Here is a 115,343-nt window from a genome sequence, read left to right on the forward strand (position 1 = left end):
CGAAAATTTTTGAGCTTTTGAGTTAGCTCAAATTTTCAGAATAACTTTTTAACTTACACACTTTATGAGATGGTACCGATTTTGCGATTCTCTTTTATATTTCAGAATATAAAAACGGCTAAACTAACTCAGTCTGGTTTTCTTTATACAATAGCTGATTTATCATTTTAAACAATAATGCTGGTTCAAAAGGTTTGATGATGATGTCGTTAATACCTGCTGAAAGTGCTTCTTCAACAATCTCATCTTTGTCAAAGGCAGTTAATGCAATTACAGGTGTCATAACACCTTTTTGACGCAGTCTTTTAGTGGTTTCAAAACCATTCATCAATGGCATATTTATATCCATCAATATAACATCAAATTTTGCGGTATCGACTATTTCAAGAGCAGCCATTCCTGAATCAACTACACTACATTTATAATTGTTTTTTTCAATAATTTTTCTTGTGATTAACTGATTAATTTTGTTATCATCCACCACTAACACATTAAATATTTCGTTTGATGTCAAATCAACTTGTATCTTATTTATAAGCTCAGTAGTTTTAATAGGGTCATAATCAAATGCTATAGTAAAAGTGAAGGTAGTCCCATGTCCTATTTTACTTTTTAGAGAGATCGTACTGTCAAACAATTCTAATAATCGTTTTACAATAGACAAGCCTAAACCAGTACCTTGATAATCTATTTCTTTTCTTCCTATTTGTACAAATTTCTCAAATATTTTTTCTTGATCCTCTTCGGCAATTCCTACTCCATTATCTTGTATATTAAACTCGATAAAGTGAGCTTTATTTTCGATTTTAACTAAATCCGCCTTAATATTAACTTCCCCATTGTTCGTGAATTTCAGTGCATTACTGACCATATTAATTATAATTTGAGAAAATCTTAATTTGTCTCCAATCAAATATTCTGGAATTGAGGGGTCGATACTAATATTAATATGGTTTTCATGGCTTTTAGCAATGAATGACAAGGAATTCTTAATCATATTAATTTCATCTACCATGTTAAAAGTCAAGCTTTCAAGTACAATTCTATTTTCTTCTATTTTATTTATTTGAAGAACATCATTAACAAGAGACAATAAGTAGCGTGCAGAGAATTTAAGAGAGCTTAAATACGGACTGTCCGCTAATTCTTTATGCTCATCTAGCAACATATTTGTTATACCGACAACGCCATATAAAGGAGTACGTAGCTCATGACTTATTGTCGATACAAATTGTGATTTTAAATAAGACGCTTCTTCTGCTTTCTCTTTTGCAATAACTAATTTTTCATTTGCGATAATAAGCTCTGCATTTTTTTTCTTCTTGAAATTGTTGTTTTTATAAACATTATAAAGTAAAAGCAGCACCACAGTCAAGGCTATAATAAATAATACAACAATAATCCTTGACTTTTGCAAGCTTATATCTTGTAAGCTTATTTCATTTTCTATTGTATCAACCTTTCTCTTATATTCATCTAATTCCAGATTAACACCTACTATATTTGCTCTCTTAACTTTATTTGAATCTTCAATTGATTTTCTTATTGAGTTATAAAGTAAAAGATTTTCATAGGCATTTTTATAATCCCCTTTTTTCATCAATAACTTAGCATACTCTTGATGTGCATAAGACAAATCAGATTTCTCACTGACTCCCTGCCCAAGTTTGATGGCATTTTTAAAAAACAACTCGGCTTTATCAAATTCCAATTGATTGGTAAAAAACATTCCGTTCAGCATCTTTAGGGTAACAACCGTACTTTTGCCTCCAAAGTTACTATGATGCTTATTTATAAAATCTAAATAAGGTTTCCCTTTTTCAAAATTACCTTTATAAAAATAAGCCCATGCAATATTCATTTTTGTAATATAGATTGAGCTGCTATCATTAATTTTAGTGCTGTACTCTAATGCTTTTTTATAATAATCTACTCCTTCATCAAGGTTGTTTAATTCAAAACAATATATATTCCCAATATTGTTATTTAATGAACTCTTGATCGAATCATTAGTAGTTCTATCTGCATAAGCTAGTCCTTTTTTATAATAAAAAGCAGCTTTGTCTACTTCAGACATTGCTTCAAAATTTGCAGCAATCATATTGTATGATTTCGCAACAAGATAATCATCTTTTCTATCGATAGCATAACGCAATACTAGTCTTGCGATCGTTAATGATTCCTCAAATTTAAACTCAGATAGGCTATTAGTAGCTTTTGAAGTTAATTTTAAAATTGCTTTTCTAGATAGAGTATCGGTTTTAGCAATAGGAACATTGCTGAACATATTTAACGAAAAAAAGAAGAATAAAAGTATTCGTATCCGGAGCATAAATTACTTTTTGGTTTTCAAATATACATTTATATAATTGAGCATCAATATTTAAATTATATAAATAGCAACACACAATCAAAAGTAATAAAAAGAAATATCTTACAAGCAATTTTAACGCCCAAATATAAAACTATAACTTAAAACTTATAAATAAGTTTTAATAGAACGTAAAAAAGCCGTTCGACATAAATTTACTAAGATGGATTTCCTTAAATAAATATACTGAACGGCTTTCTCTCCACTAAAAATAGTAGTATTTCTATAATATAATCAATCTAAAAATCTTTGGGATGATGTAACTTCCCTACTGATTTTGCCACTATTGTTGCAACAGTGGAGTCACTAGTCACGTTTACAACAGTCCTACACATATCTAAAGGTCGGTCTATAGCAAAAATAAGTGCTAATCCCGCCTCAGGAATTCCAGCTTGTCCTAAAACAATTACAAGCATAACCATACCTGCACTAGGAACTGCCGCAGATCCTATAGAGGCCAAGGTTGCCGTAACAACAATCATTAACTGTGTGTTTAGGTCTAAAGGATTAGGAAGCATTGCCTGAGCAATAAAAATAGCTGCCACCGCCTGATAAAGACTTGTACCATCCATATTTACAGTAGCACCTAGTGGTAACACAAAACTGGAAACTTCTTCATCAACTCCTACGTGTTCTGTTACACACTCCATGGTTACTGGCAACGTAGCAGCACTTGAACTGGTCGAAAAAGCCAACAGTTGAGCAGGTGCAATTGCCTTGAAAAATTTTATAGGATTTACTTTTGCAAAAATCAATAATAAAGTAGGATAAAAAATAAAAGCCATAATAAACAACCCTAATACAACGGTCAATCCATAGATCCCTAATGCTCTTAAAGTACTGAAGTCAGGGATTTCTACCATCAAAGAAGCCATCAAAGCAAAAACACCATAGGGCGAAAAAAGCATTATGATGTCGATGATTTTCATAATAACTTCATTTAGTCCTTTAAAAAAATCAACAACTGGTTTTGCTTTTGCTTCATCGATTAAGATAAGTCCAATACCAAGAAGAATAACGAAAAGTATAACCTGTAGCATACTACCATTGTCACTCATCGCTTTGAAAAAATTATCAGGAACAATATCAACTAATGGTTGAAGCGGACCACTTTTTTTTGCCGTTTCTGCCATCTGTATTTTTTGAGAAGCATCCACAGAAAAATTTTGGATTAGACTTTCTCTAGATTCTTTATTAATATACCTTCCTGGTTTTATAAGATTAGCCAATCCTAACCCAATCGTAACAGCGATTACAGTGGAACATAAATAAAACAATACTGTTCTCCCGCCTAATTTTGAAAGTTTTGAAATATCCTTTAAATCAGCTAAGCCTACTATTAATGAAACTACAATTAATGGAACGGCAATCATTTTTAGAAGATTTATAAAAATGGTTCCAAACGGTTTAATCCAGTCTACAACAATCCCTTTTTGTTCTAAATTCTTCATTAATAATCCAAAAAGCAATCCTAATATCATTCCTATTAAGATTTTCCAATGCATTGCAAGTTTTTTCATAATTCAATTTTAATTGTATCGTTCCGGCCAAATATACAAAAATAAAAAACTCCTCAAATTTGAGGAGTTTTTAGTATCTTTTAGTCTAATGGAACTATATCTATTTCATTACTTTCTTCCCATTTTCCAACCACCGCAGTAGCTAATGCATTTCCTAAAACATTAGTAGCACTTCTAAACATATCGCAAAAATGATCTATCGGTAATATTAAAGCGATTCCCTCAATTGGAATATCAAACATACCGCAGGTAGCTGCCACAACAACTAAACTTGCTCTTGGCACACCTGCAATTCCTTTACTCGTAAGCATCAAAACAAGTAGCATCGTCATTTGCGTTCCTAAATCCAAATGTATACCATAAGCTTGCGCTATAAAAATACTGGCAAAAGTCATATACATCATACTTCCGTCTAGATTAAAAGAGTATCCTAAAGGTAACATGAAAGAAACAATTTTGTTTTTTACTCCAAAGCGCTCTAATTCTTCCGTTAATTTTGGGAATACTGCTTCACTACTTGTAGTTCCAAAAGCAATAATTAATGGACTAACAATTCTTTTTAGCAGTACTGTCATTCTACTTTTCAGGAAAATATAACCAACAATGATCAATACTACCCAAAGCGATGAAATACCTATTAAAAACGAACCGAAAAATTTAAAATAAGTGAGTGCTAATTCTTGAAAATCTCTAACAGCAAAAACACCTGCAATAGCCCCAAAAACTCCGATTGGGGCGAAATTCATCACATAATTTACCATTTTTAAAATGATATGCGACATTTTATCCAGTGCAGTAACTACGGGTTTAACATAGTCGCCAATTGACGCAGCTGCTAAACCGAAGAAAATAGAAAACACAACAATTTGCAAAATTTCGTTAGTAGCTAATGCTTCAAAAATACTTTTAGGAACAATATGCTCAATAAAATTTTCAAACGAAATACTTTGAGTTTTAGCCGCTACTTCAGACGCTGAAGATAAATCAACATTAGATAAATTAAGTCCAACTCCAGGTTCGAGAACATTTACAAAAAACATTCCTAATAATAGAGACATTAAAGAAGCTGTGAAAAACCAGCCTAAGGCTTTTCCTCCAATTCTACCAACTGCACTAACATTTCCTAATTTTGCAATACCCACAACTAAAGTAGTAAATACTAAGGGCGCAATAATCATTTGCACCAATCTAATAAAAACGGTAGCTAAAATTTTTATTTTATTACTAAAAGATAAGGCTGATTCTGCCGAAATAGAATTGTGTATTACAACTCCTAAAATGGCTCCTAGAACCATTGCAATTAGTATTTGAGTAGTCAAGTTCGATGCTATTGACTTCTTTTGTGTTTCTGTAGAACTCATTTTGGTTTTGTGGGTTGGTTTTATGGGTTATGGGTTATGGGTTGTTTATAATTAAAAGTACTTACTTAAGTAGGATTTACCGTTCAATTAGTTTTTAATATATTTTGTTAATTAAATAAAAATCAGCCAATACAATTGCTGCCATCGCTTCCACAATAGGGACTGCGCGTGGCACAACACAAGGGTCATGGCGTCCTTTTCCAGTCATTTCTGTAATATTTCCTTGGTTATCTAACGACTCTTGCTTTTGCATAATAGTAGCTACTGGTTTAAAAGCTACTCGGAAATAAATATCCATTCCGTTGCTAATTCCACCTTGAATTCCACCAGAAAGATTTGTTTTTGTAGTTCCGTCTGAATTGTATAAATCATTGTGTTCGCTACCTTTCATTTTAGCACCACAAAATCCACTTCCATATTCAAATCCTTTAACCGCATTGATAGAAAGCATAGCTTTACCTAATTCTGCATGCAACTTGTCAAAAACAGGTTCTCCTAGACCAACCGGTACATTCTGAATCACACAGGTAACAGTTCCACCCACAGTATCTCCCTGCTTACGAATTTCACGTATGTACTCTTCCATTATTACTGCCGATTCTTCATCAGGACAACGAACAGGGTTATTTTCCGTTTTTGAAAAATCTAAATCTTGATAAGGTTTTTCTAGAAAAATTGGCCCTACAGAAGATACATAGGCATTAATTTTAATGTCGGGCAACATTTGCTTAGCAATAGCACCTCCCACTACTCTGCTGGCTGTCTCACGTGCAGAACTTCTTCCGCCACCACGGTAGTCTCTAACCCCATATTTTTTTTCATAAACATAGTCTGCATGACTTGGTCTATAATTATCTTTTATATGAGAGTAATCGTCTGATTTTTGATTTGTATTTGGTATAATAAAACCTATTGGCGTCCCAGTCGTTTTTCCTTCAAAAATACCTGATAAAAACTGGACGTCATCCGGTTCTTTCCGTTGTGTAACTATAGCAGATTGACCTGGTTTTCTTCTGGACATTTCAAGTTGAATTGCCTCTAAATCTAGCGTTATTCCTGATGGGCATCCATCAATTATTCCACCTAATGCTTCTCCGTGGGATTCTCCAAAAGTTGTTAATCTAAATAGGGTTCCGTAGCTATTTCCTGCCATTATAATAAGTTTGGAACAAATATATGTTTTATGACTTAAAGTAAAAAATTTAAAATTAGGATTAGATAACAAAATTACCAACTTAAAAAGATTACGTTTAGTTAATAGTTAACACTAATTCATAACAATATAATAAAATGCAATGCATAACCCAATGCCTAAATTTGTGAAACTTCAAATTAGAGTCAATTGAAAAAAAGAAAAGTAGAGATCGTTGTAATTTCTGATGTGCATCTTGGTACTTTTGGCAGCCATGCCATAGAGCTCAATAAATACTTGTCATCAATAAAACCAAAAATTTTAGTTCTAAATGGTGACATCATCGATATATGGCAATTCAGAAAATCATATTTCCCTCATAACCATTTAAAAATCATTCAAAAAATAATGGGGCTTGCTTCCAAAGGGACTAAAATCTATTACATTACAGGAAATCACGATGAAATGCTTCGCAAATTTAGTGATCTGAATATGGGCAACATTGCATTAGTGGATAAATTAGTATTGGAAATGGATGATAAAAAAGCATGGATTTTTCATGGTGATGTTTTCGATGCTTCCGTAAATCATGCTAAATGGATTGCCAAATTAGGTGGTCTAGGATACGATTATCTCATTCTTTCTAATCGATTCGTCAATTGGTGTTTAAAAAAAATTGGAAAAGAGCCTTATTCCTTTTCGAAAAAAATAAAAGCTGGCGTAAAAAAGGCAGTCAAACACATTTCAGATTTTGAAGAAACAGCCACAGAATTAGCAATTGAAAACAAGTACGACTATGTGATTTGTGGGCATATCCACGAACCAAAAATCATTAAAAAAGAAAATAAAAATGGGTCTGTCTTATATTTGAATTCTGGAGATTGGGTCGAAAATTTAACAGCCCTTGAGTACAATAAGAAAAGATGGAAACTATACCGATATCAGGAATCCAACTTTTTAGAAGAAGAAAACCTCTTTGAAATGGAAGACAACTTGAGTCGCCAAATAATTTAATCAGCACTGTTTTTTAAAACAAATCATTAATTTAACAGTTTTTTAATAATCCATAAATGAACAATAAACCAATGGTAATCAATGTTTAAGACATAAATCAACAAAATTAAAAGTGTGAATTTTGAAACAATTAACAATTAAAATGTAAATTTTTCGCTCTTATTTTGTTGTAACTTTGCACCAACAAATATTTAACTATGAAAAAAATTATTTTATCTGCTTTTATGTTAATTGGATTAGCATTTAGCACACAGGCTCAAGACATCTCTAAAAATGCATTAGGTCTACGTTTGGGAGACAGTGGTGGTTTTGGAACTGAAATCACTTACCAAAGAGCTTTAGGAGATAACAACAGACTTGAACTTGATTTAGGTTGGAGAAGTAGAAAAGATTACAATAATAATGGTTACGATGACAACGCTATCAAACTTGCTGCTTTGTATCAATGGGTATGGAACATCGATGGTGGTTTCAACTGGTATGCTGGTGTAGGTGGTGGTTTAGGTAGTTATGGTTATGATGATAAAAACAACAATCATTACAACGATACATTTGCTTTTGCAGCAGGGGACATAGGAATTGAATATAACTTTGATATTCCTTTATTGATCTCTTTAGATTTTAGACCTGAATTTGGTGGAAGCGGTTACTACAAAAATAATTATGGTTCTGATATTGCTTTGGGTGTTAAATACCAATTCTAGTATTAAGCTGTTTATATAAAAAATGCCACTAGAGATAGTGGCATTTTTTTTTATTTAATAATAATTTCTTTTTTAGAATTAATCTTGACAACGCAAAACGGATAAGTGATAGCCTGAGTTACCATGGCTCCAGGATCTGGACTACTCTCTTTTACATTGATGATTATATTTTTTTCTGTTTCGGCAACACTTTCAATCGTTATTGAATAACCACCAGTATTTTTTTCCCCCATATTCAAAATGACAAAATTTGAGTTTTGAGCATCTACAGCAGTAATTTTATTCTTCAACTGCTTATCATTCTGCAACATTTTTATTTCATTTGGTTCCGTCAAAATCTCATAAAAATGAATATTTCCCCCTCCATCAGATTGTTGCGTCAGTATTTCAAACAAAGGTCTTTTTCCTGTTTCTTTTACAGCCTTCGCTCCGCAGGAAACTAACAAAAACACCATAAACAAAAAGCTTATTTTTTTCATTGGAATATTTTAAGTTGATTCAAAGAATTATTCCTTTTTTGATTGATTCAAAAATTTATTTTTTTTCGAATACTTCTTAATTGCCTTTTGATATAAGTCTACATACAATGGTAAAATATTTTTGATATCAAACTTCTTAGCGACAGACAATGCATTTTCTTTAAATTTTGACAGAACATCATTATCTCTTAAAATTTTCAACGCATTCTCAGCCATTTCATCCGTATTACCCACATCACTCAAGTAGCCTGAAATTCCTTGAAAATTTACTTCAGAAAGTCCTCCAGAATTACTCGATATCACTGGAACTCCCCATGCCATCGCTTCTAGTGCTGCCAGACCAAAACTTTCTGTTTCAGAAGGCAACAAAAATAAATCAGTGTAACTTAAAATCTTATCGATTTCATTACTGTTTCCAAAAAAGATTACTTTATCCGTAATGCCCAATTCCTGACATAGGTATTCTGCTTTTTCTTTTTCAGGACCATCACCTAACATCATTAATTTAGCAGGAATTTCCTGTTGAATTTTATGAAATATTTTGATTACATCAGGAATTCGTTTTACTTTTCTAAAATTACTGATATGTGTAATTATCCTTTCATCTTGATTTGCCATCACTGAACGGTGACATGGTATATTAGGATCTTGAATATTCTTATCTAACTCGATGAAATTAGGAATGACATGAATATCTTTTTTTATATTGAACAACTTATAAGTATCATCTTTCAAACTTTGAGAAACTGATGTCACCACGTCTGATTTGTTGATACTAAAACTTACTGCCGGTTTATAGAAAGGATGATTCCCAACTAAAGTAATATCTGTTCCATGAAGTGTAGTCACCATAGGGATTTCAATTCCTTCATCTTTCAGCATTTGCTTAGCCATATAACCCGCATATGCGTGAGGAATGGCGTAGTGCACATGCAGTACTTCTATTTTGTAAAGCTTAACCATATCGACCAGTTTACTCGACAGTGCTAATTCATAAGGTTGGTAGTGAAACAATGGATATTCAGGAACATTAACCTCGTGATAATGCACATTAGGATTTAACAATGCTAAACGAACGGGTTGACTGTAAGTAATGAAATGAACTTCATGGCCAAGGCGGGCTAATTCAAGCCCTAACTCTGTAGCGACAACTCCACTTCCTCCAAAGGTAGGGTAACAAACTATTGCAATTTTCATGTATATATTTTAATGTAACGAAATTAAGAAAAATAGGGACGCTATTTTTTAAAATGGTAAAAGAAATCTTTAATTAAACGTGTGCTTTGTATTAATGCATTATCGCTCAATTGCATCATATATTATTTCTTGAATGTCTTCTCGAATATTTTCTCTTGATAATTTATTCACTGAATCTCCGGGAAATGTTCTATTCGACAAGAAAATATAAACGATTTCTGTTTCTGGATCTGCCCAAGCCATTGTACCTGTAAATCCAGTATGTCCAAAACTAGTCATAGAAGCGCATCCGCAAGTGGGACCTTTGTCTCCTAACTGAGGTTTATCAAAGCCTACTCCCCTTCTATTACCTTCAGCACAAAAATAACAGGTATTGAAGTCATCAAATGTTTTCTCTGAGAAATATTGTCTGTTCCCGTAATTTCCCTTTTGTAAATACAGCTGCATTATTTTAGCAACATCCATACTATTTGAAAAAATTCCGGCATGTCCACCAATTCCACCTTCCATGGCAGCACCCATATCATGAACATATCCTTGTATGACCTGATGACGGAAATAAGTGTCAATTTCTGTTGGAGCAATTCTACTTTTAGCAACTCTTTGTAACGGATTGTACATCGTATTATTGGCGCCAAGCGGTTTATAAAAATTCTCTGTACTTAAAACATCTAATTTTCTCCCTGTAAGTTTTTCTAAATATTCTTTTAAAATAATAAACGTGAAGTCACTGTACCTGTATTTTTTTTGAGGAAGCAATTTAGTATCTGCAATCAACTTCATAATAGTGTCATGATAGTCATTTCTTAAAAAAAGACTATCAGCCACTTTTGTTGAAAAATGAGCTTCTGATACCTTCTTGTAATATTTATTCAACGGATCACCCTTTTTGTCTATAGTCGCTTTATAAAAAGGAAGCCAAGGTTGCAATCTCGCATAATGAGACAATAATTCCTTAAAGTGTATGTCTTGTTTATTTGAATTTTTAAATATAGGAAGCATAGAGTCTAATCTTGTTTCCATGTTTATTTTCTGTTGATCATATTGCAGCATTACATTGGGCAACGTTGATAATATTTTAGTTAAAGAAGCAACATCATATAAATCAGTATTGATAACTTTTGCATTCTTTTCATAAGTCTGATACCCAAACGACTTCTGATAAATCACTTTTCCTTTTCTTGCCACTAAAATCTGCATTCCTGGAGCCATCTTTCCATTGATTGCTTTTTGTGCTACTACTTCAATTTTATTTAAAATTAAAGGATTCATTCCCACGTTTTCTGGTGCTGTAAATCCCAAAACATTTAATTTCTCTGTCGAAAATCCGAAATTAGCAACGAAATCACTCGTGACAGTCACTGGTAATTTACCTTTGGCCTCAATAGCTCCAAAGATTAATTCAGAAGAAACTTCTTGCGCAATCGGACTGTTTTGATACGAAAGCACTACGCCTTTGATATCATTAAAACTTTCTAAGGGTATCAGAGCGTAAGGAGACGCAAAAACATCTAGTATTACCTTATTATTTTTAGATAGAAATGCCAGCTTTTTTAATTCTGCCGGGGTAAAATCATAATTTTTCCAAGGGGAATCAGAAGTATGATAGCCTACAATGACCTTAGTAAATTTATTTAGTTTCAACTGTAAACTGTCTAAATTAGAATCTGAAATTTCAGTAACCTCTGTGTACTTTTTTAAGGTAGCGACAAACCGACTATTCGTAGCATCACCAATTTTTACATATGCTATTTTTTCATTTTCCAAATCCTTTATTGGTAATATAGCCTCTTCATTCTTTAATACTGTCAATGCATTTTCATACAGTTCATATTGTAACGCGTCGTTTTTAGAGGAGTTAAGATCTGCAACTAAATGATCAGTAACAATGGGTTTAAAGTTATTAAGCCCTGAAATGTATTTGTATTTTAAAATTTTCTTTACAGAATATTCTAATCTTTTTTCATTAAATAAAGAATCTTGATAAGCCTTTGTCAAGGTCTCTATGGCCAAAGGAACATTCTCTGGAAACAATAAAATATCATTTCCCGCTAAAAATGCCTCTAAGTCAATTTCTCCTGGTTTCTTGTAATTGCTAGCTGCTTTCATATTCAAAGCATCCGTAAAAATCAACCCTTTAAAACCTAACTCTTTTTTTAAAATAGTAGTCACTACATTATAAGAAATCGAAGAAGGGTAATTAGGTCTAGACTCCAAACTAGGAACATTCAAATGAGCGACCATTACCGAAGAAAGCCCCTCTTTAAACATTTGCTTGTAAGGGTAAAACTCCATTATTTCTAATCTTTCTTTAGAAAAACTGACAGTAGGTAGTGCTTTGTGCGAATCAGTTTCAGTATCTCCATGCCCTGGGAAATGTTTTCCTGTAGCAAAAATTCCTTTATGCTGAAGTCCTTTCATCAAGGCTATAGCTCTTGTAGTCACATTATACTTGTCTTCACCAAAAGAACGAAAACCAATTATAGGGTTTTTGGGGTTCGTATTTATGTCTAATACGGGACCAAAATTAAATTGTATCCCTAAAAGTTTACTTTGTTCTCCAATTTGGGTTCCCATCTTTTCAATCAGCTTCATATCCTGAACTGCTCCAAGAGTCATATTCCAAGGATAGGTATAGGTCGAATCTAAACGCACACTCAGCCCCCATTCAGCATCATTTCCTATAAATAATGGGATTTTTGATTGTGCTTGAAATCTATTTATTAGTTTCGCTTGTCTAACGGGACCTCCTTGAAAGAAAATTAATCCACCAACTTTTGAATCTAATATTAATCTTTCGACAGCATTTACATGAGCATTGTCTTTATTAGAATAAGCAGCAACCATAAACAATTGCCCTAAACGTTCCTCAAAAGTCATACTTGTATAGACACTATCCACCCATTTCTTACGCTCCGTAAATAGAGCAATAGGTTCCTGGATCGTATCTGTATCCAAAGAATTGTCTACTATATACTCCTCATCCACCGTAGGAATATGTGCAAATTTAACTTTTGACTCATTCTTTTTTGTAGTACTACAACTGGCTACAAAAAAAAATAAGACATACAGAAATAAGTTTCTAATGTCTTTATTTTTCATTAAAGTATAATTTAATAATTTAGAAAAAACGGCTATGCCAGCTATCGATAGCCGGGACTTCCCATGACTCATTATATTCCTGAATATTGTTGATTAGGTTATTAAAAACAATAGTATTTTCAGTAACGGCTTTGTCTTTTACCATTTTTTTAAAGTCTATCAATGGCTTATGAGCGATATGTTCTCCTAGTTTAAAAGTCACATTCATTTTGTCCAATAGATCAACATTGTATTTCTTTTCCAGAGATTGGATAAATTCAACAGACGAATCTATTGAACAACCAGTTGCTGCCTGCACATCTTGATCTACAGCTAGAATAATAAATCTATTGTATTTTAATTGATATGAAGAAACTAAACTTGTCCCATGTGCAGCCCAATTTTCTAAAAACCCCTGCAAAGCAGTTTCAATTTCAGAAAACTCCGCATCCGAAAACTTTCTATTCGCTTGATAAATCCAGATTTTGGATTCTTCCGGTAAATCTTCAAATGGTACGTACATTTTTTTTTTATTTTTAAATTTCGAATTTTAGATATTAACTCTAAAGTTCTATAAATCTTGAGCATTTGCTATTAATTCAGCAATGTCCATCACTTTTACATCACCTTCTTTTTCTTTATTTTTAATACCATCCGTCAACATAGTATTACAAAATGGGCAACCCGCTGCAATTATTTCTGGTTGGGTCTCTAATGCATCTTCTGTTCTTTCAACATTAATCTCCTTGTTTCCTGGCTCTGCATCTTTAAACATTTGAGCACCTCCAGCCCCACAACATAAGCCATTTGAACGAGAACGTTTCATCTCTACTAATTCGGCATCCAGTTTTTGAATCAACTCTCTAGGCGCTTCATAAACATTATTAGCTCTTCCTAAATAGCATGGATCGTGAAAAGTAATTTTCTTTCCTTTAAATTGTCCCCCTTCGATTGTCAGTCTTCCGTCATCTAGTAATGATTTCAAGAATTCAGTATGATGTACTACCTCGTATTTACCACCCAATTCAGGATATTCATTTTTCAAAGTATTAAAACAATGCGGACAAGCCGTTACAATTTTCTTGGCTTCATACGCATTCAGAACTTCAATGTTCATCATCGCTTGCATTTGAAACAAGAACTCATTTCCTGCTCTTTTTGCTGGATCACCAGTACAACTTTCTTCGGTACCAAGTACTGCAAAAGGAACGTTTGCACGATTTAAAATTCGTACAAATGCCTTTGTTATTTTTTTTGCTCTATCATCAAAACTACCTGCACAACCTACCCAAAACAATACTTCAGGTTGTTTTCCTTGAGCTAGCATTTCCGCCATTGTTGGCACTATTAAATTCTCTGACATTTGTTGTTTTTTTATTCAGTTAGTTCACTAACCGGTTATTTGACAAGTGGTTAAATAAATAACCAACTAAAATTTACAAAATTAATTTTCGTTTTTCCAATTCAATCTATCTTGCTGATTGTACTGCCATGGTGCTCCATTATTTTCAATATTTGTCATCATCGCATTTAAAGGCATTGGTGCTGCACTTTGCTCCATAACTAGGTAACGACGCATATCCATAATGATAGATAACGGACTAATATTTACCGGACACTCTTCTACACATGCATTACAAGAAGTACAAGCCCAAAGTTCCTCTGGAGTAATATAATCATTGAGTAATGTTTTGTTATCTGGAATAAAAACACCTTTATTGGCATCAATATTTTTTCCTACCTCTTCCATTCTATCTCGAGTATCCATCATGATTTTACGAGGCGATAGTTTCTTACCTGTTATATTTGCAGGACAAGAAGAAGTACATCGACCACACTCAGTACAAGTGTATGCATTTAACAACTGTACCCAATTCAAATCCTGAATATCGCTGGCTCCAAACTTAGCTGGAACTTCACCCTCTGCAGGAGGCGGCGCAGCAGCAAACGGATCAGCATTAGGATCCATCATCATTTTAACTTCTTTAGTTACTGCTTCTAAATTATCAAACTGTCCTTGTGGATTTAAATCTGCAAAATACGTGTTTGGAAACGCCAATAAGATGTGCAGGTGTTTTGAAAAATACAAATAGTTCATGAAAATTAAAATCCCGATAATATGCAACCACCAAGAAGCTTCAAAAATTAGCATCACTAACTCATTTGACATTCCGTTAAATAACGGTTCGATAAATTGGCTAATAGGAAAAGAACCTGCTACTATAAAATGAGAAAAGCCTCCGGGTACATTTTGCAAATGTAAATCAGTTGCGTTCATTAATAAGAACAAGGTCATCAAGACTACTTCAAAATAAAGAATATAATTAGCATCGTTTTTCGGGAAGCCTGTTAAATCTTTATTGATGAATCGTTTTAATTTTATGACATTTCTTCTAATCCAGAAAACACTAACTGCAATCAATACTAAAACTGCCAATATTTCAAATGATGCAATTAACACATCATATGTAGCACCTAAAAAAGCAAAAACTCGGTGGGTACCGAATAAACCGTCAATAATAATTTCCAATAATTCAATATTGATAATTATAAAACCTAAATACACCACAATATGAAGTGCTCCAGCTACGGGTCTTTTTACCATTTTTGACTGCCCTAATGCAATCATAGCCATGTTTTTCCAGCGGGCGCTAGGATTATCTTTTCTATCTACGTCTATACCAAGATTGATGTTTCTTCGTATTTTTTTTATGCTAGCAAAAAAATAACCAAACCCGATAATTAATAATAGGGCAAATAAAATATTGTCTAAATAGCTCATAATTGCTAGTTTTTTTCTTTTGAAATAGTGTCGGTTTCAGGTGCTTTATACGGTTTGTTTTTCTTACCAAAAAGAGAAACATTTACATATCGTGTTGGATAAAGTCTCACATCTTGCAGCAAGAGCTCTAATTCTTTTGAAGTTTTGGATAAGTTGTTATACAATGCATCATCATTCAACAATTTACCCATTGTACCATTTCCAGATTCTAATCCTTTCATAATACCATCCACTTTTGCCAATGTATTATTTAGATTTCTCACTGTTTTACCTAAGTCAGCTTTACTTAACGAATCTGAAATTTTAGAAAAATTACCAGATATCTTATTGAAATTAGTTACAACTCCTTTTACTTGAGTTTTATTTTCATCCAATATAGTATTCATAGTCAGTGAAGCTTTATGAAACTGTTCCATAGTCTGGCTTAATTCAGATAAACTTTTTCTCAAGTCTTCTTGCGATTTTTTATCTAAAACGTTATTAACACCAGTGATTAGCAAATCGGCATTAGCCATAATCTTATCTAATTTCTCCTGAAGAGGAACTAATTTCTCCCCTACTTTATCAGTTAGTCCCAATCGAATTTCTCCTTTCAGTTTTTCACCACTTAAAGCTACTGACTTGTCATCAAAATTAGGTTCTATAGCAATTTGCTTTCCAGCAATAAAACCAGGCTCATAAATCGTAGCTATACTTGTCCTTGAAATAGGAAAATCAGACTTGATTTGTAGTTCTACTAACAAATTACCTGTGTTTTCATCAATTGTAATTTGTGCTACTCTCCCTATTTCCAAACCATTGAGCGTAACGGGTGCTGAGGAAGTCAATCCTTCCACTGTTTTGTATTCAACATACAGTGTTTTGTAGCTACTTAAGAGATCTCTCCCTTTCAAGAAACTGTATCCCCAAATAAATAATAATATCGATGCAATTACTAAAACTGCCGTTTTGATTTCTCGTGTTAATTTCAAAATGTAAGTATTTTGTACAAATTTAATATAAAATAACTGAACTTCTTATTATTTAATAGCTTCTTGAATGCTTATCTTTTTTCCATTCTTAAAAGCGATCAAAAAGGCAGAGTTATACCCTTTTGCCTTAGCTTCCTCCAAAAGACTCTTAGATTCATCATAATCAAGAGTTTCACCGTACATATACTTATAGATATTGTTCTCATAGTCCATAGATATATTCTTTAATCCTTTAAAATTTCTAGGTTGTAAATCCATCTTTCTACCACTTGCAGAAATTTGCACTTTGAAAACAACCTTAGCACTATCTTGTTTTGCAGCTACTGTACTTGATTTTGTTTTAACTGGCGTTCCATTATCAACAACAGTACTTTCAACATTTTTTTGTGAAGGCCTAACTTCAGAAGTTTCTGCACCACCGGTTCCGTAATATTCGTTTTTATAACCAATTATTGCATTCGCAATAGCACCTGCAATTTCATTTTGCCCTTCTTCTGAATCTAATCTATTTCCCTCAGCATAGTTAGAGATAAAACCCATCTCAATCAAAACTCTAGGCATATATGCTTTATGTAATACCATAAAAGGAGCTTGTTTAACCCCTCCCCCACGAACTCTCTTTCCTAAGCCTTCAAATTCATTTTCAATTTTACTAGCCAACGAAATGCTATTATCCAAATATTCTTCCTGCATCAACGTCATTCCGATCATTGTTTCAGGAGAGTTAGGATCAAAACCTTCATATTTTCTTTTGTAATCCTTCTCTAATGTAATTACAGAGTTCTCCTTCTTAGCCGCCTCAAGATTTGAAGCAATTTTGTTCATACCCATTACGTAGGTTTCTGTACCATCGGCAGCAGTATTTCTATTGGCATTACAGTGAATAGAAACAAAAACATTAGCATTTGCTCTATTTGCAATATTAGCCCTTTCTACTAGGTCAACAAAAATATCCGTCTTTTTTGTATAGATAACATCTACTTTAGAATTTGCTTCCAACAACCTACCCACTTTAAGAACAACCGCCAAAGCAATATTTTTTTCGACATGTCCATTATAAACAGCGCCAAAATCATGACCGCCATGACCTGCGTCTAGAGTAACTTTAAAGTTACTATTTTGACCATATGAAAGGCTACTAATCAAAAAGGAAAGAAATAATAACACTTTTAAAGCATTATCATTATTACTATTTATCAATTTCAAAATTTATTTATTTTTTACAAATTTAATTATTCTTCTTAACAACATCAAAACTATTAAGCTAAGACTTTGATCTTAATTAGACGGAACTACAAATGCGTCACTATATCCCACCATTTGAGCCTCTAATTGCATTTTATTTGCTTCTTCCAGATTAGAAGTTTCTCCATAAGTGTATCTATATATTCCATTTTCATATGTACTTGATATATTGTTTAATCCTTTAAAGTTACTGGATATTAACGGTAAATTTTTAGAACTTGCTATAAGTTGTACTTTATATATAGTTGTATTACTTGAAGCTAATCCATTACTTTGAACAGCGCTATCAGTAATTGCTGCCGTTCCAAAATATTTTTTTTTGTATTCCACTATTGCAGTTGCGATTTGCAGAGCCATTTGGTCTTGCCCTTCATCTGAATTTAAAAACTCACCTTCCTCTCTATTCGATAAAAAACCAAGTTCAATTAAAACACTAGGCATATAAACAGCATCTAAAACCCATAAAGGTTGCTGCTTTATACCCCTTGAATTTCTTTTTAAATTATTTGTGAAATTATTCTGAATCTCAGTCGCTAAAATAATACTGTTATTTAGATTCTCTTCTTGTAAAATCGTCAACCCAATTAAAGATTCTGGTTTATTTGGGTCAAATCCCTGATATGTATCTTTAAAATTATCCTCTAATAAAATCACAGAATTTTCTCTTTTAGCTACTTCTAAATTTAAATCACTTCGAGACAAACCCATTACAAAAGTTTCGGTTCCATAAGGCTGAAAACTTTTTACTGAATTACAATGAATGGAAACAAATAAATTAGCATTCGCTTTATTAGCGATCTTAGGTCTATTAGCTAATTCAATAAAAACGTCAGTGGTTCTAGTATAAATAACTTTAAAACCAGCAACTTTTTCTAAAAACCCACCCACCTTAAGAGTAGTTTTGAGCGAAATGTCTTTTTCACTATACCCATGATAAGAATTACCTGGGTCTTTACCACCATGACCCGCATCAAGTATTACGGTGAAATTTTGATCGTTTTGAGAAAATACAGACGTATTGCTAAGCAGTATTAAAGTCGTAATCAAAAAACTATAATAATTGAATTTCATATGTTAAAGTTAATTTTATTGGAACAGTAGCACTTAATTTTTTTATTTGATTATTTTTGCCAACAAATAATCTGTAAGTTTGACACTTCAAAAAACAGGCCATAATTTTACAAAAATAGCATTTAAACCTTTGCAGACAAACTTATTTAATATCGTTTTAGCATCATTTTTCCTAACAATGGGATGTGCCAATTTATATTCTCAAGATATATCTAAAAAAACGACCGTCATAACTCCTAAAAAGCAGGCAGATAGTTCTTCCCTAGTCATTAATAAGAACAACGCGTCTATTTTAGCCCTAAAAAAGGAAACAGATACGCTGCAAAAAAAAGATACTATTAAACCTAAAAAAGCCTTTCTTGATGGCAAGGTTAGATATAAGGCAGACAAATACGCCAGGATAGATCAAAAGAAAAAACTGATCACTTTATACGACAAAGCAGAGCTTTATTACCAAGATGTTGAATTAACGGCTGGAATAATCGTTATGGATTACGAGAAAAACGAGGTTTATGCTGGAAGAATAAAAGATTCTACAGGAAAATACACCCAATATCCCCACTTTAAGCAAGGAACAAACGAAGTAGAACCTGATTCTATTCGCTTTAATTTTAAAACACAAAAAGCTTTAATTTGGAATTCAAGATCAGAACAGGGAGAATTTAGGATAAAAGCTGCTATTACTAAAAAAGAAAATGATTCCGTTTACTTTTTAAAAGGCGCACGATTCACAACATCAACGAACGTTGATAATCCTGAATATTATTTTCAAACTAACAAAGTAAAATTCATTCCTGGAAAAAAGGTAATTACAGGCTTAACAAATTTAGTTATTGCCGATGTTCCCACGCCTATAGCATTACCCTTTGCTTACTTCCCTCTTAGCAAAGAGACTAGTATCTCTGGAATAATATTACCTAGCTATAGTGACTCTAACACAAGAGGTTTCTCCTTACAAAATGGAGGATACTATTTTGCTTTAAGTGATAATTACGACTTAACTGTATTAGGAGATTATTACACCAATGGTAGTTACGGTATGCGTTTTGAGTCCTCTTATGCAAAACGATACGCTTACAGAGGTAATATCAATTTTAGATATGAAAACTTAATCACGAGCGAGAGAGGCTACCCTGATTATGCTAAACAAAAAATTTATAACATTCAATGGTCTCATTCTAGAGATACTAAAGCTAGTCCAAATTCAAATTTCTCGGCATCTGTAAATCTTGGAAGTAGCAAGTATTTTCAGCAATCGATAAATCAGGCTAATATTGGGTCTAATCTTAACAACACCCTAAGTTCCTCGATTTCCTATTCGAAAACATTCGAAACAGTTCCGCAAGTAAGAATGTCTTTATCTGCGACCCACTCACAGAACACGCAAACTGAAGTTATTAATATGACCTTACCCACTCTTCAACTTAGTGTGGATCGAATTTATCCTTTTGTTGGAAAAGACGGTATCAAAAAAGGTTTTTTCAAAAACATCAATTTACAATATAATTTAAACGGTCGAAATACAATTACAACCACTGATTCACTTTTTTTTAAATCAGAAATGTTTAGAGATGCACAGTTAGGAGTACAACATAGTATTCCTATAAGTACTAACTTTAAATTGTTTAAATATTTTAGTGCTTCTACCTCTGTAAATTATGAAGAAGTATGGTATGCAAAAACAATTGAGAGAAGCTATGATAATGACCAAAGTGCAGTAGTAGATAAAACCATAAACGGTTTTGATGCTTATAGAACGTATTCCTTTTCATCAAGTGTAGGTACCACAATTTATGGTACTTTTAATTTTGGCGATGACAAAAAAATAAAATCAATCAGACATGTCATGAGACCTTCTGTTTCTTATGGCTATACGCCAAGTTTCGAAAAATACTACGACACTTACGCTGCTGACGCTACTGGAACAATTACAAAGCAATATTCTCGTTTTGAAGGTGGAATCTTTGGAGCGCCAGGACTAACCAACTCTAACACGCTTGGATTTGATTTAAGCAATACATTTGAAGCAAAAGTGACTGATAAAGACAGCACTAAAGTAGAACCAAAAAAAATAATGTTGCTAAACAATTTAAATCTATCAACTAGTTACAATTTAGATGCAGACGGAATAACAACACTTGCCTGGTCACCAGTTCGTGTTAGTGGTGGAACACAATTGTTTGCCAATAAAATGAACGTCAACTTTGGCGCTACCTTAGACCCGTATGCCATTGATAATTCAGGAACTAGAATTGCTACATATAATATTAATAACGGTGGTAGTTTATTTAGAATGACAAGTGCTAATATGACTTTGAACTACTCAATATCCAGTAAAGAAAAGGACAAAAACAAAAATAAAAAAAACGAACAAAGTGAGAGAAACGGAGGGCGTGAAGATGATCTCTTTGGTTCGACCACAGCTTTAAACGACAATCGTAAAAGTCAGTTTGATGGTGCAGAAGAAGCAGGAGACGATAAAATTTCAGAATTCTTTAGCTCAAAATTACCCTGGGATATGACATTTGCCTATTCTCTAACGTACGGAAACACTAACCGTGAGAAACAAATTATTGGAAATTCAATAATGATTTCAGCCAATGCTGACTTGACTCCAAAATGGAAAGCGGGAATATCTACCGGGTATGATTTTGTACAAAACGGAGTTACCTTTACACAACTGCGTTTTGAGCGCGATTTATTGAGTTGGAGAATGGATTTCAATTGGACACCTTTTGGAACTAATGCCAACTGGGGATTCTTTATCGGAATAAAATCAGGTGTATTAAGCGATATCAAGTGGGATAAACGAAGTACAAATACATCACGTTAATTCGTAAGTACCCTCTAATAGTTTCATTGATAATAATTTATTAAAAACCTAAAAACCATTTTTATGAAAAAGATAATTTTCACAGACAAAGCTCCCGCACCGATAGGCCCTTACAATCAAGCAGTTCTTAAAGGAGACACACTTTATGCTTCTGGGCAAATTGCTATCAATCCCGCGACAGGAGAGCTAGTATTAGACACGATTGAAGCAGAAACAAAACAAGTGATGCTAAATATGAAAGCAGTACTTGATGAGGCTGGAATGACTTTTGAAAATATAGTTAAGACCACCATATTCATCATGGACATGAATGATTTTGCTAAAATAAACAGCGTTTACGCTACTTATTTCAATGAAAAAACCGCTCCAGCTCGTGAAACGGTTCAAGTGGCTTGTTTGCCAAAAAATGTAAATGTAGAAATTTCTATGATTGCAATTCTATAGCTTTTAATAGTAATTGAGCAGTTGCTTCGTTTGTAGCTATTGGCACATTGTGTACATCACACACTCGAAGCAACATATTTATATCTACTTCATGAGCATGACTCGCCAATGGATCTTTGAAAAACAAAACCATTTTTGTTTTTCCCTCGGCTACTCTCGCTGCAATTTGCGCATCACCACCCATAGGTCCTGAAAGCATCTTTTTTACCTTAAATCCCGCTTTTTCAGCCTTACTTCCAGTAGTTCCAGTTGCAATTAGTTTTATTTTAATGTGTTGTAATAGCGCTGTGTTTTTATTCAAAAACTGAACCATATCCGCTTTTTTTCCATCATGGGCAATTATAGCAATTTCCATAGTTCTATTTATTTAAAATATGATAGGCAATTAGGCCGTCAATAGGTCGTCTAAGAACATTACCAAGTTTCAAATCGTATTTATCAAAAGTTTCTTGTAATTCATCTTTCAAATAGAAAGCAATAGAACCTACAAAGTTCACTTGTACTTCTTTGCAATTATCATATTGTTTGATATAATTTTTCACAAAAGACTTCATTCCTTTAAAGATGATTTTTCTACAGAATTCAGTATCCTTATGCTGAATTAAAAACTTTGCAAAAGTGGCTAAATAAGCATTTGGATTGTCTTCTTTATATAATTTACTTTTAATAAAGTCAGGATCTACATTGTATTCCTTTTCAAATTCTACAGCCAATTCTTTGGGCATTTTATTGAAATAATATTTACGTATTAATTCTTTCCCAAAAACATTCCCACTACAATCATCCATGATTATATATCCTAATGACTGTACTTTTTGATGCAGTTCTTTTCCGTCAAAATAGCTACAATTAGAACCAGTTCCTAAAATAGAAACAATTGCTTTTTGCCCCTTAGGCGTAGTTGCATAAACTGCTGCATAAGTATCTTCTTCAACTGAAACAATTGCATTAGTAAAATAACTTTGAAAAGCTTGTGATAGATTTAATTTCATTCTATCTGTTCCACAACCTGCACCATAAAAAAACAAATGAGTAGCCGTTTTTTTACTTTGAACAATATCAAAACGGTCATTTAGACGTTCAATAATCTGTTCATTTTCAAGAATTTCAGGGTTTAACCCCAAGGTTTGTGTGGTAAACAATACTTTTCCATTATCATCTATTGCAATCCAATCCGCTTTTGTCGAACCACTGTCAACTATTAATCTCATTTCTGTTGGTTTTTTGGTTATCTTTTATCTCCTAAACCTAGTAAAGTTTTGGTTTAGTACAATTAATCTCTAAAAATAAAAAAAAATCCCGTTTAAAAATTAAAAACGGGATTTTATTATAGTAAGATTATTTTAATCCTGTAATATGTACAGATAAGTCAATTAATTTACTAGAGTAACCATATTCATTATCATACCAAGAGATGATTTTGAAGAAAGTAGAATTCAAACCAATTCCTGCATTAACATCAATAATAGAAGTTCTAGAATCACCAACAAAATCTTGAGAAACAACTAAATCTTCAGTATATCCTAAGATACCTTTCATTGTAGTTTCAGAAGCTGTTTTCAGTGCAGCCATAATTTCTTCGTAAGAAGTTTCTTTTGCTACTTTTACAGTTAAATCTACTGCAGATACATCTGTTGTAGGAACACGGAAAGCCATACCAGTTAATTTTCCATTCAATTCTGGAATTACTTTTCCAACTGCTTTTGCAGCACCTGTAGAAGATGGGATGATATTAACAGAAGCAGCACGACCACCTCTCCAGTCTTTTCTAGAAGGACCATCAGTAGTCATTTGTGTAGAAGTTGTAGCGTGAACTGTAGTCATTAAAGCTTCAACAATTCCGAAGTTATCATTAATAACTTTAGCTAGTGGAGCTAAACAGTTTGTAGTACAAGATGCATTAGAAACTACTAAGTCAGAAGCTTTAGCTTCAGTATGGTTTACTCCCATTACAAACATTGGAGCATCAGCAGAAGGAGCAGAAATTACTACCTTCTTAGCACCACCTTTAATGTGCTCATTTGCAGTTTCAACAGTTGTGAAAAAACCAGTACATTCAGCAACAACATCAACATCTACTTCATTCCATTTCAAATCTGCTGGATTTCTTTCTGCAGTAACACGGATATTTTTTCCGTTTACAAAAAGTTGTCCTTCTTTCACTTCAACAGTTCCATTAAAACCACCGTGAACTGAATCATATTTTAACAAGTAAGCTAAGTGATCAACATCTAATAAATCGTTGATTGCTACTACCTCTACATTATCTCTATTAAAAGACTCTCTAAAAACAATTCTTCCAATTCTTCCAAAACCGTTTATTCCTAATTTTACTTTTGACATCTTAATTAATTTTTTTGTTTATTTTATTGTAATTTTCATTTAAAGTCTAATTTCCTCACAATAAACTTCATTCTTATTTATGTTGACATAATATCAGAGACTCTAAGCAACTCTCTGTCTATTTCAGTCTTTCCTTTTATAGCTTGTTCTAAAGGTGTTAATACAACAGTATCGTTTTGTAATCCAACCATGTAATTTGATTTCCCTTCTAATAGTGACTCAACTGCCTTCACGCCTAACCTACTAGCTAAAACTCGATCAAAACAAGATGGAGAACCACCACGTTGCATGTGACCTAAAACAGAAACTCTAACATCATACTCAGGTAAATTTGCATCAACGTAATCTTTTAATTCAAATACATTTTTACCAATTTTATCCCCTTCTGCAATAACAACAATACTAGATGATTTTCCTGAAGCCTTACTTTTTTGTAACGATTCTAACAATCGATCCAATCCTAAATTTTCTTCTGGAATAAGTATTTCCTCTGCTCCTGCTCCAATACCAGCATTCAAAGCAATGTGTCCCGCATCTCTTCCCATAACTTCGACAAAAAATAGTCTATTATGTGAACTTGCAGTATCTCTAATTTTATCAATTACTTCAACTACTGTGTTTAAAGCGGTATCGTATCCTAAAGTATGACTTGTCCCAAATATGTCATTATCAATAGTTCCTGGAATACCCATTACTGGGAAATTAAATTCAGCATTAAATATCATGCCTCCTGTAAATGTTCCGTCTCCTCCAATTACTACCAAAGCATCTATTCCAGCTTTTACAAGATGGTCATGTGCTTTTTTTCTTCCTTCTGGAGTTCTAAATTCAAGAGAACGAGCTGATTTTAAAACTGTCCCTCCTTTATTTACAATGTTATTCACACTACGAGGTCCCATTTCTTTGAAGTCTCCTTCAATCATTCCTTGATACCCTCTATAAATCCCTATACATTCTATGTTATGATAAGCACAAGTTCGAACGACTGATCGAATAGCAGCATTCATTCCAGGTGAATCACCACCCGAAGTAAGTACCCCTACTTTTTTTATTGTTTTTGGCATTATTTAAGTATTAAAGCGTAAAATTAGCAAACATAATGCACTTTTAGCGTTATGTTTTTACTAAATTAGTTAACTAAACTAAATTCAAACGTTTTCGTTAATAAGTTTTCGAAAAATCATAAAAAACGCCCTTTTTTTTAATAAAAGTTAATTTTTTTAAATATTATATGATAATTAACTATTATTTAGCACAAATAGTAGGTTTAGCACATGAATTACAAAATAACTCCAATGCAATTCTAAACCAATCCTTTTTAAATAAAAGTACTATTGAAAAATGAAGAAATACAATGTTATGCATCCCCCTAAAAAAAAAAGTAATGCAATAACAGTATTGATGAGAAACATGACCTAAACGAAATTCAGCAGTGAAATTTTTACCTATATTATTAGAAGTAATACTTAACTATACGCTCTAATACCTATGAAATTAAAGCCGTTTAAAGATAAATATTCAGTACAACAAAGCCCTAATCTTCCTCAGGGATTATTGCTTCATTGTTTTTCTTAGGAGTTTCCGTTTTAGGACTCTTAGGCTTAGTAAAATTAATATATTCTGGCGCCAGGTTTGAGTCCTGATATTGCTGGGTAGAAGTACTTTCTATACCTAATTTCTGATTTTTAAATATCTTATTGACTAATTCTTTAAAAGTATCAAAATCTACTTCGTAAGTTACCCCTACTCCTTGTGTGTAGCCAATTCCTTGTCCGATATAATTAATATCATTTTCACGGTTAAACAGACGCAAATTAAGAGTTCCATCTTCATTAACCCTATATTGAACTTCTAAATCGCCTACAATTGCCGATTCATTAATGCCGCCTAAAGGCACACCCACTTTTCCGTTAATTGTAATTCGTTCATTTACTTTTGATGAAATAGTTGCCACAAATCTTCCATCAGCTTCTTGTCCTATTCTTCGATCTGCAGAAATATAATTAAGACCAACTTTGAATTTTTCATTATCTGATTTTATGATACCTCCCAATAAACTTGAGGCTGTTTCAAATAAACTTCCTGAAAAATCAGACTGAGAGACACCTTCAGAACTTAAAAATCCACCTGTTGACAATAAATAAAGTGCTTGTGTTTGTCTAATGTCTTTGTCATTTAATTTGTATTGAATCTCTGATTTTAATACACTGCTGACTGTTGGGAACTCAATATTGAAATCAGGTTCTGGACTAGCTAAATCTCCACGAATTCCAATCACTACCTCTACAGGCACTTTCCTACTGAACGATGAGTTTTCTAATAGCACTGCAGGATTAGCAGTCGTTTTATAAACAGCTTCCAGATTCAATTGCGCTTTCATTGGATTTCCTTCCCATGAAATAGAACCACCTTTCTTAACATCAAATTTCTTATCAATCAATCCACCATACTTAAAGTTATAAGAACCTTCATATGCCTGGAAATCACCCCACATATTAAATTTTCCTAAAGTATTAATCTTAAATAATAAGGACCCAAAACCTTTTCCCTTAATTCCATGTCCTGAATCACGATCTAAAATTACTTCCACTTCTGCATCATCGGTAATATCAAGATCAAACTCTAATTCCAATCCTTTATAGTTCCTTGTATCTTCAACTATTCCTCTCTGGATATTATACTTCTCCTTAGCAGTCAAAAAATGTACAAAAGAATTATCACTGACACTTTCAGCATAATTTATCGGGATTTTGACTTCAGTTCCCTTCTCAGATTTTGCCGCTACTTTAATGAATAAACCATTTGTTGGGCCTTTTATAGTTGCATCCCCATCTATAAATGCAGTACCATAATAAGCCGCATCCTCTTTATCCACGGTATTTAGCACCAATAGTCTTTTAGTATTGATAGCCAAATCAAGTTTCCAATCTCCAAAATTATTATGTTCAATAACTCCGTTTAAAGCTCCCTTTGTTCCAAATTTTGAATCTGTCAACGTATTGTTCCTAAACAAGAACTTTTGACCAACCAGATCGATTACTGATCTGTCATTTAATTCATAATCTACATTTAAATAAGGAATTGTCAGACCCGTCTTTTCAACATACAAACGCCCATTAATTGCAGGCTTTTTCAAATTACCTTGAATCGTCGCATTTCCGCTAACCAGCCCTCTTATATTAGAAATAACATCTCCTCCTAATGAACTTAAAACCCCCAAATCGAATTTAGCAAATTTCAATTTCATATCAAGAAAAGTTTCTTTGTCTATAATTTGGAAATTTCCAAAAGCATTAAACAATTCAAAATTTTCATTTTCTAAATAAGAATTTATTGTGAATTTTTCCAGATTCTGGTCTCCTTCAATATCAAATTTCAAATCACCCAGATCTGTTTTATTTATGTTTAAATGGTCGATTACAAGTGAAGCCGTAGGTTTGTAAACTGCCTTGTTCTGCTTAAAACTAATGTCTCCGTTTATATTTCCTTGAAACACAAATTTATCGTCTTCGGGTGTAATCTTATAGAGGTCGACATCCTTAAAGCTTAGATTTAGATCCTTGTTTGTATTGTCTTTTATAGTTCCTTTTAACGATATAGCCTGGTCTTCATGAGATAAAATAATATCATCTATCTTGAAATTTTTAAATGACTTGTCAAAAATAATTTGGTTGTTAGGCGTTTCCTCTTCATTTAAAAACCACAAATAGTCCTTAAATTTCATTTCAGACTTGCTTAATCCTACTACATTATCGTTATCTTTATTAATGGTGTGGTATAAATTCAGATTAAAATAATCTTGTCCTTTTGGTCCGCCTTTAAATTCTGACCTAAAGAACAAAGTATCCTTCATCGTTACATTAATAAGACTAAAATCACGAATTTTATAATGCTTAGTTTTAATACTATCCAATTCAATATAAGCATTGTAAAGCGGATTTTTATTATCAATCGATACTCTGATATTATCGAATATATTCTTAGCAGCTACAATTTGTGGAGAATTAAATTTCAGCTTAAACTCTTGGGTATCTGATTTTATATTACCCCTTACAACGGTATTTGATCCTATGGCAATTTCAGGATACAGCAATTCAATAATTTTACTATAAATCGTAAAATTAAACTTCAAGAACTGCCCTTTACTAACTTTGTTTGGTTTAAAATTGGTGTACAAACTCCCCAAAGAATTCTTAACTAAATTCCCAAGTTCGCCAAACTTAAATTTACCAACAACCTCACCTTCAATAATATCAGGAGAATTAACGGTAATTGTACGTACTTTGTCTGCATCAAAACTGGAGTTGACATTAAAATCATCAAAATTATAAGTGTCTTTTCCATTTTGATAGGAAGTCTCTGTTATATATACATTTCCTTGCAAATTTTCAATTGAATTCCCCGTTACCTGAACAACTACATCTCCCTTAAATACAGAAGTAGAGTCTTTAACGAATTTCAACTTGTTTAAATCAGCATTTTCAACATTAATATGAAAATCATATTTATTTTCTTTATTGGTTAAATCTAATAAACCATCAAAGTTCATACTTAGATTAGGGTCATTGATCGAAATCTGACCTTTGTAATTAGGTGCTTTAAAATTACCATTAACCACTACATTAGTGTAGCTATAGTCATTATAATCTATTTTAGACACATCTCCTTTTAGTGCAGTATTCAGATATTTCTCAGTAAACCCTTTACCATCTACATCAATATTCATGGTTATTTTCCCCAGATCTTTACGGTCTAATAAAGCCCCCAAATCAAAATCTTCCAAAATAACATTACCCATATAAGAAGCTTTGTCAATAAAATCGATGCTTTTCATACTAAAAAACGATTTTACGCTCCCTAAATCGGATACCATTGTAAAATCTGCATCGATAGCAGTAACACTTAACTGAGAATTACCTACTAAAGTAAAATTCCCTACTCTTTGTAGCTCTGCTGGTAATTTCTTCCCTAAAACATTTGGAAGTATATTTACTAAATTAGTGTAACTACTTGAAATCCTGGTAAACTCACCATCCATATAAAACTTCTGAGTAGCATCACCAAAAAGATTTTTGAACGCTATTGCACCATTAATCCGAGTATTATTTGAATCAACTAAATTAAGATTGCTGATATTTAACTTATTTAACGGCCCTTTTATAGTAGCATTTATTTTGAAAAATTGGTTTTTACCTAATTCATTATAAAAATGTCTTATATCGTTAGTAGCAATTTGCGAGGGTTTTATCTTAACATCAAAGTTTACCTTATCCGTGAAATCTGAAAAATCACCAGCTTTATAATTTAAAATTACATTAGCCTTGAATTGTGATTCCTTAGTAGTTAAATCAAGCTTATCAAATTGAATCTTCTTTTTACTATATGTAAAATTAGAACTCATATTTACAACATATAAACCGCGATGATCTAGAAAAGACATTTTAACTATGTTTGTCTTTAAATCTGGTCCATAGAGTAAAAATTTACTAAGAGTTGTATTTAATTTTGTAAAATCAACGTCAACTGGATTTGCTTTATTTTCATCAGTAACACTAAAATGAGCATCGGTAACATAGGCGTTATCAACTTTTAATAAAAACTTTTTTGTAGAGGGTTTATCACTATCAAAGGCGTTTATAAACTGATCTAAATTGGTTTGCTTTTCATTCTTATATAATTTAATTTTAAATAACAAACCATCAAGTCTGACATCTCCAAAGATCAAATCCCCATCTAGAATTTTTTTTCCTTCTAGTATATTCGTATTTACAATTTTAGAGAAAATCAAAGTATCTTTATGATGATCTAAAATTAAAACATTTTTGAACTTCACACCTCCAAATACGGATAGACGTACTGCGTCTATGGAAATATTTGTTCCAAAGTCTTTATTAATACTATTTGTAAAATGCTGCGCTATTTTTGTCTGAACATAAGGTATCGAAAGAGCGATACCGAGTAAGAGTAAAAGCACAATTAGTCCCAAAATGAAACGGAAAAATATTTTAATGAATTTTTTGATACCTATTGTTGTTTTATTTTTATCCTAAAATATTATTTTGCCCAAGGAAAGAGCGGCACCTTTAATAAAAATTCTTTAATTTTGGCTGCGCCGTAAAATTATAAAAAATAAAATCGGTTTGTAAATATAATTCAAAAATTTGTGCCTTTTTATGCAAAATTCCGAGGTTTTTATTCTTGCTATCGAAAGTTCCTGTGATGACACGGCAGCAGCCGTTCTACATAACGACAAAGTACTGTCTAATGTTGTGGCAAATCAACTAATTCACGCCCAATATGGTGGTGTCGTGCCTGAATTAGCTTCGCGTGCACATCAGCAAAATATAGTTCCGGTTATCGATGCCGCACTTCGTAAAGCAAATATTAGTAAAGAACAATTGTCAGCAATCGCATTTACACAAGGTCCCGGATTAATGGGATCGCTACTTGTGGGTAGTTCTTTTGCTAAATCGATGGCTTTGGCTTTAGAAATTCCGCTCGTTTCAGTAAATCATATGCACGCTCATATTTTAGCTCATTTTATAGATGAAGAAGGATTTGAAAAACCTAGTTTTCCATTTCTCGCGCTAACTATCAGTGGCGGTCATACTCAGATTGTAAAAGTAAATGACTTTTTTGACATGACTATTATTGGAGAAACTACAGATGATGCTGTAGGTGAAGCATTCGATAAAAGCGCAAAAATACTAGGTCTTCCTTATCCTGGTGGTCCTTTAGTTGACAAGCATGCCCAATTAGGAAATCCGAAAGCATTTGCATTCACCAAACCCAAAGTTCCTGGTTTGAACTTTAGTTTTTCAGGTTTGAAAACAGCTATATTATATTTTGTACAAAAGAAAAAGTTAGAGAACCCTGATTTTATTGCTGAAAATATAAATGATATTTGTGCTTCTATACAGTATACAATTGTCGAAATCTTAATGGATAAATTAAAATTAGCGGTAAAAGAAACTGGGATTAATCAAATCGCCATTGGCGGTGGCGTATCTGCTAATTCTGGAATTAGAAAAGCCATAAAAGATAGCGAACAGAAATACGGTTGGAAAACATTTGTTCCAAAATTTGAATACACTACCGATAATGCTGCAATGATTGGAATTGTAGGTTATCAAAAATTTTTATCACAACAATTTGAAACTGCTGCGGTAGTTTCTAAAGCACGAATACAATTCTAAATTATGCAATTATTTTTCAATCCCAATATAGACGAAACGACAGAAACCTTTTCTTTTGACAAAGAAGAAAGCAAACATATTATTAAGGTATTGCGTAAAAAAGATACCGATATACTATTTGTAACTAATGGTAATGGTTATTTATTCGAAACTGAAATTACCCTGGCTTCTGACAGTAAGTGCACCGTAAAAATTATTTCTTTCGAAAAAAAGCCAAAATCAAAATACCATTTGCACCTCGCCGTTGCTCCCACAAAAATGAATGACCGCTACGAATGGTTTCTTGAAAAAGCTACCGAAATAGGAGTTCAGGAAATAACACCTATTATATGTGATCGCTCTGAACGAAAAGTGATTAATAACGAACGTTTTGACAAAATTATTTTGGCCGCGATGAAACAATCTAACGAATTGTATCTTCCTAAATTGAACGAGGCTGTATCTTTGAAAGATTTTTTAAAGCAAACAAATGAAGGGGTACAGTTAATCGCACATTGTGAGGAAACGGATAAAAAAACATTAAAATCAGTTTTGAAACCAAATGAGAACATCACTTTGCTTATAGGTCCTGAAGGAGACTTCTCTGAAAAAGAAATCGCGATGGCAATTGATAATCAATATGTTCCTGTATCATTAGGAAATACTAGGTTAAGAACAGAGACAGCGGCAATTGTTGCCTGTCATAGTATTGCATTTTTCAATGAAGAATAGCACTTTTTGAGAAGAAATATGGAATTTTTACAATTCTATTTATTCAAACAGGATAATGTGAATTCGAATTCCATCTGATCTATAAAAACAATACGCATTAGCAAATGAAAAGAATATATTTTATTTTACTGTTGCTTTCTATCTCCTCTTTTTCTCAAGAAATTGCTTTAGTAAAATATAGTGGTGGTGGTGATTGGTATGCCAATCCCACTTCATTACCCAATCTCATTAAATACTGCAATGCGAATATAAACACTACCTTAAACGCAAAACCCGCAACGGTTGTTCCCGGTAGTCCAGATCTATTTTCTTATCCTTTCATTCATATGACTGGACATGGAAATGTTGCTTTTAGTGATGCTGAAGTTAGTAATCTAAACAAATATATGATTGCTGGAGGTTTTCTGCATATAGATGATAATTATGGTATGGATCAATATATTAGAAAGGAAATAAAAAAAATATTTCCAAACAACCCACTTATTGAAATACCTTCTAATCACATTATATTCCAAAAACCTTATCTGTTTTCCAGTGGATTACCCAAAATCCATGAACACGAAGGAAAGCGTCCTCAAGCCTATGGTATTTTTGTAGAAAATAGGTTGGTCCTACTTTATACTTTCGAAAGTGATTTAGGTGATGGCTGGGAAGACCCAGAAGTCCATAACGATCCTGTAGCTGTCCGTGAAAAAGCTTTGAAAATGGGAGCAAACATCATAAATTACATTTTCAATAACTAAAATAATTGTGTGATTTCTAAAGATCCATTTTCAAAAAATAGCAGCAGCGCATTCAACAATTTAAAACTAACGAATTATAAGATTTATCTTTCATTTAAAAGCATTCTACTCGTAGTTTTATTTTAAAAAAGCGCGCAAAATCATCAATCTTAATTTTTTGTTAATTTATTTTCCAAATTTATTTTTTTTATAATTGTTTTTGTTATAAAATTGCCAAATGATTTCCCCAAATCATATTTTATTAACATAACCTACTAACATTATGAAAAAAATTATTTTTTCTGCGATAGCACTTACGTTGCTATTCTCTTGTCAAAACGATCAGACAGAATTAACTACCCTAACAACAAATGCGATTGCCCACCGTGGTTGTGCCTCGCAAGAAGTTCTTGCTGCACAATTAGCAGCTGACCCAACATTAGCTATTAGAATGAACCAAATTGAAGCCTTTACTCAAAACGCCAAATTAACAGGTCGTTTAGTAAACGGGAAAGTCGAAATCCCTGTTGTTGTAAACGTTTTGTACAAAACTTCAGCTGAAAATATTTCTGATGAACAAATTCAATCTCAAATTGACGTTTTAAACGAAGATTTTAATGGAGCTAACGCTGACTACAATGATGTCCCAGCATTATTCTCTGGAGTAAAAGCAAATGTGGGAATAACATTTGTACTACAAAACATAGTAAGAAAATCTACAAGAACAACTTCCTTTTCTACTAATGATGCTATGAAAACTTCAAATAAAGGAATAGCACCTACATCACCTACAACAGTGCTAAACATGTGGTCTTGTAATTTAGGAGGTGGTATTCTTGGTTATGCACAATTTCCTGGAGGCTCATCTGCAACTGACGGAGTTGTAATAGACAATAATGCATTTGGCCGAACGGGTACCGTTTCTGGAGTTTACAACCTAGGAAGAACTGCTACACATGAGGTAGGACATTGGATGAACTTACGTCATATTTGGGGAGATGCTGCTTGCGGAAGCGATTATGTATCTGATACCCCAACTCATAATGACGCTAATTATGGTGTACCTGCGTATCCTCATTATTCAACTTGCACCGGAACACCTATCGAAATGACAATGAATTATATGGATTATACAGATGATAGAGGTATGTACATGTTCTCTAACGGACAAAAAAGCAGAATCGCTTCAATATTTGTTTCTGGAGGAGCGAGAGCTGCTTTCGGAATCTAATTCTTGCCAAATATAAAAACACTAAAACTCGCTACTTATTAGCGAGTTTTTTTATCTTTATATCCTAAAAAAAACACATGGTTACGTCAAGAACTATAGCGAACGGAATTTTAAAAGCAATAACCGTTATCGTCTTAACAGCGGTACTTCTTTATTTTCTCTACCGAATCCAATCTGTATTAATATACCTCATTGTTGCTTTAATCCTAACATTAATTGGAAATCCCATTTTAGATTTCTTTAGAAAAAGATTAAAATTTAATCACGTATTTGCAACCATCGGTACCTTATTTATTTTCATGGTAATTATCGCGGGCTTTATAATGATGTTTATTCCCTTAATTTTGTCTCAAGGTCAAAATTTGTCGCTATTAAACACTGTCGCTATTGAACAACAAACCATTCAATTAGTTAATCAAATCAGCGTCTTTTTAGAGAACCACCACCTTGATTCGTCGAAAGTACTCAGCGCATCAGAAATTAGCTCTAAAATAAATTTCAATATTATTCCCAATTTTTTAAATGCAATCCTAGGGACGATCAGTAGTTTTGGAATGGGATTAGCATCTGTATTATTTATAACGTTTTTCTTTCTTAAAGAACGAAAATCATTTTTTACAGGATTAAAAAGATTAATTCCAGATAGTCATGAAGATCAAGTTTTGAATTCTTTAGAAAAAATAAACTCCTTGTTGTCACGTTATTTTATTGGCTTATTACTGCAATTATTTATTGTTTTTGTTTTATATCTTACCGTCTTACTAATTTTTGGTGTTCCCAATGCTTTTATCATTGGTTTCTTATGCGCTGTTTTAAATATTATCCCTTACATAGGACCACTAATTGCCTCCGTTTTAGCAGCAATTTTAACAATGCTTAGTAATTTAGGAAGTGATTTTCAATCAGAAATTTTACCTACCACAATATATGTGTTACTTGGTTTTTGGATCGTTCAAATTATTGACAATAATCTATCCCAACCCATTATTTTTTCTCAAAGTGTCAGTTCGCATCCATTAGAAATATTTCTTGTGATACTAATCGCAGGCTTCCTCTTCGGTATTTTAGGAATGATTGCAGCGGTTCCTCTATATACCATACTAAAAGTAATAGGTAAAGAGTTTTTTCCAGAGAATAAGATTATCCTACTTTTAACTAAAAACATTTAATTTTGGATTTAAACATATTAAATTCTGAAATTCAAGGATTTATAGATTCTAATACTGGTGTTAGCATAGCAAAATTAGCCTTGCAAAAAAATCCATTTCCAGAAGTAGAATGGGTTTCTATTTTGAATCAGATTGAAGCGAAAACGAAAGCAAAAGACAAACTAGCCAATTGGTTTAACACCAAAAAAATAATTTACCCCAGTAAAATCTCTATAGAACAAACTTCCTCAGAAAAAACAGCACTTTATAAATCAACTATTGTTTCTGGCAACTCTCTTATTGATTTAACCGGAGGCTTTGGTGTAGACGATTACTATTTTTCAAAAAGGATAAACACCGTTGCCCACTGCGAAATCAATGTACAATTATCTAAAATCGTAGCACACAATTATATACAATTAGACGTAGATAATGTCGTTTGCCATGCAGGAGACAGTTTAAATACTTTAAAATCATTAAATCAAAAGTGGGATTGGATCTATATTGATCCTTCTAGACGTAATGATGCTAAAGGTAAAGTCTTTATGCTAAAAGACTGCTTGCCTAACGTTCCTGAAAATCTCGATACTTATTTTGAAAATTCGGAAGCTATTCTAATAAAAACGGCTCCTTTACTGGATATTTCAGCAGGCATATTAGAGTTACAAAATGTAAAAGTCATACATATTGTAGCTTTGGAAAATGATGTAAAAGAGTTGCTATGGGAACTACATAAAGACTACCGCGGAAAAATAGAGGTTAAAACAGTCAACATACTCAAAGAAAAAACAGAAACTTTTAATTTTGTCTGGGATGATCAATCACAGCTTGCAAACTACAGCACACCTCAAAGCTATCTATACGAACCTAATAGTGCAATAATGAAATCAGGAGGGTTTGATGAAATAAGCACGTTTTATGGATTAAACAAGCTACACAAGCATTCTCATTTATATACTTCTCCAAATTTAATTTCATTCCCAGGAAGAGTTTTCAATATCGAGCACTGTATTCCCTACAATAAGCTTGAAATGAAAACCTTCTTACAGAACAAGAAAGGAAACATTACCACTAGGAATTTTCCAGACACCGTTGAAAACATTCGAAAAAAATGGAAAATAAAAGACGGAGGAAACGTGTATTGTTTTTTTACTACTGATGAAAATAACAATAAAATTGTTTTAATTTGCAACAAAACACAATAAAAATGAAACAACTAATTATAATAGTTTTCTTTTTCCTAACAGGAAATCTTTTTGCGCAAACACCATGCGACTATAGTACAAACGTAAATGATTCTATTGGAACTTATAAGTCGACTAAGGAATACATGATCTCTGAGAAAGTCTTTGCAGGAACTTCCAGCTATATATTTTATTCATTAGCACTAACGGATGGACTACCTACCTTAAATATTCAACTTATTCAAAAAAGTAAAGATTTTTTAAAAGCAAACTGTTTCGATAAAAATTCAAAACTGTTTTTACAATTGCAAAATGGTAAAATAGTTACCTTATTACATATTGACGACGAAAATTGCGGTACCATGGTGCGAGACGACAATGGTTTTGACAATAGAGTCACGGTAGGATCATTTATGTTTATGAAAGGTAGTTTTGAAGATTTAAAAAGTTCTCCTGTTTCAATGATGAGAATCAAGTATTTAACCGAAACTGAAGATTACGTAATTAAAAAAGAATTCAAGTCGGAATTAAATAATGAAATCTATCAACCTGAAAACTATTTTATTACTAATTTACGATGTGTTGAATAACTTACTAAAAATCCAGTTTCATTTAAGAAGCAGGATCTTTAATTATTTATTTTTAAATTACAATAGACTCATAAAAATTCATTTAAGTCACTTGTAAATGACTACCACTATAAAACACGACGATAAAGAAGTAGTTTTTTAATATTTAAAAATCTTTTCGTCATTGACCTCTAAATTAATACTATGAAATATAATAGATGTGGAAAAAGTGGCTTGTTACTACCACAAATATCGCTGGGATTATGGCACAATTTCGGATCTGTAGATTCTTTTGAAAATGCACAGAGTATTGCCAAAGAAGCTTTTGATAAAGGGATCACCCATTTTGATTTAGCCAATAATTACGGACCAGTACCGGGTTCTGCAGAAACTAATTTTGGTAAAATACTTAAAAATAATTTTCAAGGAAACTTGCGCGACCAAATGGTTATTTCAACCAAGGCAGGATTTACAATGTGGGAAGGGCCTTATGGAGATTGGGGTTCTAGAAAATATTTATTATCTAGTTTAGACCAAAGTTTGAAACGTATGAATATTGATTATGTTGATATTTTTTATTCACATCGTTTTGATCCAGAAACACCTTTAGAAGAAACAATGATGGCTTTAGACCATGCAGTACGCAGCGGGAAAGCATTATATGCGGGAATTTCTAATTATAACACTGAGCAAACTCGTGAAGCAACTGCTATCTTAAAACAATTAGGAACACCTTGCCTGATACATCAAGAAAAACACTCCATGTTTGTGCGCAAAGCAGAAGGAGGACTGTTGGATCTGTTGGAAGAAAAAGGGGTCGGTTGTATCGCATTCTCCCCATTGGCGCAAGGACTATTAACTGACAAATATCTAAATGGTATTCCAAAGAACTCTAGAGCTTCTAATCCCAACGGACATTTAAAAACCGATGAAGTTACTGAAGAGAGAATACAAAAAATCATCGCACTAAATGCAATTGCGCAAGATAGAAATCAGTCTTTAGCTCAAATGGCGCTAGCTTGGTTACTAAAAGACAATAGAGTTAATTCGGTTTTAATTGGAGCCAGTTCCGTAGGACAGTTGAACAATAATATTGATAGTCTGAAAAACTTAGTTTTTTCTGAGAATGAACTATTAACAATAGAAAATATTTTAAAATAGAAATTCTCAGTTCTATAAAAAAGAAAGGTGAAATTTACATTCTAAATTTTACCTTTCTTACTAGTTTAGTCGCAATCCCATTTCACATTTGAAACGTTATCTTTTAAACCCGATTTTAAATTATAATGCCACCACTCTGAATCAAAGGAATTGAAATTATTTGCAGTCATTATGCTTTTTAATAGAATGCGGTTGTTTTTCACTTCTTCTGATAGCTTAGTATAACCATGACTAGCCTCTTCTCCAAAAAAATCAAAGGGCGTCCCCATATCCAGTTCCTTGCTGTAAGCGTCAACTAAAGTGATGTCTACCGCCCCTCCTCTATTATGAATAGAACCTTTAGCCGGGTCAGCTACATATTGTGGGTTAGAAACAATTTTCCACATTCTTTTTTGAATATCTAATGGGCGATAACAATCAAAAAGTTTAATTCTATATCCCTTTTTAATAAATTCTTTATTAGCCTCGATTAAAGCAACGACTGTTTTCAGACGCAAGTAACATTCTGCGCAATCATAGACTTTTGCTTTCAAGAAATTATCTGTTGTGGCATATTTCATGTCGTAAACAAAATCAGAGCTATAATCTTTTAAGTTCACAAATGTGGTATCATTTTCGACCACTTCATTGTTTGTTCCATTTGAAGGATAAGGAACTTGTGCTTTGCATGAAATAAACAATAAAAGAAAACTTACAAACAAACAAAATCTTAAAGAAGAATCCATAAAAAAATTTTTATAAAAATATGAAATTTGAGACTATTTCTCTAGCTAAAGCAAAAAAAAGACATCAAAAATGATATCTTTTTTAGTTTTACTTATTAGAAACTTTAATATTATTGTTTTAAAACTTTTTTAGTAACCACTCCCATATTAGTCTTAATTTTAACAATATAAGCCCCTTTTTGGACATTGAAAGGAATTTCTATCGTATCAAGATCGGATATCTTTTCAACTGAAATCAACTGTTGCCCAAGAATATTGTAAACCCAAATAGCTGTAATAGTAACATCTTGATTCTTAGTTACAAATATTTTCTTTTTCAAATCATTGTTATAAATAAAAAGCACTGATTCCAATTCTTCATTCTCTTCCTCTATGATTGAATCAGTTACTTTAAACGTTAATTCAAAGCGGCTATTATAGGTACCTGCTGCAAGATTAACTTTAACGGTATTTTTAGATATATCATATAAAGTAGCGGTTTCTTTATCGTGTATCAATATACTTATATTGTCTGGTAAAAATTCTATTGCATCAAGCTTAAATTTAACCGTTCCTATTGAATCAACTTTTACCCCTAACGGAATTGATTTATTGATATCAAAAGCACCAACAGCTTGGATAGAATATTTATTAGCATTAATTACGAAATAAAAATCATTAGCTTGTGTATCTATTTGATATCCATCATACCCAACGTCAATACCGTCAGTTGCATTTTCGCTCATAAACCCCAATAACAATTGTCTGTGTAAATTACTACCTGAATCAAAACCAAGTCTTATTTTTGTATTGTAATCATTTAATACTATGTCATTGCTATTGTCAGTGAAATGGTCTACCGTTTTAGCTTTACCATTCCTGCTACTGTTTTTAAATAAGGTATTCGAAATTGGTTGTAAGACATCGTCAAATGCATCTTCTTTTATAAAGGCACGTTGATTATTATTAAAAATAACAGACTCCTGGATTACAATATTTGCGTCACCTCTCACAAAAAAACCTTGACCAACTGGTATATATTGATAAGGTATTTTAGAACTTGTCCCCACTCCACTAATTCCCACCGGAGCAACTGGAGCAACTCCTCCCACTAAAGTTAAAGTAGCATATCCACCTGCATATTCAGACAAAAAGTGAGTTGCATTACTAGGTGAGTGTTCCCATAAATATAAGGTCCCGTCGATTATATCTTTTGTATTATACCCTCCATTTGCAATGGAAATATTATCTTTTATGAATTCAAAAGCATCTAAAGCTGAAGGATACGGATTTCCAACTAAGAATAAGTTTTCAGGTAAAACCGAATTACTGTTGATAAGCCCATTATAAGGTTTCCCAACAAATGTATAATTTTGAGTTATCAAATTATCGGGATCTACTGCTCCAGCTCCTTTTAAAGTAAATCCTTGCGAGGGTTTAATAGCATCCGTTTCAGTAAGACTTACCCAGTTAGCATACTGCGTTCCATTCTGGAATTTATACAACCAATACCTTGCAAGACTTAATGGCGAAGTCTGACTCCCGTCATAACCTGAAACCCAGTCTATAGACAGTGGTGGTGACGATGTACCGTCTTTAAAAACAGCAGCAACTGAATAATCATTATTATTGACAGTAGTATTTATAGGCCCCACAGGTGATGACCAGTAATTATAATTATATTTATTTACCGTTCCTTGTTGATCTCTTTTTATAAATCCTTTACTGGAGCTATCTAGCTCACTATTGAGTGTTTGAATTAATTGGGAGCGCCCATGCAAATCTATTAAACCATCTAATTTTAAATAATGTGATATTTCTATTTTAGTATTATTTTTTGCTGATAGTGTTTTAGATGTAGTCGCATCAGTACCCTCAACAAATAACCCTAAAACAGTTTTATTCCCTACTGAACCAACATTATGTTTAATTTTAACAATATTACCATTTACCGTTAACCCACTATTTACTATAGAAACTGCATTTGGAATTGTTTGAATATCTCCATTTTTCCACATTAATGAATTAGTACCGTTCCATTCACCATCAGCAACTGTTTCATAAGGCAATGGAGCCGTTTGAACAGCAGTGCTATTTTTATCTTTATCTAAATATTTAATTCGCAAGAAATTCCGATCGTTAGTTAAGCCCTCTACGGTAGTTCCATAAAAAGTATTAAAATCATAATAGGCTTTTAATGTAGACCATGGTATTGTTTTAACCTCATTATTAGAGATATTTCGTGACAACACTCTACCATTTGTTGTATTATCTAAACCATATTTCTCAATTTCTTGATTCATCAAATAATTGATTTGCCCAGAGGTTAATGCCATATCCCAGATATGAATTTCGTCAATTTCACCATAAAAAGGTGTTCTCACATCACCTTTATTCACATAAAGGGCCCCCAAAGAATATCGTGAATAGTTAGGCGATGGATTTTGAATATTAAAAGTGGAAGAGTCCAATACACCATCAATATATATATCAGCACTACCTAAATAATAAACAGCTACTATGTTATGCCATTTTCCATCTGCTACAGCAGTATTAGATACAAATCGCAAAATACCGTCCCACAACCCTTCAATTTTATTTGCTGAATTTAGTCGCATTTCTAAATTAACCCCTTTACTCATTATTGTTTTATTAGCATTAACTGTTCCATCATTTCTTAACCAACAACCTATAGTAAAGGAACCACTATTAAGATTTAAAGCATATTCCCCAACAAAATAATCTCCACCTCCTAGATTTGCTAATTCTTTCGATGTTACTTTAGGTATTTTTCCAAAAGTAAAATACTTAGTACCATCAAAATCGTACCAGGTTTGTAAATTCCCCTTTCCGTCAGATCTAAGTGGAATTACATCAATTATATCACTATCACTAAAGTTACTATCGTCACTAACAATAAGCCCGTACTCTTCAGTAGCTAATTTTGAAAACGAGCCGAAAGCAGCTTCAGGAATACCAATAAATATATTTTCGATATCCCCAGCGGTTTCTACTACTTTCCATTTTTTTCTAATTTTAGTAACTGTAGTTGTTAAACCTGTTCGTAATAATGTTGTATTAATACTTCCAGCATTATAGGAACCATTATCAGAACCCCAAACTAAAAAATCATAATCTGATCTAAACTCATTAATATTAGCGCTATTAGTCATTGCAATTTCTCCTAACCCTATGGTAACTTCATAAGAGTTGTTAGAACTTTTAGATTGTTTTTGATATAAATCTGATGCTACATCTCTACCTATACCCGCTATATTATAATTGAAACCTGCATTTAGAGCAATATCCCAAATTACATTACCTGCAGAGTTAATATAATTTTTGCTAGCTCCATTTATTCCTAAAGTAATACCATATTTTATGGCGAGATAGGTTTCAATCTTAGGACGGTTAGTATCAGGTACACGGGAAGCATAAGAAATGACCTCGGCTACTCTACCGTTAAGGTTGCCATAATCAGTACCGCTATTTATATTTTTCCCAATATTATATGGAGTCCCTTTATAAATTGAACCATCAAGATAGCCCAAATTACTGTAGCCGGAACTTAAACTTGTCAGAGGAGCCAGAATCTCATTTGTATTAAATAATAATTCTATACCATCAATTGCAGCAGCTGTTCTGTTTCTAGCATTGATAATACCGCCTATTGAATAATTTCCAAACTCATCTCCTACACTATAATAAGGTGCTGTAATAGTCTCTTGCCATTGATTAATCCACAGTTTTTCGTTTGTTAAACGAGTCGAGAAATCCCCAAAACCAATACCTGTATGCTCACCTGAAACAATTGGATAGGACGGGTTTGCTGCTGAAGTACCTGAAATAATTGTCATACCAGCTGTAGCACTATTAATAGTTACATCCGGTTCCATAACTATAAACGTTTCTTGAGTATAATAACCATTATCAGTATTAATCAAAAACTGACTAACTGTTGAACCATTATTTTCAAATTTCACAACAGAGTTATAATTAATATTACCATTGCTATCATCTATATATGTAGGTTGATGTGCAGCCGAAACTTGAGTTGCATCTTTACCAAGAGACCCTAAATCTTTCCATATAGGTACTTTCATACCAGTTGTCAAATTAATCCCCCTATTTGCTTTAAGCCAAAGTCTAAAATTTGGATTTCCACCACCAGGACCGTTGATTGTAGAATCATATCCTTCTCCCTTAATTGTAAAAGTATAAGATAGTTTTAAAGGATCATTACTTGGAATAGTTATTTGAGCCCACTTAGTCCCTGGAGTTTGTGGAGTGAAGCGAATAATAAAATTTGTTGTAGCACCTCTATTTAGAATATTCGTAATTGGTTGAGTTATTATTAAAAAATCTGAAGACGGTCCTGAGGTAGTAGTAAATGAAGATGCGGTAATTAAACTTGTTACTATCCCTCTTGATAGTGGACAAGTTCCTGTATTAGCTATATAAAACGTTCTGTCTGTAGTAGCAAAAACATCTATCGTACCAAATAAAGTTCCAGTAGCCGAAGTTGGTACTGTCTGGCCATTAGTAATAGATTGTGTAAGAGCCCCTCCTAATACTGAAATAGACGGTTTATTATCGAAAGTAACTGTAAAAGTAAAATCTATCGTAGAATTTGTTTTTACTGTAATTACGGAGGAACCTGTACCACAATTATATGAATTCCGTTTTATTTTAAACTCCCCTGAGTCACCTCTTTTAAACTTATCATCAGAAATGAAATAAGGTTTTTTAGGATAAGTATACAAAACAATTAAGTTGGAGTTATTTGAAGAAATACTTTGAACATTTAAATTACCATTATTACCAACAGTAGTATTTTCTATTGAAAATTCAATCTCACCTGACGAACCAAAATTAACAGTTCCGCCATTTACGACAATTATTGCAGGTAATCCATAACTTACGTTAAACGTTTGCGTAAAACTGACAATAGAACAGAAAAACATAATGGCAAGTAATAACTTTTTTGAAGTATTTTTTTCCAATGTGATATAGTTTTTAATATTTACATCAAATGACTTCTACTAAAACTACGAAAAAAGAAATAGCTATATATCTAAAAATCAATATTTAACGAATAAACACCTGTGTTTCAGACAATGTCCGTGAAATTTCTTATAAATAATAAAATGGATAGCTGCACTCATAAAAGCTAAAAAATGTCCCGATTTTTATAAGTATCATTTGCTACTTTTCTGGGCAAATATTGGATCATTTAGTAGTAGTAGTAGTAGTAGTATAGAGGCCCAAACTAATAAAAAAGTAATTATGGGGATAAAACAAAAAAACCGATACTAATTAAAGTATCGGTTTTTGTGAAGGCAGAAGGATTCGAACCTTCGACCGCCTGCTTAGAAGGCAGGTGCTTTATTTTTTACTTTTTCTTCTTTTCTCTTACTTTACTGATTTTTAACACATTATATTCAATAAATTATTCCTATTATTGATTATTTTATACTTTTGTAGCACCGATGTTCGTCAAATGTTCGTCAAATGTTCGTCAAAAATATAAAAAATATGGCTTCAATAAAATTCACAATAAAGAAAACTCCAAATAGAGATGGAAAATATTCAATCGTTTTGGTTTTAATCAAAAATAGACGCAATACCTCAATGGCTACAAACTACGCCTGCGAATATGATGCTTGGAGTTTTGAGAGTAGTATGCTAAAGACAAATAAGAAAGGATTAGAATTAAAGCGAATTACTGAAATAAATAATTTCATCAGCAAAACCAATCTCAAGATCGAAGAATTTATAAGGGAGAAACGCCGACTGAATGTTGATTTCACAATTAAGGATATTGCTAATGAAATAAAAGCAGATGATGTGACCAAGGCTCCTGCATTAGATTATTATAAATTTCATCAAGAAATTACAGATGAATTCCTAAATTCCAATAAAATTGGTACAGCAAAAATCTATAAAGAAACCTTGAGCTCCCTCAAAAAATTCTATATAAAACCGGAACTTAAATTTCAAGATTTAAATTTTGAGTTCTTAGAAAAGTATGATTCTTTTCTAAGAAGTAATAAAGGAACTGATAGCGGAATAAGCATCAAAATGAGAACGATTAGAGCAGTATTTAATAATGCTATAAAAAGAGAGACAATCTCCTCCAACACCTATCCCTTCAAACACTACAAAATATCTGCACTAAAGAAAGAAGCAAAACGAGAATATTTGACTGATGAAGAGTTGCAAAAACTGATTGCTAAAGATTTCAGCTCAAATAAGAATCATCAATTTGCAAAGGACATGTATTTGTTTAGTTTCTACTGTAGAGGAATGAATTTTATTGACTTACTAAAATTGGACAATTCAAATCTATATGATGCTAGACTATCCTATCTAAGAACTAAGACTGGAGTACACTTAGATTTTAAACTAAGAAATCATTCCCTTAAAATACTAGAAGTTTACAATCAAAAATCAATGAACTCCTATCTATTTCCTCTATTACTAATGGAAGATATGACAACGAAACAGATTAAATATCGCAGTCATAAATTACTGGGACAAATAAATCCTGCTCTAAAAGAAATGATGGAAGTTTTAAAAATTAGCAAGCACATTACTTTTTACACTGCTCGCCATACATTTGCGACATTTTTAAAATTTGAAAACACGCCTATTGATGCTATTAGCGAAATGTTAGGTCATACCGATATTAGAACCACTCAGGCTTATTTAAATAAGCTACCAAACAAGAAGCTTGATAAAATTATCGATGATGTATTTGAGAATTCAAAATATTTCTAAAATAAACGTATTCGTCAATCGATTTAAAAATGTCAAGTTTTTTTTGCGCAAAAAACTTGACATTTATATAAAATCATATTTTTTTCTTTCAAAAGCAGTAGTTAAATAACTTTAAATACTAATGGAGGTAATTTACTTAAGAGCAAAGATTTACGCTATATCAATTAATTTATAACTAGTACCTCTTCCTGAACCTTCTTGTACTAAAATACCTTTAGATATTAAATCTTGTAAATCCCTTAATGCAGTATCAGTAGAAACGCTGGTTATCTTTGCATATTTAGAAACAGTTAGTTTTCCAAAAAAAGCATCAAGTAACATTTGAGCAACCTTCTGTTGGCGATTATTAAAATCAACAGAATGATTAATTTCCCAAAATTGAGCACGTTTTAAAGTCATGGCAATAGTTTGGTCTGTTTGCTTCATAGAACGCAATAAACAGTCTAAAAACCACTGTAACCACTCTGTTATATCCAGATCACCCTTTTGCGTTTTTTCTAAAATGCTATAATATGTTTTACGCTCAATTTGAATTTGTGCTGACATGGAGTAAAATCGTTTTTTACTTTGATCGGCTCGTGCTAACTGCATATCAGTAATAGCTCGAGTAATGCGCCCGTTTCCGTCGTCAAAAGGATGTATGGTAACAAACCATAAATGAGCAAAAGCCGCTTTCAATACAGGATCAAGTGATTGTTCATCATTAAACCAATTAAAAAAGACATCCATTTCATGGGGTACTTTATCTGCTACCGGTGCTTCAAAATGAACTATTTCTCTCCCCATTGCACCTGAGGTTACTTGCATAACACCATCTCGCCAGTCCGCAGTTTTAATTTTATACATTCCGCTTCTACCTGTTGGAAAAAGCGCTGCATGCCACCCAAATAAACGCTCCTCGTCTAGCGGTTCTTCATAACGTTGTGTAGCATCTAGTAACATTTCGACAACACCATCTACATCGCGATCAGCTGGCACAGCAGCAGCAATCTCAATACCTAGTCGTTTTGCTATCGAAGATCGTACTTGATCATGATTTAGTTGTTCCCCTTCAATCTCGCTTGATTTAATTACATCAAGAGTCAGTGTTTGAAGTACTGTTTCTTCTTGTAGACGAAACCCAAGCCCTTGCATAACACCCAGTATAATACCCTGCTGATGCCTTACTTTACCAAGTAATGGCGTAATTATGGCTGCATCCCAGGTAAAATCTGGCCACTCTTTCTTTTGATAAATATACATAGTACCGCATTTTTGCGGTAAATATAGTGTTTAATTATCGTATGAAAGGAATTTTGCGGTGTAAATAATTTTAATACGTCGCAAAAATGCGGTGATTAAGTTAATTAATCACCGCATTTTTTAAATTCACGAAAACACCTTTATTTCAAAAATTATTATTTTGTTATTTTAGAAGACCCTCCGATTAATCTTTGACTTTTCATTGTAATATCCAATAATTCCCCAGCTTTTTGCTGTTCTACTTCTTTCATTGGCATCATTCTCATAAAATTCACACCAAGTCTTCTTAATATAAAATATGAAAGTTTGTTACTTTTAAATTTATCGATTAATAAATTAGTCTCTTTAAAAGGAAAACTCTTTGAGTATTCAAAAATAACAGCGATGTCGATCAGCTGAATAGCATTATTTGAAGGATAAGATCTTTTAACATCTTGGAAAGTTATTTCTAAATCTTTAGAACTTATGGATGTTGATAGTTTTTTAAATATAGAATATGAAATCATATATAGTAAATTAAACATATATTGTTTTGCCAAACCCTCCCGTTCTTCAGCTGTTAAATTTGATGTAGTATCTTTTTTGATAAGCTCAATTATTTCACTTTTGATAAACTCCTCACCTTCTAATAAAGTTTTAAAAAGAAACGATAGCGTTCTTAGTCCTAATTTATATAATTCATCTATTAACTCCTCTTTTTCTTTTCCTTTAAGTGATGCATATCTATTTTTGATAATATATCCTAGAATCTCAATAGTCTTAAACGCTTTATTAACTTTGGAAATACTATCTATACTATCTTTACCATTTTCAAATCTATCAGATTCTTCAGGCACCTCAGATTCTTCAGTAATAAAATCAGAAGCGTCTTTTGAATTATCAAAACCTAAATTTTCAGTTACTCCTTCTATTAAATCATTAATCTGCTTTATATCTTCATTAAAACCTAATAATGGCTGCTCATCAAATAAAATCTTTGCTTTTTCAAGTATCTGACTTATAACGAACTTTGATTTACTATGATGTGATAAAAATATATATATGTTAGCTGTATCAGTTTGATATAGTTTATCTGAAAGCTCTTTTACTGTATTTTGTATATTTTCCTCTTCAATATTGTCTGACAAAAATTTACCTACAAAATAGAAATATATATATTTATACTTAAACTTATAAAATCCATTTGTTTTGGAAATTATATTGCAATCCTCCAAAATGCGAACTGTTTCGACAAACCCTGTTGAGATCTTATATTCTTTTTTAAAATAATTGTGAAATTCAATAAATTTGCTTTCGTCAAATTCAATATTTCCTTCATCATAAACCCAAAAGGATAATTCAGATAAATAAGAGTAATATTTTTCTATTTCTTTATTATCTTTTATTTTCTGTCCTAATGCAGATTTGATTAAAACATCATAATAATGTCCAAATGTGCTTTGTTCAAAATTTTGATTATTGTTTATCTCACTTGCCTGTAAGATTGTCAAAATATAGATGGGCTGAGAAGGGACTAAGTTTTTTCCAATAACGGAATTAATTGTTTTTTCTAATTCTTTTATTTGACTCGCTTTTTCTACCTCATTTTCAAAGTCTTCTGAAAATAGACTTACCCATTTATTGATAAGTTCATATCTCTTTCGAGCTCCAAATTTTAAAATTTCATAAATATCTATATTGATAGCCTGTGACTCTAGCAATTCACTTAGTGTAAAAAACTCATCCCAAATAATTACTGTCTGGTGTTCTGACAAAAATAAATTATTTAAAAAAAATCTTTTTGACTTGGGAGTAATTATGCAGCTATTAAAATCATCAACAATTAGTACTTTTCTATAACTTGAGTGATCAGTTAAAGATTTGTATTGTTTACGTATCTCCTTATTAATTAAATTTTCAATATCCGCAGGAAATGCTTTTTTTATATTTCGGCCTTTAATATATACTGGTAAAACATCCTTATTATTAATTAATCTAGTAAACAGAGTCTTGCACAAAGACGTTTTTCCTGAATTTTCTTCTCCTAAAAAAACAGTGTTTTTAATCTCATTATTTATAATTTTTTCAAGAATATTATCAGATTTTATTGATGTAGTTTTATCTTCTTGATCTGATAAACTAAATTTTTCTAAAAAAGGATAAACATAAATATCATTGAGAAGCAAGGTTTCTTTACTTCTATGAGTAAAGTTAGCTCCACTATCATTAAGGAATTCTAGGAAGTCAATATCTATTTCTACTCGTTGACTATTTTTCCCATATATACCATTAGAAATATCAGCTAATTTAATTATATGCTTCCCTTTGTCTGCAACATTGGTATTATCCACAAATATTTTCAAAATGTGATTATAGTTTAAGTAATGAAACTCAACTTTTTCACTATCATAATCTATTAAAGTAAAACCATTTAAGTTTTCAATATTATTTTCTCTTATTTGATTTAAACCTGATGGTGATATAGAATAAATACAACTTCCAGAAACACTTTGTAAGTGTTCCGTATTAGAACTATGTACATGGCCAGAGAGCAACAAATCAAAATTATTAGCCATATGACTCTTAATAGTTTTTTGTTCAATTGAACTTAACCAGTCAGTTTGATGATGTGCTAGTCCGATCTTAATATCACAATCTTCAATAAACTTATAATTATCATTTAACTGTTTCTCACCGATAAAGATATTTCCAAAATCACTATCATTGTAACATCTCCACGAGGAGTTAAGTGAAGTTATACCTATAGTTTTGCCATTTATATCCGCTCTTACCGAAAACTTAAATAATGAATGTATCTTATTACCGTGCATATTTTTATATAAGTCTTGTTCAAAATTCTTATATTCTTTTATTCTTTCAATCCTTTTGAATGAATTACTGTCATCACTTCTCTTTATAAAGTCGGTAATTTTTTCAGTTGTAGTTAAAGTAGCTTTTTGACCAATCTCATCTGCTTCATCATCTGCAAATCTATTTATATCATGATTACCTGGACAGATAATAAATTGTGATATATCTAAGTTTAACTTTTTTAATATTGGTTCGATAATGCTTTCTTTAAATATTGCAAAACCCTTCGTCGCAGGGGATAATACATCCCCTTTTTCTATAAATGAAATACCACCTTTATCTATTAAATCACCTGTAAAAACTACTAATTCAATGGGCTTTTCTTGTACAAGCTCATCCAATTTTAAGAAGAATGCATCTTTATAAAAATCGTCCCAATCAGTTAAAGTTTTAGTGTTTAAGTGAAAATCGGTTAAATGTAATATCCTAATCATTTTAAAGTTTTCTTTAATATTTTATTTATTTCAGCTTGGTGATCTTATCAGTTACCTAAATGGTTTGTTATTTTAATTTTTCTCCCTGCAAAGCAACTCTCCAGAACATTTAAAACATTTTTTACAAGTCTATTTGATTTTTTTTAAGGTTCAATATTAGCTTCTAGTTACCTCAAAATTTCCTGCACTTTTATATGATTGTGCTTGTTTGTTAAATCCTAATCGTACTATTTCCTTTTCTACATCATTAGCGTTAGGACTTGGAATCGTTGGTGAAGCAACCTGAAATTCATAACCTTTTGGCATATCGCCATAATTATTTTTTGCTTTTAATTTATAAACTGCCATGCTATATTTTGTTTAAAGTTAATTAAGCTATTTCTAAAAAATCTTTACAAATTTTCCCTAATCTATTTATTAATTCATTACTTACCATACTCAATTGATTAGTGTGGATTAATAATTTAGTCGGTTTTTCTAAATCATCATAATGAACATTGATGTATTCTTTATTTAGTCCATGTGAAATCTTTTTCGAATCTTCTTCGTGAAATTTCATTCGGAAAAGTTCCTGTAAATCAAAATCTCGAACATAATGACCTACAGCAACAATAGTTATTGGAAATTCTTTGAAAAATGTTTTTTGGAATAACTCTTTTCTTTTATCGATACTTTCTTTTCTAATTTTATGGGGAATATCTTTGCTATAACTCCCTGTAACTTGATTAAGCTCAGTGATAAAAGCATTTTCGTGATAATTTATATAATTACTTTTGGAACCACTAGTAATAATAGTATCAATTATTTTTTGATAATTATACCATGTTTTACTCGTCCCCTCTTTCCCTCTTACAATATCACCTTTTTTATTTCGACTTTCTATAGTGTTTATTTGTCCTTGGTATGGATATAAAGGATTATATATTGGAACACAATCTCTATTGAACCAATTATCAACATCGGAAAACTGTACTTTGTAATTACAATTATTTTCCCAATCATTTGCGTTATTGATAATCTCTCTTGTATGTTGATCTGAAGAAATTAATAAGTTTATAGCTGCCTCTTTTCCAACAAATAGGATTTTAGCGTTAGGATTTCCACTTCCCAAAAAAAAGTCTTTAGATTTAGCAAATTGGATAACATCTTTAAATTTTGAAGTATAGATTACTGGATTCATTTTATTTCTTGATATTAGTTTTTTTTTTGTAATAATACTTACGCCATCATCCCCCTAACAAAAACCTCCACAAACTCCTTCATTTTAGCAATGATTCTATCTCCAATAACTCTTGCTTGAAGGATACTGGGTCTATTGTCTAAACATTGAAAAACCTCATCTTTTATAGGCTCACGACCACTGTAGATATAGGCATCGATTAAGGCTTTGAATTGTGCTTTGTCAAGGTGTTCCTCTTCACATAGTTTGCCTAAAGCGAGTACCTTTTGGTCTTGCCAGAATTTTTCAAACTCATCGTCAATGTTATCACCGTCTTTAATATATGGCATATTTTCATCGATAAATTTCTGAATCAATTCCCTTTTGCTTCTTAGATGGATATCACCTCCCAAGAGATCTATAATGGCTTTTCTTTGTGCAGCTGCTGCAGCTCCTTTTTCTCCTTTCAGTTGTGCTAACAATTTCAGGATATAGGCAACATTGATTTGGTCTCTATGAATTAATTCTAACTCAAAATCAATATCATCCAAAATCGATGTTTTTTGCTTTTCGGTATCTCGTTTAACTTTCTCGTACAAATCAAGATACTTGCTTTTGTATTTTTCAAATTCCTGTTCCTCAATAGGTAAATCGTCCCAATCAAAATCAGTGTAGGATTGCAAGACATTCATGGCTCGCATTAATTTCCTAAAAGCTTGAACAAACTGGGCTTCGTCTTCTTCGCTTTCTAAATCATTTACACTTTGATAGGTAGGAGCAATTTCTCGTAAGAGTTCCAGAGCTTGATCAAACTTCTTCGCTATGGCTTCATAATCGGGCATAGTAACGACTTCAATTGCCTCTTTATTTGAAAACAAAGTAATGGCGTCGTCTGTGGCTTTTTTGAGATTTCTAAAAGACAAAATATTTCCTTGTGATTTCTGTTCACCGAGTATTCGATTTGTTCTTGAAAACGCCTGAATTAAGCCGTGCTGCTTCAAGTTCTTATCTACATACAAGGTGTTTACTTTTTTAGCATCAAAACCCGTAAGCATCATGTTCACAACGATGACAATATCCAATCGGTCTTTTTCATTGTTGAAACTTTCCTTCTCTCTATCTTTTAATCGTTTGCTTATGTTTTGGAAATATTTTTGAAACGATTCACTATCCTTGGTCGTGTAACTCGTACCATACATAGTGTTATAATCGCCAATATAGCTTTCTAATTTATCTCGGCTGTGACTTGATTTATAAGTGGCTCTTGGTTCTGCCGCCCAATCGTATTCTACTTCATCATCTGGAAGGCTATCATTTGCTTCATCTGAATCTTCATTAGTACCATAAGTGAAAATAGTAGCAATACGCAAATCGTGTTCTCCTGCTTCTTTCTTCTTGTGGAATAGGTCGTAATACTGCATCACATTATCGATACTGCTTACTGCTAGCAGGGCTGAATAATCTTTATTAAAGGTCTTTTGATCGTGATAGGCAATGATGTAATCAACGATTTTATTGAGTCTTTTTTCAGAGTTCAATACTTCTTGTTTGTCAATTTCTTCGACTTCGATGTCTATAAAAGTATTGCTCTTGTTTTTATATTTCCCCACGTATTCTATTCCAAAACGCAATACATTTTGATCTCGAATAGCATCCGTAATTACATATTTATGCAGGCAGTTGCCAAACAAATCTTTGGTAGTGCGTTTTCCTAAATCATTCTTGGAAGCGTTCTCGGCAAATATGGGCGTTCCTGTAAAACCTATCAGTTGACTTTTCTCGAAGAACTTGGTAATGCGTTCGTGTGTTTCTCCAAACTGAGAGCGGTGGCATTCATCAAAAATAAAGACAATCTTCTTATGTCGTAACGGCTCGATACTGCCTTTGAAACGATCAGATACTGCATTGTTTAATTTTTGAATAGTAGTAAGCACCAACTTGGTATTATCAGTCAATTGGCGTACTAAGGATTGTGTATTATCCGTGACATCAACACTGTCTTTTTTGAACGCATTAAACTCGGTCATGGTTTGGTAATCCAAATCTTTTCTATCGACTACAAAAACGACTTTGTACACCTCTGGCAATTCCATCACGATTTGGCTTGCCTTGAATGAAGTTAAGGTTTTACCCGAACCTGTGGTGTGCCATATGTAAGCGTTCTCGCTAGAGTTTTTGACTTGGTTGATAATGGCTTCCGTAGCAAAATATTGATACGGTCGCAAGATCATCATCACTTTATGGGTTTCATTAATCACGATATAATGCGCTATCATTTTACCCAAATGTGCAGGGTTTAAAAATGCAGCGGCAAACTCAGTTAACTCGGTGGTGTTTTTATTATTGGCATCAGCCCAAAAGAAAGTTTGCTTAACCGATTGCAGTTTATTGTTGGCCAAATACTTTGTATTTACGCCATTGCTTATCACAAACAATTGCACGTATTGAAACAGACCGTGATTGCTCCAAAAAGAATGGTTCTGGTAGCGATTGACTTGGTTGAAAGCCTCTTTGATTTCGATGCCCGAACGTTTGAGTTCTATTTGTACCAACGGCAAACCATTGACCAAAAGCGTCACATCATAACGATTCTTATAACTTCCTTCAATACTGATTTGATTGGTAACCTGAAATAGATTTTTACTATTATCCTCGGTATTGAAAAAGCGAACATAAAACGAAGTGCCATCTTCCTTAGTCAATTGAAAACGGTCTCGTAGCGTCTTGGCTTTTTCGAATACATTGCCTTTGGCTAAATGATTGAGTATGGCATCAAACTCTTTGACAGTAAAAGTAGTATCGTTAAAAAGGGCTAATTGACTTTGTAGGTTAGCAACCAAAGCGGCGCCATCCTGTATTTTAACGGACGCATAGCTTTGATCCTGTAATTGCTTGATTAAGTTGTTTTCTAGTACTGCTTCAGATTGGTGGCTCATAATTTTATACAAATAACTGTTACTACACCATTTCTATGTATTTATAATAAATTCAGCATCTTTATCAACTAACTGATTCACATTGATGGTAGGAAGAATAAATTTATTAAATTCCGTACCCTCAGTTTTTGCGTGTAATACCCCTCTTGAAGTTCCGATAGTTAACATTGTCAGATGGGCCATGAAATTTTTAGGAAAAACAATCACGTCTTCTTTACGGAAGGATTCCCAAGCATTTGGATCTATTGCAAAATGACAACTTACTTGAATTTTAATAAATGTTTTCTTTGCCTGTTCAAATGTAAAAGTTGCAAAAACGCCAATTAATTTTTGCTCCTCATTAATTTTGAATTCTAAGGAAGTTGTAATATTCAATTCTTTTTTAGAAGAATATTTCTCTTCAAATAAAGCAAATTGTTCTGTTTTAATTGCTGCTAAAGCAAAACCTATAGATTCATTTTCCATTACGCAGTTTGTTCGAAATAGTTATACTTTTCAGAAATAGGGTTATACTCCATTTTAAATTCTTTCTTAGCCAGTAAAGTTTTATCGGCTAGCTTGACTCTAGTTTTTGGAGCAAAGTATCTTTCAGTTTTAGTGATTGCCACTTCCGAAACACTTTTTTCTTCAATATTTTCATAGTATGAAGCTAAAATTGGAATCTTTAAAATGCTTTGAAGTTTAATTTGAGTTTCCAATGTAAGGTTTTCTTGGCCCTTTACAATTTTGGTGATTTGTTGTGGAGTTACCCCCATTTCACTTGCCAATTTTCTTTGAGACCATCTAATTTCTTCTAACTTATCCAGCACTTTTAGCGCAATATTTTGAGATTCTCTCAACATTGCTCTGTTTTTTATCCTATCTCTGTTTTTAGCAACTGTATTGGTTGTTTCAGGTGAAACCAAGGCTATAAATTTTTCCTTATTCCTCATTTTAGTTCGTTTATAAGTTCGTAAAAAGAATCTTTATCAACAATTGTATTTTCTTGTAAATATGCTTTTGCCGCTTTAATTTTTGTTAATTCTTTATTAGAATCGGGATGATCTTGCATCGTTTGACTCATTTTAATTGCTCCTCCAGTAATCACGAAACAATTTTCATCAATTTTAACGGCGTACAATCGAATTCCATTTCTCTCTATTTTTCCTTTTTGTAATGAAAGTGCTTTTATTCCTGATTCGCTATCAAAAAGGGTTCTGAAATAATATTCTAAAGGTTCTTTGTTTGTTGTAATTTCTTCTAGTAAATCTTGTATTTGTTCAGCGTCTTTTAATCTGTCTTTTACAAATTGATTTACATTGTCTATTGAATTGTTTTTTGCATAGTTTCTAAGGTAACTTACATCTGTCCAATTATCCATTAGTCGATCGTACTCATTATCTGCTTCTCCATCGTAGTGGAAAGCAAATAATGTGGGTGCAAATATATCAACTATTTTCATTTAATCAACTTATAGGTTTACTTTTTTATTGTTCTTAACAAATGTTTCACACAAACAGTTGCTGCAACAAGCCCTTTTTAAAGCTCTGCGTTTGATTAATTTGTTGGTTGGTAATTTCTATTTTAGCATCGATACTCGATAAGAAATTGGCGATTTTTTGCTGTTCTTCGAGGCAAGGAAATAAAATCAAATATGATGAGTATTGAGGTGCTGTTAATTGAGGTACTCCAGTACTTTCAGGATATATATTAATAAGATTTAAAGCATATTGTGAAAACAAAACATCAATGTTTTTTTTAGGCTTTAATATTAATAACCTAACAATTGGATAAAATTTTTCAAACCTTGCATTCGCTATACCTAATGCTCCTCTCCCAGAAACTGTAATACAATTATAATCAATTTTATACAAATCAGAATACCCATATAGTCCTTTTGCTTTTTCAGAATTTGCATATATAGGATATTTAAATTTTTCAGTTTTTATTTTGCTTGAATTCTCTAAATTCACATCACCGCCAGCTTTTATTTGAAAATAATCACTAATTCTCTTCTCCTCCCAATCCGCATAATCATTTCCATTCTCATCTTTAAACCGTAATTTACCAGAGAACAATTGTTGCATTAGGCCTTTTTTGTATTGTTCTAACAATTCCTTTTTGCGGGAAAGTTGCTGTATTTTTTCATCGACAACACTTAAAAAAGAAGCTATTTTTTGTTGTTCTGGGAGAGTTGGAATATTAAATCGAAAATCACCCATTTGCTCTAAATTCAAATTAGGTTGAGCTCCTACACTTATACTTTGAGAAATATATTTCTTCATTACTTCAGACTGCAAAATCTGTGAAATATATCTTAAACATTTAAAATCTTTTAAGCGTATTATTGCTAATGCTTGATTTGTATTTGCTGGCAATATCTCTTTAGTCACGATTGCCGTTTTTCCTATAGTTGCACCAGCTATAGCAAATAACAAATCGTTTTCCCTAAGAATAGACCTTTTTAATTCTTTGTTATGAATTGATTCATCAATAAACGCGCATCTTTCTTTATTTATTAATATCCCATTTAACCCTTCAATTTTAATGAAATTTACTCCTTCTTTTGAGAATGAACTTGGGGTCGTTCCTTTGGTTATGAGATTTGTTAAATCTTTTAATTTTTTCAATTCCCATTCACCCTCAAACTCCTGAAACCTCAATTGAGGAACAAGTGTTTTTTTAGCTTTGCTCCGTTCGCCTGTGGCTTGGGTCTTTTCGATATGTAAGGTTGCTGTACTCATTAAAATGGGGTTTCGATTCCTAGTTCCGTACAAAATTCAGCAATGGTTTCATCTGTCGTATTTCCAAGCGCTGCTAATTCCCTTAATTCAGTAGTTATGGCTGCTAAATCAACGGCATCTTCCTCTTCAAACGTATCTACATAACGAGGGATATTCAGGTTGTAATCGTTGGTTTCTACTTCACTTAAAGGAGCAATATGGCTGTATTTATCTTCAGCTGTTCTGCTTTCGTAAGTGCTTATAATTTTATCAATGTCCTCTTTGCGCAACATATTTTGGGTTTTCACCTTTTCGTAATGTTGGCTGGCATCAATAAACAATATGTTATTTGTGTTTTCTCTCTTTTTCTTCAAGACCAAAATGCAAGTCGGGATACTCGTGCCGTAAAAAATATTGGCTGGCAAGCCTATCACGGCATCGATATAATTTTTTTCTTGCATTAAATACTGGCGTATGTGACCTTCGGCACCACCACGAAACAAAACGCCGTGGGGCAAAACAATTGCCATTGTCCCATTATCGTCCAGCTGGTGTACCATGTGTTGCACAAAGGCAAAATCAGCTTTACTAGATGGAGCGAGTTTCCCGTAAGCCGAGAAACGGTCGTCGTTCATAAATAAAGGACTGGCAGACCAATTAGCAGAAAAAGGGGGATTAGCCACAATGGCTTCAAAACGCATGTCTAAATGTAGCGGTCGCTCTAAGGTGTCTTCGTTCTTGATATCGAAACGCTTGTAATGCACATCGTGCATAATCATATTCATGCGACACAAGTTGTAAGTCGTAGGATTCATCTCCTGACCATAAAAAGCACTTACGTTTTTTACTTCTTTGGCCACACGCAACAGCAACGAACCCGAACCACAAGTGGGATCGTACACGCTCTTAAGTTGGTCTTTGCCTGCCGTTACAATTTGTGCCAAGACACTACTTACTTGTTGTGGGGTATAAAATTCACCTGCTTTTTTACCTGCGCCACTGGCAAACTGTCCTATTAAATATTCGTAGGCATCACCCAGAACGTCACTATCCGTGTTTTCAAGATCAAAATCAATTTCATCGAGATGCACAAGGACTTTTACGATGAGTTCGTTTTTGTCGGCTTCTGATTTTCCTAGTTTGTGAGAGGTTAAATCCAAGTCAGCAAATAGGTTCCCGAAATCTTCTTCGCTTTCGGACCCCATAGTACTTTGCTCAATGTGCGTAAGTACTTTGGCCAAGTCCCCTAGAATGAAATTGTTTTTTCCTCCTGCGTTTCCTCTTTGCGCCAATTCTGAAAATAAATCAGCTGGCTCTAAGAAAAAGCCCAGTTTGTCAATAGCGAGTTGTTTTATTTCTTGCATCAATAATGCCTCATCAGCATGTCCTGTGACTTCTTGAAAGGTCAAACCGTCTGGTTTTAGTATGGTGTTAGCATACAAATCCATTTTAGTACTGAGGTACTTGTAGAAGATAAAACCTAATATGTAATCTCTAAAATCATCGGCATCCATCTTCCCACGAAGGGTGTTAGCAATGTTCCAGAGTTGTTGTTCTAATTTTTGTTTTTGTTCTGCTGCCATTAAGCAATTTTTGTATTAAAATATTTATGAAGCTAAAGTATTCATTATATCCTAATTTGTAATGAGGAAAACCGTAATTACTGTAAATAAATTGGTGTTTTTACTTTCTTATTATTTCTTTTAGAGTGTTTTTGTTGTCTTTGAGGATATTAGTGAAGTTAATTAATGCCTCTTTCTCCGCAGTAAAACAACCCTAGCCATTGTAAATAAAGGCGTCATGATTTTTTATTTATAATATATCCCCACATTATCCCCACAATTTTCTCTTTTTATTTTTTATTAAGTTTAAAAAAAATACGATTTGATTTAAAAGATTGATGTTAGATTAATATTTTCATCAAACGAGTTCGTTTATAGTACAAATTGGTTTTTTAATACTGACTTTTTTTAACCTAATTATTTTCAAAAGAAAAAGAAAAAAAAGAAAGTTGTCCTTACTGAGAAGGTTTCAAATTAAGTCAAGTTTTTTTTGAAAAAATACTACCCAACTGTTCTTGCTTATTTTAACCGTGTTTGTAAAGTCGGATTATGAATTAAAAAAGTAAGGGTGGAGATTTTTTAAAAAACCCGTAGGGCTTGAACTTTACTATTTGAAACCGTAGCCGACTTTCACTTTCTTTTTATTTATTTTTTTGTAGCAGGATGTTTCTTGTGGAATCGGCAATCAACCACCCCCAAGCACCGCAGAAAATGATAATTGTAGCGATAGCGGAAATTATTGTTTTTCGAGGAGCGAAGAGGCGGTGTTGCGGCAATCGAACTGCCACCATAGATGCGAAAGGTGAGCGTAGGTACGCAGCGAAACGAAGCAGATATGAGCGGGAAACGGCGGGGAAAAATATAAGATAGCCTTTGGCGTTCCTTGATTTATGGCAAAGTGATAACGGAGCCAACCCCGATGGTTGTGCGAAGGAGCTACCGCTGAAAAAACTAAGGGCGACAGACATAATACGGCTGGAATGTAGTGAAACGTAGCTTGCGGAGTGTAACGAAATGAAGCGGTATTGTGGATGTAATAGCCCGACCGAACGCAGGAAGTGACCGTGTGAAGATGAGGAACGAAACAGCGCAAAAAATATAGCTGCTGTATTTCAAGCTGCTGTATTTTTTTTGTGCTGTGAAGTGTCTGTGGAATGGAGGGAAACCTACGCTATTGAATAGAACTACTTAATTGCTTATTTACCGATAATGTTATTATGGAAATGTAAGGTTGACCGACTGAAACAGCCGAACGGAACAAAGGGAACGACCGAAGAGAGACCGATTGATTGCCTTTTTCCTAGTGTACATCTTACTTTCTTTTTAATTCACTTTAAAATTAATTCTGAGTCAAATCCGGTTATTGCAGTGTCTGCTCTCCATTGTATTAAGTTTTTATACTGCTACATTGATACATTGTTATATTGATGCACTTCTCCATAATTAATTCTTAAACTTGTTCTCGAGATTTAATCAATTTCAACGTCTTCTAGTAATTGATTGTGAATGCCTAACATTCAAATTTTGAGCGTTTAATTGATTGATAGATTTATTACTTTCAGTATTTTCAATTCTTCGAGCTAGCTCTTGCTTTTCTAGTGGAGTTCCATTTTTTAAAATATTCTGGTTTTCAAATTTTTCACGTTTTTGTCTTTTGTAATTAAAATTACGGTCGAAAGATCTTTCATTGAGATTGATCCAGTTTACGCGGTCAAAACCTACTTGATATGTATTAGTCCCTATTTTTCTAGACGTGTTTTTCTCGTTACAAGTAGGACTTAATTTAAGTCGTTGGCTTTTATCTTTTCTTGAAACAATGATATGTATATGCGACTGTAATCCTTTTTTATATGCTCCTGAAACTTCGGTTCCATTGATGACTTCTTGATCAGTTCCTTTAAATTTTCTAAAGTGTTCAATTTTTCCGAAATACAATAAATCACTTCCTGAACTAATTCCCTTATCTTGACGGTTAAAATTGAGAGCGTAATTATCCATCACTTTACGTCCATATTCCCTAATGAGTGTATTATATTTTTCAAGTTCAATTAAATTTAAATCCCAAACACTTTGCAGGTCTCTTTTACCAGTAGCTTCAAATGCTATTTGATTTAATTCGTTAGCACTAAAGCTTATCGTGGGAGCAAAGTATTTTGCATCATTTGCAGCTAATTTTTTCTTATTATTATCGATAGAACTAATGACCTCTATAGTGCTTACGTTTGTTTCTGTAGAAGTAAAAAACCCTTGTTTCCTTCTTTCGATTTCGAGGGATTCACTACTAGACTTAGATTTTGATATAATTTTGTCCAATTCTTCATTTTCTTTTTCTAAATAGACAGCCAGATTAGAACAACTTCCTTTGTTGTCGGCTGCAAGAGAGCTGTGTGGTTTAGATATTGGCATTATGTGAAAAGAGTTTTAAGTTTATTAATCGTTCCAGATTTGTTTTTGTCATCAATCAATTCACAAATATGTAAGATCGCTTTTCTGTTTTTCTGCAGTTCAGCAATCACCATAGCATTTCTGTCAATATCAGCTTTATTCATCTTGTTCATGATCTCGAGATATGATTTTTTTATTTCAGCTTTCTGTTCAGAATGTTGCCTTAAGACTTCGTTTATTTCTTTTATTAATTTTACTGTTTCTTCTTTTTGGGCTTTTTGATAATTAAATACATCTTGTCGCAAGGGTTTCAAAATATCTCTTTCTTGTACTTTTAAGAAGGAAACGATTCTTTTGTCCAAAGCAGCAACCATTACAGATGGATTACTATTGACTGCATTTTTTGGATCAATCCCCGTTTTCTTGAAATAGTAAATCATTTCCTGAACTAGAGTACCGTAATTCATTCGTAAACTTTCAGATAATTTTGTTAGTTCCGAATGCGCTTTTGGATCGATAATAATACTTTTTTTAGTCATAATTATATTTTTTAATACTGTTAATCAATTGGTTACGCATTTATCATATTTAAATTATAAAATCTTATAAACTTCATTCTTAAAGAAAGCCTTATTTTCAAGGCTTTGGCCTCGCAGAGCAAGTAGGATAGGGGTTTTTCCGCCCCTGTCCTACTTGCTATCCTTTCGGAGACAACAAGATAATTTATAAACAACATTTTTTAAATGGGCTTATATTTACATAAGTATTCATTTAAGTCTTTACATTCTGAATATTTGAACCGTTCATCCTTTGCTGCTGGTAATCGTTCCGTAATCAATTTGGTATATTTATCTCCCGTACTATCATTATCCAAATACAATTCAATTACTTTGTATTTCTCTAAAATGGATATATTCTTCACTACTAATGCAGCCGAATTTAATATCAAATAATCTGATTCATTTATATTTTTTTCATCACTAATTTGAAGGAAACTTAAATAGTCAAAGAAACCCTCAAAAATTTTTACAACTGTACATCCATTATCAATTAGTGTGATATCCTTTTTTTTAATGCAGGATTTTGAATATTTTGACCGGAGCTCCCAGCCATCACTTTTATTCTTGAAACCTATTGCGAAGTATTTTTTTTGGTTGATTTCATAATGAACCTCTTCTATTTGCATTAAAGCATACGAATTTGTTATTCCCCTACTTACTAAATACTGTTTTAAGGCGCTATGTTCAATTCTTTTTACGATTAACACATTATTACAATCTCCTTCCTTTTTTCTTTCGTAAGCAATTGCTACTTGCTTTTGAAAAGAAAAAGTATCACAGCTTTGTAAATACTTTAAAGCTTCGCTTACCGTACATTTTTTTAGTTTAACTATAAGATCTACCACATTGCCACCTATTTGCTCGCCATGGTCATACCATCGATTTAATTTCAAATTAAGCTTAAATGAAGCTGAATTTTCAGATCGAAAAGGAGACAAGTACCAACTTTCTTTTCCATTAGTACTTATGTGTTCATATCCTAGATTTTGTAATATTTCTACTATTGAAATATCTCGTGCTTGTGCTATATTCATTGTGTTTTTTTTTAGGGTAGAAAAAAATGTTGAAAAGTGATGAATTGATGACAAAACTACTTTAAGCCAATACTGCAAAGGAATTAGACCGTCATCAATTTGTCATCACGTCATCATTTTCGGGTTCTTTTTTTTTCTTGTCATCATTTTTTGTCATCACTTTTTATTTTGATGACAAAATGATGACAAGCTTAAGCCTTATAAATAGCGGGCTGAAAGCCTATTCTCATCAATTCATCACTTTATCGGCTAAAAATTTTCTAGAAACCGAATAATACCTCCCTTTGGATTGATTTTGATAAAAATCCAAATCCATTGTTATTGTAATTTTTTGGTATTGATTTGAGTTTTTTGCAGGCTCCAGTTCCCATATTTCACGAACGATTTTTTTTATTTCAACAGCATCATATTTCAATCTGAATTTGTTTAGAATATTTAGTAAATCTGAAAAACAAAATTCCAGAGCTTCAATATCTAAACTCTCCATTGTATTCATTAGCACGTTAGCTAGTTCAGCTTCCACTTTACTACTATTGAATCTAACCAATCTTTGTAAAGCTTTGGTTTTTATCTGTTGCGGAGTAAACCACATTCGAGATTGATTTTCAGTAGAGAGTTCTCTATTGGTCAGGAAATTTAAAAATGCAGGAATTTCAGATATCAATTTTTCTAAAAAATGAACGTCTTCCTTCTCAAACTTTTCAATTTTCAACACCCAAAACCGAATTTCATCTGCATCAATTTTTATAAATGAGGTTTCATTATTGGAGCATAAAATAAATTTTCCAAAAAATTGTGACTCTTTTTTATCTTTACCTTTCGATTCGGTTTTATGAGAATTAGTAGTCGATAAGTATTTGATTCTCTCGGTTAATTCATCTGTCTTAAATAAAACTTCATCCACGGCAATAATTAGTTTTGAAGTCCAATCTGCATTAAATTGAGAGGTAAAGTCACTATTAGTTAGAAAAGTCATATTGAACTCAAAAATGACTTTCAGCCACTTTAAGAATGTTGACTTACCCGTAGCTCTTTCTTTACTCACCAAACAAAGAATTGGGAGTATTTGAGTAGGTTTTAAATACAGGATTTGCAGATAATCAATTCCCATTTCTTTTTGATCTCCAAAAATGTGGTTTAAAAAAATCATCGTATTAGAAATATCTCCTTTTTCAGGAGATTTACTAATTTGATGATAGGTGTTGTAATAGTCCTGAACTCTTTTTTTAAAGTGTTCAGGGCGGTTTTCTGGAATGCATATAAAACCATCAAAGCGTTCTATCTCTGAAAGTGTATTTTTTCCATGATCTTGGCGTATTAGTTCGGAACTCCAAACCACTAGTATTTCGATAAAATCACCATTTAATGACGGGTATAATGATTTCTTGAAGTAGGTAGTTCCTACTCTTAAATATAAGTTTTTCATATACAATTAGAATTAATTGTATCTTTGAGAGATACAAAGGAGTTACAAATAAAATAGAGCACAATATTCATAGTCGTTAGCTATGATTATTGTGTTTATTTTTTCCAATGGTTTTCATTTGATTCTTGCTCGCTCACTGAAGGACTTTCATTGCGAAGTAAGAAAGCTTCGAGATCAACTCGTTTAAAATAGATAAGTTTGCCAAGTGGCTTAAAGAAAGTAATTCTTTTATCTGATGTCAATTTGTATAAATATGACGGTTTCATATTTAAGAACACTGCAGCTTCTTCAACAGATAAAATAGGCTTAACTGCCAGACTTAATTTTTGAATGCTATTTTCTATACTAAATAGCTTTTCTTCGATTTGTAAATTGCTCATAGTTTCTTTTTTGAGATTTAAGATTCTCTTCGTGAGAACCATGAAGCAAAGGAATAGAAAGGATAAAAATAAAAAAAGACAGTTAATCTGTTTTAACTGTCCTTACTTTCAAAAGAAACGCTCTCATTTTTTTTTCATCCAGTCCCCAATTAACTTAGAATAAACCTCTTTCTCCTTTTTAGGATGTCCGATCTCGTTAAATTCAAAATATTTGTTTATCATGGTTACACTTTCGTTTCTATCTTTAGTCAATACCTGATTATGAAATAAATCATTAATATAATCAAAAAGCATCTGTCTGTTTTTATGACCACTATCCGCAACTGGTTTCCAAATTATTTTATCAATAGGTTCTTCTAGCAATATGAAAGTTTTAAAAACTGATAATTCACAATCAAACAATTTGTTTTCCAAAGCTTCCAAATACTTTTGTTTAATTTCTTCATTAGTAAAAGCAAAAGAGCTATTTATTTTCTTTACATCCTTTAACAAAATATTATTTTGCTCATTGATGACATTTGAGACTAATTGAATATCGTTAATTTCATTAGAACAATTATTAAGATATTTTTTTGAAGGAGTTCTTATTTTATTTTCAATAAAAAAACATATCCCGGCCAACCCAACAGTACCTACAATGAAAGTACTCCAAATGTCGAACAAAGATTTAGGTTTAATAAGTGGTTGGTAACTGAACCAAATTAAAAAAGAAGCAAGCAAAAATAAAATTAAATATATTTTTAACTTTTCAGGATTTATTTTTTCATTCCATTCTATTTTTTCTTCAAAATAATAAATAGACAAAATAGGAGTGATAATAAAAAATAATCTCCCTGCTATAAAAAGGTAAAATAGAAAAAGTATCACCCAGTAGCCAGTAATAATTTCAACAGTTTCCATAATTTTAATTTTAGCTTTATCAAAAATAGGAAAAAATAAGCAGAGAATGATTTACTTCATTTGACTGTAATGTTCGTCAAATGTTCGTCACAAGGCATAAAAAAAGCCCTTACATTTCTGTAAAGGCTTGATTTTCAAAGTGAAGGCAGAAGGATTCGAACCTTCGACCGCCTGCTTAGAAGGCAGGTGCTCTATCCAGCTGAGCTATGCCTCCATTTTTCTTTTAAAACTTAAATGGAAAAAGTTTTTATTGTCGGGGTGGCAGGATTCGAACCTGCGGCCTCCTGCTCCCAAAGCAGGCGCGATAACCGAGCTACGCTACACCCCGAAAATTCAATATTCATTTTAAAATCTTTATGATTTTCTCATTTTCATGAGAACTCAAAATACTAATTTTGAATCATAAAAAAATTAAGCGGAGGGACAGGGACTCGAACCCTGGCACCGATTGCTCGGTGACAGTTTAGCAAACTGCTCCATTACCACTCTGGCACCCCTCCAAGCTCAAAGAAAACATGTTCTTTTTGCGGTTGCAAATTTAAGACTTCTTTGCGTTACTCACAACTATTTTCAAGGTTTTTTTCAATGTTTTTTGACATTTTTATAAAACAAGTTCACTATCAAACATATAGCTAAAAACTAAAACAATATTTTTTTTCAAAAAAATATAATAATCAAATCAAAATCAAATTTTGTTTTAAAATGATTAAATTTGCTAGATAAACCAACATTATAAAAATCATGAGCAAAAGAGTTGTTATCGTTTCTGCCGTTAGGACACCTATCGGAAGTTTTATGGGTGGATTATCTACAGTACCCGCTCCAAGATTAGGTGCAATAGCCATTAAAGGAGCATTAGATAAAATAAAATTAGATCCAAATCTAGTTGATGAAGTTTATATGGGTAATGTTGTTCAGGCTGGCGTAGGACAAGCTCCTGCGCGTCAAGCAGCAATCTTTGCAGGTTTACCTGATACCGTTGCTTGTACAACAATAAATAAAGTATGTGCCTCTGGCATGAAATCAGTTATGCTTGCAGCACAAGCTATCCAATGTGGTGATGCTGAAATCGTGGTTGCAGGTGGGATGGAAAACATGAGTTTAATTCCTCATTACATGAATTTAAGAAGCGGAACTAAATTTGGTCCTTCTACCATGGTGGACGGAATGCAAAAAGACGGTCTCGTTGACGCCTACGACCACAACGCTATGGGCGTATGTGCGGACTTATGTGCTTCTGAATATAAGTTTAGTAGAGAAGATCAAGATAAGTACGCAATTCAATCGTATGAGCGTTCTGCAAAAGCGTGGGAAGATGGTAAATTTGATAATGAAATTGTTCCTGTTGCCGTTCCTCAAAGAAAAGGAGATCCAATTATAGTATCCAAAGACGAAGAATTCACAAATGTCAAAATGGATAGAATTCCAACTCTAAATGCTGTTTTTTCAAAAGACGGAACCGTAACCGCAGCAAATGCATCAACTATAAATGATGGAGCAGCAGCTATAATTCTTATGAGCGAAGAAAAAGCAATCTCTTTAGGCTTAAAACCATTAGCATTCATTAAAAGCTATGCTGATGCTGCGCAAGAGCCAAAATGGTTCACAACAAGCCCATCAAAAGCAATTCCTAAAGCTTTAGACAAAGCAGGCATAAGTATTAGCGATGTCGATTATTTTGAGTTTAACGAAGCATTCGCAGTTGTAGGACTCGCAAACTCTAAAATTTTAGGTCTAGACAACGATAAAGTAAACGTAAACGGTGGAGCAGTTTCATTAGGACACCCATTAGGCTGTTCAGGAGCCCGAATTATTGTTACATTATTGAATGTTTTAGAACAAAATAACGCTAAAATAGGAGCCGCTGCCATATGTAATGGTGGAGGTGGTGCTTCAGCAGTTGTTATAGAACGAATTTAAATAATTATGAGTTATGAGTTTTAACACTTATAACTCATAAATCTTAACTCATAATTTTACATAAATGTTCGGAATTTGTAATCTGGCTATAATCCCGCTTCGGTTTGAACCTAGTGACAGAAGCGAAATCGTTTCTCAAGTTTTATTTGGTGAGCATTTTGAAGTTTTAGAACAGCAGAAACAGTGGTCTCGTATCAAAATGCATTTTGATGCATACGAAGGCTGGATCGATTCTAAGCAATACCAATTTATTTCTGAATCCAACTTCAATCAGCTTTCAGATGATCCAATAATTTTAAATTCTGATCTAGTTGAATACATTACTGCCCCTTCTAATTTGCTAATACCAATCCCGCTAGGGGCTTCTATTTCTTTTATCAATAGTGAAAGTATAAATACTAGTCAATTTGCTTTTGAAGGCACTACAGTAAAGGGCATCAAAGACAAAAAAAACCTTATAAATACTGCGTTTCTATATTTAAACGCTCCTTACCTGTGGGGTGGAAAAACACCGTTTGGTATCGATTGTTCTGGTTTTACCCAAATGGTATACAAACTTAATGGATACAAATTATTAAGGGACGCTTCACAACAAGCCAGACAAGGAGAAGCTCTAAGTTTTATTGAAGAGAGCGAACCAGGTGATTTGGCTTTTTTCGATAATGATGAGGGCAACATAATTCACGTAGGTATTATCATGGAAAATAATTATATTATTCACGCCAGTGGAAAAATAAGAATTGACAGGCTAGATCATTTAGGTATTTACAATCCCGAAACAAACAAGCACACTCACAAACTCCGAGTTATAAAAAAGATTATATAAAAAAAGCCTATCTGAATCAGATAGGCTTTTTTTGTGTTTAAGAAATATACTACTTCATTTTTGCTTCTAAAGCTTTTTTCTCTGCAGTCATTTCTAATGCACTATACACGTTTAAAAGTGTTTTAGCAACATCATCATTTTTTGAATCTACTTCTAATGCTTTCTCAAGATAAGGAATAGCGCTTTTAAATATATTTTGTCTTTGAGTTTTTAAAACTGCATAACGCTTCATGTCTTTATCTGAAGTTCCTAACTTATTCATCTCAGTAATAATAGCTGTTTCAGCATCTAGTTTTAATGCCGCCATATTTATATAAGCATTAACGTATTTTGGATCAATTTCAACTGTTCTTGAATAATACTTTTCAGCATTAGCAATATCTTTTGCGTTCGCACTAAGCACTCCTAAATTAAAAACCAAATCAGCATCGTTTGGATTTTTTTCTAAAACCTGAGCAATTAACTTTTTATAAGTCTCATAATCCTTAGTCTCTAGATATAAATTTGCCTGCGTCAATATCAATGAAGTATCATCAGGGTTTGCAGCTCTAGCTTCTTCAATTGCTTTTTTAGCCTCTTCTGTTTTTCCTGCATCAACTAAGATCAAAGCCATGTTTTTATACACTTCTCCTCTTTTTGAAGGAATAACTTCTGTTTTTGGCTTTTCATGAGTACCCATTTTTACCATTCTATCTCTTTCTTGCATAGAACCAAAAAGATCGTCCTCTCCTGTTATTTTGTTTACAGCTAAATAATTAGTTGCTTTTCCAGAATAGTTCATCTTTTTTAAATCTTCATACAACTTTAATGCTTTATCATATTCTTTTCCATTTACATAAGTTGAAGCTGCATAATATAGATTTAAAGTATCTTTTTTATCTAATAAATAAGCGTCATAAAGTTTCTTTGCACTATCAGCATTTTTATCAACCTTAGAGTCAGCAATAGCACTATTGATCAATTTATATTTTATATCAATAATCGATTTAGTAGCCTGAGAAGAATATTTTGATTTTCCAGATGCTTTCTCAGCATCTACCAAACTTAAATACGCATTTGCAGCCAAGGATAAATTTTTATCCGTATCGACATTTTTATTTGCTAAATCAAGGTAAGTATTTCCTTTTAAAAAGAAAAACTGTGCTTTCTCATCATCGCTTGCGCTAGAAATTAAAGATTCAGCACCTTGTAAAATAGTTGCCGCCTCTTGTGAGTTTCCTTTTTTAAACGCTTTTTCAGCAGCTTTAAGTTCGTCTTTCTGAGCAAAAGATGCTACCGATATCAACAAAGCTGACGCTAGTACTACATATTTACTTTTCATAAAATTCCATTTTATATTTAATTATTTTTTTTTGTTTCGTCTATTATACTTTATTACGCTTCGTCATCGTCTTCGTCTGACTCTTCTTCAGTTTCTTCTTCATCAGATGAATCATCCTCTTCGTCTTCATCTTCTTCTACAGCTCCGTCGTCTTCTAAAACTTCTAAGACTGGCTTAACTCTTTCGATTGCTTCCACTTCAACAATATTACCATCGTCATCAACAATAACTTCTTCAGGATCATCTTTCATTACTTTAGTAACAGCAGCGATAGAATCTTTACCTTTTAAGTTAATCAATTTAACACCTTGAGTAGCACGACCCATAACTCTTAAGTCTTCTACAGCCATTCTAATTGTCAATCCTGATTTATTAATAATCATTAAATCATCGGCATCAGTAACGGCGTTTATCGATATAAGATTACCAGTTTTCTCAGTAATATTCAAAGTTTTAACTCCTTTACCACCGCGGTTTGTGATTCGGTAGACATCTACTCCATCATCATCAACCAATTTGGTACGTTTTCCGTATCCCTTTTCGGTTACTACTAAAACTTGTGAATCGTTTACAGCATCTTTATCTACAGTAACCATGCCAATCACTTCATCAGAATCATCCTTAAGCGAAATTCCACGAACTCCAGAAGCCGTTCTTCCCATAGGACGAGTCTTAGATTCTTCAAAACGAACTAACTTCCCTGACTTAACAGCAAGGATAATTTGACTTTCACCATTCGTTAATTTTGCTTCTAACAATTCATCTCCTTCTTTAATTGTAATTGCAGCAACACCATTCACTCTAGGTTTAGAATATTTCTCTAAAGATGTTTTCTTAACCTGACCTTTTTTAGTTACCATAATCAAATTATGACTCTTAATATAGTCTTGGTCTTTTAAGTCCTGAGTACAAATAAATGCTTTTACTTTATCATCACTCTCAATATTCACAAGATTTTGAATCGCTCTACCCTTAGCAGTTTTACTTCCTTCTGGTATTTCATAAACACGCATCCAGAAACACTTTCCTTTTTGAGTAAAGAACATCATATATTGATGATTTGTTGCCACAAACATGTGCTCTAAGAAATCTTGATCTCTAGTACCAGCACTTTTTTGACCAACTCCACCTCTATTTTGTGTTTTATATTCTGTTAGGTTTGTACGTTTAATATATCCTGCATGAGAGATTGTTATAACCACATTCTCATCAGCGATCAAATCTTCGATACTTACATCACCACCTGAGTATTCAATTAACGAACGACGTTCATCTCCGTATTTCTCACGAATCTCAACAAGCTCTTCTTTAATCAAAGCAATTCTTAAATTCACATCTGCTAATAAGCCTTTTAAATAATCAATTAACTTCATGATTTCCTCATACTCAGCTCTTAACTTATCTTGCTCAAGACCTGTTAATTGACGCAAACGCATTTCAACAATTGCTCTTGCTTGAATATCAGATAATTTGAATCTTTCAATCAATTTCCCTCTTGCTTCTTCCGTATTTTTCGAAGCCTTGATTAACGCGATAACCTCATCAATATTATCTGATGCAATAATTAAACCTTCTAATATATGTGCTCTTTCCTCTGCTTTACGCAATTCAAATTGCGTTCTACGAGTCACCACATCATGACGATGCTCCACAAAATAGTGAATCATGTCTTTTAGATTCAACATCTGCGGACGACCTTTTACCAATGCAATATTATTTACACTGAAAGAAGACTGTAATTGAGTATATTTATAAAGCATGTTTAAAACCACGTTGGGAGTAGCATCACGTTTTAAAATATAAACAATACGCATACCGTTTCTATCTGATTCATCACGAATATTTGCAATTCCTTCAATTTTCTTATCATTTACCAGATCAGCAGTACGCTTAATCATGTCAGCCTTATTGACCTGGTAAGGAATTTCGGTAACGATAATAGATTCTCTACCTTCAACCTCTTCAAAACCAACTTTAGCACGCATCACCACTCTACCCCTTCCGGTTTTGAATGCTTCACGAACACCTTCATAACCATAAATAATACCTCCAGTTGGAAAATCCGGCGCTTTAATATAGTTAATCAACTCATCGATCTCGATATCGTTATTATCCATGTACGCTAACGTACCATTGATAACTTCCGTAAGATTATGAGGAGGCATATTAGTTGCCATACCTACCGCAATACCAGTTGCTCCGTTAATCAACAAAGTCGGTACACGGGTTGGCATTACTTTTGGCTCATACAGCGTATCATCAAAGTTCAATTGAAAATCAACTGTCTCTTTTTCGATATCTGCCATAATTTCTTCCGAAATTTTTCGCATTCTAGCCTCAGTATAACGCATTGCTGCAGGGCTATCGCCATCAACAGACCCAAAGTTACCTTGACCATCAACTAGCAAATAACGCATGCTCCATTCCTGAGCCATACGAACCATGGCATCATAAACAGAGGTATCTCCGTGAGGGTGATACTTACCTAAAACTTCTCCGACAATTCTGGCGGATTTTTTATGGGCTTTATTTGAAAAAACTCCTAAATCATACATTCCGTAAAGAACTCTTCGATGTACTGGTTTCAAACCATCTCTAACATCTGGAAGTGCTCTTGATACGATTACTGACATCGAATAATCGATGTAAGCTGATTTCATTTCATCTTCTATGTTAATAGGAATTATGTTTTCTCCTTCAGACATAAGTTGTTATATTAAAATATTATATTAGTTTCAAAACGTGCCAATATACAGCTTTTTGAAATTTTTTAAAGCTTTTTAACATTCTTATTTCAAAGATTTATTAACAAATTAGCATCTTCTTTTGTTTAATAAAATAAGTGTCATTCTACCCTGTTTTTCCGTTTTTTTTTGTCAATTAGCTGACACGACATCTTAAGGTATGATTCTTGTTTTTAAGATACTAATTCACTAAATTTACATATACAAAATATACATTATGGATGATAATTTTTCACCAAGAGTAAAAGATGTTATTACCTACAGCAAGGAAGAAGCCTTGCGACTAGGTCATGACTTCATCGGAACTGAACACTTGATGCTAGGTATCCTTCGAGACGGTAATGGAAAAGCAATTCAAATATTAAATAACCTTTCCGTTGACTTAGATCATCTGCGTAGGAAAGTAGAAATACTAAGCCCCGCGACTCCTGGCGTAGAGACTAATTTAGAAAAGAAAAATCTTCATTTAACTCGCCAAGCGGAACGCGCTTTAAAAACTACTTTTTTAGAAGCAAAAGTATTCCAAAGTTCCTCTGTTAGTACAGCGCATTTATTGCTTTGTATCCTAAGAAACGAAAACGACCCAACAACCAAACTACTGAATAAACTTAAAATCGATTACGATGTAGCTAAAGAACAATATATCAATATGACACCAAACGAAGAAGAATTCTTGGAGAATTTACCAAAAGCAACAGACTCTTATAACGACGATGCAGGACAAGATGACAGTCTTAAAGAAGGTAATTTTAATAATCCAGCCAATAAATCCAATAAAAAATCTAAAACACCTGTATTAGATAATTTCGGAAGGGATTTAACAGAAATGGCAGAAGAAGGAAAATTAGATCCTGTTGTAGGGCGTGAGAAAGAAATCGAACGTGTTTGCCAGATTCTGAGCCGACGCAAAAAGAACAACCCGCTCCTTATCGGTGAGCCCGGTGTTGGGAAATCCGCTATTGCCGAAGGCTTAGCCTTACGTATTATACAAAAGAAAGTTTCAAGAATCCTGTTCGGCAAACGTGTCGTAACTTTAGATTTAGCCAGCCTTGTCGCAGGTACTAAATACAGAGGACAATTTGAAGAGCGCATGAAAGCCGTGATGAATGAGTTAGAAAAAAATGATGATATCATTCTTTTTATTGATGAAATTCACACAATCGTTGGTGCTGGTGGAGCTACTGGTTCTTTGGATGCATCCAATATGTTTAAACCCGCTTTAGCAAGAGGAGAAATCCAATGTATCGGAGCAACAACACTGGATGAATACAGACAGTATATTGAAAAAGATGGCGCATTAGAAAGACGTTTCCAAAAGATAATTGTCGAACCAACTACTGTTGAAGAAACTATTACCATTTTAAACAACATAAAAAACAAGTACGAAGACCATCATAATGTTATTTATTCACAAGAAGCAATTGAAGCTTGTGTTAAATTAACAGATAGATACATGTCAGAACGTTTTTTACCAGACAAGGCTATTGATGCTTTGGACGAAGCTGGTTCTCGTGTTCACATCACTAACATTGAAGTTCCTAAGAAAATCCTTGATTTAGAACGTCAACTGGAAGAGATTCGCGAACTAAAAACTGCTGTTGTCAAAAAACAAAAATATGAAGAGGCTGCAAAACTTAGAGATGATGAGAAACGTATCGAAAAAGAATTAGCAATCGCTCAAGAGCAATGGGAAGAGGATGCGAAAAATAATCGAATTGAAGTTACAGAGGACAATGTTGCCGATGTAGTTTCAATGATGACTGGAATTCCTGTGAACCGTATTGCACAAACAGAAAGTAATAAACTGGCTATATTACCGCAACTTATCGAAAGCAAAGTTATTGGACAAAAAGAAGCCGTTTTAAAAATTGCGAGATCTATTCAAAGAAATCGTGCCGGATTGAAAGATCCAAACAGACCAATTGGTTCCTTTATTTTTCTGGGACAAACAGGCGTTGGAAAAACACAATTAGCCAAGGTTCTTGCTAAAGAATTATTTGATTCTGAAGATGCATTAGTACGTATTGACATGAGTGAGTACATGGAGAAATTCGCAATCTCTCGTTTAGTAGGAGCACCTCCGGGATACGTAGGTTACGAAGAGGGTGGACAATTAACTGAGAAAGTACGTAGAAAACCATATTGTGTTGTATTATTAGATGAGATTGAAAAAGCGCATCCAGATGTTTTCAATATGTTGCTACAAGTCTTAGACGATGGCTACTTGACTGATAGCTTAGGTAGAAAAATTGATTTTAAAAACACTATAATTATCATGACTTCAAATGTTGGAGCAAGACAATTAAAAGATTTTGGTCAAGGTGTTGGATTTGGAACATCTGCAAGAACAGCAAATGCAGATGACAATTCGAAAAGCATTATAGAAAATGCATTGAAAAAAACCTTTGCTCCTGAATTCTTAAACAGAATTGATGACGTAATTGTATTCAATACATTAGAAAAACATGATATCGATTTAATTATCGAAATCGAATTGAAAAAACTTTATGCACGCCTTACAGAGCTAGGATACAAATTGACTCTCTCTGACAAAGCAAAAGCTTTTATTGCAGACAAAGGTTTCGATAAACAATTTGGCGCGAGACCATTAAAAAGAGCCATTCAAAAATATGTTGAAGACACACTTGCCGAAGAGATTATTACTTCCAAGATTGCTTTAGGAGATGAGATATTCATGGATATTGAAGAGGGTGCTCAGGAATTAACCGTAAAAGTTAATAAGGCAGAAGAGAACACCAAAGAATAGTAAAACATATTTTAGACAACAAAATAAACCCGTTACGTTTTTATAACGTAGCGGGTTTATTCTTTATGTAAATTTATCTTGTTATTAAAAACAAATATTTACATTTGACTTTTATAATTAGACCTTAAAAAAATAAAAAATATGCCTCAAGAAAAAGTTATTCTAGGTAGTGAAGAATGGTGCTCCTTTCCTGAACTGGGAATTCCCACGATAAAAGCCCGTGTCGATTCTGGTGCAAAAACATCTGCTTTGCACGCTATAAACATAGCTCCTTTTATTAAAAATGAAACAAATTGGGTGCGATTTGACATCAACCCTATTCAGAATAATTTAAAAACAGTTATTCATTGTGAGGCTCCTCTAATTGACAAACGTATCGTAAAAAGCTCCAGCGGTTTTAGAGAGCAACGTTATGTGATTCAAACCAATTTAAAAATTGGAGATGCCATATGGCCTATCGAAATGACCTTGACTAATAGGGATTCCATGGGATTCAGAATGCTTTTAGGAAGAGAAGCAATGAGCGGAAGAGTTCTTGTTGATCCAGAGCAACAGTACCTATTGGGTCAACCCACTACTGACAATCTAAAGGAATTATATAAAAATTCAGAGAAAGCAACTACAGGTTTGCGAATTGGAGTTTTAGCCTCTAATCCAGAATTATATAGCAACAAGCGTATTATGGAAGCGGGTGAAATGCGTGGACATGAAATGCATTTCTTAAACATCAAGGAATGTTATATGCGCTTAGATGCGCAAACACCAGAAATCCACTATAGAGGCGGAATCATTTTAAATCAATTTGATGCTATTATTCCAAGAATAAGACCTAGTATCACTTTTTACGGCTGTGCATTAACTCGCCAGTTTGAGGCATTAAAAGTATATTGCCTAAACTCAGCTGCAGCAATCACACAGTCCCGTGACAAATTATATTCGTTACAATTACTTTTAAACAGTGGAATTGGGATTCCTACAACAGGATTCGCAAACTCTCCACTAGATACTAATGACTTAATTAAAATGGTAGGTGGCTCTCCTTTAATTGTAAAATTATTAGAAGGAACGCAAGGAAAAGGAGTTGTACTAGCAGAAACTAAAAAAGCGGCAGAAAGTGTTATAAATGCGTTTAAAAGTGTAAATGCTAATATTTTAGTTCAGGAATTCATAAAAGAAGCTAACGGTAAAGATTTACGATTATTTGTAATTGACGGAAAAGTAGTTGCAACCATTCAGCGTGAAGCTATGCCAGGCGAATTTAGAGCTAATATTCATCTTGGCGGAACAGCATCTGTCATTAAAGCAACTATGGAAGAAAAGCGAATTGCGATTAAAGCAGCAAAAGCCATGGATTTAAAAGTGGCTGGGGTTGATATTATTCGTTCAGCGAAAGGTCCTTTATTACTTGAAGTAAATTCCTCTCCAGGATTAGAAGGAATAGAAGGTGCTACCAATAAAGATATCGCAGGCGAAATGATCAAAGCCATTGAAAAGAACTTTAAAATAAAGTAATTGACTGCATACTTTTAAAACTTGGCTATTTACTTATCTAAGTTTCTGAAGAAAAAATTCCCACAAAAAAACCATCCTAATTTTATAATTAGGATGGTTTTTTATTTATTCGAAATTATAATATACTTACAAAAACAAATTGAGACCATAGTAAACTATTGCCGCGAGTAATGCTGAAATAGGAATTGTTAATACCCAAGCCCATAAAAGACTTACTGTAACTCCCCATCGTACCGCAGACACACGCTTAGTCATACCTACACCAATGATAGATCCCGTAATGGTATGCGTAGTACTTACAGGAATTTTTAAATGTTCAGTAAAATATAAAGTCAAAGCTCCAGCAGTTTCAGCAGCAACACCTTCAAAAGAAGTTACTTTTGTGATTTTAGAACCCATTGTTTTTACAATTTTCCATCCTCCACTTAATGTTCCAGCAGCAATAGCGCTATAACAAGCTAAAGGAATCCAAGCTGGCATTTTAAATGCACCACTTTCAGATGGTAAAACCACATCTAACCATGAATCCATTTGTATTCCAGGGTTAGCATTGATGTAAACTGCAACTGCAGCCGCAATAATACCCATAACTTTTTGTGAATCATTTCCTCCGTGTCCTAAACTAAAAGCCGCTGAAGAAACTAACTGCATTTTTTTTAATGCCGCATCCGCTTGATATAAATTCAAACTACTGAATATTAAACAAAAACAACTCACCGTTAAAATAATAAAAGCAACTAAAAACCACTTGATGTTATGAGATTCAAAAGCAACACTCCAAAAAACAGAGGTAGCAAATCGAGGCATTTTACCATCTTTAATTATTTCTTCGTAGGGAATCATTTGCGAGTACACAAACCAGATTGTAGCAACCATTAAGGCAATCGTAAAAATCTTAGGATAGATACTTTTGCGTGAAGCATTTAGTAACCAAATCGAGATTAAATAAGAAGCCATAGCTCCTAATAGTGGTGCCAAAACGATAAAAGCTATAATAATTAGCACTCCCGATGGCATACCGCCATCTTTTCCAGCTTTGTACCAGCTTACTATTTCATACCAATAATGAGTTGCTCCGTCAGCTCCAATATATCCAGAGAAACCGTGCATTGCAATTGAATGCGCAATTGCAGCTCCTGCAAAACCACCAATCAAAGTATGAGAAGAACTAGATGGAATTCCGAGCCACCACGTCAATAAATTCCAGCAAATTGCTGCAATTACCCCGGCAAGAATTACGACAAGAGTAATCTCCATCGTATTAGCCGTTTTAGCCACGGTATCTGCGACACCAAAACCAAAAACCCAATAGGCTAGAAAATTAAAAAAAGCTGCCCAAAGAACAGCTTGAAAAGGCGTTAATACTTTTGTAGCAACAACGGTGGCGATTGCATTTGCAGCGTCATGAAAACCGTTGATGTAATCAAAAATTAAGGCTAGTACTATAATAACTAAAAGTAACGTCATAAACTTAGAACTTCAGATTGAAATAAAATTGAATTTAAGAATGCTTTACAGAAATTGATTCTAAAACTCCGGCTACACTTTTACACTTGTCTGTTGCGGTTTCTAATACAGATAACACTTCTTTGTATTTTATTATGGTAATTGCATCCGTTTCATTTTCAAATATTTCAAAAATCGCTTTATTATAAACGTTATCTGACTTATTCTCTAATTTATTAATTCGAGCGCAAGCCTCAGTAATATTCTTGATGTTATTAAAGTTTTTCAATTCTTTAACAGCCACGTCAATATTTTGACATGCTTCAAGATTGATTTCAGTCAGTTTTCTAATTGACTTTGTAATCTTATCAACATGGTATAATCTCATTCTACTTGCCGCACCCTGAAGGTTATCAGCAACATTGTCAATCGATTTAATCAACGAATATATATCTTCTCTGTCAAATGGAGTAATAAAATTTCTGCTCAACTCAAGATTGGTTTGACGCGTAATTTGTTCTCCTTTTTGTTCTAATTTATCAATTTTTTGAAAAAGAACTTCCCTTTCTTTTAAGGGAAGATTAACAGCTTCATGTAAGTTTGAAGCTAGTTCAATTAAGTTACTTGATGCTTCTTCGAATAAAGGAAAAAACTTTTTATCCTTTGGAACTAAAAACTGGAAAATACTATTTATTGACATCTTATTATTTTTAGGGCGCAAACTTACTGTTTTTATATCTTCGATTCGTCAATTAATCTAACAAATCATCTTCTATTTGAAAACTATTCAAAAAAGAAACCGTTTTCTCTATATCATAATGTAAAATACGGTCTTCTTTTACAAACGGAACTTCTTCTCTATACGAGCTCAAAAACATTTCGATGAACTCACTTGACTGAAGCGGTCTTCTAAATTCAATTGCCTGAGACGCATTCATCAATTCGATTGCCAAGATGCGTTCTAGATTATCCATAACACGCAACGCTTTTGTAGCGCCATTAGCTCCCATACTCACATGATCTTCTTGCCCATTACTGGAAACAATACTATCTACACTGGAAGGTGTCGCTAATTGCTTGTTCTGACTTGCAATACTCGCAGCGGTATATTGCGGAATCATAAACCCAGAATTTAAGCCTGGATTATCAACTAAAAAAGCAGGAAGGTTGCGCAATCCAGAAATCAACTGATAGGTTCTTCTTTCAGAAATACTACCTAGTTCTGCTAATGCAATTGCCATAAAGTCTAAGGCTAAAGCCAATGGTTGTCCGTGAAAATTACCTCCTGATATAATTTGATCACTTTCGATAAATATATTTGGATTATCTGTAACCGAATTAATTTCTGTTTTAAAGACTTTCTTTACGTAATCAATAGCATCTTTTGAAGCTCCGTGAACTTGCGGAATACAACGGAATGAATACGGATCTTGTACATGTACTTTTTCCTGCTCGATAATTTGACTTCCTTCTAGAAATTCTTTTACTCGGCTAGCAGTTGTAATTTGACCTTTATGAGGACGAATAAAATGGATCAACTCATTAAATGGTTCGATGCGACCATCAAATCCTTCCAGAGATATCGTACCAATCAAATCTGCTAAATAGCAGAATTTATTGGCTTTCATTAAAATATGAGCACCATAAGCACTCATGAATTGGGTTCCATTTAGCAAGGCCAACCCTTCTTTAGATTGCAAAATTATAGGTTGCCAATCAAAACGCTCCATTACTACACTTGAATGCACTTTTTTACCTTCAAAAGAGACTTCTCCTTCGCCTAATAAAGGCAGGGATAAATGCGCTAAAGGAGCTAAATCTCCAGAAGCACCAAGAGAACCCTGGGTATATATAATAGGTAAAATATCATTGTTATAAAAAGCGATTAAACGGTCCACTGTCTGCAATTGAATTCCTGAATGCCCGTAGCTCAAAGACTGAATCTTTAGCAGTAACATCAGTTTTACAATTTCATTTGGAACTTCTTCCCCAGTACCACAAGCATGCGATTTTACTAGGTTTTCCTGAAGTTTTGATAAATTTTCATTAGAGATTTTAACATTACAAAGTGATCCAAAACCTGTATTGATTCCGTAGATAGGTTCAGAATGAGTGGTCATTTTCGTATCTAAAAAATCCCTACATTTCTGAATGTTTATTTTAGCCTCATCAGATAACTCTATTGACATCTGTTGTGAAATAATTTCGTTTACGGTCTCAAGGGAAAGTAGTGCAGTACTTATATAATGTGTATTGTCCATTTAATCTTAAATTTTAAAAGCCAAAATTGAAGAAATCAATATTAAAAAGCAACATATATTAGCAATAATTTAAAATTTAGATTAAAAACTACCGCTTTACTAAATTTGATGCAGTTTATCACAGAATAATCCTGCTTTGTAAATCGATTATTCAATTGTTTTAGCAAAATCAGAATTAGGTACTAGCTTCCATTTTAAAACGACTATTACAGCACTAAATAATTTAACTTGTTTCTTACCCCCTAAAAATGAGAACAAATTAGCAGTTAAAACTAGAAAAATCACCTCAACTCTACCTGATTATGTCTTTTCACATCCAATTTAAATAACAATAGCCGCCATAACCCGCTCATAAAATAAGAAATATTCAATAGAAGTCAGATTCTCTCCTTTTAATTAAAATATTCGCAAAAAACAGCACAAAGGGGGTTGCTTTTTATAAAAAGCTGTATTTTTGGAAAATAATTATGACAAATAACAGAACAACATATCATTCTTCGATATCAGCTCAAACTTGGGTTGTAACTTCTGTTACTTTTACATTTACAGCTACAACAACTACTACCCCTTAGGGGTGTTCATTTTACATATAATCCTATTTTATATTTTTCTTTTTTTAGAAGGAAAGATTTTAGGTGGGTAAATAGCATTGCCTTTTTTCTAAAATAAAACAAACACAATGAAAGTATTAAAATTTGGCGGAACTTCGGTAGCCAATGCACAAAATATAAAACTAGTCCTTGAGATAGTTCAAAACCAAGCAAAACAAGATCAATTAATCGTAGTAGTATCTGCACTTAGTAAAGTTACTGACTTACTTCAGTTGGCTTCATTAAGAGCTGCTTCAAATGATGAAAGTTACAAGGAAATTGTTGCTGACATTGAGAAAAAACATTTGGATGCGGTAAAAGAATTGATTCCGGTAAGCGAACAAAGTAGCTTACTAAGTCACATCAAACGCATCATCAATCATCTTGAAACTTTATTAGATGGTTGCTACCTTCTAGGAGAATTATCTAATAGAACTGCGGACACTGTTTTAAGTTTTGGCGAATTGCTTTCTTCTTATATCATTGCAGAAGCACTTAAACAAAATTTTAAAAGCAGTAGCTATAAAGACAGTCGTGAGCTTATTAAAACCAACAATAATTTTGGAAAAGCAGCCGTAAATTTCAATGTAACAGATAAATTAATTGCTGATTTTTTTACTTCGAATGAAAGTCAGGTAGTTGTAATGCCCGGTTTTATTTCGTCCTCTATTGATGGAATCAATACGACTTTAGGGCGTGGTGGATCCGATTATACAGCTGCAATAATGGCTGGAGCTTTAGACGTAACAGATTTAGAAATCTGGACTGACGTCAACGGAATGTTTACTGCTAACCCGAAAATTGTAAAACAAGCGCAACCTATTGCCTCTATATCATATCAGGAAGCAATGGAATTGTCTCATTTTGGTGCCAAAGTATTGTTTCCACCAACAATTCAGCCAGTTCTAAGAAAAAATATTCCTATCCATATCAAGAATACTTTCGAACCAAAAGCGGAAGGAACTTACATTTCAAACCAATCCATTTCTAATGGTCAGCCTGTAAAAGGAATCAGCCATATCGAAAATATCACATTGATTACGCTTGAAGGCCCCGGAATGATAGGTGTATCTGGTTCCTCTAAAAGACTTTTTGAAGTATTGTCGCTAGAAGAAATCAATGTTATTTTTATTACTCAAGCCTCTTCTGAGCACTCGATCTGTATTGGAATTCTAAATGAAGATGCCGAAGCTGCCGAAGCCGTAATCAACAAAGCCTTTGAAATCGAAATTTTACAGCACAAAGTAGATCCTTGCATCGTAGAAAAAAATCTATGTATTATTGCTTTAGTTGGTGAAAACATGAAAAATCACCAAGGATTGAGCGGTAAGATGTTCAGTACTTTAGGAAAAAACAATGTCAACATTCGTGCGATTGCCCAAGGTGCTTCTGAAAGAAATATATCTGCGGTAATCAATCAACGAGATGTTAAAAAAGCATTAAACACACTTCACGAACGTTTCTTTGAAGACAATACTAAACAACTAAACTTGTTTGTTATGGGTGTTGGAAATGTAGGTGAGAAATTCATCGATCAAATCAACCAACAAAAGAAATTCTTAAAAGAAAATCTAAAAATAAATCTTCGCGTTATCGCTTTGTCTAATTCTCGTAAAATGATTTTTGACGAAGATGGAATTGATTTAAAAGCATGGCAAGTGGCGATAGACAATGGAGATGCTGCTAATCCAGAATTGTTTATTAAAAAAGTAAAAAATCTGAATTTACGTAATAGTATTTTTGTGGATATCACGGCAAATGAAGGCGTTTCTAAAACATACGAGCACTTCTTAAGACAAAGTGTAGCCGTTGTAACATGTAACAAAATTGCTTGTTCTTCTGCTTTTGAAAACTATAAAAATCTTAAAAGCCTATCCCGAAGATACAATGCGCCTTTCTTGTTTGAAACAAATGTTGGAGCGGGTTTACCTATTATCGACACCGTTAAAAATCTAGTAGCATCAGGAGATAAAGTCAACAAAATCCAGGCTGTTTTATCTGGTAGTTTGAATTTTATCTTTAATAATTTTGATAAAAACAACCCTTTTGACCAAGTAGTAAAAGAAGCTGGTGTTCAAGGATTTACTGAGCCTGATCCGAAGATTGATTTGAGCGGAATTGATGTTGCAAGAAAAATCCTGATTTTGATTCGCGAGAGTGGTTACGAAATGGAAATTGAAGAAATTGAAAATCAATCATTCCTTCCTGCTGCCTGTATCGAAACGACAAATAATGAAGATTTCTTTAAATCTCTTATAGAACATGCTGCTCATTTTGAAGGGATTTTGGCTACGGCCAATGAAAAAGAAAGTCGCTTAAAATTTGTTGCTCAGTTTGAAAATGGAAAAGCGAGCGTAGGTTTGCAGTTCATCCCAAAAGATCATCCTTTTTACAACTTAGAAGGAAAAGACAATATTGTATTGTTTTATACAGATCGTTATGTTGACCAACCTTTATTAATAAAAGGGGCCGGTGCGGGAGCTGCAGTTACTGCTTCTGGAATTTTTGCGGATGTGATTCGAATTGGAAATGTGTAAAAAAATTAGTTTAAAGTTTTTTTAGTTTAAAGTTTCAAGTTACTCTTAAACCTGAAACTTTAAACCTCAAACAAAAAATATATGAATGAAATAAAAATATTTTGCCCAGCTACAATTGCTAATCTATCTTGTGGATTTGATGTGCTAGGATTGTGCCTTGACAATGTAGGTGACGAAATGATTATCAGAAAATCAGATCAAAAAGGGATTCGTATCACTAAAATTATGGGTGCCGATTTACCTTTGGAAACAGAAAAAAACGTAGCAGGTGTTGCTGGACTGGCTTTACTTGATGCAGTTGAAACCGATTTTGGTTTTGATATCGAAATTTACAAAAATATAAAAGCTGGAAGCGGAATTGGGAGCAGTGCCGCCAGTGCCGCCGGTGCCGTTTATGGAATCAATGTTTTACTAGGAAATCCTTTTGCTATAAAAGATTTGGTGCAGTTTGCTATGCAAGGAGAAAAGTTAGCATGCGGAAACGCTCATGCTGATAACGTGGCTCCTGCCCTATTGGGTGGATTTACGTTGGTGAGAAGCTACAGCCCTTTAGATATTATAAAAATCGAAAGTCCTTCAGAATTGTATGCAACTGTGGTTCACCCTCAGATTGAACTAAAAACATCTGATGCACGATCCGTATTAAAGCAAACCGTTTCCTTAAAAAGTGCGATTATGCAATGGGGAAATGTGGGCGGACTAATCGCAGGATTATACACAAAGGATTATGATTTGATAGGTCGGTCACTACATGACGAAATCGTAGAACCATTGCGCTCTGTGCTCATACCCGGTTTTGATTTAATCAAACAAACCGCTTTAGAAAATGGTGCTTTAGGTTCAGGAATATCAGGCTCTGGCCCTTCTATTTTTGCTTTAAGCAAAGGAAGAGACGCTGCCGATAAAATCGCCAAAGCAATGAGCGCAGTTTATGACGAAATGAAATTACCGTATGAAATTCACGTTTCAAAAGTGAATCCTGATGGAGTACGAATATTATAATATTAAATAAAAATTTAAGATTTTTGATTAACGATTTTTGATTTTAGAAGTAACTCCTGTTACGAGAAAAATCAACAATCTAAAATCGTTAATCTTCAATCAGAAATCATTTTTACCAATGAAATACTACAGTTTAAACCATAACGCCCCAAACGTTTCCTTTCAGGAAGCGGTAATACAAGGATTAGCCTCTGACAAAGGGTTGTATTTTCCGGAAACGATAACGCCATTACCTAAAGATTTCTTTGATACAATCGAAAATTTAAGCAACGAAGAAATCGCTTTTGAAGCCATCCAGCAATTTGTAGGAGATGAAATTCCTGCTAACATACTTAAAGAAATTATTGCCGACACCCTGTCTTTTGATTTCCCCGTTGTCGAAGTAGAAAAAGGAATCTATTCACTTGAATTATTTCATGGCCCTACAATGGCATTTAAGGACGTAGGAGCGCGTTTCATGTCGCGTTGTTTGGCGTATTTCAATAAAGACAAAAAAGACAGTAAAAACACCGTTCTTGTAGCGACTTCCGGAGATACCGGCGGTGCAGTTGCTAGCGGCTTTCTAGGCGTTGCCGGTGTAGAAGTAATCATTCTCTACCCTTCAGGAAAAGTGAGTGACATTCAGGAAAAACAGCTTACAACATTAGGTCAAAATATAAAAGCGCTCGAAGTAGATGGTGTTTTTGATGATTGCCAGGACATGGTAAAAAAAGCATTCTTAGACGAAAGTCTGAAACACAAAAACCTGACTTCGGCAAATTCAATTAATATTGCACGTTGGTTACCACAAATGTTTTACTTTTTCTTTGCTTACAAAGAATTGAAAAAGCAAAACAAGGAATTGGTATTCTCTTGCCCAAGCGGCAATTTCGGAAATATCTGCGCTGGAATTATGGCTAAAAAATTAGGTTTACCCCTTCTTCATTTTGTGGCTTCCACAAATGTAAATGACACCGTACCAAGATTTTTAGCTAGCGGATTTTACGATCCACAACCATCGAAAGCTACGATTTCGAATGCTATGGATGTGGGGAATCCAAGTAATTTCATTCGGATTCAGGAAATGTACCACAATGATTTAACCCATTTCAAGAAGGACTTTTCTTCTTATACTTTTACCGATGAAGAAACAACTGAAGCAATGAAAAACATTTATCATGCAAACGGTTATATCGCTGAACCGCATGGTGCGATCGGTTATTTAGGATTAAAAAAAGAATTACATAACTATCCAAATGCCATTGGCGTTTTTCTTGAAACAGCACACCCTATTAAGTTTTTAGATGTTGTAGAACCAGCTTTAAACGTAAAGTTACCTATTCCTACCCAAATTGAAAGTGTGATGGATAAAGAAAAAGTAAGTACTAAAATTAAAACGTACGAAGAATTGAAAGCGTTCTTGGGATAAACTTTCAAAACCAAATATACAAACGACTGAGAAGTGATTTTTAGTCGTTTTTTTATGGTTTTCCCTTTCCTATTTTATATTTACTTATTTATAGAATTTTAAAATTTATCAATAGTTAAATCATACAAAAATCACTGACTATCAGATAGATAATTAAAATCAACATTTATTAAATTGTGAACAAAATAATCATTTACTATATTAGTATTTTTAGAAGCTCTTATTAACTGTAGCATTAAAATCAAAAATATTTATGGATTTAGATAAAATAACTAACCTAATTACCGACAAATTAACCGACTGGGGAGAAGCTCTGATCAAATTATTACCTAACATTGTATTAGCAGCCGTAGTCCTAGTACTTGGGTTTTACTTCGCTAAGTTCATTCGTAGAGTAACTATAAAACTACTCTCAAAAATTTCTAATAACCACACTCTTAACAACTTATTTAGTTCAGTAGTTTATTCTTCATTCATTGGCATCGTTCTTTTTACCGTGCTAACTATCCTAAATCTGGACAAAGCAGTTACTTCCATATTAGCTGGTGCAGGAATTTTAGGATTGGCATTAGCATTTGCTTTTCAAGATATAGCTGCAAATTTCATGTCGGGGATATTTATATCATTTAGAAAGCCACTTAAAGTTGGTGATATTGTACAAATTAAAGACTACATGGGTAAAGTTAAAGAAATAAATCTTCGTGATACAGTTGTAGAAACTTTTCAAGGTAAAACCGTTATCATTCCTAACAAAGAAGTCTTTCAAAATCCTATTGAAAACTACACCATCTTACAAAAAAGGCGCTTTGATCTAATAGTAGGAGTCTCTTATGGTGATGATTTAGAAAAAGTACGCCAAATTACATTTGATGCTGTAAGTGGAATTGAAGAACTTTCTCAAGACCATAAGGTCGACGTTTTCTTTGTTGAATTTGGTGATAGTTCTGTCAATTTATCGGTACGAATGTGGATCAATACTCCTGAACAATCTGTCTACAACAAAGTAGGAAGTGAAGCTATTCTTAGAATTAAGAAAGCGTATGACGCAAATGACATCATGATTCCATTCCCTATCAGAACTTTAGATTTTGGTATAAAGGGCGGAACAACGTTAAACGAAATGCCTATTAATATTAAAAAGGAACAATAACAAATTTTAGTAATTTAAGACTTTTTACCCCAGTCAAAATCTTGTTAAATAAATAAAACGACAAAAAAAGCGAAAGGTCTATCAGAAAGAAATTATCAGTGCCCAAAAATCATTAGATCAAATAATTAATGAGTGAAATGATTTTGCTGTTTAATTAAGTCTGACATTCTGCGGAAAAACTGCGGAGGTAGACAGGCCGCAATTTGCACAAATAAAACATCATCTACTTACTTTTTATTTATTGTTGGATTAAACTCCAAATAAAAACTGTTTTTAGTTTACGATAACTATGGCGTTTTAACACGTGTTAACATTCTGTTTTGTAAGATTTAACATTAATTACCTTGTACTCTTTTCTATATAAAGTCTCTCGTCTATCTTATTATGACTAATTTTACATTAAACATTTAAAAAAGAATAGTACAATGAAAAACTTAAAACTAATTGCTTTGGCAATGATTCTTATTACTGCCGTTGGCTGTAAAGATTCTAAAAAAACTACCGAAGAAAGCACTACAGAAACTCAGACTACAGAAGGGACTTACAGTGTAGTAAATGATTCTACAAAAGTAAGTTTTGATGCTTATAAGACAACTGAAAAAGTAGCTGTTGGCGGTACATTTAAAGAAATAACATTAACAAATACCGGACAAGGAAAAACGGCTTTAGAAGCTTTGAATGGTACTAAATTTACTATTCCAGTAAGTAGTTTGTTTACAAATGACGCTACGGGAACTAGAGATCCTAAGATTTTAAAATTCTTTTTTGGAGTAATGAAAAATACAGAACTTATTTCTGGTGAGTTTAAAGTTGCTGCTGATAACACCTGTTCTATAGATGTACTATTAAACGGAAAAACAGCAAATATTCCTTTACAATACACAACGAATAGTGATACTAGCCTTTCTTTTGACGGGGTAATGAATTTAGAAAACTGGGATGGTTTAGCAGCTGTAGCTTCCATCAATAAAGCATGTGAGGCATTGCATACTGGAAAAGATGGTGTAAGTAAAACATGGAGCGAAGTGGCTGTACATGCTGATGTTTTATTAAGTAAAAACTAGTTTATAGCAAATTACTTCGCATTCTCTACAACAAAGACAACGCACAAAAAAAGCGACCAACTTATGATAAGTTAGTCGCTTTTTTTTATTTGTTAATTCTAGAATTGATAGGCAATCTACATTTTGTTAAATTTGAATTTCTGTCCACCAATTGAAGCTTCATACATCAGCCCACCTTTTTGCATCGTAAAAACCATAACACCCTCAGCATATTTTACATTTGTTGAAGCTCCTTCTGTTACAGCAACTGCTGATGCTTGAGCAGAAAATTCAAATCGGCTTTCTTTAAAACGATTTAATTCTTCCTGAGATTCAAAAAATATCACTTCACGATAAGCTTGACCACCTGCCTGAAATCCTATACTTAATTGAGATAATTTTGCCATCCCTATAATAGTACCTCCTTCATAGACAACTCCATTACCAGCTGCGGCACCTATTCCTAACCCCCCTTTTCCTACATTAGGAAAAATAACATATCCTGCAGCATTATCAAAAAGACTCTCCATAAGTGCATCACTCTTAATAAACTCCTCTTTTGCTAACTTACTGTCTTCTATGATTTGCCTTTTCTTAGCCTTTGATTGAGCAAACATTGCTGTCGTGTTTAGCAAAAAAGCTAACATTACTATCCCAATAATATTTAATTTTTTCATAATCTTCTGTTTTTTAAATTGTTGTACTACATAAAGATATTACTTTTTATTAGCTTAGAGTCAAACTTATTATAATGTTATAAGCTTTAACTAAAAATCTACAAATAAAGTGTCAATAACCGATGCATCCAGTCTTTAAACACTAAAGCATTCTGATGGTAAGATCCGATGTTATTAATAAAGAAAAGCGAAGTACTAAAATTAATATGTATGCCGAATCTAAAGTGAATATTTAATAAAAGGTTAAATATCTAAGAAGTAACTCGCATCCTTTTTTATCGAAGTAGATTTTTCTATTTGTTTACCCTACCTTTTTTGCTAGATTAATAGTTTTGATCCTATCAAACATAGGACTGAAACTATATCGCAAATCTATTTGAGGAACAGACAAAGAGTAGCCCTTATTTTAGACTACTTACACTTAATCTGGGAAGTATTTAGAAATTAAATATTTTAATTCTTCAGCTTTAATCGGTTTTGTAATATAATCATTGCACCCTGACTCAATTGCTTTTTCCATGTCACTTGCAAAAGCATAAGCTGTTTGTGCAATTATCACTACTTCTGTATTGAACTTTCGTATTTCGGTAATTGCCTCATAACCTCCCATTTTTGGCATCTGAATATCCATTAGTACTAAATCAGTATCAGGATTATTACGACAAGCTTCTACTGCTTCTAATCCATTTCTTGTATTGACAATTTCCCTTCCAAAACCTTTAACCACTTTAGAAACTAGCATCTCTGATACTGCATCATCTTCGGCAATAACAATTTTCAACTTTTTACTACAGCTAACCTCAGCAGGAAATACAACATCCACAGTACTTATTTTTTCTATAGTTGCATCAACCATAAATGGAAGTGTAAAATAAAACACGGTTCCTTTTCCTTCCTTAGATTCAAGCCAGATTGAGCCACCTAACATTTCCACATAAGCCTTAGAAATTGACAACCCTAAACCCGCTCCTTGCAGCGCCATCTTATTAGCAATATCGGCTTGAATAAATCGTTCGAAAACAGCTTTTTGTCTGTCATTTGGTATTCCAATTCCTGTATCTTTTACATAAAATTCAAGAAAGCTATCTTTTACCGTATAGCCAAATTCTATTCCTCCTTTTTCGGTGTGATTGATCGCGTTTTTAACCAAGTTTGTAAGTATCGCAAATACTTTCTCGCGATCTGTTGTTAAGACTGCTTCGTTAAAAGGCAAAGCATTTTTATAAGATAATTTAATCCCTTTTTTTTCTGCCTCTGGAGTAAAGAAAGTGTAGATATATTCTAGTTGTTCATTAATATTAGTCATCTGCAGATGAACTTCCATTTGGCCCGACTCAATCTTCGAAATATTAATAATATCATTAATAATATTGAGCATTCTTAAACCACTTTTTTCAATAATCTTAATGTACTTTCGTTGCTTTTTCCCTTTTAGATTGGGTTCTTTCAATAAATCCGCAAAACCTAATATTCCGTTCATAGGGGTACGGATTTCGTGACTCATATTAGCAAGAAAAGAAGATTTTAATCGGTCTGACTCTTCTGCCTTTTCTTTTTCCATATTAAGGTCTATCTCTAATTGTTTCCTTTCGCTAATATCATATTCTATACCATCCCAGCATACCAAACCACCAATGAGTCTAGGTTTTGCAACAGAATAAGCCCATCTAATACTTCCGTCTGGATTTATTACTCGCACTTCTGTAATATAATTAGACATCGTATTTATAGCCTTTATTTCTGCTACTTTCATTATTTCTATGTCATCCGGATGAATCCTTCTGTAAATTAAGCTAGGGTCCTCAATTACTTCTGCTGCTGTACATCCATAAAGTTTAACAACCCCATCGCTCACATAATTAAATTTTCTTCTGTTTTCATCAAGTGTAACTATTTGATAAATCATTCCGTTTACTAAATTATCTGCAATTAATTTTAACTGATTTTGGCTTTCTTCTGCCTTTTCTTTTTCTTTGTTGAGTTCGTATGTTTTAATTTTTACTTTTTTTCGTAGTAATAGTGCGAAAGAAACTGAAATAATTAAAACGATAAAAATAATGAGCAATAACCATTTTATATAACTTGGAATCCACTTAGCAGAATCTCTTTCTAACCAATAAAACAGTGACTTATAATAGGCTGAATTAGCATCATTTTTTTGAATTGAGATGTTTTTATCAAACAATTCAACCAATGCCTTATTTTTATTTTTTGTAAATGCAAAATGCAGTGCCGAGGGCCTGATTATTATTCCTGTAGGTACTATATTCTCGTCAAATAGGTTTGAAAAAGTAAAAAATCGGTCGGCGACTAATATATCAATTTCACTATTCTTAAGTGCCTTTGCAGAACTAGTATAATTATCGTATGTATAAAGATTAAATGCTATATTAAAGTCTTTAGGCACCACATCTCGCATTTGAGTTTCTTGAATGGAGCCCTTTAATACACCTACTTTCAAATTATTCAGTTCTAGTACTGAATTTAATTTGAGTTCTTTTCTCGAAAACGCTTCTAACCAAGAAGTTAGCACAGGTAGTTTGTTCAGGCTAAAAATAGAATCTCGTTGCGCTGAGTATACAACATCAGGTAGCACATCAATCTCCCCTTTTTGTAACTTTTTATAAAGATTGTCCCAGGTATCAAAGACATAATCCAGTTTCAAATTTTCTGCCTTTCCAATTTCTTTAATAAGATCAATAAAAACACCTTCAGGTTTATCATTTTCATTATAAAATATTTTCGGAGGATTATCATACACCCCTACTCTTATAACTTTATCGCTGTTTTTCTGTGCAAAAATCGATTCCGAAACTCCAAAGCAAATTAAAATTAATAACAATCCGCAATATCTATTTGTAAAAATTTTTATCATTATTTTTTCAATGAATTGGTTATCACGAAAATATGAATTCTAGATGGATAAATAAGAATCAAAACGCAAAAAACAATACCGTCTAGTTGTGAATATCTTAATTTCAATCCTCTTTGTATTAAAAGGAGCTTGTTTTCGCAATTACCTCAGCTCTTTGAACATTAAAATAAGAGACAAGAAAACTAATATTCCTAAAGGAAGTAACTCGTTCTTTTTCTAGTAATAATGTGCTAAAGGCGCCAAAGTATTTCCAAAAAAAGCGATTTAGTTGATTGTAGAAAGTAAATAGTCACTTGAAATTCTTCTTTGTATTGTACTAGCCCAATCGTATTGCGTGACTCGCGTAAGGGATTGCGGCGTTATCCTTTATTTTTTTCCTTCAAAAAATAAAGATTAAGCCAAAAGCCCGACCCAAAAGCTGCAGCCACGTTCATCAGTCCCAAACATTTCTGCTTTTGGGTTACGCCCAAATCCTAATTATCACCTAATAAGAAATCCCGCTAAATCCATTTTGATTCTCTTTTTATTTATATTTGTAACTACAAAATCACAATTCAGTATTTCCCACATGATTACAATAGCAACACTAGAAGACGTTTCAGAATTAAATAAATTAATCAACTCGGGGTACCGTGGGGAATTTTCTAAAAAAGGATGGACCACCGAAGCCAACATACTAGAAGGCAGTCGAACCAACGATGCCGAACTGAAGGAAATTATCAGTACCAGTAAAAATACGTTGCTAAAATTCACAGAGAACAACCGGATTATAGGTTGTGTTTTGCTGGTCGAAAAAGAACAACAACTCTATTTAGGCATGTTGACGGTATCACCTGAGTTGCAAAATAGCGGTATTGGAAAAAAATTATTACAACAGGCCGAAGTTCATGCTCAGGCATTAGGTTTACCTACAATTATCATGACTGTTATCGCTATTAGAACGGAGTTGATTGACTGGTACAAACGCCACGGTTATGCAGATACTGGTGCTAGAGAAGCTTTCCCAGAAAGCGATATTCATATTTCAATAGTAGAGCAACCTTTAGAATTTATGGTGCTGGAGAAAAAAATTATATGATTTTTCGGGCGATAAAATAATGCGTATCGCCCTTTGAAATTTATGCTTTACAGAACAAACTCTGTAAATAAGCGTTGGCTTGTTTTTTCTAAATCATCACACAATCCTGGATGCGGTCTTGAAGTTTGAATTACAGAACTACGTAAAGCCGTTAACCAACGAAAACGAGATGGAATATCCATCAAAGCAATTGGCCCTCCATCTTTGGTTCCGTGCCCAACTTTTTCGAATGCGGATAAATTAAGTTGAATTTGTTCTACGTCAGCTTCTACTGACAGTGAAAGTACTTTTTCGACATTAAGAGAATGAAGTACCTTAATAAATTTAGCTTTTTTGCAAAAAAGGACAATCCCTACATTGAGGAATTCTTCGCGTTCTACCCTAGGCACAACCCGAATTACGGCATACTCATATAAGTGCTTCTCTTGCATTTTGGGCTTCTTTAATAAAAATTTCTGAATGATTTAATCTGGTCAATAGGAACTGTAAATATACATTCCGCAATTCAGCTGCCGTATCTTCTACCTCTTCCCACTGCAACCAATCCTCTGGAATTAGGTTTACTATTCCTTCTAACACTTCTGGAGTCAATAATTGTTTAAAAGCTGCATCCGTTTCAGCTAAGACTGATGCTTGTGGCAACAATACGTGATCTTTGATTAGTGCAAACGGACTCTGCGCATGTTTTTCCCAATTGGTCCAAGAGTGATGAAAATACAAACTTGCCCCATGATCAATTAGCCATAATTCTTTATGCCAAATCAACATATTGGTATTTCTGAAGGTACGGTCAACATTTGTTATATAAGCATCTAGCCAAACAATTTGTGAAGCCAATACTGGATTAACAACTGTTACCACAGGATCAAAATTGATTGCGCCAGAAAGGAAATGTAGTGCCAGATTCATTCCTTGACTTCCTTGCAATAAATCCTGAATTTCCTCATCGGCCTCTGTTCTACCAAAAGCTTCATCCAGATTAGCAAAAACTAATTCAGGCATTTTCATTCCCAAAGCGCGAGCAATTTCACCACCAATCAATTCAGCGATTAAGGCTTTGACGCCGTGACCGGCACCTCTAAATTTAAGGACATATTTAAAATCGTCATCGGCTTCCGCCAAAGCAGGCAAAGAACCCCCTTCGCGCAAAGGAGTGATGTACCGCGTAACATTTACGGTTCGAAGATTGAAGTTGGTTTTCATATTCGGAATTTACTAAAGTGCAAACTTACAAATAAGTTGAGTGGATTTTACTGGAAGCATTAAAAATCCTACTACTTACTAGTATAGGTTTTCCCTTTGCTTTTCTTTATCGATAGAAGTTGCTTGCAATAATAAATAGACTCATCTCTTACTTTTATATTCATTTTTAATGTCACTTTCCTATTATTATTCACTAAATCATGAGAAACATAAGGCTTTAGCAATTTATAATCTACCTCATCAAAATATACTATTCTGACAGAATCATTAAACTTTACCCTAACCCAAGGAGACGTAATGACTTTATATTTTTTTAAATTATCAAAATATTCTAAAAGATGTAAATCATTACTATTAGGAGCCTTTATTTGACGTATACTATCCAAAATATTTTCCCATTTAGTAATATTCTTTTGATTCAGGTTATAATAATTAAATACTTCAACGGATTTAAAAGCTAAATCTCCCTCCATAATTCTGTCTTTTGGAGAACAGGAAATTAAAATAAATAGAACAACTAGTAGTTTATATTTTTTCATGCTAATTCTACTTTTCATTATATATTTTCTAAACTTAAAAATGCTTTTCCAAATACTTTATAATATCCAAAGGATAAAAGACTGTTAACCTGCTGCGGGCAAAGTGTTTCGGGCGTTAAATTAATGAAATTATAACAATACTCGTTATTCTTAATCATCAAATTAATTCATTTTTTATAAGAATTTACCTTACATTTGATTGATCCTAAAAAAACAACCCATGAAAAAAAGTATCTATCTCTTGCTGATTTTAGTTTTTGCTTCGTTTACAACTTCAAATGAGCCAATAACAATTTCAGGGAAAATCACAAATACGAAGAATGGGCAAATTACCATTAAAGGACAATCTTTTGAGAAAGAAATCAAATTAAAAGCTGACGGGACTTTTTCAGAAAATATAATGATTCCATATGATGGAATTTACAGTCTTGAAACTGGTAACAACACTATACCCCTTTATTTATCAAAAGGAACAAAACTAAGTCTTAGTACTGATGACAAAACGTTTCTTTCCTCTTTAAAATATAGCGGAAATGGAAGTATAGAGAATCAATATATTACCCAAAAATCTCTTATAACTTCTCAAGTTTCAGATGAAGAATTGTATAAACTAGATGAGCCAGCGTTCTTGAAAAAAGTCAATGAAATTAAAACTGCTATTTCAGCATTGTACAATAAAACTAAATTTTCTAATGCCTACTTTAAAGAAAAAGAGGTTGCAAACATTCATTATTTAGGGCAGAAACACTTTTTATATTACAAATATTCGCATGCTTATCATGCCCATTTGAATGGATTTGAAGTTTCTGATAAATTTCCAGAATTTGACGGCAACATGGATCTAGACAATGATGCTGATTTTTTGTTTTCAAATGAATACCAAAAAATGGCTACATTGAAATTCTTGAATAATCTAAAAGATGATGGAACAAATATTGACTTCACTACAGCTAAAATCACGGCTATTAAAGCGGTAAAAAGTCAAAATCTTAAGAATTTCATCATTCAAAATTTGATTTATGACGTGAACATTGATAATGCCAATTATGAAAAAATATACCAAGAATATCTTTCAACTACAAATAATCCAAAATTAAAAGAAAATCTTACTATTCTTTATAATAATATAAAAGCATTAGAAATTGGCAATCCGTCTCCAAAATTCGATTATGAAAACCAAAAAGGTGGAAAAACATCTTTAGAAAGTCTGAAGGGAAAATATGTTTATATTGATGTTTGGGCGACCTGGTGTGGCCCATGCCTTCAGGAAGTACCAGCCCTACAAAAAGTGGAAGAACAGTATCATGGCAAAAATATTGAGTTTGTTAGCATCTCAATTGATAATGTTAAAGACCGAGTAAAATGGAGTAATCTTGTAAATACAAAACAATTAGGAGGAATTCAATTATTGGCAGATAAGGAATGGGATTCTAAATTTATAAAAGAATACGAAATTCAAGGAATCCCTAGATTCATTCTTATCGATCCAAATGGAAACATTGTAAATTCCAACGCTCCCAGACCTTCAGATACTAGTTTAATTGATTTGTTTAACGAATTGAAAATATAAGATTTAATAAAGCCCTTTTTTAGGGCTTTTATTTTGTAATACTCAAAAACGCTTTCCCTAAATATTTAATTATGTCTGAAGCGATGAAGGACTGATAGCCCGTTTTTGGCAAAGCGATATCGGCCGTTAGTCCGTGAAGATAAACGCTCAGGATGGCAGCGTCAACTGGCTCATAGGATTGCGCTACTAAACTTGTAATAATTCCCGTTAAGACATCGCCACTTCCCGCAGTTGCCAAAGCCGCATTTCCAGTTGTGTTTTCATAAACAGTTCCCCCATCAATAATATGCGTGGGTGCCCCTTTCATCACAATAACCAAATTATATTGTTTAGAAAAGGTAATTGTTTTATATAATTTTTCTTCGTCCGTACTCCATTTACCTATTAAGCGTTCTAGTTCTTTGGGATGCGGTGTTAGGATTGTTTTGGGTTGTAATAATGTAAACCATGCTGCATTTTTTGACAAAATATTTAATGCATCAGCATCTATTACTAGCGGAACTGTATTCTTTTTTAGGAAATCATGAACTGCCTTTTGCGTTTCGGTTTCTTGTCCTAAACCTGGACCAATACCAATCGCTTGTGGTTTTATGTCGAATGTCATATTCGAAATGTATTTTTCACTTTTATCCGTTAGTGTCATTACTTCAGGATTTGAAATTTGCAAAATCTCATAACCACATTCAGGAACGTAGGCCGTTACGAGTCCGCAACCTGTTTTTAGGCAGGATTTTGAAGCTAATACAGCTGCACCAATCTTTCCATAACTTCCTGCAATAATTAATGCGTGCCCTTGAATTCCTTTGTGGGTTTGGGAGTCAATGGGTTTGTAGCGTTTTATGATTTCGTTCTTATCTATGAATATGGGCTGCATCATTTTGAATTATTTGTTTAAAATTACAAAATTAATGGAGAAATGAAATGCCCTAGCCCAGATAGTAATGAAAATCCTTTTACTTTTTTCTTTAAAAAGTAAAAGATTGCAATGGATAGGTGGAAATGGCTCCTAAATACTATTGAATTTACATATTTGATGCCTTAAATATGATAATTTTTCAATAAATTAGCCACTTCAAATTTTATATACATACACAATGAAAAATACTGCGCTGACGCACATACACGAAAGTTTGGGAGCAAAAATGCTTCCGTTTGCCGGATACAATATGCCTATTTTATATGAAGGGGTGAATGCTGAACATGAAACGGTTAGAAATGCTGTAGGTGTTTTTGATGTTTCACACATGGGAGAATTCTTGCTTACAGGACCAAATGCTTTGGCTTTGATTCAGAAAGTGAGTTCAAATGATGCATCAGTATTGACTGTTGGTAGAGCGCAATATTCTTGTTTGCCTAACAATGACGGCGGCGTTGTGGATGATTTGTTAATCTACAAGATGAAAGAGGAGGAATATTTATTAGTTGTAAATGCTTCGAATATTGAAAAAGACTGGAATTGGATTTCGGCTCAAAATGATTTGGGTGTCGACATGAAAAACATATCTGAAGACTATTCTTTATTGGCAATTCAAGGGCCAAAAGCAGTTGAAGCAATGCAGTCATTATCTTCAATAGATTTGTCAGCTATCAAATATTACCATTTTGAAGTGGCGGATTTCGCAGGACTTGACAATGTAATTATATCCGCAACGGGATACACTGGTTCTGGAGGTTTTGAAATCTATTGCAAGAATGAAGATGCGGAACAAATATGGAACAAAGTATTTGAAGCTGGTGCGGCTTTCGGAATCAAACCAATTGGATTAGCCGCAAGAGATACGTTGCGTCTTGAAATGGGTTTATGTTTGTACGGAAATGACATTAGCGACACGACTTCTCCACTTGAAGCAGGATTGGGCTGGATTACTAAATTTACCAAAGAATTCACTAACTCTGAAAACCTGAAAAAGCAAAAAGAAGAAGGTGTCTCCAGAAAACTCGTTGCTTTTGAAATGCAAGAACGTGCGGTACCAAGACACGACTATGAAATTGTAGACGGAACCGGATCTGTGATTGGGATTGTAACTTCTGGAACAATGTCACCATCAATGAACAAAGGAATTGGACTGGGTTATGTAACTGTAGCAAATAGCGTATTGGATAATGATATCTATATCAGAATTCGTAAAAATGACGTTCCTGCTAAAGTGGTAAAATTACCTTTCTACAAGAAATAAATTAATATTTATTCGATAACCGCTCATTCACTATTTAAATTACATGCTTTTTGGTATGTTTTTAAATAGTGAATAAGCGGTTTCTTTTTTATAATATCTTCCTTTTTTACAGCAAAACATTAGATTTAAATAGTTCTGAAAAAAATAGCTTAAATCCAAGTCTTTATGTAACTTTATAATTAAGCAAAATTGCTTAATTTTTAGCTTTTTTCGAAATTAATAAAGCGGAGATGAAAATAATTTCACTGGTCTTTTTCTTATGTACATTTTCGCTTATCGCCCAAAGTGATACTAAAACTTGTGTTTTACTTTCTAAAGTTAATACGCTTATTCAAAGTAAGCATATTCAGCCAAAACCAATTGACGATAGTTTATCTGTTTTTGTCTTTGATAGCTTTATTGATGCACTCGATCCTTCCAGAAATATTTTACTAAAATCAGAATACGAATCCCTATCGCTTAAATACAGATTGAATATCGATAATTTAATCCAGCGAAACGATTGTTCTTTCCTGCCTGATATTATAACGGTCTATAAAAATGGACTATTGCGAAACAGAGCTATTTTAGAAAAAATGAAGACTGATACGATTGGATATAATGTTAAAGATACGATTCGGTTTTATAAAAAAGCATTTCCATTTTATCTAGAAGATGACCAAGTCGAAACTGCCTGGAGAAAAAACATAAAATATAAAATTCTTGATGATATTGTTTCTCAGAACACTAATCTAGATTCTATTACAGCAGCATTTAACACCGTAGAATCAGCATCTAAAAAACTAATTATAGCAAACGAAATTTGCAAAATAAAGGTGATTTTGCAAAAAGAATCCGGTTTTGAAGAAAATTTATTTGATAATTTCTGCTCTTATTTCGATCCACACTCTGCGTACTTCAACGTCGATACCAAATCTAATTTTGTAGCTTCCTTATCAAAAGAACATTTGTCTATGGGGATGAACGTAAACTTGAATGATCGCAATGAAATTATAATCATCAAAATAGATCCCGATGGTCCTGCCTTTCAAACTGGCGGAATAAAAAAAGGGGATCAAATCATCGCCGTTTCCAACCTAAAAGAAACATTACAGGTTTCTTGCGCCACTTTAGAATCTATTTCGAATATGATTCTCTCGGATACTAATAAAAAAATCATGCTTACCCTAAGAAGAAGCTCTGGTAAAAACTTTAAGGTACTTGTAGAAAAGAAGCTCTTAAAAGACGAAGGTAATGCTGTTTATAGTTTTATTATTGTACATAAAAACCGCCGCTACGGTTATGTAAAAATTCCTAGTTTCTATACTGACTTTGAAGGAAATAGCGGCAAAGGCTGTTCTGAAGACGCGGCGCTGGAAGTACTAAAACTACAAAAAGACAGTATTCAGGGTGTTATTATAGATCTGATAGACAATGGAGGAGGCTCGATGGAAGAAGCCATAAAATTAGCAGGAATGTTTATCGATAACGGACCTATATCCATTATAGTAGATAATAAAAATGAGCAAAGCATTATAATTGATCCTTATCCGGGAATGATTTACAAAGATCCTATAGTGCTATTGGTTAATGGGAATTCGGCTTCAGCGACTGAGTTTTTTGCTTCGGCATTACAAGACTACAATAGGGCGCTGTTGATGGGAAGTACAACCGTAGGTAAAGCCACTATGCAGTCCATAATGCCATTAGAACCTAATGATAATGAAAACTTTGTAAAAGTCAGCATTAATAAATTTTATAGGATCAACGGAAAAAGCAATCAGGCTACTGGAATTATTCCTAATGTAGTAGTTCCTGAAATTTATGAAGTCCTATATCCTAAGGAGTGCAACAACCCTACTGCTTTTAAAAATGACAGTATTACAGCTTCCATTGTTTATAAGCAATTCATTAAAAATAGTGCGATGGCAAAAATCGCAAAAAGAAGTACGGATAGAATCGCTGCTAATTCCTATTTCGATGAAACAAAAAAACTGAATGAAAAAATTGAAGATTTAGTAAACACGCCAAAATCACCTCGACCACTGACTCTTACTGCAGTTATTAAAGACCAATCTGAAATCAATGCGATGTGGGAGGAAATTAATGCATTCGATACAAAAAGTAACAATTTGATAATTCATAATTCAAACCTTAATAATTATTTGCTGAGTATTAACCCTTCGGAAAAAGCAAATAATGAATTCCAACTGAAAAATGTGAAAAAAAATCATTATTTAAATGAAGCGATTGCGATAATTAATGATTTGAATTCCGTCAAAAAATAACGAAAAGGGAATATTACCAAAATTTAATAAAAAGAACAGAAGAGGCTTTTGGTATAAATAAGGAATAACTGTATTTTTGCAGTTCAATATAATAAATAAGAAATGGGAAGAGCGTTTGAATTCAGAAAAGGGAGAAAAATGAAACGTTGGTCAGCAATGGCTAAAGCATTTACTAGAATTGGAAAAGACATTGTAATGGCCGTTAAGGAAGGCGGACCAAATCCTGAAGCTAATTCACGATTAAGAGCAGTTATTCAGAATTCAAAGGCTGCAAATATGCCTAAAGAAAATGTAGAACGTGCTATTAAAAAAGCTACTGATAAAGATACTGCAAATTATAAAGAAGTTTTGTTTGAAGGTTATGCTCCTCATGGGATTGCACTTTTAATTGAAACGGCTACTGACAATAATAATAGAACTGTTGCTAATGTGAGAAGTTATTTCAACAAATGCAATGGTACTATGGGAACACAAGGTTCTGTTGAATTTATGTTTGACCATACCTGTAACTTCCGTATTCCTGCAGATGGACTTGATCCTGAAGAGTTAGAATTGGAATTAATTGATTTTGGTGCCGAAGAAGTTTTTGAAGATGAAGACGGAATATTAATTTATGCGCCTTTTACAAGTTTTGGAACTATCCAAAAAGAGCTTGAAAATCGCAATCTAGAAATCCTTTCTTCTGGTTTTGAACGAATTCCTCAAAACACTACAAAACTAACAGAAGCTGAAATGGCTGATGTAGAAAAATTGATTGAAAAAATGGAAGAAGATGATGACGTAATGAACGTATATCATACCATGGAAGAAGCGTAATTCGTTTCTTCTTATACCTATCAAACTCCAGTTATGCTGGAGTTTTTTTAGTTCTATAATGGATTTTTATAAAAATAAAAAAACGCTGATAACCAACTACTATCTGTTTTTCATTACCTAATTGCCATTCTATGTTATTTCTTATATTAAGTATTTTATGCAGTGTGACTGTAGGTGTTATTTTTAAACTATCGCGAAACTATACGATCAGTGTTATTCAAATTGTCAGTTGGAATTATCTTTTTGCTTTAGTATTGTGTTTCTTTACTTTTAGCCCAGATTTGAATGCCATAGATCACACAGCACCATGGTCCATCTATATCACACTAGGAATTTTGATGCCTTCGATATTTATCTTTTTGGCAGCCTCTATAAAACATATGGGAATCGTAAAAACCGATGCAGCCCAAAGGCTTTCGCTTTTCATACCGCTACTTGCAGCCTGGCTTATTTTTAAAGAAGATTTCAATCTATTAAAGATAACGGCCTTTTCGATAGGTCTGCCTGCCCTATTGCTAATCCTTTCTAAACCGGCAGCCAATACCAACAATAAATGGATGTATCCTGCTGCAGTGCTAATTGGTTTTGGAGTTATAGACATCCTTTTTAAACAAATAGCCTTATACACTAGTCTTCCATTTACGAGTTCGCTATTTGTGATTTTCGCAATAGCCCTAACGCTAATGATTGTGACCAGTTTATATGATCTTATGGTACGAAAAACAAAATTAAGCGCCATCAACATCCTTTTCGGCGGATTGGTAGGTGCTTTTAACTTTGGTAATATCCTTTTCTATCTAAAAGCCCATCAAGCTTTTGCTGAAAATCCCTCAACTGTTTTTGCCGCAATGAATATGGGTGTTATTATTCTGGGGAGCCTTTTAGGTATTCTCGTTTTTAAAGAAAAAATGAGTAAACGAAACTATGTGGGTCTTGCGTTGGCATTAGTTTCTATTGTATTGATTGCGCTATCGCAAATCTACGTTTAGACTGCTGTTTTTCTCTTTGGAGTTCTTTTTAAACAATATTTTCCCTTTTTGTCAAGTAAGATAATCCAACCCAATAAACTGAATAGTACAAATCCAATGGTCCACAATACTTTATCGGAGCTTATTATTTTAGTAGAACTATTTACTTAGCAACTTCCAATAATTATATAGATTACCGTTGAAATAACTCCAATACCTAGAATGATTGAGGAATTTTCAACATGATTTAATTTCAATAACGTTCCAATTAATGAGAAAAAAAAGCAATTACAAATGCTTTTAAAAATAAATTACTATTTTTAAATTCCAATCAATTTTAAACTTTTATTGTTGATTCTTTAGTTGGTTTTGCGAAACTAAATTCTAACGGCAGGACGCTTAGCGAGCTTCGTAACCGTTTATTTTCCAAGCGCAAATATTAACTTACCACAAAATTCGCAATTTTGCTAAACGGCTGCTATCAGAAGGTTTTTTATTCTATTCCCATTTTATTTTGTGTACAATCAATGTACAAACTATTGTCTAAAAATATTTTGTTTCCCAACATTCCTGTCATACCAGAAAATTTCATCATTGAGTATTGGGCCTGAGAAAATCCCTTTACATAAGTAACATTATTTAAAGGTATTTCGTGGTTGGAAATTTGTATCTTTTGGTTGCAGTTTGCTGTGTAAACAGTTAAAACTTTATCCCACGATTGTGATTTTTCGATGTTTATTTTTGAGTTGGGTAATTTCAAGTTTTCCCATACTTCTTTGCTGGTTAATAATTCATAGGCACTTGCACCCGAATCAAATAAAAATTTATTCTCTTTCCCATTTAATAAACTTCTAACGATAATTTTTCTTTTTTTGAATTTAAAATCAAAGAGTTTGCTTTGAAATTGAGTGGGCACTTTTGATAAATTTAAAGCAATATAATTTTCTTTAAAATTGATGAGTGTTTTTCTGTCTTCCAGAATGTCTGCTCCAATAGTCCCAATTATTTTTAGGGAGTCATTATTATTGTCATTTCCGAGATTATAAATTTTGAATTTATCGGAAGTGATTTTTGTTTTTCCAATATAAAAAGATGTTTTTGCAACTTCTTCATTTGTATATATCTGACGTATATTTTTAATTGATTTTGAGTAAAAAATAGTGTAGGGCGAACCTGTGTCAAATTGCAAATAATAAGTTGCTGTGTCGCCTTCAAAATGTATGGGAAGCAACAACACATTTTTTTTCTGTACACAACCATGCAAATGGAATAGAACCACTTTCATTTTCGACTGTCAAATAATTTTTTTCTGGAGTAAATTTTTGGTCAAAATAAATATAACCACCAAGTACAGCTAAAACCAAAACGACCATAAAAGTCAACATAATTTTCTTTAAAATTTTCACTTGCTTTTTTTTTTACAAATTTCAACTTTAGAAAATATTTTTTTGCAAAAGTAACACGCCAATTTTACGTCAATCGACTGACAAATTTTACAAATAATTGATTTTTAAATTTTTATGTAAATCGTTTTTTTTGTTTAAACTAATACCGTTTATAATAACTACCAATAATTTCAAGCAAATAATTAACAATAGTGGAAATATAAAAAGTGGAAAATGTAGTGATAATCCTTTTTGAATAAACGGACTTGCGATTTGAGAAACAGCGAGTGCAACACCTAAAATGACTTGAACACTTACAATGCTTTTTCCTAATTCCTTATTTTTTGTATCTTTTGTTTTGTACGTCAAAATCAAAGGAAATGCAACTCCTCCAAAAGGTATTGTAAGTCCAAATAGACTAGAAAAATTAATCAATTTTGCTCTGTCAAGTTTTATAATTTCTTTGGAGGGAATTAGCTTTTCAGGTTCCGTTTCAAAGACACTTGCAAGAGCTCTCAAGGTATATCCGTTTAGGATATTACCTGCCTCAATCCTTTGAATTGTTCTTAGCGAAAGTCCACTTTTTTCGGCAAGTTCAGTTTGGGTTAAGTTTTTTTCCTCTCTTAAATATTGAACTATTGATTCCATTTTCGTTTTGTTAGCGGTTCTTGTAAACTTTCTGCTAACGTCAGTCTCTGTAATAACCTCCGTTTTTACATTTTGTATTCGGGTTGCTATCTTGTAAAAATCTCAAATTCTAAGAGACTTGTTTTAGGATTTTAGACAGTTTGACGGATGAGGCTATATGCAATACGGTATTGCGGGCTAATTTCCTGTCCAGTTACACAGAATTTAGCGCGGGATAGAATGCTTAAATTAGCACAAAAACCCTTATTGCATATAGCCTTTGTTATAGCCATGTGCTTTTATTTCTCTTGTCAAACTGTTGTCATTGTCAAGCTACAACGTATCGTTACGAATTAAATAATATATTTTGATTCGCCGCCAGCCTTTAAAAACAGCTCATTTATTTCCTTCTTAAATCCAACTATATCTAGTTCTCTATCCTTATATTGATAAATTAATTGTTCCAATTTATTTTTTATTTTGGCTAATTCTGCAATCCGTTTTTCTTTTTCTTCGTTTTGATACGTTAGCTCTTTATTAGCAATTATCAATTCAGCCGCACGTTTCGCTTTCTCCGCGCTTTGAAAGGCAAGTTCTATATTAGCAATTACTAATTCGGCTGCCCGTTTCTTTTTCTCTTCGGTTTGAAAATCCAACTCCAAATTAGCGATAATTAACTCGGCTACTCGCTTTCCTTTTTCTTCATTTTGAGTAAAAATTACTTTATAAGCATTGACTAATTCTTGTGTCAGTTGCTCACGTGTCTTGTCGTCAGTATCTTTTAAAGAATTTATATAATGGAATTCCTGCTTTGGTTCCATTATTTCTTTAATGAGGTCATGTTCTATCTTGTCCCTGCTGTCCATATTGATATTTATTCTTATTAAATTCTCCTCGTTTTTTTTTAGCATTGGTTATAACGTTTTGCCAATTTGAGATGGCTGGAAATTCGTAACCGATTATTTTCCGTTAAAGATAAAATTTATTGCGAAACGTAAACGTGAATTTTGCACATATTTCGCAATCTTGCAAAACCGATGTTTAGCAACAGTATAGTTCGTAACCGCTCAATTTTCGGCTTAACGAAAACTTGATGCGAAACGGTAATTCCACTAAACCCACAATCTCGCTAAATGGCCGTTAGTAGCCGGTTATTTTTGTCGGAAATACGATTTAGCCGTAAACTTTTCAAGTTTCTGCTGGCAGTTATTATTTTTATTTAAACATCTCTTTATATTCGGTTTTAAATTTATATTCGGTTTGTCCCAAATATTTAATTTTTTTCTCAATTGCAGATTTCATAGTTATATAATTTCTATGATAAAATTCTGAAATTGAAGCAATTCGTTTTCCTTCATTAAGTATAAAAATATATTCATAACAACCTGATTTACTTGGTTGAATTAAGACATTAAATCCTTCTAAATCCTTTAACTTAAAAACCTTTTTTTTTCCAAGTCCAAAATATTTCTTTACTATAATCTTTTCATTTTGGATTTCTATTTTATGAGCTTTAGTTCTGAATTCATTTAAAAAAAAATAAATTACGAATATCAATAAAAGTAGAGGAATAAGAATCCCTGCTTTAGATGAATTTATAGTTATATATAATAACCCAAATGCTAATGTTGTCGTAACCGTACAAATTATAATTGGAAGAATAGCAAATTTTGTTTTGTTATTCATTTGAGTACTTGTTATTGGGTTTTCCACTTTTGTATCTATAATTTTTACGTTAATCTTATCTTTTTAATTAGTTATTTAAACTCTTTTTAGCTATTTAATACCAATTTTCACTAATAACTGTCAATTTCTTATTATTTCTTTCATTCTGCGTGTTTTTGGTAGTAACTAGCTACTAACTAGAATATAACATCAAATGCAAAGCTCTTTTCGCATATTCTTTTTTCAAAAATACCTTTTTACTCATTTAATTCTCAAAACAACCAAACATAAAAAACCGTCTAGAACTTAATCAAGACGGCTTTACTATAATTACTCTATTTCTTATGCTTCTTTCAAATTCAGTTTACTATTTTTTCGGCTAAAGCCAAAGTAAATCATTAGTCCTATAAGCAACCAGGCCGTGAAATAAATCCAGTTCCAAACACTTAGTTCGGCCATCATATACAAACAGCTCACTAGTCCTAGTAATGGAATTAAAGATAAGTTTTCACTGAAAGACCAGAACGTAAGTCCAACCAAAACAATAAGGAAAATCCACATTGGGATTTTGTGTTTAAACAAGCTAAGACCACTTTCATATTTAAGCGCATTATCTATTGGTAGTCCTGCCACAACAGCGGCGTATTTAACATCCTCTTTTTGGTACTGACTCAACAAATTTTCTAAATCCAAAGTCGCATCAGTCGTTTTTTGTGCTCCAATACTCACTAGGTAATCATACACTTTTTTAGATTCTTCTTTATTTAGAGAAGTGATAATATCAGTAGCGTTGTTTACTTGGGTTTCATTAGTAAGAAAGTCCATTGTTGCTTTATTATTATAATTGAAAGCAAAATATAGTCCTGCTGCCAACATAAAAGGAATAACGTATTTTGAATTTACATAGGGTGTTTTAAATTTCCCTCTTGGTATATCCGTTTTATTTTGCAATACCAAGACTCCTGCACAAACCAATACAAAGGCGAATAATGTCCCAATGCTGCATAAGTCAGTAACCATAGTCAAGTTTAAAAACAAGGCCGGGACAGCCACTACAAAACCAGTTACCACAGTGGCATAGGATGGTGTTTTAAATTTAGGGTGCACTCTGGAGAAACGTTTTGGTAATAAACCATCACGACTCATACTCATCCAAATACGCGGTTGCCCCATTTGAAAAACCAATAAAACACTAGCCATCGCAATCACGGCACTTACCGCAACAATACCAGACATCCATTTTAAATCTAATTTATGAAATACAAACGCTAAAGGATCACCCACATTTAACTCAGTGTAATTTACCATTCCCGTTAACACTAACGCAACAACAATATATAAGATAGTACATATTATGATTGCCCACATCATACCACGTGGTAAATCCCGCTGTGGATCCTTGCATTCCTCGGCAGTCGTAGAGATAGCATCAAAACCAATATAGGCAAAGAAAACCGCCGAAACTCCTTTCAAAACTCCGCTCACACCGTTAGGAGCAAAAGGAGTCCAATTATCAGTATCTACATAAAACACCCCCACTGAGATTACCAGAAGGATAATACACAACTTCACGACAACCATCACATTACTGGCGTTGCGTGATTCTTTCATTCCACGATATACTAAAGCCGTAATCAATATGATAATAAATAAGGCAGGTAAGTCGGCCACAAAGTGGAAAACACCTAATGTTGGCGAAGTAGTCCAAGCGGTGTATGCTGCTTTTAATCCTTCACTTAAATTCTCGTATGATTTTCCGCTTTGCATTAATGCTGTTGCGTCTTTAAATCCGTTTGATGCGGTTAAATAATCCATCTGAATCCATTGCGGTAGATGAATCCCCATACTTTCTAAGAGTCCTGTAAAGTAATCACTCCAAGATATGGCAACCGTAATATTCCCAATGGCATACTCCATGATTAATGCCCACCCAATAATCCACGCAATCAATTCTCCGAAGGCAACATAGGAATATGTATACGCACTTCCAGAAACGGGTACCATAGACGCAAACTCTGCATAAGCAAAGGCAGCAAAACTACAGGCAAGAGCCGTAAATAAAAAAAGGAAAATGACAGCAGGGCCTCCATCGGAGCTAGCCTTACCAATGGTACTAAAAATACCCGCACCTACTATTGCAGCAATACCAAAAGCGGTCAAATCTCTTGCCGTTAAATAACGACCTAGCGTTGCGTGGCCGTCGGCTTCATTTTTTTCAATCTGTTTTAAGATATCCTGAACGGTCTTCTTACGAAATAAACTTGAAAATGCCATGCATTAAATTTTTACATTAAAAACTATCATCCTGTAAATAATATTCCATTATTATAGTAATAACGTAAGTTTTATTTAAAAACCAAATGTATAAAACAATTTCAAATTCTAATGATACGACCCTTATTATTTATTAGACAATAATAAAAAGTCAAATATATAATTATCAGTGATTTAAAAAGTCAATCCTGTAATTAAGAATGCCGATAAAAATTAAAAAAAATGCAATAACAATTCCGTTGTAAAAATGAGCTTTCAAAAAGGCACAAATCCCATCTCTTAAAAGTTAAAAAGCGCTAATTATTTCTCAAAAGCATTCGAAATACTTAGCGGAGATTGTGTTTTTATCCAAAAGAAACTGAACCAACCAAAATACAAACTAGAATTGGTTTTTACATAGCGCCAATTTAATTATTGCCATTTATTTCCTTCCAAATTTTAGCAGTAAAATTATCTTTATAAATTAGTCTATTAGTGCGACTAGGATTGACACGATTAGTAAGAATGATTAAGAATCTTTCATTATCAGGATTCAAAAAGAAAAAAGTTCCAGTAAAACCAGTATGACCAAAATCATTTTTCTTATAAAAAGCATCTGGTTTTCGTTTATCAAAACCCAGTCCGCGATAAATTCCTTTTTTGACTAAGGGTGATTTTGTAAATGCTTTTACAACCTTCTTTTTTAGAATTTGTTTTCCTTGATATTTTCCTTTGTTTAACAACATGTGACAAATAGCAGAGATGGATGTCGCATTTGCAAATAATCCGGCATTCCCCGAAACGCCGCCAAAAATCGCCGCTGCTTCATCATGAACATAGCCTTTTATCGTATCTTTTCTGAACAAATTATCAATTTCAGTAGGGATCACATTTTTCTCAGATGTCCACTTTAAGGGATTGTATCCAATGTTTGAAATACCTAATTCACTATAAATTCCTTTTGCTAGTTGATCTAGTTTCATTCCCGTTTTTGACTCAATCATTTGTTTTACAAGAATCAAATTTAGGTCACTGTATAAATAATTCCCTCGTGGACTAGTATTGGCTGCCCCTATTTTTTCATAGACTGTTTTATAAAATTCAGGATTTAACCACATGTTTTTATAAATCTGAATATAATTTTCTTTTGGTTCGAATGACAAATAGTTCTCATCATACACTATATTTATATTTACATACATATTGTCAAATAGCTCAGGATAATTCTCCGATTTTTGACTATTTAAAAATGGTAACCCATCAGATGTAGACAACAAACTTTGATAAAAAGTAATCGATGGAGTAAGTCCCGTTGTATGCGTTAATAATTCAAAAAGTGTTAAATCATTTATAGCTGTGTTTTTATAAATCCCTACTACATCACCTACTTTATCATTTAAATTAATTTTATTTTCTCCAACTAAACGAATGGCTACAAGAGTCCCTCCTAACACTTTAGACATAGAAGCCAAATCATAGACATCTTCTTCTTTTACTACTTCTTTTTTTGAGTAATCATGGTAGCCGTAATTTTTTGAAATGAAAATTGAATCTTTACTACCTACAATAACTTGAGCTCCCGGAAAAAAACTTTTTTCAAGTGCATTATGCATCATAGAATCAATAAAAACTTCGTTCTGCTTGGTATCGAAAGGTTTTTTTGATTTTTTTAATGAACCGCAACCCATTTCTAAAAGAACCAATAGTACAAGGAATATTCTAATTGCTGACTTCTTCATATTTTTATTTATGGATTAATTCTTAAATCTTGTGCCGCCATAATGGGTTCGTTGTTAGTTCCAGTAATGACAATTTTAATTGCTTTTACAGCCTGTTCTGGATAGATAGACGCGTTTCCATAATCAAAGGAATCGCCTTTTATAAAATCAACACCATTATAGGAATATTCGACAAAACCATCATTAATAATAAATCTTGGGTGGTGCGGAATTCCTGTTAGCACATCAATTTTAGAAGAAGAAACAGGATTAGTAAAAGTGTATAAAATCCAGTCGCCCTTAACACAAGGAACGTCAGTACGCAAATAGCTTTCTAAATTATAATCTTCTAATCTAGAAAATGGAAATTTTGGATTTTCGGCCATCGATGAAGTCACTTTTACTTCTGGTTCCTGATAAGGACTACAGTCAAAATTTACTTTAGCAGCAGATTCTTTCCCTTCTTTATTTTCGACTATGAAATCCAAATGATAGTGATTTTTTTCATTGTAATTTTCAGTCAAAAAACGCAATCTGAATTTTGATTTTAAAGCCTGCTGAGTAGCATACGTTTGTATTAATTTATCATTTTCAAAAAGCGAAACTTCGCTAACAAATCCGCTCATGGTTTCATCAGCTATTGGATTAAAAGTGAGATACCAAATCCCATTTTTGTCTATGTTCTCCGAAATATTCTCCGAAATTTTTATAATTCCAACTTTAGAAGTAGTCCAATTTGCCACTGGTAGTTTCTCTACTTTTACTGCAGGGCTTGCGGTATTTTCATTAAAAAAGGTACGAAACATGTATTTTTCATAATACTTTGTTTCAATTGGGTTTGTATATAAAGGGGATTGAGTCGTAGGTTCGTTTCCTTGCGCATCATAGCGTACTATCGCTCCTTCATACGGCAATGTTACGGTAATGCTTCCGTTTTTATAAATCGCTGTTGGTGGAAAATCTCTAAAAGCAATTCCCATATTAGATAATCGTTGCAAATGACTATTTGTTAATCTTCCATAGAAATCTTTCCAGTTTTTAGATTCTTTTTTAGACCAAGCAATTTCAGATAAAGCACTAATTCTCGGGTAACTCTGATACTCCATGAATCGTGCTGGCAAATCTAGGTATTCACTCCACAAAGCACCTTGCACTCCTTTAATTAATTTTTGTTCTTCTAATGATAAATCATTTTCAGGAATGGGTTCAAACGAATAAACTCTTTTAGTATCAGTAATGGCTGCCCAGCGATGACCTCGTTCATTTTCAGATTGTGCCATATCAAAATAAGTGTATTGTCCCGGAATCATAACTGTAGGATGTCCTTTTTTGACCGACTCTATTCCGTAACTTATTCCCTGCCATGCAAAAATCTGTGTTTTAGGACTTAGTTCACCGCCCTTAATAATTTCGTTCCAACCCGCTGTTTTTCTATCGTACTTTTCGACAATTTTTTCAATACGTCTAAAAAAATAGTTCTGAAGCTGAAAAGTATCAGTGTATCCTTCTTTTTTCATCACCGCCTGACATTTTGGGCATTGTTCCCACGTAGCGCGGTTTACCTCATCGCCTGCAACATGAATGTATTCAAAAGGAAACATTTCTGTAAATTCTCGAATTATAGAATCTAGAATTTGATAATTTTCCTCGCGTCCTACACACCATACATTTTTTACTTCGCCCTGAACACTTTTTGTTTCCTGCGATGTAACACAACCTATTTCTGGATAAGAGGCTGTTACTGCACGAGAATGCCCCGGAATTTCGATTTCTGGCATAATTGAAACACCCCGTTCTAAAGCATAAGAAACAACTTCTTTTATATCTTCTTGTGTATAATATCCTCCATAACGCTTATTTCCAGAACCATAAGAAGGTAACAAAACTTCTCCTGGTCCTCTAAAACCGCCTTTTAAAGTTAAATCTGGCATTGATTTAATTTCGATTCTCCAGCCATTATCATCTGTAAGGTGCCAATGAAAAATATTCATCTTATGCGCTGCTAACCAATCAATATAGTTTTTAACGGTTTGTTTGTCAAAAAACTGCCTTGACACGTCAAGCATCATTCCGCGCCATTCAAAACGAGGGTAATCTTCAATTTCGACAAAAGGAATTGTTCCTCTTCTTACCTCTTTTGCAGAAAAAATTTGTAATAACGTTTGAAAACCATTCAAGACTCCATTTGTAGATTTTCCTTTTACGACAACTCCTTCTTTAGTTACACTCAATCTATAACCATCGTTTGGGATATTCATTTTCTCATCTACTAGGAACTGAATTGAGTTTTTTTTATGTTTATTACCAATTGAGATTTTCGGGGTAATTCCAGTATTTTTTAGAAATTTATCACCTATAAAAGCGGCACTTTTCTGTACTTTTTTATCAATAATAAGAGGTACAGGCGCTGGCATGATAAACAATCTAGGCTGCTGTTCTATCTTGACCGGTTTTGGAATCAGATCTAGTTTTTGAGCTTGTATTACATTCAAAGAAATCAAGAAAATAACTATGTGTAGAATATATTTTTTCATCTTATTTATTTAAAATTGTAATGGAATCCTCTAGTAAATAAAAATGTGTTTTTGCAAGCGCTTCTTTCGCTTTATACTTCTATTACTCCCTAACTGTCTCATTAAAAAAATTATGAAAAAACAGCAATTGAAATTTTAAAGAATTTTCCCAATATTCAATATTGTGTTTTCCTGGACGTTCGATATAATCATGATCAATCTTTAAAGATAGCATCTTGTCATGAAGGTTTCTATTTACATCAATAAAAAAATCGTCAACGCCACAATCAATAATCAGCTTTAATTTATTGCTTTTTGCCAAATTAAGCATATTGATAACCGTATTTTTCTCCCAATTTTCAGGAAAATCTGTTATGGAACCAAGCCGTTTTTTTATATCCCAGTTTTCAGAAAATGGACGAATATCAACTCCGCCACTCATACTTCCTGCCGCACCATATATGTCCTGATGCTTCAATGCCAAATACAATGCTCCGTGTCCGCCCATAGAAAGACCTGATACCGCTCTACCCTCACGACTTGCAATCGTTTTGTAATTTTTATCTATAAAAGGAACTAATTCATCCATTATATAGGTCTCATATTTAAAAGCAGGATCAATTGGACTATCAAAGTACCAACTTGAATAACCTCCATCTACGCCTATTACTATAAAACCATATTTATCAACTTGCTTTGCAACCTCTTTAAAACTTTTTACCCAAGTAGCATAATTTCCGCCGTACCCATTTAGTAGATAAACAACTGGAAAGTTTTTACTACTTTCATCATAGCTGTCAGGAGTTATAACGCAGCTAGAAATATTTTTATTCATTGCTGCGCTGTACACTTGTAGGGTATCCACCTTAGCTGCTCTAGCATAAAAAAAAGCGAACAAGAAAAGCGTTACATATACTATTTTTTTCATAGCATTATAGTTTATTTTGGTTTTAAAAAAGACTAACCATTTGATCTAAAATAGCTAAAAAAAGCCTTTTCAATTACCCAGAAAGAACAATCAACTTCGATAAATCTATTTCAGAAAAGTATTCAAAATACTTACCGGATGTTGTGCTTTTCTATTTGTTCCATCAAAAATTTGATGACGACAACTTGTTCCTGCGGCAGCAATGGCAGTTGTTGGAGCGGTACTTCTAATTTTTGGAAACAGGGTGTCCTCACCCATTTGCATACTTATTTCATAATGCTCTTTTTCATAGCCAAAAGAACCCGCCATACCACAGCAACCTGAATTAAAGATTGTAACCGTACAGTTTTTTGGAACGTTCAACATGGTAAAAGTAGCCTCTATTGAACTCAAGGATTTTTGATGGCAATGGCCATGAATTTTGATTTCTCGTACTTCCTCAGAAAATTGTTCAGAACGAATTTTACCTGCCGTAATTTCCCTTTTGAAAAACTCTTCTATTGTCAAGCAGTTTTTCGCCAAAGTTTCGGCAGAAGCCTTATCATCAGCCAGACGAACGTATTCATCTCTAAAAGTCAATATTGCAGATGGTTCGATTCCGATCAACGGAATTTCAGCCGACACAATTGCTTTAAAAGTATTCACATTTTTAGTAGCAATTGCTTTTGCTTCTTCCAGAAAACCTTTGGAGATGTAGGCTCTCCCACTTTCTTCATGATCTACAAAAAGAACTTCGTAGCCTAATTTTGATAGTAATTCATACGCATCTATCCCTACTGTAACGTCATAATAATTCGTGAATTCATCACAAAACAAATATAATTTTCCGTTTACAAATGAAGTAGTTGTCGTTTTTGATTTGTTATTTTCAATCCATTTCCTGAATGTTTTGGGAGCTAATAATGGCACTTCTCTTTTAGGAGCCACACCCATTCCTTTTTTTATTAAGGGTTGATTGACCATGAAATTTGTCAATGCTGGAAAAATACTTCCAAGTTTATTCAGTTTAGCATTATTAGCAAAAATTTTATTTCGAAGAGAAAAACCATTTTCTTTTTGGTATTGGTATAAAAACTCTGCTTTAAGCGCACCCACATCTACATTAGACGGGCACTCGCTAGCGCAGGCTTTACAACTTATACAAAGTTCAAAAACCTCATACAATTCCTTGTGATTGAATTTATTATCTTTTTCTGAATGTGTCAAATATTCGCGTAAAGTATTTGCACGGGCACGAGTAGTATCCTTCTCGTTACGAGTTGCACGATAACTCGGACACATAGTCCCTCCTGCCGATGGTAATTTACGACAATCGCCAGAGCCATTACATTTTTCAGCAGCTCTTAAAACTCCCATACTATCTGAAAAATCTTGAATTGTTTTGATATTAGGTTCTTCTCGCCCTGTTTCAAAACGGAGATTTTCATCCATTTTTAACGCATTGACAATTTTCCCCATATTCAAAACTGAATTTGGGTCGAAAGCTAATTTGATCCGTTTTAATAATTCGTAGTTTTTTTCACCAATCATAAAAGGCAAAAATTCGCCCCGTACGATTCCGTCACCATGTTCCCCACTTAATGAACCGCGGTATTTTTTTACTAAATGTGCCACTTCGGTAGCAATATTTCGAAACTGATAAACGCCGTCTTTTGTTTTTAAATTCAAAACAGGACGCAAATGCAGTTCACCAGCACCAGCATGAGCATAATAAATTGCGTCTTGGCCGTGGCGTTTCATCATTGCCGAAAAGTCTGCGATATAATTAGGCAAATCACTCAATTCAACAGCGGTATCTTCAATAGAATCGGCAGCTTTTTCATCACCTACAATACTTCCTAAAAGTCCGAGACCCGCTTTTCTAAGTTCGTTTACTTTTTCAATATCGGCACCGTATAATTTTGGCGAAGCATAACCAAAATGGTTCTCTTCTAAATCTTTGATTAAAGCATCTGCTTGCATTTCCGCATCTTCCATACTTGTGTGCGAAGCCACTTCAAACATCATTATTGCTTTGGGTTCACCTTGAATAA

The 115,343-nt window shown here is 33.2% G+C and carries 85 protein-coding genes and 3 tRNA genes (1 of these 88 running past the window's edge); 28 read left to right on the forward strand and 60 right to left on the reverse strand.

Annotation, left to right across the window (positions count from 1 at the left end; translation table 11 throughout):
• Positions 1-118 precede the first annotated feature (118 nt).
• The 4 genes from QO182_RS08570 to aroC form a co-directional block, all read right to left on the reverse strand.
• Positions 119-2,287, reverse strand: coding sequence for a response regulator (locus QO182_RS08570; protein ID WP_371561014.1), 2,169 nt, complete (start codon positions 2,285-2,287; stop codon positions 119-121).
• A 323-nt stretch (positions 2,288-2,610) separates the two neighbouring features.
• Positions 2,611-3,891, reverse strand: coding sequence for a dicarboxylate/amino acid:cation symporter (locus QO182_RS08575; protein WP_371540190.1), 1,281 nt, complete (start codon positions 3,889-3,891; stop codon positions 2,611-2,613).
• Between the two features lie 80 nt (positions 3,892-3,971).
• Positions 3,972-5,252, reverse strand: coding sequence for a dicarboxylate/amino acid:cation symporter (locus tag QO182_RS08580; RefSeq protein WP_371540187.1), 1,281 nt, complete (start codon positions 5,250-5,252; stop codon positions 3,972-3,974).
• 94 nt (positions 5,253-5,346) lie between these two features.
• Positions 5,347-6,405 carry a chorismate synthase gene (gene aroC / locus QO182_RS08585; protein WP_371561016.1) on the reverse strand — a complete coding sequence of 353 codons (1,059 nt, stop codon included), beginning with the start codon at positions 6,403-6,405 and terminating at the stop codon, positions 5,347-5,349.
• Positions 6,406-6,594: 189 nt separating this feature from the next.
• Here aroC and QO182_RS08590 point away from each other — a divergent pair, with 189 nt between their 5' ends.
• Together QO182_RS08590 and QO182_RS08595 are read left to right on the forward strand one after the other, a co-directional pair.
• Positions 6,595-7,398, forward strand: a complete 804-nt coding sequence (locus QO182_RS08590; protein ID WP_371540182.1) for a UDP-2,3-diacylglucosamine diphosphatase — start codon at positions 6,595-6,597, stop codon at positions 7,396-7,398.
• A 197-nt stretch (positions 7,399-7,595) separates the two neighbouring features.
• A complete protein-coding gene (locus QO182_RS08595; RefSeq protein ID WP_371540181.1) occupies positions 7,596-8,102 on the forward strand; it encodes a hypothetical protein in 507 nt (168 codons plus the stop codon).
• A gap of 50 nt (positions 8,103-8,152) precedes the next feature.
• On the opposite strand, the gene QO182_RS08600 is transcribed toward QO182_RS08595, so the two are convergent.
• From QO182_RS08600 to QO182_RS08640, 9 genes are all read right to left on the reverse strand, one after another.
• Positions 8,153-8,581 carry a protease complex subunit PrcB family protein gene (locus tag QO182_RS08600; protein WP_371540178.1) on the reverse strand — a complete coding sequence of 143 codons (429 nt, stop codon included), beginning with the start codon at positions 8,579-8,581 and terminating at the stop codon, positions 8,153-8,155.
• 27 nt (positions 8,582-8,608) lie between these two features.
• Positions 8,609-9,778 (reverse strand): N-acetyl-alpha-D-glucosaminyl L-malate synthase BshA, encoded by a 1,170-nt coding sequence (bshA, locus tag QO182_RS08605; protein ID WP_371561018.1) that lies wholly within the window; start codon positions 9,776-9,778, stop codon positions 8,609-8,611.
• A 99-nt stretch (positions 9,779-9,877) separates the two neighbouring features.
• Complete coding sequence (locus QO182_RS08610) at positions 9,878-12,880, reverse strand: glycoside hydrolase family 3 N-terminal domain-containing protein (RefSeq protein WP_371561019.1); 3,003 nt, start codon at positions 12,878-12,880, stop codon at positions 9,878-9,880.
• 19 nt (positions 12,881-12,899) lie between these two features.
• Complete coding sequence (locus QO182_RS08615) at positions 12,900-13,382, reverse strand: ABC transporter ATPase (RefSeq protein WP_371540171.1); 483 nt, start codon at positions 13,380-13,382, stop codon at positions 12,900-12,902.
• Positions 13,383-13,430: 48 nt separating this feature from the next.
• The gene (locus QO182_RS08620; RefSeq protein ID WP_371540168.1) at positions 13,431-14,222 is read right to left on the reverse strand and encodes a (Fe-S)-binding protein; all 792 of its coding nucleotides are present in this window, start codon (positions 14,220-14,222) and stop codon (positions 13,431-13,433) included.
• An 81-nt stretch (positions 14,223-14,303) separates the two neighbouring features.
• The gene (locus tag QO182_RS08625) at positions 14,304-15,641 is read right to left on the reverse strand and encodes a 4Fe-4S dicluster domain-containing protein (protein WP_371540163.1); all 1,338 of its coding nucleotides are present in this window, start codon (positions 15,639-15,641) and stop codon (positions 14,304-14,306) included.
• A gap of 5 nt (positions 15,642-15,646) precedes the next feature.
• A complete protein-coding gene (locus QO182_RS08630) occupies positions 15,647-16,612 on the reverse strand; it encodes an MlaD family protein (protein WP_371561021.1) in 966 nt (321 codons plus the stop codon).
• A 48-nt stretch (positions 16,613-16,660) separates the two neighbouring features.
• The gene (locus QO182_RS08635; protein WP_371561137.1) at positions 16,661-17,809 is read right to left on the reverse strand and encodes an N-acetylmuramoyl-L-alanine amidase; all 1,149 of its coding nucleotides are present in this window, start codon (positions 17,807-17,809) and stop codon (positions 16,661-16,663) included.
• 81 nt (positions 17,810-17,890) lie between these two features.
• Positions 17,891-18,928, reverse strand: coding sequence for an N-acetylmuramoyl-L-alanine amidase (locus QO182_RS08640; protein ID WP_371561023.1), 1,038 nt, complete (start codon positions 18,926-18,928; stop codon positions 17,891-17,893).
• A 79-nt stretch (positions 18,929-19,007) separates the two neighbouring features.
• Here QO182_RS08640 and QO182_RS08645 point away from each other — a divergent pair, with 79 nt between their 5' ends.
• The gene (locus QO182_RS08645) at positions 19,008-21,761 is read left to right on the forward strand and encodes a putative LPS assembly protein LptD (protein WP_371561025.1); all 2,754 of its coding nucleotides are present in this window, start codon (positions 19,008-19,010) and stop codon (positions 21,759-21,761) included.
• Positions 21,762-21,824: 63 nt separating this feature from the next.
• On the forward strand, positions 21,825-22,205 hold the full coding sequence (locus tag QO182_RS08650; protein ID WP_371561026.1) for a RidA family protein: 381 nt from the start codon (positions 21,825-21,827) through the stop codon (positions 22,203-22,205).
• Here the strand turns inward: QO182_RS08650 and QO182_RS08655 are convergent.
• The 5 genes from QO182_RS08655 to QO182_RS08675 all read right to left on the reverse strand — a co-directional run bounded on the left by QO182_RS08655 (position 22,186) and on the right by QO182_RS08675 (position 30,522).
• Positions 22,186-22,560, reverse strand: coding sequence for a methylglyoxal synthase (locus QO182_RS08655; RefSeq protein WP_371540128.1), 375 nt, complete (start codon positions 22,558-22,560; stop codon positions 22,186-22,188). The two genes, QO182_RS08650 and QO182_RS08655, sit on opposite strands and share 20 nt — an antisense overlap.
• Positions 22,561-22,564: 4 nt before the next feature.
• On the reverse strand, positions 22,565-23,416 hold the full coding sequence (locus QO182_RS08660; protein WP_371540121.1) for an N-acetylglucosamine kinase: 852 nt from the start codon (positions 23,414-23,416) through the stop codon (positions 22,565-22,567).
• 127 nt (positions 23,417-23,543) lie between these two features.
• Positions 23,544-24,548, reverse strand: coding sequence for a type I glyceraldehyde-3-phosphate dehydrogenase (gene gap, locus QO182_RS08665; RefSeq protein WP_371540115.1), 1,005 nt, complete (start codon positions 24,546-24,548; stop codon positions 23,544-23,546).
• A gap of 77 nt (positions 24,549-24,625) precedes the next feature.
• On the reverse strand, positions 24,626-25,612 hold the full coding sequence (gene pfkA, locus QO182_RS08670; protein ID WP_371540106.1) for a 6-phosphofructokinase: 987 nt from the start codon (positions 25,610-25,612) through the stop codon (positions 24,626-24,628).
• 470 nt (positions 25,613-26,082) lie between these two features.
• The gene (locus QO182_RS08675; RefSeq protein WP_371561028.1) at positions 26,083-30,522 is read right to left on the reverse strand and encodes a translocation/assembly module TamB domain-containing protein; all 4,440 of its coding nucleotides are present in this window, start codon (positions 30,520-30,522) and stop codon (positions 26,083-26,085) included.
• A 199-nt stretch (positions 30,523-30,721) separates the two neighbouring features.
• Between QO182_RS08675 and tsaD the strand changes: the two genes are divergently transcribed.
• The 8 genes from tsaD (at position 30,722) to QO182_RS08715 (ending at position 38,470) form a co-directional block, all read left to right on the forward strand.
• Positions 30,722-31,744, forward strand: a complete 1,023-nt coding sequence (gene tsaD, locus QO182_RS08680; protein ID WP_371561030.1) for a tRNA (adenosine(37)-N6)-threonylcarbamoyltransferase complex transferase subunit TsaD — start codon at positions 30,722-30,724, stop codon at positions 31,742-31,744.
• Between the two features lie 3 nt (positions 31,745-31,747).
• A complete protein-coding gene (locus tag QO182_RS08685; RefSeq protein ID WP_371561032.1) occupies positions 31,748-32,455 on the forward strand; it encodes a 16S rRNA (uracil(1498)-N(3))-methyltransferase in 708 nt (235 codons plus the stop codon).
• A gap of 104 nt (positions 32,456-32,559) precedes the next feature.
• Positions 32,560-33,198 (forward strand): DUF4159 domain-containing protein, encoded by a 639-nt coding sequence (locus QO182_RS08690; protein WP_371540084.1) that lies wholly within the window; start codon positions 32,560-32,562, stop codon positions 33,196-33,198.
• A gap of 262 nt (positions 33,199-33,460) precedes the next feature.
• A complete protein-coding gene (locus tag QO182_RS08695; RefSeq protein ID WP_371561034.1) occupies positions 33,461-34,408 on the forward strand; it encodes a zinc metalloprotease in 948 nt (315 codons plus the stop codon).
• Positions 34,409-34,485: 77 nt separating this feature from the next.
• Positions 34,486-35,577, forward strand: coding sequence for an AI-2E family transporter (locus QO182_RS08700; protein WP_371540076.1), 1,092 nt, complete (start codon positions 34,486-34,488; stop codon positions 35,575-35,577).
• Between the two features lie 2 nt (positions 35,578-35,579).
• Positions 35,580-36,761 carry a class I SAM-dependent methyltransferase gene (locus QO182_RS08705; protein WP_371561035.1) on the forward strand — a complete coding sequence of 394 codons (1,182 nt, stop codon included), beginning with the start codon at positions 35,580-35,582 and terminating at the stop codon, positions 36,759-36,761.
• A 2-nt stretch (positions 36,762-36,763) separates the two neighbouring features.
• Positions 36,764-37,330 (forward strand): hypothetical protein, encoded by a 567-nt coding sequence (locus QO182_RS08710; RefSeq protein WP_371540065.1) that lies wholly within the window; start codon positions 36,764-36,766, stop codon positions 37,328-37,330.
• Between the two features lie 183 nt (positions 37,331-37,513).
• Positions 37,514-38,470 (forward strand): aldo/keto reductase, encoded by a 957-nt coding sequence (locus QO182_RS08715; protein WP_371561037.1) that lies wholly within the window; start codon positions 37,514-37,516, stop codon positions 38,468-38,470.
• A 65-nt stretch (positions 38,471-38,535) separates the two neighbouring features.
• Here the strand turns inward: QO182_RS08715 and QO182_RS08720 are convergent, their stop codons facing one another.
• Positions 38,536-39,195 (reverse strand): M15 family metallopeptidase, encoded by a 660-nt coding sequence (locus QO182_RS08720; RefSeq protein WP_371561038.1) that lies wholly within the window; start codon positions 39,193-39,195, stop codon positions 38,536-38,538.
• A 110-nt stretch (positions 39,196-39,305) separates the two neighbouring features.
• On the reverse strand, positions 39,306-44,177 hold the full coding sequence (locus QO182_RS08725) for a LamG-like jellyroll fold domain-containing protein (protein ID WP_371561040.1): 4,872 nt from the start codon (positions 44,175-44,177) through the stop codon (positions 39,306-39,308).
• A gap of 532 nt (positions 44,178-44,709) precedes the next feature.
• On the opposite strand from QO182_RS08725, the gene QO182_RS08730 reads away from it, so the two are divergent.
• The gene (locus QO182_RS08730; protein ID WP_371561042.1) at positions 44,710-45,954 is read left to right on the forward strand and encodes a site-specific integrase; all 1,245 of its coding nucleotides are present in this window, start codon (positions 44,710-44,712) and stop codon (positions 45,952-45,954) included.
• Positions 45,955-46,104: 150 nt separating this feature from the next.
• Here QO182_RS08730 and QO182_RS08735 read toward each other — a convergent pair whose 3' ends face one another.
• The 19 genes from QO182_RS08735 to QO182_RS08825 form a co-directional block, all read right to left on the reverse strand.
• Complete coding sequence (locus QO182_RS08735; RefSeq protein ID WP_371561044.1) at positions 46,105-47,196, reverse strand: Fic family protein; 1,092 nt, start codon at positions 47,194-47,196, stop codon at positions 46,105-46,107.
• A 155-nt stretch (positions 47,197-47,351) separates the two neighbouring features.
• Positions 47,352-50,480 (reverse strand): metallophosphoesterase, encoded by a 3,129-nt coding sequence (locus tag QO182_RS08740; protein ID WP_371561045.1) that lies wholly within the window; start codon positions 50,478-50,480, stop codon positions 47,352-47,354.
• 156 nt (positions 50,481-50,636) lie between these two features.
• On the reverse strand, positions 50,637-50,828 hold the full coding sequence (locus QO182_RS08745; protein WP_371561047.1) for a hypothetical protein: 192 nt from the start codon (positions 50,826-50,828) through the stop codon (positions 50,637-50,639).
• Between the two features lie 22 nt (positions 50,829-50,850).
• Positions 50,851-51,660 carry a hypothetical protein gene (locus tag QO182_RS08750; protein ID WP_371561049.1) on the reverse strand — a complete coding sequence of 270 codons (810 nt, stop codon included), beginning with the start codon at positions 51,658-51,660 and terminating at the stop codon, positions 50,851-50,853.
• 38 nt (positions 51,661-51,698) lie between these two features.
• Positions 51,699-54,575 (reverse strand): type I restriction endonuclease subunit R, encoded by a 2,877-nt coding sequence (locus tag QO182_RS08755; RefSeq protein ID WP_371561051.1) that lies wholly within the window; start codon positions 54,573-54,575, stop codon positions 51,699-51,701.
• Positions 54,576-54,608: 33 nt separating this feature from the next.
• A complete protein-coding gene (locus QO182_RS08760) occupies positions 54,609-55,040 on the reverse strand; it encodes a hypothetical protein (protein ID WP_371561053.1) in 432 nt (143 codons plus the stop codon).
• On the reverse strand, positions 55,040-55,507 hold the full coding sequence (locus tag QO182_RS08765; protein ID WP_371561055.1) for a transcriptional regulator: 468 nt from the start codon (positions 55,505-55,507) through the stop codon (positions 55,040-55,042). Before QO182_RS08765 ends, QO182_RS08760 begins: the two co-directional genes overlap by 1 nt.
• Positions 55,504-56,016 carry a hypothetical protein gene (locus QO182_RS08770; RefSeq protein WP_371561057.1) on the reverse strand — a complete coding sequence of 171 codons (513 nt, stop codon included), beginning with the start codon at positions 56,014-56,016 and terminating at the stop codon, positions 55,504-55,506. The genes QO182_RS08765 and QO182_RS08770 overlap by 4 nt, the downstream gene beginning before the upstream one ends.
• 46 nt (positions 56,017-56,062) lie before the next feature.
• On the reverse strand, positions 56,063-57,298 hold the full coding sequence (locus QO182_RS08775) for a restriction endonuclease subunit S (RefSeq protein ID WP_371561059.1): 1,236 nt from the start codon (positions 57,296-57,298) through the stop codon (positions 56,063-56,065).
• Positions 57,298-58,860 carry a type I restriction-modification system subunit M gene (locus QO182_RS08780; RefSeq protein WP_371561061.1) on the reverse strand — a complete coding sequence of 521 codons (1,563 nt, stop codon included), beginning with the start codon at positions 58,858-58,860 and terminating at the stop codon, positions 57,298-57,300. Before QO182_RS08780 ends, QO182_RS08775 begins: the two co-directional genes overlap by 1 nt.
• A gap of 1,458 nt (positions 58,861-60,318) precedes the next feature.
• Positions 60,319-61,245: a DUF5712 family protein gene (locus QO182_RS08785; RefSeq protein ID WP_371561063.1), complete on the reverse strand. Its 927-nt coding sequence runs from the start codon at positions 61,243-61,245 to the stop codon at positions 60,319-60,321.
• The gene (locus tag QO182_RS08790; protein WP_371561065.1) at positions 61,245-61,763 is read right to left on the reverse strand and encodes a BfmA/BtgA family mobilization protein; all 519 of its coding nucleotides are present in this window, start codon (positions 61,761-61,763) and stop codon (positions 61,245-61,247) included. Before QO182_RS08790 ends, QO182_RS08785 begins: the two co-directional genes overlap by 1 nt.
• A 200-nt stretch (positions 61,764-61,963) precedes the next feature.
• Positions 61,964-62,818: a toprim domain-containing protein gene (locus tag QO182_RS08795; RefSeq protein ID WP_371561067.1), complete on the reverse strand. Its 855-nt coding sequence runs from the start codon at positions 62,816-62,818 to the stop codon at positions 61,964-61,966.
• A 229-nt stretch (positions 62,819-63,047) separates the two neighbouring features.
• The gene (locus QO182_RS08800; protein WP_371561069.1) at positions 63,048-64,244 is read right to left on the reverse strand and encodes a primase-helicase family protein; all 1,197 of its coding nucleotides are present in this window, start codon (positions 64,242-64,244) and stop codon (positions 63,048-63,050) included.
• A gap of 95 nt (positions 64,245-64,339) precedes the next feature.
• Positions 64,340-64,624: a helix-turn-helix domain-containing protein gene (locus tag QO182_RS08805; protein WP_371561071.1), complete on the reverse strand. Its 285-nt coding sequence runs from the start codon at positions 64,622-64,624 to the stop codon at positions 64,340-64,342.
• Positions 64,625-64,747: 123 nt separating this feature from the next.
• Positions 64,748-65,524 carry a hypothetical protein gene (locus QO182_RS08810; RefSeq protein WP_371561073.1) on the reverse strand — a complete coding sequence of 259 codons (777 nt, stop codon included), beginning with the start codon at positions 65,522-65,524 and terminating at the stop codon, positions 64,748-64,750.
• Positions 65,525-65,664: 140 nt separating this feature from the next.
• Positions 65,665-65,738, reverse strand: a tRNA-Arg gene (locus tag QO182_RS08815).
• A gap of 39 nt (positions 65,739-65,777) precedes the next feature.
• A tRNA-Pro gene (locus QO182_RS08820) sits at positions 65,778-65,852 on the reverse strand.
• Positions 65,853-65,940: 88 nt separating this feature from the next.
• Positions 65,941-66,024: transfer RNA gene (locus QO182_RS08825), tRNA-Ser, on the reverse strand.
• 241 nt (positions 66,025-66,265) lie between these two features.
• Between QO182_RS08825 and QO182_RS08830 the strand changes: the two genes are divergently transcribed.
• Positions 66,266-67,444: an acetyl-CoA C-acyltransferase gene (locus tag QO182_RS08830; protein WP_371561074.1), complete on the forward strand. Its 1,179-nt coding sequence runs from the start codon at positions 66,266-66,268 to the stop codon at positions 67,442-67,444.
• A gap of 64 nt (positions 67,445-67,508) precedes the next feature.
• Positions 67,509-68,270 (forward strand): NlpC/P60 family protein, encoded by a 762-nt coding sequence (locus QO182_RS08835; RefSeq protein ID WP_371561075.1) that lies wholly within the window; start codon positions 67,509-67,511, stop codon positions 68,268-68,270.
• Between the two features lie 49 nt (positions 68,271-68,319).
• On the opposite strand, the gene QO182_RS08840 is transcribed toward QO182_RS08835, so the two are convergent.
• Positions 68,320-69,591, reverse strand: a complete 1,272-nt coding sequence (locus QO182_RS08840; RefSeq protein WP_371540675.1) for a tetratricopeptide repeat protein — start codon at positions 69,589-69,591, stop codon at positions 68,320-68,322.
• 53 nt (positions 69,592-69,644) lie between these two features.
• Positions 69,645-72,296 carry a DNA gyrase subunit A gene (gyrA, locus tag QO182_RS08845; RefSeq protein ID WP_371561077.1) on the reverse strand — a complete coding sequence of 884 codons (2,652 nt, stop codon included), beginning with the start codon at positions 72,294-72,296 and terminating at the stop codon, positions 69,645-69,647.
• A 256-nt stretch (positions 72,297-72,552) separates the two neighbouring features.
• Here gyrA and QO182_RS08850 point away from each other — a divergent pair, with 256 nt between their 5' ends.
• On the forward strand, positions 72,553-75,102 hold the full coding sequence (locus tag QO182_RS08850; protein ID WP_371540679.1) for an ATP-dependent Clp protease ATP-binding subunit: 2,550 nt from the start codon (positions 72,553-72,555) through the stop codon (positions 75,100-75,102).
• 141 nt (positions 75,103-75,243) lie between these two features.
• Entirely contained in the window at positions 75,244-76,614 is a 1,371-nt protein-coding gene (gene rimK / locus QO182_RS08855; protein WP_371540681.1) for a 30S ribosomal protein S6--L-glutamate ligase, read from the forward strand.
• A gap of 126 nt (positions 76,615-76,740) precedes the next feature.
• Here the strand turns inward: rimK and QO182_RS08860 are convergent, their stop codons facing one another.
• From QO182_RS08860 to hutH, 3 genes are read right to left on the reverse strand one after another with little or no spacing between them, the layout of a single operon-like run.
• Entirely contained in the window at positions 76,741-78,081 is a 1,341-nt protein-coding gene (locus QO182_RS08860; protein WP_371540682.1) for an anion permease, read from the reverse strand.
• A gap of 34 nt (positions 78,082-78,115) precedes the next feature.
• Positions 78,116-78,760, reverse strand: coding sequence for a DUF47 domain-containing protein (locus QO182_RS08865; protein ID WP_371540684.1), 645 nt, complete (start codon positions 78,758-78,760; stop codon positions 78,116-78,118).
• A gap of 52 nt (positions 78,761-78,812) precedes the next feature.
• A complete protein-coding gene (gene hutH, locus QO182_RS08870; RefSeq protein WP_371540686.1) occupies positions 78,813-80,321 on the reverse strand; it encodes a histidine ammonia-lyase in 1,509 nt (502 codons plus the stop codon).
• Between the two features lie 679 nt (positions 80,322-81,000).
• On the opposite strand from hutH, the gene thrA reads away from it, so the two are divergent.
• The 5 genes from thrA (at position 81,001) to QO182_RS08895 (ending at position 88,072) form a co-directional block, all read left to right on the forward strand.
• Entirely contained in the window at positions 81,001-83,448 is a 2,448-nt protein-coding gene (gene thrA / locus QO182_RS08875) for a bifunctional aspartate kinase/homoserine dehydrogenase I (RefSeq protein WP_371561079.1), read from the forward strand.
• 81 nt (positions 83,449-83,529) lie between these two features.
• Positions 83,530-84,450, forward strand: a complete 921-nt coding sequence (locus tag QO182_RS08880) for a homoserine kinase (protein ID WP_371561081.1) — start codon at positions 83,530-83,532, stop codon at positions 84,448-84,450.
• Positions 84,451-84,568: 118 nt separating this feature from the next.
• Positions 84,569-85,858, forward strand: a complete 1,290-nt coding sequence (gene thrC, locus QO182_RS08885; protein ID WP_371540692.1) for a threonine synthase — start codon at positions 84,569-84,571, stop codon at positions 85,856-85,858.
• Positions 85,859-86,111: 253 nt separating this feature from the next.
• A complete protein-coding gene (locus QO182_RS08890) occupies positions 86,112-87,008 on the forward strand; it encodes a mechanosensitive ion channel family protein (protein ID WP_371540694.1) in 897 nt (298 codons plus the stop codon).
• A 425-nt stretch (positions 87,009-87,433) separates the two neighbouring features.
• On the forward strand, positions 87,434-88,072 hold the full coding sequence (locus QO182_RS08895; protein WP_371540696.1) for a hypothetical protein: 639 nt from the start codon (positions 87,434-87,436) through the stop codon (positions 88,070-88,072).
• A 116-nt stretch (positions 88,073-88,188) separates the two neighbouring features.
• Here the strand turns inward: QO182_RS08895 and QO182_RS08900 are convergent, their stop codons facing one another.
• Together QO182_RS08900 and QO182_RS08905 are read right to left on the reverse strand one after the other, a co-directional pair.
• Positions 88,189-88,728: a YSC84-related protein gene (locus QO182_RS08900; protein ID WP_371540698.1), complete on the reverse strand. Its 540-nt coding sequence runs from the start codon at positions 88,726-88,728 to the stop codon at positions 88,189-88,191.
• 421 nt (positions 88,729-89,149) lie between these two features.
• The gene (locus QO182_RS08905) at positions 89,150-91,603 is read right to left on the reverse strand and encodes an ATP-binding protein (protein WP_371561083.1); all 2,454 of its coding nucleotides are present in this window, start codon (positions 91,601-91,603) and stop codon (positions 89,150-89,152) included.
• A 568-nt stretch (positions 91,604-92,171) separates the two neighbouring features.
• On the opposite strand from QO182_RS08905, the gene QO182_RS08910 reads away from it, so the two are divergent.
• Complete coding sequence (locus tag QO182_RS08910) at positions 92,172-92,681, forward strand: GNAT family N-acetyltransferase (protein WP_371561085.1); 510 nt, start codon at positions 92,172-92,174, stop codon at positions 92,679-92,681.
• Between the two features lie 47 nt (positions 92,682-92,728).
• On the opposite strand, the gene QO182_RS08915 is transcribed toward QO182_RS08910, so the two are convergent.
• From QO182_RS08915 to QO182_RS08925, 3 genes are all read right to left on the reverse strand, one after another.
• On the reverse strand, positions 92,729-93,112 hold the full coding sequence (locus QO182_RS08915; RefSeq protein WP_371540704.1) for a DUF3037 domain-containing protein: 384 nt from the start codon (positions 93,110-93,112) through the stop codon (positions 92,729-92,731).
• A complete protein-coding gene (locus tag QO182_RS08920; RefSeq protein ID WP_371540705.1) occupies positions 93,090-93,884 on the reverse strand; it encodes a HipA family kinase in 795 nt (264 codons plus the stop codon). Before QO182_RS08920 ends, QO182_RS08915 begins: the two co-directional genes overlap by 23 nt.
• Positions 93,885-93,955: 71 nt before the next feature.
• Entirely contained in the window at positions 93,956-94,441 is a 486-nt protein-coding gene (locus tag QO182_RS08925; RefSeq protein ID WP_371540708.1) for a hypothetical protein, read from the reverse strand.
• Positions 94,442-94,643: 202 nt separating this feature from the next.
• Here QO182_RS08925 and QO182_RS08930 point away from each other — a divergent pair, with 202 nt between their 5' ends.
• Positions 94,644-95,993 (forward strand): TlpA family protein disulfide reductase, encoded by a 1,350-nt coding sequence (locus QO182_RS08930; protein ID WP_371540710.1) that lies wholly within the window; start codon positions 94,644-94,646, stop codon positions 95,991-95,993.
• A gap of 28 nt (positions 95,994-96,021) precedes the next feature.
• Here QO182_RS08930 and QO182_RS08935 read toward each other — a convergent pair whose 3' ends face one another.
• On the reverse strand, positions 96,022-96,870 hold the full coding sequence (locus tag QO182_RS08935; RefSeq protein ID WP_371540712.1) for an NAD(P)H-hydrate dehydratase: 849 nt from the start codon (positions 96,868-96,870) through the stop codon (positions 96,022-96,024).
• Between the two features lie 217 nt (positions 96,871-97,087).
• Here QO182_RS08935 and gcvT point away from each other — a divergent pair, with 217 nt between their 5' ends.
• From gcvT to QO182_RS08955, 4 genes are all read left to right on the forward strand, one after another.
• Positions 97,088-98,170: a glycine cleavage system aminomethyltransferase GcvT gene (gene gcvT, locus QO182_RS08940; RefSeq protein WP_371540715.1), complete on the forward strand. Its 1,083-nt coding sequence runs from the start codon at positions 97,088-97,090 to the stop codon at positions 98,168-98,170.
• 230 nt (positions 98,171-98,400) lie between these two features.
• A complete protein-coding gene (locus QO182_RS08945; protein ID WP_371561087.1) occupies positions 98,401-100,437 on the forward strand; it encodes a S41 family peptidase in 2,037 nt (678 codons plus the stop codon).
• A 102-nt stretch (positions 100,438-100,539) separates the two neighbouring features.
• A complete protein-coding gene (locus QO182_RS08950) occupies positions 100,540-101,253 on the forward strand; it encodes a YebC/PmpR family DNA-binding transcriptional regulator (RefSeq protein ID WP_091086573.1) in 714 nt (237 codons plus the stop codon).
• A gap of 131 nt (positions 101,254-101,384) precedes the next feature.
• A complete protein-coding gene (locus QO182_RS08955) occupies positions 101,385-102,242 on the forward strand; it encodes an EamA/RhaT family transporter (protein WP_371540720.1) in 858 nt (285 codons plus the stop codon).
• A gap of 472 nt (positions 102,243-102,714) precedes the next feature.
• Here the strand turns inward: QO182_RS08955 and QO182_RS08960 are convergent, their stop codons facing one another.
• From QO182_RS08960 to QO182_RS09005, 10 genes are all read right to left on the reverse strand, one after another.
• The gene (locus QO182_RS08960; protein WP_371561089.1) at positions 102,715-103,452 is read right to left on the reverse strand and encodes a hypothetical protein; all 738 of its coding nucleotides are present in this window, start codon (positions 103,450-103,452) and stop codon (positions 102,715-102,717) included.
• Positions 103,433-103,627, reverse strand: a complete 195-nt coding sequence (locus QO182_RS08965; RefSeq protein ID WP_371561091.1) for a hypothetical protein — start codon at positions 103,625-103,627, stop codon at positions 103,433-103,435. The genes QO182_RS08960 and QO182_RS08965 overlap by 20 nt, the downstream gene beginning before the upstream one ends.
• 87 nt (positions 103,628-103,714) lie before the next feature.
• Entirely contained in the window at positions 103,715-104,254 is a 540-nt protein-coding gene (locus QO182_RS08970; protein WP_371561092.1) for a helix-turn-helix domain-containing protein, read from the reverse strand.
• 332 nt (positions 104,255-104,586) lie between these two features.
• Complete coding sequence (locus tag QO182_RS08975) at positions 104,587-105,144, reverse strand: hypothetical protein (protein WP_371540726.1); 558 nt, start codon at positions 105,142-105,144, stop codon at positions 104,587-104,589.
• Between the two features lie 304 nt (positions 105,145-105,448).
• Positions 105,449-105,919: a hypothetical protein gene (locus QO182_RS08980; protein ID WP_371561094.1), complete on the reverse strand. Its 471-nt coding sequence runs from the start codon at positions 105,917-105,919 to the stop codon at positions 105,449-105,451.
• Between the two features lie 321 nt (positions 105,920-106,240).
• Positions 106,241-108,172, reverse strand: coding sequence for an amino acid permease (locus QO182_RS08985; protein ID WP_371561096.1), 1,932 nt, complete (start codon positions 108,170-108,172; stop codon positions 106,241-106,243).
• A gap of 407 nt (positions 108,173-108,579) precedes the next feature.
• Positions 108,580-109,890: a serine hydrolase domain-containing protein gene (locus tag QO182_RS08990; RefSeq protein WP_371540732.1), complete on the reverse strand. Its 1,311-nt coding sequence runs from the start codon at positions 109,888-109,890 to the stop codon at positions 108,580-108,582.
• An 8-nt stretch (positions 109,891-109,898) separates the two neighbouring features.
• The gene (locus QO182_RS08995) at positions 109,899-112,403 is read right to left on the reverse strand and encodes a beta-N-acetylhexosaminidase (protein ID WP_371561097.1); all 2,505 of its coding nucleotides are present in this window, start codon (positions 112,401-112,403) and stop codon (positions 109,899-109,901) included.
• Positions 112,404-112,485: 82 nt separating this feature from the next.
• Positions 112,486-113,310, reverse strand: a complete 825-nt coding sequence (locus QO182_RS09000) for an alpha/beta hydrolase (protein ID WP_371561099.1) — start codon at positions 113,308-113,310, stop codon at positions 112,486-112,488.
• A 105-nt stretch (positions 113,311-113,415) separates the two neighbouring features.
• Positions 113,416-115,343: the 3' portion of an FAD-binding and (Fe-S)-binding domain-containing protein gene (locus tag QO182_RS09005; protein WP_371561101.1), read on the reverse strand. The gene runs 979 nt beyond the window's last position; 1,928 of the gene's 2,907 nt are visible here — the last part of the coding sequence; the start codon falls outside the window, past its right edge; it ends in the stop codon at positions 113,416-113,418.

It is taken from the genome of Flavobacterium sp. Arc2 (assembly GCF_041431385.1).
In the GTDB taxonomy this organism is placed as follows: Bacteria; Bacteroidota; Bacteroidia; order Flavobacteriales; family Flavobacteriaceae; genus Flavobacterium.

Coding starts and splice junctions, on each gene's coding strand:
- QO182_RS08570 (WP_371561014.1), bottom strand. CDS start 2,287: ATGTTCAGCAATGTTCCTATTGCTAAAACCGATACTCTATCTAGAAAA.
- QO182_RS08575 (WP_371540190.1), bottom strand. CDS start 3,891: ATGAAAAAACTTGCAATGCATTGGAAAATCTTAATAGGAATGATATTA.
- QO182_RS08580 (WP_371540187.1), bottom strand. CDS start 5,252: ATGAGTTCTACAGAAACACAAAAGAAGTCAATAGCATCGAACTTGACT.
- aroC (WP_371561016.1), bottom strand. CDS start 6,405: ATGGCAGGAAATAGCTACGGAACCCTATTTAGATTAACAACTTTTGGA.
- QO182_RS08595 (WP_371540181.1), top strand. CDS start 7,596: ATGAAAAAAATTATTTTATCTGCTTTTATGTTAATTGGATTAGCATTT.
- QO182_RS08600 (WP_371540178.1), bottom strand. CDS start 8,581: ATGAAAAAAATAAGCTTTTTGTTTATGGTGTTTTTGTTAGTTTCCTGC.
- bshA (WP_371561018.1), bottom strand. CDS start 9,778: ATGAAAATTGCAATAGTTTGTTACCCTACCTTTGGAGGAAGTGGAGTT.
- QO182_RS08610 (WP_371561019.1), bottom strand. CDS start 12,880: ATGAAAAATAAAGACATTAGAAACTTATTTCTGTATGTCTTATTTTTT.
- QO182_RS08615 (WP_371540171.1), bottom strand. CDS start 13,382: ATGTACGTACCATTTGAAGATTTACCGGAAGAATCCAAAATCTGGATT.
- QO182_RS08620 (WP_371540168.1), bottom strand. CDS start 14,222: ATGTCAGAGAATTTAATAGTGCCAACAATGGCGGAAATGCTAGCTCAA.
- QO182_RS08625 (WP_371540163.1), bottom strand. CDS start 15,641: ATGAGCTATTTAGACAATATTTTATTTGCCCTATTATTAATTATCGGG.
- QO182_RS08640 (WP_371561023.1), bottom strand. CDS start 18,928: ATGAAATTCAATTATTATAGTTTTTTGATTACGACTTTAATACTGCTT.
- QO182_RS08650 (WP_371561026.1), top strand. CDS start 21,825: ATGAAAAAGATAATTTTCACAGACAAAGCTCCCGCACCGATAGGCCCT.
- QO182_RS08655 (WP_371540128.1), bottom strand. CDS start 22,560: ATGGAAATTGCTATAATTGCCCATGATGGAAAAAAAGCGGATATGGTT.
- QO182_RS08660 (WP_371540121.1), bottom strand. CDS start 23,416: ATGAGATTAATAGTTGACAGTGGTTCGACAAAAGCGGATTGGATTGCA.
- gap (WP_371540115.1), bottom strand. CDS start 24,548: ATGTCAAAAGTAAAATTAGGAATAAACGGTTTTGGAAGAATTGGAAGA.
- pfkA (WP_371540106.1), bottom strand. CDS start 25,612: ATGCCAAAAACAATAAAAAAAGTAGGGGTACTTACTTCGGGTGGTGAT.
- tsaD (WP_371561030.1), top strand. CDS start 30,722: ATGCAAAATTCCGAGGTTTTTATTCTTGCTATCGAAAGTTCCTGTGAT.
- QO182_RS08685 (WP_371561032.1), top strand. CDS start 31,748: ATGCAATTATTTTTCAATCCCAATATAGACGAAACGACAGAAACCTTT.
- QO182_RS08690 (WP_371540084.1), top strand. CDS start 32,560: ATGAAAAGAATATATTTTATTTTACTGTTGCTTTCTATCTCCTCTTTT.
- QO182_RS08695 (WP_371561034.1), top strand. CDS start 33,461: ATGAAAAAAATTATTTTTTCTGCGATAGCACTTACGTTGCTATTCTCT.
- QO182_RS08700 (WP_371540076.1), top strand. CDS start 34,486: ATGGTTACGTCAAGAACTATAGCGAACGGAATTTTAAAAGCAATAACC.
- QO182_RS08710 (WP_371540065.1), top strand. CDS start 36,764: ATGAAACAACTAATTATAATAGTTTTCTTTTTCCTAACAGGAAATCTT.
- QO182_RS08715 (WP_371561037.1), top strand. CDS start 37,514: ATGAAATATAATAGATGTGGAAAAAGTGGCTTGTTACTACCACAAATA.
- QO182_RS08720 (WP_371561038.1), bottom strand. CDS start 39,195: ATGGATTCTTCTTTAAGATTTTGTTTGTTTGTAAGTTTTCTTTTATTG.
- QO182_RS08730 (WP_371561042.1), top strand. CDS start 44,710: ATGGCTTCAATAAAATTCACAATAAAGAAAACTCCAAATAGAGATGGA.
- QO182_RS08735 (WP_371561044.1), bottom strand. CDS start 47,196: ATGTATATTTATCAAAAGAAAGAGTGGCCAGATTTTACCTGGGATGCA.
- QO182_RS08740 (WP_371561045.1), bottom strand. CDS start 50,480: ATGATTAGGATATTACATTTAACCGATTTTCACTTAAACACTAAAACT.
- QO182_RS08745 (WP_371561047.1), bottom strand. CDS start 50,828: ATGGCAGTTTATAAATTAAAAGCAAAAAATAATTATGGCGATATGCCA.
- QO182_RS08750 (WP_371561049.1), bottom strand. CDS start 51,660: ATGAATCCAGTAATCTATACTTCAAAATTTAAAGATGTTATCCAATTT.
- QO182_RS08755 (WP_371561051.1), bottom strand. CDS start 54,575: ATGAGCCACCAATCTGAAGCAGTACTAGAAAACAACTTAATCAAGCAA.
- QO182_RS08760 (WP_371561053.1), bottom strand. CDS start 55,040: ATGGAAAATGAATCTATAGGTTTTGCTTTAGCAGCAATTAAAACAGAA.
- QO182_RS08765 (WP_371561055.1), bottom strand. CDS start 55,507: ATGAGGAATAAGGAAAAATTTATAGCCTTGGTTTCACCTGAAACAACC.
- QO182_RS08770 (WP_371561057.1), bottom strand. CDS start 56,016: ATGAAAATAGTTGATATATTTGCACCCACATTATTTGCTTTCCACTAC.
- QO182_RS08775 (WP_371561059.1), bottom strand. CDS start 57,298: ATGAGTACAGCAACCTTACATATCGAAAAGACCCAAGCCACAGGCGAA.
- QO182_RS08780 (WP_371561061.1), bottom strand. CDS start 58,860: ATGGCAGCAGAACAAAAACAAAAATTAGAACAACAACTCTGGAACATT.
- QO182_RS08785 (WP_371561063.1), bottom strand. CDS start 61,245: ATGCCAATATCTAAACCACACAGCTCTCTTGCAGCCGACAACAAAGGA.
- QO182_RS08790 (WP_371561065.1), bottom strand. CDS start 61,763: ATGACTAAAAAAAGTATTATTATCGATCCAAAAGCGCATTCGGAACTA.
- QO182_RS08795 (WP_371561067.1), bottom strand. CDS start 62,818: ATGAATATAGCACAAGCACGAGATATTTCAATAGTAGAAATATTACAA.
- QO182_RS08800 (WP_371561069.1), bottom strand. CDS start 64,244: ATGAAAAACTTATATTTAAGAGTAGGAACTACCTACTTCAAGAAATCA.
- QO182_RS08805 (WP_371561071.1), bottom strand. CDS start 64,624: ATGAGCAATTTACAAATCGAAGAAAAGCTATTTAGTATAGAAAATAGC.
- QO182_RS08810 (WP_371561073.1), bottom strand. CDS start 65,524: ATGGAAACTGTTGAAATTATTACTGGCTACTGGGTGATACTTTTTCTA.
- QO182_RS08830 (WP_371561074.1), top strand. CDS start 66,266: ATGAGCAAAAGAGTTGTTATCGTTTCTGCCGTTAGGACACCTATCGGA.
- QO182_RS08835 (WP_371561075.1), top strand. CDS start 67,509: ATGTTCGGAATTTGTAATCTGGCTATAATCCCGCTTCGGTTTGAACCT.
- QO182_RS08840 (WP_371540675.1), bottom strand. CDS start 69,591: ATGAAAAGTAAATATGTAGTACTAGCGTCAGCTTTGTTGATATCGGTA.
- gyrA (WP_371561077.1), bottom strand. CDS start 72,296: ATGTCTGAAGGAGAAAACATAATTCCTATTAACATAGAAGATGAAATG.
- QO182_RS08850 (WP_371540679.1), top strand. CDS start 72,553: ATGGATGATAATTTTTCACCAAGAGTAAAAGATGTTATTACCTACAGC.
- rimK (WP_371540681.1), top strand. CDS start 75,244: ATGCCTCAAGAAAAAGTTATTCTAGGTAGTGAAGAATGGTGCTCCTTT.
- QO182_RS08860 (WP_371540682.1), bottom strand. CDS start 78,081: ATGACGTTACTTTTAGTTATTATAGTACTAGCCTTAATTTTTGATTAC.
- QO182_RS08865 (WP_371540684.1), bottom strand. CDS start 78,760: ATGTCAATAAATAGTATTTTCCAGTTTTTAGTTCCAAAGGATAAAAAG.
- hutH (WP_371540686.1), bottom strand. CDS start 80,321: ATGGACAATACACATTATATAAGTACTGCACTACTTTCCCTTGAGACC.
- thrA (WP_371561079.1), top strand. CDS start 81,001: ATGAAAGTATTAAAATTTGGCGGAACTTCGGTAGCCAATGCACAAAAT.
- QO182_RS08880 (WP_371561081.1), top strand. CDS start 83,530: ATGAATGAAATAAAAATATTTTGCCCAGCTACAATTGCTAATCTATCT.
- thrC (WP_371540692.1), top strand. CDS start 84,569: ATGAAATACTACAGTTTAAACCATAACGCCCCAAACGTTTCCTTTCAG.
- QO182_RS08890 (WP_371540694.1), top strand. CDS start 86,112: ATGGATTTAGATAAAATAACTAACCTAATTACCGACAAATTAACCGAC.
- QO182_RS08895 (WP_371540696.1), top strand. CDS start 87,434: ATGAAAAACTTAAAACTAATTGCTTTGGCAATGATTCTTATTACTGCC.
- QO182_RS08900 (WP_371540698.1), bottom strand. CDS start 88,728: ATGAAAAAATTAAATATTATTGGGATAGTAATGTTAGCTTTTTTGCTA.
- QO182_RS08905 (WP_371561083.1), bottom strand. CDS start 91,603: ATGATAAAAATTTTTACAAATAGATATTGCGGATTGTTATTAATTTTA.
- QO182_RS08910 (WP_371561085.1), top strand. CDS start 92,172: ATGATTACAATAGCAACACTAGAAGACGTTTCAGAATTAAATAAATTA.
- QO182_RS08915 (WP_371540704.1), bottom strand. CDS start 93,112: ATGCAAGAGAAGCACTTATATGAGTATGCCGTAATTCGGGTTGTGCCT.
- QO182_RS08920 (WP_371540705.1), bottom strand. CDS start 93,884: ATGAAAACCAACTTCAATCTTCGAACCGTAAATGTTACGCGGTACATC.
- QO182_RS08925 (WP_371540708.1), bottom strand. CDS start 94,441: ATGAAAAGTAGAATTAGCATGAAAAAATATAAACTACTAGTTGTTCTA.
- QO182_RS08930 (WP_371540710.1), top strand. CDS start 94,644: ATGAAAAAAAGTATCTATCTCTTGCTGATTTTAGTTTTTGCTTCGTTT.
- QO182_RS08935 (WP_371540712.1), bottom strand. CDS start 96,870: ATGATGCAGCCCATATTCATAGATAAGAACGAAATCATAAAACGCTAC.
- gcvT (WP_371540715.1), top strand. CDS start 97,088: ATGAAAAATACTGCGCTGACGCACATACACGAAAGTTTGGGAGCAAAA.
- QO182_RS08945 (WP_371561087.1), top strand. CDS start 98,401: ATGAAAATAATTTCACTGGTCTTTTTCTTATGTACATTTTCGCTTATC.
- QO182_RS08950 (WP_091086573.1), top strand. CDS start 100,540: ATGGGAAGAGCGTTTGAATTCAGAAAAGGGAGAAAAATGAAACGTTGG.
- QO182_RS08955 (WP_371540720.1), top strand. CDS start 101,385: ATGTTATTTCTTATATTAAGTATTTTATGCAGTGTGACTGTAGGTGTT.
- QO182_RS08970 (WP_371561092.1), bottom strand. CDS start 104,254: ATGGAATCAATAGTTCAATATTTAAGAGAGGAAAAAAACTTAACCCAA.
- QO182_RS08975 (WP_371540726.1), bottom strand. CDS start 105,144: ATGCTAAAAAAAAACGAGGAGAATTTAATAAGAATAAATATCAATATG.
- QO182_RS08980 (WP_371561094.1), bottom strand. CDS start 105,919: ATGAATAACAAAACAAAATTTGCTATTCTTCCAATTATAATTTGTACG.
- QO182_RS08985 (WP_371561096.1), bottom strand. CDS start 108,172: ATGGCATTTTCAAGTTTATTTCGTAAGAAGACCGTTCAGGATATCTTA.
- QO182_RS08990 (WP_371540732.1), bottom strand. CDS start 109,890: ATGAAGAAGTCAGCAATTAGAATATTCCTTGTACTATTGGTTCTTTTA.
- QO182_RS08995 (WP_371561097.1), bottom strand. CDS start 112,403: ATGAAAAAATATATTCTACACATAGTTATTTTCTTGATTTCTTTGAAT.
- QO182_RS09000 (WP_371561099.1), bottom strand. CDS start 113,310: ATGAAAAAAATAGTATATGTAACGCTTTTCTTGTTCGCTTTTTTTTAT.